This window comes from Agathobaculum desmolans ATCC 43058, from assembly GCF_000701665.1.
In the GTDB taxonomy this organism is placed as follows: domain Bacteria; phylum Bacillota; class Clostridia; order Oscillospirales; family Butyricicoccaceae; genus Agathobaculum; species Agathobaculum desmolans.
The window spans coordinates 1-115343 of the sequence record NZ_JNJN01000003.1 but is presented as its reverse complement, the minus strand read 5'-3'; the positions used below and the strand labels follow the sequence as shown (position 1 = coordinate 115343).

At 57.8% G+C, this 115343-nt stretch carries 97 protein-coding genes, 2 tRNA genes and 3 pseudogenes (1 of these 102 running past the window's edge); 44 read left to right on the top strand and 58 right to left on the bottom strand.

Going from position 1 to position 115343, the window contains the following annotated elements:
• Window positions 1-108: the 5' portion of a type I glyceraldehyde-3-phosphate dehydrogenase gene (gene gap / locus T363_RS0101815; RefSeq protein WP_031472678.1), read on the bottom strand. It extends 921 nt beyond the left edge of the window; only the first 108 of its 1029 coding nucleotides appear in the window; its start codon is at window positions 106-108; its stop codon lies off the left edge, out of view.
• Window positions 109-367: 259 nt separating this feature from the next.
• Here gap and T363_RS0101810 point away from each other — a divergent pair, with 259 nt between their 5' ends.
• On the top strand, window positions 368-1438 hold the full coding sequence (locus T363_RS0101810; protein ID WP_031472673.1) for a sensor histidine kinase: 1071 nt from the start codon (window positions 368-370) through the stop codon (window positions 1436-1438).
• Window positions 1439-1515: 77 nt separating this feature from the next.
• Here T363_RS0101810 and T363_RS0101805 read toward each other — a convergent pair whose 3' ends face one another.
• Entirely contained in the window at window positions 1516-4095 is a 2580-nt protein-coding gene (locus tag T363_RS0101805; RefSeq protein ID WP_031472671.1) for a X2-like carbohydrate binding domain-containing protein, read from the bottom strand.
• Window positions 4096-4259: 164 nt separating this feature from the next.
• Between T363_RS0101805 and T363_RS0101800 the strand changes: the two genes are divergently transcribed.
• Together T363_RS0101800 and T363_RS0101795 are read left to right on the top strand one after the other, a co-directional pair.
• Entirely contained in the window at window positions 4260-5294 is a 1035-nt protein-coding gene (locus T363_RS0101800) for a tyrosine-type recombinase/integrase (RefSeq protein WP_051643022.1), read from the top strand.
• A 133-nt stretch (window positions 5295-5427) separates the two neighbouring features.
• Window positions 5428-7695: an S-layer homology domain-containing protein gene (locus T363_RS0101795; RefSeq protein ID WP_031472667.1), complete on the top strand. Its 2268-nt coding sequence runs from the start codon at window positions 5428-5430 to the stop codon at window positions 7693-7695.
• A 178-nt stretch (window positions 7696-7873) separates the two neighbouring features.
• Here T363_RS0101795 and uraA read toward each other — a convergent pair whose 3' ends face one another.
• From uraA to rnr, 3 genes are all read right to left on the bottom strand, one after another.
• The gene (uraA, locus tag T363_RS0101790) at window positions 7874-9157 is read right to left on the bottom strand and encodes a uracil permease (RefSeq protein ID WP_031472665.1); all 1284 of its coding nucleotides are present in this window, start codon (window positions 9155-9157) and stop codon (window positions 7874-7876) included.
• Window positions 9158-9231: 74 nt separating this feature from the next.
• Window positions 9232-10074, bottom strand: a complete 843-nt coding sequence (locus T363_RS0101785; protein WP_031472663.1) for a patatin-like phospholipase family protein — start codon at window positions 10072-10074, stop codon at window positions 9232-9234.
• A 43-nt stretch (window positions 10075-10117) separates the two neighbouring features.
• Window positions 10118-12364 (bottom strand): ribonuclease R, encoded by a 2247-nt coding sequence (gene rnr, locus T363_RS0101780; RefSeq protein WP_051643021.1) that lies wholly within the window; start codon window positions 12362-12364, stop codon window positions 10118-10120.
• A 201-nt stretch (window positions 12365-12565) separates the two neighbouring features.
• On the opposite strand from rnr, the gene T363_RS0101775 reads away from it, so the two are divergent.
• From T363_RS0101775 to T363_RS0101760, 4 genes are all read left to right on the top strand, one after another.
• Window positions 12566-13321 (top strand): SDR family NAD(P)-dependent oxidoreductase, encoded by a 756-nt coding sequence (locus T363_RS0101775; RefSeq protein WP_031472659.1) that lies wholly within the window; start codon window positions 12566-12568, stop codon window positions 13319-13321.
• Window positions 13318-14118, top strand: a complete 801-nt coding sequence (locus tag T363_RS0101770) for a tRNA lysidine(34) synthetase (protein ID WP_031472657.1) — start codon at window positions 13318-13320, stop codon at window positions 14116-14118. The genes T363_RS0101775 and T363_RS0101770 overlap by 4 nt, the downstream gene beginning before the upstream one ends.
• Window positions 14119-14230: 112 nt before the next feature.
• Window positions 14231-15211: a diaminopimelate dehydrogenase gene (locus T363_RS0101765; RefSeq protein WP_031472655.1), complete on the top strand. Its 981-nt coding sequence runs from the start codon at window positions 14231-14233 to the stop codon at window positions 15209-15211.
• Window positions 15212-15558: 347 nt separating this feature from the next.
• Window positions 15559-17289, top strand: coding sequence for an ABC transporter ATP-binding protein (locus tag T363_RS0101760; protein WP_051643024.1), 1731 nt, complete (start codon window positions 15559-15561; stop codon window positions 17287-17289).
• Between the two features lie 84 nt (window positions 17290-17373).
• Here T363_RS0101760 and T363_RS0101755 read toward each other — a convergent pair whose 3' ends face one another.
• Complete coding sequence (locus T363_RS0101755; RefSeq protein ID WP_031472651.1) at window positions 17374-17937, bottom strand: manganese efflux pump MntP; 564 nt, start codon at window positions 17935-17937, stop codon at window positions 17374-17376.
• Window positions 17938-18152: 215 nt separating this feature from the next.
• A complete protein-coding gene (gene ppk1 / locus T363_RS0101750; RefSeq protein ID WP_034971437.1) occupies window positions 18153-20288 on the bottom strand; it encodes a polyphosphate kinase 1 in 2136 nt (711 codons plus the stop codon).
• A 214-nt stretch (window positions 20289-20502) separates the two neighbouring features.
• On the opposite strand from ppk1, the gene T363_RS0101745 reads away from it, so the two are divergent.
• Window positions 20503-21069, top strand: coding sequence for an inorganic diphosphatase (locus T363_RS0101745; protein ID WP_031472647.1), 567 nt, complete (start codon window positions 20503-20505; stop codon window positions 21067-21069).
• Window positions 21070-21362: 293 nt separating this feature from the next.
• Here the strand turns inward: T363_RS0101745 and T363_RS0101740 are convergent, their stop codons facing one another.
• The 3 genes from T363_RS0101740 to T363_RS0101730 form a co-directional block, all read right to left on the bottom strand.
• Window positions 21363-22142, bottom strand: coding sequence for an ABC transporter ATP-binding protein (locus T363_RS0101740; RefSeq protein WP_031472645.1), 780 nt, complete (start codon window positions 22140-22142; stop codon window positions 21363-21365).
• Window positions 22135-23094 (bottom strand): ABC transporter permease, encoded by a 960-nt coding sequence (locus tag T363_RS0101735; RefSeq protein WP_034971436.1) that lies wholly within the window; start codon window positions 23092-23094, stop codon window positions 22135-22137. The genes T363_RS0101740 and T363_RS0101735 overlap by 8 nt, the downstream gene beginning before the upstream one ends.
• A 120-nt stretch (window positions 23095-23214) precedes the next feature.
• Entirely contained in the window at window positions 23215-24216 is a 1002-nt protein-coding gene (locus T363_RS0101730; RefSeq protein WP_031472641.1) for an ABC transporter substrate-binding protein, read from the bottom strand.
• 258 nt (window positions 24217-24474) lie between these two features.
• On the opposite strand from T363_RS0101730, the gene T363_RS0101725 reads away from it, so the two are divergent.
• From T363_RS0101725 to T363_RS0101710, 3 genes are all read left to right on the top strand, one after another.
• The gene (locus T363_RS0101725; RefSeq protein ID WP_031472639.1) at window positions 24475-24891 is read left to right on the top strand and encodes a CBS domain-containing protein; all 417 of its coding nucleotides are present in this window, start codon (window positions 24475-24477) and stop codon (window positions 24889-24891) included.
• Between the two features lie 12 nt (window positions 24892-24903).
• Window positions 24904-25905, top strand: coding sequence for a hypothetical protein (locus T363_RS0101715; RefSeq protein WP_078096867.1), 1002 nt, complete (start codon window positions 24904-24906; stop codon window positions 25903-25905).
• A 68-nt stretch (window positions 25906-25973) separates the two neighbouring features.
• Window positions 25974-26654 (top strand): PspA/IM30 family protein, encoded by a 681-nt coding sequence (locus tag T363_RS0101710; RefSeq protein WP_031472637.1) that lies wholly within the window; start codon window positions 25974-25976, stop codon window positions 26652-26654.
• 351 nt (window positions 26655-27005) lie between these two features.
• On the opposite strand, the gene T363_RS0101700 is transcribed toward T363_RS0101710, so the two are convergent.
• Window positions 27006-27749: a YebC/PmpR family DNA-binding transcriptional regulator gene (locus T363_RS0101700; RefSeq protein WP_031472633.1), complete on the bottom strand. Its 744-nt coding sequence runs from the start codon at window positions 27747-27749 to the stop codon at window positions 27006-27008.
• 474 nt (window positions 27750-28223) lie between these two features.
• Here T363_RS0101700 and T363_RS0101690 point away from each other — a divergent pair, with 474 nt between their 5' ends.
• The 3 genes from T363_RS0101690 (at window position 28224) to T363_RS0101675 (ending at window position 32374) form a co-directional block, all read left to right on the top strand.
• Window positions 28224-29408, top strand: a complete 1185-nt coding sequence (locus T363_RS0101690) for a pyridoxal phosphate-dependent aminotransferase (RefSeq protein WP_031472629.1) — start codon at window positions 28224-28226, stop codon at window positions 29406-29408.
• A gap of 648 nt (window positions 29409-30056) precedes the next feature.
• Window positions 30057-31919 (top strand): DNA helicase RecQ, encoded by a 1863-nt coding sequence (gene recQ / locus T363_RS0101680; RefSeq protein ID WP_031472625.1) that lies wholly within the window; start codon window positions 30057-30059, stop codon window positions 31917-31919.
• 113 nt (window positions 31920-32032) lie between these two features.
• Window positions 32033-32374: a hypothetical protein gene (locus T363_RS0101675; protein WP_051643020.1), complete on the top strand. Its 342-nt coding sequence runs from the start codon at window positions 32033-32035 to the stop codon at window positions 32372-32374.
• 314 nt (window positions 32375-32688) lie between these two features.
• Here the strand turns inward: T363_RS0101675 and pgsA are convergent, their stop codons facing one another.
• Together pgsA and rimO are read right to left on the bottom strand one after the other, a co-directional pair.
• On the bottom strand, window positions 32689-33393 hold the full coding sequence (gene pgsA, locus T363_RS0101670; RefSeq protein WP_031472621.1) for a CDP-diacylglycerol--glycerol-3-phosphate 3-phosphatidyltransferase: 705 nt from the start codon (window positions 33391-33393) through the stop codon (window positions 32689-32691).
• A 3-nt stretch (window positions 33394-33396) separates the two neighbouring features.
• Entirely contained in the window at window positions 33397-34725 is a 1329-nt protein-coding gene (rimO, locus tag T363_RS0101665; protein WP_031472619.1) for a 30S ribosomal protein S12 methylthiotransferase RimO, read from the bottom strand.
• Between the two features lie 224 nt (window positions 34726-34949).
• On the opposite strand from rimO, the gene secA reads away from it, so the two are divergent.
• Entirely contained in the window at window positions 34950-37706 is a 2757-nt protein-coding gene (gene secA / locus T363_RS0101660) for a preprotein translocase subunit SecA (protein ID WP_031472618.1), read from the top strand.
• A gap of 884 nt (window positions 37707-38590) precedes the next feature.
• Here the strand turns inward: secA and ruvX are convergent.
• Complete coding sequence (gene ruvX, locus T363_RS0101650; RefSeq protein WP_031472616.1) at window positions 38591-39007, bottom strand: Holliday junction resolvase RuvX; 417 nt, start codon at window positions 39005-39007, stop codon at window positions 38591-38593.
• 264 nt (window positions 39008-39271) lie between these two features.
• On the opposite strand from ruvX, the gene rpmG reads away from it, so the two are divergent.
• From rpmG to T363_RS0101615, 7 genes are all read left to right on the top strand, one after another.
• Complete coding sequence (gene rpmG / locus T363_RS0101645) at window positions 39272-39421, top strand: 50S ribosomal protein L33 (protein WP_031472614.1); 150 nt, start codon at window positions 39272-39274, stop codon at window positions 39419-39421.
• Window positions 39422-39439: 18 nt separating this feature from the next.
• Window positions 39440-39670, top strand: coding sequence for a preprotein translocase subunit SecE (gene secE / locus T363_RS0101640; protein ID WP_051643019.1), 231 nt, complete (start codon window positions 39440-39442; stop codon window positions 39668-39670).
• Window positions 39671-39684: 14 nt separating this feature from the next.
• The gene (gene nusG / locus T363_RS0101635) at window positions 39685-40221 is read left to right on the top strand and encodes a transcription termination/antitermination protein NusG (RefSeq protein WP_031472610.1); all 537 of its coding nucleotides are present in this window, start codon (window positions 39685-39687) and stop codon (window positions 40219-40221) included.
• Between the two features lie 272 nt (window positions 40222-40493).
• A complete protein-coding gene (gene rplK / locus T363_RS0101630; protein ID WP_031472608.1) occupies window positions 40494-40919 on the top strand; it encodes a 50S ribosomal protein L11 in 426 nt (141 codons plus the stop codon).
• Between the two features lie 158 nt (window positions 40920-41077).
• Window positions 41078-41773 (top strand): 50S ribosomal protein L1, encoded by a 696-nt coding sequence (gene rplA / locus T363_RS0101625; protein WP_031472606.1) that lies wholly within the window; start codon window positions 41078-41080, stop codon window positions 41771-41773.
• A gap of 363 nt (window positions 41774-42136) precedes the next feature.
• Window positions 42137-42604: a sulfite exporter TauE/SafE family protein gene (locus T363_RS0101620; RefSeq protein WP_078096866.1), complete on the top strand. Its 468-nt coding sequence runs from the start codon at window positions 42137-42139 to the stop codon at window positions 42602-42604.
• Window positions 42601-42960, top strand: coding sequence for a sulfite exporter TauE/SafE family protein (locus T363_RS0101615; protein WP_031472602.1), 360 nt, complete (start codon window positions 42601-42603; stop codon window positions 42958-42960). Before T363_RS0101620 ends, T363_RS0101615 begins: the two co-directional genes overlap by 4 nt.
• A 298-nt stretch (window positions 42961-43258) precedes the next feature.
• On the opposite strand, the gene T363_RS0101610 is transcribed toward T363_RS0101615, so the two are convergent.
• The 9 genes from T363_RS0101610 to T363_RS0101570 form a co-directional block, all read right to left on the bottom strand.
• Complete coding sequence (locus T363_RS0101610; protein WP_031472600.1) at window positions 43259-44398, bottom strand: DHHW family protein; 1140 nt, start codon at window positions 44396-44398, stop codon at window positions 43259-43261.
• 15 nt (window positions 44399-44413) lie between these two features.
• The gene (locus T363_RS0101605; protein WP_031472598.1) at window positions 44414-45796 is read right to left on the bottom strand and encodes an MBOAT family O-acyltransferase; all 1383 of its coding nucleotides are present in this window, start codon (window positions 45794-45796) and stop codon (window positions 44414-44416) included.
• Between the two features lie 13 nt (window positions 45797-45809).
• Window positions 45810-46274, bottom strand: a complete 465-nt coding sequence (locus T363_RS14895; protein WP_051643018.1) for a DUF4358 domain-containing protein — start codon at window positions 46272-46274, stop codon at window positions 45810-45812.
• A complete protein-coding gene (locus T363_RS0101595) occupies window positions 46271-46984 on the bottom strand; it encodes a GDSL-type esterase/lipase family protein (RefSeq protein WP_078096865.1) in 714 nt (237 codons plus the stop codon). The genes T363_RS14895 and T363_RS0101595 overlap by 4 nt, the downstream gene beginning before the upstream one ends.
• A 402-nt stretch (window positions 46985-47386) precedes the next feature.
• Window positions 47387-47463 (bottom strand) — tRNA-Val (locus T363_RS0101590).
• A 347-nt stretch (window positions 47464-47810) separates the two neighbouring features.
• Entirely contained in the window at window positions 47811-47939 is a 129-nt protein-coding gene (locus T363_RS16670; RefSeq protein ID WP_278246974.1) for a hypothetical protein, read from the bottom strand.
• A gap of 18 nt (window positions 47940-47957) precedes the next feature.
• On the bottom strand, window positions 47958-49085 hold the full coding sequence (locus T363_RS0101580; RefSeq protein ID WP_031472592.1) for a sodium ion-translocating decarboxylase subunit beta: 1128 nt from the start codon (window positions 49083-49085) through the stop codon (window positions 47958-47960).
• Window positions 49086-49463: 378 nt separating this feature from the next.
• On the bottom strand, window positions 49464-52964 hold the full coding sequence (locus T363_RS0101575; protein WP_031472590.1) for a M56 family metallopeptidase: 3501 nt from the start codon (window positions 52962-52964) through the stop codon (window positions 49464-49466).
• A gap of 20 nt (window positions 52965-52984) precedes the next feature.
• The gene (locus tag T363_RS0101570) at window positions 52985-53356 is read right to left on the bottom strand and encodes a BlaI/MecI/CopY family transcriptional regulator (RefSeq protein ID WP_031472588.1); all 372 of its coding nucleotides are present in this window, start codon (window positions 53354-53356) and stop codon (window positions 52985-52987) included.
• A gap of 177 nt (window positions 53357-53533) precedes the next feature.
• On the opposite strand from T363_RS0101570, the gene T363_RS0101565 reads away from it, so the two are divergent.
• Genes T363_RS0101565 through T363_RS14325 form a run of 3 tightly spaced genes read left to right on the top strand, consistent with a single transcriptional unit; the run spans window position 53534 to window position 54860 of the window.
• Window positions 53534-53974 carry a hypothetical protein gene (locus T363_RS0101565; protein ID WP_031472586.1) on the top strand — a complete coding sequence of 147 codons (441 nt, stop codon included), beginning with the start codon at window positions 53534-53536 and terminating at the stop codon, window positions 53972-53974.
• A 27-nt stretch (window positions 53975-54001) separates the two neighbouring features.
• Window positions 54002-54592 carry a ribonuclease domain-containing protein gene (locus tag T363_RS0101560; RefSeq protein WP_031472584.1) on the top strand — a complete coding sequence of 197 codons (591 nt, stop codon included), beginning with the start codon at window positions 54002-54004 and terminating at the stop codon, window positions 54590-54592.
• A gap of 1 nt (window position 54593) precedes the next feature.
• Entirely contained in the window at window positions 54594-54860 is a 267-nt protein-coding gene (locus T363_RS14325; protein WP_034971435.1) for a barstar family protein, read from the top strand.
• 99 nt (window positions 54861-54959) lie between these two features.
• On the opposite strand, the gene pth is transcribed toward T363_RS14325, so the two are convergent.
• Window positions 54960-55613: an aminoacyl-tRNA hydrolase gene (pth, locus tag T363_RS0101550; protein ID WP_031472582.1), complete on the bottom strand. Its 654-nt coding sequence runs from the start codon at window positions 55611-55613 to the stop codon at window positions 54960-54962.
• A gap of 294 nt (window positions 55614-55907) precedes the next feature.
• Here pth and T363_RS0101545 point away from each other — a divergent pair, with 294 nt between their 5' ends.
• A complete protein-coding gene (locus T363_RS0101545; RefSeq protein WP_031472580.1) occupies window positions 55908-56360 on the top strand; it encodes a GNAT family N-acetyltransferase in 453 nt (150 codons plus the stop codon).
• Window positions 56361-56562: 202 nt separating this feature from the next.
• Here T363_RS0101545 and T363_RS0101540 read toward each other — a convergent pair whose 3' ends face one another.
• From T363_RS0101540 to T363_RS0101510, 9 genes and pseudogenes are all read right to left on the bottom strand, one after another.
• Window positions 56563-57840, bottom strand: a complete 1278-nt coding sequence (locus tag T363_RS0101540) for a tyrosine-type recombinase/integrase (RefSeq protein ID WP_031472578.1) — start codon at window positions 57838-57840, stop codon at window positions 56563-56565.
• A gap of 40 nt (window positions 57841-57880) precedes the next feature.
• A pseudogene (locus tag T363_RS14320) lies at window positions 57881-58303 on the bottom strand (ATP-binding protein); the annotation flags it as partial.
• Window positions 58300-59049: a phage replisome organizer N-terminal domain-containing protein gene (locus T363_RS0101530; protein ID WP_021610547.1), complete on the bottom strand. Its 750-nt coding sequence runs from the start codon at window positions 59047-59049 to the stop codon at window positions 58300-58302. The pseudogene T363_RS14320 and the gene T363_RS0101530, both read right to left, overlap by 4 nt.
• Window positions 59039-59251: a hypothetical protein gene (locus T363_RS15395; RefSeq protein ID WP_009255553.1), complete on the bottom strand. Its 213-nt coding sequence runs from the start codon at window positions 59249-59251 to the stop codon at window positions 59039-59041. The genes T363_RS0101530 and T363_RS15395 overlap by 11 nt, the downstream gene beginning before the upstream one ends.
• A gap of 184 nt (window positions 59252-59435) precedes the next feature.
• The gene (locus tag T363_RS0101525) at window positions 59436-61058 is read right to left on the bottom strand and encodes a relaxase/mobilization nuclease domain-containing protein (RefSeq protein ID WP_031472574.1); all 1623 of its coding nucleotides are present in this window, start codon (window positions 61056-61058) and stop codon (window positions 59436-59438) included.
• Window positions 61030-61296 (bottom strand): annotated as a pseudogene (gene mobC, locus T363_RS15385) (plasmid mobilization relaxosome protein MobC); the annotation flags it as partial. The pseudogene mobC and the gene T363_RS0101525, both read right to left, overlap by 29 nt.
• Window positions 61295-62140 (bottom strand): annotated as a pseudogene (locus T363_RS0101520) (DUF6017 domain-containing protein); the annotation flags it as partial. The pseudogenes mobC and T363_RS0101520, both read right to left, overlap by 2 nt.
• Before the next feature lie 352 nt (window positions 62141-62492).
• Entirely contained in the window at window positions 62493-64142 is a 1650-nt protein-coding gene (locus T363_RS0101515) for a DAK2 domain-containing protein (protein ID WP_031472570.1), read from the bottom strand.
• An 85-nt stretch (window positions 64143-64227) separates the two neighbouring features.
• Window positions 64228-64578 (bottom strand): Asp23/Gls24 family envelope stress response protein, encoded by a 351-nt coding sequence (locus T363_RS0101510; protein ID WP_031472568.1) that lies wholly within the window; start codon window positions 64576-64578, stop codon window positions 64228-64230.
• 223 nt (window positions 64579-64801) lie between these two features.
• Between T363_RS0101510 and lexA the strand changes: the two genes are divergently transcribed.
• Window positions 64802-65392: a transcriptional repressor LexA gene (gene lexA / locus T363_RS0101505; RefSeq protein WP_031472566.1), complete on the top strand. Its 591-nt coding sequence runs from the start codon at window positions 64802-64804 to the stop codon at window positions 65390-65392.
• 445 nt (window positions 65393-65837) lie between these two features.
• On the opposite strand, the gene T363_RS0101500 is transcribed toward lexA, so the two are convergent.
• Window positions 65838-67562: a methyl-accepting chemotaxis protein gene (locus T363_RS0101500; RefSeq protein ID WP_031472564.1), complete on the bottom strand. Its 1725-nt coding sequence runs from the start codon at window positions 67560-67562 to the stop codon at window positions 65838-65840.
• 312 nt (window positions 67563-67874) lie between these two features.
• Here T363_RS0101500 and recG point away from each other — a divergent pair, with 312 nt between their 5' ends.
• Window positions 67875-69923: an ATP-dependent DNA helicase RecG gene (recG, locus tag T363_RS0101495; protein ID WP_278246980.1), complete on the top strand. Its 2049-nt coding sequence runs from the start codon at window positions 67875-67877 to the stop codon at window positions 69921-69923.
• A gap of 365 nt (window positions 69924-70288) precedes the next feature.
• Here recG and T363_RS14315 read toward each other — a convergent pair whose 3' ends face one another.
• From T363_RS14315 to T363_RS0101455, 8 genes are all read right to left on the bottom strand, one after another.
• Complete coding sequence (locus T363_RS14315) at window positions 70289-71098, bottom strand: YwaF family protein (RefSeq protein ID WP_031472560.1); 810 nt, start codon at window positions 71096-71098, stop codon at window positions 70289-70291.
• 230 nt (window positions 71099-71328) lie between these two features.
• Window positions 71329-71709, bottom strand: coding sequence for a desulfoferrodoxin family protein (locus T363_RS0101485; protein ID WP_031472558.1), 381 nt, complete (start codon window positions 71707-71709; stop codon window positions 71329-71331).
• A gap of 117 nt (window positions 71710-71826) precedes the next feature.
• Complete coding sequence (locus T363_RS0101480; RefSeq protein ID WP_031472556.1) at window positions 71827-72315, bottom strand: deoxycytidylate deaminase; 489 nt, start codon at window positions 72313-72315, stop codon at window positions 71827-71829.
• A 22-nt stretch (window positions 72316-72337) separates the two neighbouring features.
• Window positions 72338-72994 carry an ABC transporter ATP-binding protein gene (locus T363_RS0101475; RefSeq protein WP_242840210.1) on the bottom strand — a complete coding sequence of 219 codons (657 nt, stop codon included), beginning with the start codon at window positions 72992-72994 and terminating at the stop codon, window positions 72338-72340.
• Between the two features lie 81 nt (window positions 72995-73075).
• Complete coding sequence (locus T363_RS0101470) at window positions 73076-73330, bottom strand: hypothetical protein (RefSeq protein WP_154658724.1); 255 nt, start codon at window positions 73328-73330, stop codon at window positions 73076-73078.
• Between the two features lie 77 nt (window positions 73331-73407).
• The gene (locus T363_RS0101465; RefSeq protein ID WP_031472550.1) at window positions 73408-74376 is read right to left on the bottom strand and encodes a tRNA dihydrouridine synthase; all 969 of its coding nucleotides are present in this window, start codon (window positions 74374-74376) and stop codon (window positions 73408-73410) included.
• A 140-nt stretch (window positions 74377-74516) separates the two neighbouring features.
• Window positions 74517-75245: a queuosine precursor transporter gene (locus T363_RS0101460; protein ID WP_031472548.1), complete on the bottom strand. Its 729-nt coding sequence runs from the start codon at window positions 75243-75245 to the stop codon at window positions 74517-74519.
• On the bottom strand, window positions 75242-75955 hold the full coding sequence (locus T363_RS0101455; RefSeq protein ID WP_034971426.1) for a radical SAM protein: 714 nt from the start codon (window positions 75953-75955) through the stop codon (window positions 75242-75244). The genes T363_RS0101460 and T363_RS0101455 overlap by 4 nt, the downstream gene beginning before the upstream one ends.
• 378 nt (window positions 75956-76333) lie before the next feature.
• On the opposite strand from T363_RS0101455, the gene T363_RS0101445 reads away from it, so the two are divergent.
• The 4 genes from T363_RS0101445 to T363_RS0101430 all read left to right on the top strand — a co-directional run bounded on the left by T363_RS0101445 (window position 76334) and on the right by T363_RS0101430 (window position 82320).
• Window positions 76334-77800 carry an alanine/glycine:cation symporter family protein gene (locus T363_RS0101445; RefSeq protein ID WP_078096862.1) on the top strand — a complete coding sequence of 489 codons (1467 nt, stop codon included), beginning with the start codon at window positions 76334-76336 and terminating at the stop codon, window positions 77798-77800.
• An 88-nt stretch (window positions 77801-77888) separates the two neighbouring features.
• A complete protein-coding gene (locus tag T363_RS0101440; RefSeq protein ID WP_031472540.1) occupies window positions 77889-79385 on the top strand; it encodes a Na+/H+ antiporter NhaC family protein in 1497 nt (498 codons plus the stop codon).
• A 404-nt stretch (window positions 79386-79789) separates the two neighbouring features.
• Window positions 79790-81145: an MATE family efflux transporter gene (locus T363_RS0101435; protein ID WP_031472538.1), complete on the top strand. Its 1356-nt coding sequence runs from the start codon at window positions 79790-79792 to the stop codon at window positions 81143-81145.
• 338 nt (window positions 81146-81483) lie between these two features.
• Entirely contained in the window at window positions 81484-82320 is an 837-nt protein-coding gene (locus tag T363_RS0101430) for a prephenate dehydrogenase (RefSeq protein WP_031472536.1), read from the top strand.
• A gap of 237 nt (window positions 82321-82557) precedes the next feature.
• On the opposite strand, the gene T363_RS0101425 is transcribed toward T363_RS0101430, so the two are convergent.
• From T363_RS0101425 to T363_RS0101410, 4 genes are all read right to left on the bottom strand, one after another.
• Entirely contained in the window at window positions 82558-82974 is a 417-nt protein-coding gene (locus T363_RS0101425; protein WP_322786167.1) for a hypothetical protein, read from the bottom strand.
• A gap of 55 nt (window positions 82975-83029) precedes the next feature.
• On the bottom strand, window positions 83030-83686 hold the full coding sequence (locus T363_RS14890; protein ID WP_242840212.1) for a VanZ family protein: 657 nt from the start codon (window positions 83684-83686) through the stop codon (window positions 83030-83032).
• A 92-nt stretch (window positions 83687-83778) separates the two neighbouring features.
• The gene (locus T363_RS0101415) at window positions 83779-85701 is read right to left on the bottom strand and encodes an NAD(+) synthase (protein ID WP_031472530.1); all 1923 of its coding nucleotides are present in this window, start codon (window positions 85699-85701) and stop codon (window positions 83779-83781) included.
• 252 nt (window positions 85702-85953) lie between these two features.
• A complete protein-coding gene (locus T363_RS0101410) occupies window positions 85954-88683 on the bottom strand; it encodes an S-layer homology domain-containing protein (RefSeq protein WP_031472528.1) in 2730 nt (909 codons plus the stop codon).
• A 199-nt stretch (window positions 88684-88882) separates the two neighbouring features.
• On the opposite strand from T363_RS0101410, the gene T363_RS0101405 reads away from it, so the two are divergent.
• A complete protein-coding gene (locus tag T363_RS0101405; RefSeq protein ID WP_031472526.1) occupies window positions 88883-90187 on the top strand; it encodes a zinc ribbon domain-containing protein in 1305 nt (434 codons plus the stop codon).
• A 309-nt stretch (window positions 90188-90496) separates the two neighbouring features.
• On the opposite strand, the gene T363_RS0101400 is transcribed toward T363_RS0101405, so the two are convergent.
• Complete coding sequence (locus tag T363_RS0101400) at window positions 90497-90757, bottom strand: hypothetical protein (RefSeq protein WP_154658723.1); 261 nt, start codon at window positions 90755-90757, stop codon at window positions 90497-90499.
• Between the two features lie 286 nt (window positions 90758-91043).
• On the opposite strand from T363_RS0101400, the gene pyrR reads away from it, so the two are divergent.
• From pyrR to carB, 4 genes are all read left to right on the top strand, one after another.
• Window positions 91044-91595, top strand: coding sequence for a bifunctional pyr operon transcriptional regulator/uracil phosphoribosyltransferase PyrR (gene pyrR / locus T363_RS0101395; protein ID WP_031472522.1), 552 nt, complete (start codon window positions 91044-91046; stop codon window positions 91593-91595).
• A 16-nt stretch (window positions 91596-91611) separates the two neighbouring features.
• Window positions 91612-92529 carry an orotidine-5'-phosphate decarboxylase gene (gene pyrF, locus T363_RS0101390; RefSeq protein ID WP_031472520.1) on the top strand — a complete coding sequence of 306 codons (918 nt, stop codon included), beginning with the start codon at window positions 91612-91614 and terminating at the stop codon, window positions 92527-92529.
• Window positions 92530-92818: 289 nt separating this feature from the next.
• Entirely contained in the window at window positions 92819-93913 is a 1095-nt protein-coding gene (locus T363_RS0101385) for a carbamoyl phosphate synthase small subunit (protein WP_031472518.1), read from the top strand.
• Window positions 93913-97098 carry a carbamoyl-phosphate synthase large subunit gene (carB, locus tag T363_RS0101380; RefSeq protein WP_031472516.1) on the top strand — a complete coding sequence of 1062 codons (3186 nt, stop codon included), beginning with the start codon at window positions 93913-93915 and terminating at the stop codon, window positions 97096-97098. The genes T363_RS0101385 and carB overlap by 1 nt, the downstream gene beginning before the upstream one ends.
• Before the next feature lie 80 nt (window positions 97099-97178).
• Here carB and T363_RS14885 read toward each other — a convergent pair whose 3' ends face one another.
• The 4 genes from T363_RS14885 to T363_RS0101360 form a co-directional block, all read right to left on the bottom strand.
• Window positions 97179-98393, bottom strand: a complete 1215-nt coding sequence (locus tag T363_RS14885; RefSeq protein ID WP_031472514.1) for a helix-turn-helix domain-containing protein — start codon at window positions 98391-98393, stop codon at window positions 97179-97181.
• Between the two features lie 181 nt (window positions 98394-98574).
• Entirely contained in the window at window positions 98575-99735 is a 1161-nt protein-coding gene (locus tag T363_RS14880) for a bifunctional histidine phosphatase family protein/GNAT family N-acetyltransferase (RefSeq protein ID WP_051643015.1), read from the bottom strand.
• A gap of 3 nt (window positions 99736-99738) precedes the next feature.
• A complete protein-coding gene (locus T363_RS0101365) occupies window positions 99739-100647 on the bottom strand; it encodes a dihydroorotate dehydrogenase (RefSeq protein ID WP_031472510.1) in 909 nt (302 codons plus the stop codon).
• Complete coding sequence (locus tag T363_RS0101360) at window positions 100647-101420, bottom strand: dihydroorotate dehydrogenase electron transfer subunit (RefSeq protein ID WP_031472508.1); 774 nt, start codon at window positions 101418-101420, stop codon at window positions 100647-100649. The genes T363_RS0101365 and T363_RS0101360 overlap by 1 nt, the downstream gene beginning before the upstream one ends.
• Window positions 101421-101744: 324 nt before the next feature.
• Here T363_RS0101360 and T363_RS0101355 point away from each other — a divergent pair, with 324 nt between their 5' ends.
• Together T363_RS0101355 and T363_RS0101350 are read left to right on the top strand one after the other, a co-directional pair.
• A complete protein-coding gene (locus T363_RS0101355) occupies window positions 101745-102380 on the top strand; it encodes a hypothetical protein (RefSeq protein WP_031472506.1) in 636 nt (211 codons plus the stop codon).
• Window positions 102381-102769: 389 nt separating this feature from the next.
• A complete protein-coding gene (locus T363_RS0101350) occupies window positions 102770-103306 on the top strand; it encodes a hypothetical protein (RefSeq protein WP_154658722.1) in 537 nt (178 codons plus the stop codon).
• Between the two features lie 65 nt (window positions 103307-103371).
• Here T363_RS0101350 and rplL read toward each other — a convergent pair whose 3' ends face one another.
• Together rplL and rplJ are read right to left on the bottom strand one after the other, a co-directional pair.
• The gene (rplL, locus tag T363_RS0101345; RefSeq protein ID WP_031472502.1) at window positions 103372-103746 is read right to left on the bottom strand and encodes a 50S ribosomal protein L7/L12; all 375 of its coding nucleotides are present in this window, start codon (window positions 103744-103746) and stop codon (window positions 103372-103374) included.
• 47 nt (window positions 103747-103793) lie between these two features.
• Window positions 103794-104366: a 50S ribosomal protein L10 gene (gene rplJ / locus T363_RS0101340; RefSeq protein WP_031472500.1), complete on the bottom strand. Its 573-nt coding sequence runs from the start codon at window positions 104364-104366 to the stop codon at window positions 103794-103796.
• Between the two features lie 343 nt (window positions 104367-104709).
• Here rplJ and pepF point away from each other — a divergent pair, with 343 nt between their 5' ends.
• From pepF to T363_RS0101320, 3 genes are all read left to right on the top strand, one after another.
• Window positions 104710-106509 carry an oligoendopeptidase F gene (pepF, locus tag T363_RS0101330; protein WP_031472498.1) on the top strand — a complete coding sequence of 600 codons (1800 nt, stop codon included), beginning with the start codon at window positions 104710-104712 and terminating at the stop codon, window positions 106507-106509.
• A 226-nt stretch (window positions 106510-106735) separates the two neighbouring features.
• Entirely contained in the window at window positions 106736-107890 is a 1155-nt protein-coding gene (gene recA, locus T363_RS0101325) for a recombinase RecA (RefSeq protein ID WP_051643014.1), read from the top strand.
• Entirely contained in the window at window positions 107887-108363 is a 477-nt protein-coding gene (locus T363_RS0101320) for a regulatory protein RecX (protein ID WP_031472494.1), read from the top strand. Before recA ends, T363_RS0101320 begins: the two co-directional genes overlap by 4 nt.
• Window positions 108364-108637: 274 nt before the next feature.
• Here T363_RS0101320 and prmC read toward each other — a convergent pair whose 3' ends face one another.
• The 5 genes from prmC to T363_RS0101295 all read right to left on the bottom strand — a co-directional run bounded on the left by prmC (window position 108638) and on the right by T363_RS0101295 (window position 114515).
• A complete protein-coding gene (prmC, locus tag T363_RS0101315; protein WP_051643013.1) occupies window positions 108638-109504 on the bottom strand; it encodes a peptide chain release factor N(5)-glutamine methyltransferase in 867 nt (288 codons plus the stop codon).
• A 125-nt stretch (window positions 109505-109629) separates the two neighbouring features.
• Window positions 109630-110565 (bottom strand): DUF1385 domain-containing protein, encoded by a 936-nt coding sequence (locus T363_RS0101310; protein WP_031472490.1) that lies wholly within the window; start codon window positions 110563-110565, stop codon window positions 109630-109632.
• Window positions 110562-112127: a sensor histidine kinase gene (locus T363_RS0101305; RefSeq protein WP_051643012.1), complete on the bottom strand. Its 1566-nt coding sequence runs from the start codon at window positions 112125-112127 to the stop codon at window positions 110562-110564. Before T363_RS0101305 ends, T363_RS0101310 begins: the two co-directional genes overlap by 4 nt.
• 300 nt (window positions 112128-112427) lie before the next feature.
• A complete protein-coding gene (locus T363_RS0101300; RefSeq protein ID WP_031472486.1) occupies window positions 112428-113117 on the bottom strand; it encodes a response regulator transcription factor in 690 nt (229 codons plus the stop codon).
• A gap of 63 nt (window positions 113118-113180) precedes the next feature.
• Complete coding sequence (locus T363_RS0101295; protein WP_031472484.1) at window positions 113181-114515, bottom strand: hypothetical protein; 1335 nt, start codon at window positions 114513-114515, stop codon at window positions 113181-113183.
• A gap of 265 nt (window positions 114516-114780) precedes the next feature.
• Between T363_RS0101295 and T363_RS0101290 the strand changes: the two genes are divergently transcribed.
• Both T363_RS0101290 and T363_RS0101285 read left to right on the top strand, forming a co-directional pair.
• Window positions 114781-114865: transfer RNA gene (locus tag T363_RS0101290), tRNA-Leu, on the top strand.
• Window positions 114866-115063: 198 nt separating this feature from the next.
• A partial coding sequence (locus T363_RS0101285) for a helix-turn-helix domain-containing protein (protein ID WP_031472482.1) occupies window positions 115064-115343 on the top strand: 280 nt, incomplete at its 3' end.

Here is a 115343-nt window from a genome sequence, read left to right as displayed (position 1 = left end):
GAAGGGATCGTTTACCGCAACGAACTCGATGTTCGGGTTCTTCAGACCGGCGCGGAAAACCATGCGGCCGATACGGCCAAAGCCATTGATGCCTACTTTGATAGCCATTTGTTAGTTTCCTCCTAAAAATTATCGAGATTATTCTCTTTCAATGGTTTTATTATACACTAAAGTGCCTGTATGCCGCAAGGTGTAATATTTGTGAATTTTTTGTCATTAGCGGCGGGGTTTTTGTATATTTTTCTTTGCAATGCGTGCGGCACTGGTGGTATAATAAAACCATCATACAAAATATAGTATTTCAGCCGTCAGCCGACCTTATACCTGTCCGGGTACAGGGGCGGCCGAAATTTTCTGGAGGATAAGGATGACCGACACTTTCTTTTCCCAGCTCGAAGGGACGGCAGTCTGCGAGCTGCTCTCCCGTACCGGGCTGCAGGATGCGGCGCTTATCGTAGTGGGCGCATCGCTCCGCATTGAAAACTGCAATGCGGCTGCCGCCGGCATGACCGGCCTGCACCCGCTCGACCCGATCGCACCTGTGCTCAGCGAATATGCGCTGCAGGCACTGCGCATATGCATCGCAGCCGGAGAACCCCGCACTGTTTATGAGGAGCTGGACGGCGCCACCTACCGGCTTGAACTGATCCCCCACCGGGAAGGCGCACTGCTGGCCTTCCTGCGGTGCGACCGCGCCGCGTATGACGGCAGCCTGCGTGTACTGCACGCCAAAAGCGCCCAGTATCTCGGGGCACTGCTGGCCGATGCCGGGCAAATCGAAGATCCGGCGCTGGCCGGCCGCATCCGCCGGGGCTGCCTGCGGCTGCACCGCCTGCTCAATCACTCGGATTTTCTGCACGACCCGCCGCAAACCGAGCAGCTCCGCCTGCAATACTGCGATCTGGCAGTTCTCTGCCGCACCGCAGCGGAAGCGGTAGCCGGCGCGGACCGTCCACCGGTCGAAGTGCGCGCCCCCCATCCGTGCAGTGCACTGGTCGAACCCGGCCTGATCCGTACAGCGCTGTACAACCTGCTGACCAACGCCCTGCGCGTGACCACTAAAGAGGAAGGCGTGACCGTCATCCTGCGGGACGACGGCATCTTCTACACCATCACCGTAGCCGACCGCGGCCCCGGACTCGATCCCCGGCTGTTCGACTGGCTGCTGGAAGGCTGGCACCGCACCATGCCGCTGAAGGAATACCTGTCGCTGGTGCGCCATGGTGCGCCGCTCGGACTGGGTCTGCCGCTGACGCAGTGCATTGCGCAGCTGCACGGCGGCCGCCTGCTGCTCTCCCCGCGGGAGGGCGGCGGCAGCGAACTCCACCTGAGCATCGCACACCTGCCGGATACCCTTGCCGATCATAACCTGTACGCTCCCATGATTATGGAAGACGGGTGGACGGTCGAGGAGATCGAGCTTTCCATTCTGGATTGACCTGCGCATCCGGCTGCGCCGCACAAACAAAGGGAGGGTACGCACCGCGTACCCTCCCTTTTTCTGCTGTTTGGAACTTATTTCAGCTCTACCCGCTCACGCAGGCTGCTGGTAACCGGCAGCTGCAGCGACTGTGTTGCATAGCCGGTGCAGGCGATCTGGGCAACATAATTGCCGCGCTTCAGACTAAAGGACGCCGTGCCGTCCATACCGGTAGTTACACTCTTGCCGCCGACTGTCACAATCGCGCCCGAAAGCAGTGCGCCATATGCGTTGGTCACCACAATCTGCACCGTCTCCAAAATCTCGCCGGTCAGCTTCACGGTGCGGGCCGAGGAAACCTTCACATTCTGCGACAGCGTCTCCGTAAAGCGCTCATGTGTCACCGTAACCTTGTAGGAACCGCGCTTGACATATACCGTTGCCCGGCCGTCACGATCCGTATAGGCAGACTGCTCAGCGGTACCGCTCTCCGCATCCTCCGGCCGGAAGCTCACGGACGCGCCTTCGATCGGCAGGCCGAGGTCATCGACCACATTGGCGGTCAGCGCATAGGTTGTTACATAATTGACGCGCAGCACCGGATTGCGCCCGCTCGACATCACGAACGTAAAGTCCGCATAAGAGGCGCCGTTCTCGCCAAACGAAGCAACTGCCGATTTATTCAGCGTAACCGTGCTGCCGTCCACGCGGTACTGCCAGTCTTCCTCCAGCGTCTTGCCGCCGGCACGGATATACTTGAGCGTTGCGCCGTCCACCGTACGCAGCGTCAGGCTGATATCCTGATAGCCGCCGGAATTCTGGTTAGAGTCAAAATCAACCGTTTCCGCCGACAGCTCATTGATGGGCGAGGTATCCTCCACCTTCAGCGAGCAGGTCATGGAAGACCCGCGGCTCGGCACAAACGTAATGGTGTAAGTGCCGCGGCTCTTTTTGGCCAGTGTATCACGCATCAGGCGTACCACACCGGTCGAAGCATTATAGGTATAATCTGCACCGTGCTCCAACACCGTGCTGCCCAGCTTCACGCTGTCCAGCAGGGTGCCTGCGGGCATAGCCAGCGTAACGGTCAAATCGGTATGATTGGCCGATCCGTCATACTTATCAAATGTGATCTGCGACGGGCTGACCGCGCTCTGTGCAGAATCGCCCACCACAAGGCCGATAGCTGCCTTAGAGCCGTCCTCAAACAGCAGCTCCGCGGTATACGTGCCGGTACGCAGGGTAGTCAAAAAGGTTTTGTACAGACGGATGCCGTTTTTTCCGCTCAGCAGGTTGTAATCCTTGCCCTGCGCAAGGTTTTCCCCGTCTACCGTGATGCGCACCAGATCGTTCTTGTCCGCATTGAAGGTGAATTCATAGGAATGGGCGATCGCATCCTTATTGGCCGCGTCGATCGACAGCACCGAAGGCGATACCGAAACACTGGTGGAGGCCGAAACCGACTCGCCCGCGATCACTGCGGAAACACCGCCCGCCAGCTCGTAGGAATCCGGCCGCATGACCAGCTCGCAGCCGTTTACATTCAGCTTAGCTGTTTGCACCGAACCGCCGCCGGTCACCTCCGTTGCGCCGTTCGCAGTCAGGTCGGCAACCGTAGTGCTGCCTGTGGTCAGGATTGAGGTCTTGCCCGCAGTGGAAACATCCCACACCGCTGCATCCAACGTCAGCGCCAAATCATCGCCGGTGATGCGCAGGTCAGCAAAACCGCCTGCGGATGCCGCCAGACTGCGTTCGGACAGCGAAGCCGAAGCCTGCAGCGTTACTGTGCCGATATTGGTGTTGCCGGTCGCCTCGATCTGCGGGGTCAGGCCGAGCGGATTGGATACGGTCATCTCCAGCGCAGAAACACCATCCAGCGTCACATTACCGCTGCTGATGACCAAATCGCCCTGCACCGTTACATTGGACAGGGTGACGTTGCCGGAAAGCACGCCTTCCGTAATATACAGGTTGCCGGGAACCACCGCATCGGCCAGCGTGCACGGTGCGGAAATCGTTACGTTTTTCGTATCGCTGTTTAAGTTGCCCTGCGTATAGGCAAAGCCGCTCGTGCGCAGCGAAGAACCAAGGAAAAAGTACAGCAGCTTAGCGATCTCTCCGCGCTTGAGCTTGCCCTGCGGTTTGAACGTACCGTCGGTATAGCCATCGATATAGCCCTGCCGCACCGCCTCGGCCACATAGCTTTTGCTGTAATCGCTCAGCTTGTGCTTATCCGAAAAAGCGTTCAGCTCGGAATCATCAGCCGCAGGCGTATACTTGTGCAGACGGCCGAGGATGGTTGCAGCCTGCTCACGCGTCAGGGTCCCTTCGGGGTCCATCCGCGTATCGCTCACACCGTTAATGTAACCGTGCTTGACCGCGATCTGTACCGTTTCGTAATAAGCCGAGCCGGCGGGCACATCCGCATAGTGGATTGCCGCCTTTTCGGTAAAGCCGAACGCACGGTTGAGATAGCGCATAAACTCCCAGCGGGTCACCGCCTGCTCCGGCGTGTATTTGCCGGTTGATGCAGAGGGCTTGATAATGCCCAGCTCATTCATTTCAATCAGGTATTTTTTCGCCCAATGGCCGTCAATGTCGGAAGCAGCCAGCGCTGTCGGCAGCATACACACCAGCATGGCAGCCGTCAGCACGGCGGACAGAAATCTTTTCACAGCGATCACCTCTTTGGTTTATTAGTTTTATTCTACCATTGTTTTGCACATTTGTGTACTGTTATTTTTTGTGCAGTCTTACGGAAGAAGAGCTGTAAAAATCATGCACCGCGGCGCTTAACTGTGGTAAAATGATATTTATTACCATAAAAGGAGGTTCCGTGATGGACAACCTACGCATTTATGAAGAGGACGGCTATATCCACTTCATGCTCCGTCCCGAGGATCTGCTGCGGCTGCGCTATTCCGAAGAGGCCAAAATGCCCTTCGTTGACTTTATGGACGGCTGGCTCGATCAAATGAAAACGCAGGTACGCGAAAACACGATGGATGGCTACCGCTACGCTTTTGAAAAGCACATCCGTCCGTTTTTCAGCGCCCGCGGCACCACGCTCGCCACGGCCCGGCCGATGGATTTTCAGGATTTTGTCAACGCAAAGTTTGCACAGGGCCTGTCCCCCACCTCGATCATCAAGTTTCATTCGATCATGCACAAATGTCTGAAATACGCGGTAGCGCTGCAGATCATCCCGGTCAACCCCTCGGATAATGTGATGCTGCCCAAGCGCTATAAATACCGCGGACAGGTGTACGACCGGGCGCAGATCAATGTCTTTCTGGCAGCAGCGCTGCACTCTCCGGCGGAAGCGGCCTTTGTGCTCGCCGCAACCTACGGTCTGCGCCGCAGCGAATGTGCCGGACTTCGCTGGAGCGCGGTCGACCTGCGCGCACGCAGCATGGTCATCAACCACACGGCGGTGCAGTCCGGCGGGCGGATCATTTACGCGGATAATGTGAAAACCAAATCAAGCTACCGTACCCTGCCGCTTTCGGATTCGCTGTGCCGGTACCTGCGTGACCTGCGCCGCCGGCAGGAAGCCAACCGCAGGCGGTTGGGCAAGCAGTACTGCAAAACCGGCTATGTCTGCTGCTATGAGGACGGCTCCCCCCTGCGGCCGGACTATATCTCGCGTGAATTCGAGCGTGTGTGCCGCCGGGCGGCACTGCCGCGCATCCGCTTTCATGATCTGCGTCACTCGGTCGCCACCATTCTGCTGCAGCAGGGCTTTTCCCTTAAGCAGATCCAGGAATGGCTGGGACACTCGGACATTGCGACGACTGCCAACGTATACGCCCATGTGCCTTATGTAGAAAAGGTCTCCATTGCCAAGGGTGCCACACCGGTGATCGGACTGTAACGGTGCGCTGCAATCTAACTGTAATAATTCCGCTCCTGTGTCACGATTGTTACACTTGTTCCGTCCGTGTTGAGAAAATCAGGCGAAGCCGATATAATTTGGGTAAGAACTTATTCCAAGGACGGAAACTGCCATGCTGAAAAAACTTTGCTCCGCCCTGCTGCTGGCTGGCGTAATGATCGTCGGCGCTGCCGCGGCAGGTTCGGTTTTCCCCGCCTACCGCACCGATATCGACGGTGTAACGCGTGCGGGCTATCTGGATGAAGAAGGACAGACGGTGCTGCCCTACGCCTACGCACAGGCCGGCGAGTTTGCCGCGTGCGGTATGGCCGCCGTTGAAAACGACCGGTGGGAGACCGCCGTGATCGACCGCACCGGCAAGCTGGTCATCCCCTACACCGCAGCCCCGGTAAGCGTGGATTTTTCAGATACGATGATCGCCTACCGCTATGCCGATCACAGCGTCTATTACACGCTGGATGGCAAGCAGGTCGGCTCCTACGCCGGCGCTGTCGGTTTTTTTGAAAATGACCTGCTGCTCTGCCGCAGCGCCGCCTCTAACCGCTGCTTTTATGTGCATCCCAACGGTGAGCGCGCCTTTCCCGGGGAATTTGCCGATGCCGGTGTTTTTTCGGGTGGGCGGGCGCTTGTGCGCAGCACGGACGGCGCTTATCTGGCGATAGACGCGCAGGGCAACACGCTATACACACTGGAGAGCAGCATCACCCCTTCTTATATGACGATCTTCGGCGAGGATACCATTGTGCTTTCCAACGGCACCAATCAGGCGCTGTATTCACTTTCCCGCAGTGAATACCTGACCGATTTTCTCTACCACACCATTTCGGAATTTGAGGACGGCGTGGCGATGGTGCGTCAGGTCAACCGCTGGGGACTGATGGATACCACCGGCCGCCTGCTGACCGAGCCGACCTACTACTACCTTTCCTATATGGGCGAGGGGCTGTACGCCGCCCGCAGCGAGGATGGCTCTGCCGCCGCAGTGGATGCAAACGGCAATATTGCTTACCGCACCCCCAGCTATGTCGGCGGATTCAACGAGCTGCGCTACGGTCTGTCGTGGCACGGCATGGAGGATGGCACGCTTGTCTTCTTCCGTAAGAACGGCGGCTACTTTGCCAGCCTGAAACAGGCGGAAAACCCCACCCTGCTAAGCGAAAATGTAGTGCGCGTCACGCAGGACGGCACTATCAAATACATCAACCTGTCTACCGGCCACACCCTATCCGCACAGCCAACCACATTCGATCTGGGCGAAGGCCTTAGCGCGCACACCGTGCATTACGAAAAATTCATGGGCTATCAGGCGGATGGTACTGAGCACGGCTGGAATGTCGATTTTCCGGAGATCCGCGGTCTGCCGGATGAAAGCGTACAAAAAAGCATCAACCAAGCCATCCGCGCCTTCTTTCTGGAGGGACCGTCGGTCTCTGCGGAATATGAGGCGCTCGAGGGCGGCTACGGTGCCGCTGTGGAAGGCTCCGTGCTTGTTGTATGGGCAAACTGCATCAGCGGCAAGGGCGAGGGGGCTTCCGTGTGGAACAACTGCCTTGCCTTTGACCTGCGCACCGGCACACCGTATCAGACAGCCGATCTGTTCACGGGCGATTATATGGATACCATCAAAGCCCTGCTGCCGTCCGAGCATCCGATCTACCTGTACAGCTTCCCGCGCATGAGCGAGACAGGCGTGACATGGTACTATAATGAATATGAAAGCAGCGTCCGCCGCGCTTATACCGAAAGCTATCTGCTCTCTTTCGAGCAGCTCGATGCCGTGCTCGACCGTACGGGTGCCTGCTGGCAGGCTCTTCACACGCCGTATACCCCCGCAGTCAATACTGTCGCCGGCTTCCGCGATGTTAAAACAAGCCACTGGGCAGCAGAATACATCCAAACCGTGGCAGACCGCAGCCTGATGCACGGCGCAAACGGCCTGTTCCGCCCGGATGACGCGATCACCACCGCCGAGGTCTGCGCCACAGTCGCACGCAGCCGCAAGCTCAGCATACCGGAAACGCTGATGCCGGGTCTGGATCACACGCAGTGGTATGCAGGGGAAGTCAGTGCGGTCTATGCCGCCGGTCTGCTGGAAGGGCTGACTGAAAACTTCCGCCCGGATGCTGTAATGACCCGTGCGGACGCCATGCAGCTTTTTGCCAACCTATTGACCGCGCAGGGCGCCGCTCTGCCGGACACCGCAGCGGCCGAACCGCTGCTTGCCCCGTTTTCCGATGCAGGGCAGATCCCCGGCCCGCGCCGCGCCGCCGCGGCGCTGTGCATCCAAAAGGGGCTGATCAGCGGCCTGTCGGACAGCACCCTTCAGCCGCAGGGCAGCTTCACCCGCGCCGCTTTTGCCAAGCTGCTGACCATGATTTGATGTTGACAGGCTATCCCCTTTCCCTCGCCTAACAAGCAAACGCCCCCGTTTCCTGCTGGAAACGGGGGCGTTCTTGTTGCTTCGAACGATGCAAAATTTTCTGTATCGAAAGTTTTTCGGCAGTCTCCTCAGCTTTTATACATGGGCGCTGCCGTGCATTTTTGTGTGGGCAGTCGGTTCACTTCGCCGTATCATTGGACAGGCCGAGCTTGTCAAACGCAGCAAACAGCAGGCTCATCAGCATGCCGACGATTGCCGCCAGCGTCATACCGGAAAGCGATACATTGCCCATTTGCAGCGTAACGCCCGAAAGACCGGTAACAAAGATGACCGAAGTCAGCACCATATTGCGGTTGCGGCCGTAATCCACCTGATTATCCACCAAAATCCGCAGGCCGGAAGTGCCGATCATGCCGTACAGCAGAAAGGAAATGCCGCCGATGACCGGGCCGGGAATGGTCTGGATCAGCGCCGCCAGCGGGCCAACGAATGAGCAGATGAGCGACAGCACCGCCGCGCCGCCGATCACGCGCACGGAATACACGCCCGTGATCGCCATTACGCCGATGTTTTCGCCGTAGGTCGTGGTCGGCACCGAGCCGATCAGGCCGGAAAGCGCCGTGGAAAAGTTATCCGCAAACAGCGAGCGGTGCAGCCCCGGCTCCTTGAGCAGGTCTCGCCCGACGATTTTGCTCGTCACCAACTGGTGGCCGATGTGCTCGTTGGCAATGACCAGCAGCACGGGCAGCATGATCAAAATCGCATCCAAATTGAATTTGGGCGTCTGGAAGTCCGGCAGCATGAACAGCGGCTGCTGCAGAGCTGCTGCGATCCCGTCACGGATCACATGCTCACCCATCACAGCCTCAGTGATCAAACCGGTAGCGTAACCGCACAGGATCGCAATCAGAATCGGGATGACCGAAAGGAAGCCGCGGAACAGCACGCTGCCCAGCACCGCTACCGCCAGCGTAACGCAGAAGGTGATGACCGTAGCGCTGGTAACGCCTTCCCCGACGATTTTGCCGGTAGAAGCGGCGCTTCCCGCCAGCTCCAAACCGATCAGCGCAACCACCGGCCCCATTGCCGCAGGCGGCAGCACCACATCGATCCATTTGGTGCCGCACTTGTAAATGATCAGCGCCAGCAGGCAGCCGCATGCGCCCACCACCACAAAGCCGCCGAGCGCATATTGATATCCCCACTGTTGGATGATCAGTGTGGCCGGCGCGATAAACGCAAAGGACGAGCCGAGATAAGCCGGCGCCTTGCCCTTGGTGATGGCAATAAACAGCAGCGTGCCTACGCCGTTCATAAACAGCACGATCGCCGGATTGATGCCGAGCAGGAACGGCACCAGTACGGAAGCACCGAACATGGCGAACATGTGCTGGATCGACAGCGGCGCCAGCAGGCGCGGCGGTACCTTGTCCTCGACCTGGATGATCTTTTTTGTCTGCATTTGTCTTTTTATCCCCTCTTTTTTAATTCCGGACGCAGCCGGTGCATATGAAAACGCGCTGCCGCGCGGTTTTCTCAATCAAACAGACGCTTGATATCGTCCATGCGGGCGCAGGCCATGTTGTAGCCCATTTCATAGCCGTATTCCAGCCGCTCCATATCCTTTTCAAAGCTTGCAAGCGGTTCGTCCGGCTGGAGCAGCACGGTGTTTTCCGGCTGCTTGGCCGCCAGTTGACGGCACAGGCACACGGTATCATTATACCGCTTAGGACGGCTGAGCATGGTCTCACACAGCTTGGGATACCTGCGGCGCATGGCGCGGGCGGCCAGCAGCGTACCGCGCGACTGCTGCTTGCGGTAGCTGTCCGGCTGTGTCAGCACGATCAGGTGCTTGGTATTGCCGTCATGCAGGCTTTTCACAATCGGGATCGGATCGGCCACGCCGCCGTCATAATAAATTTTGTCCCCCATTTTGACCGGCGGGAAATAAATCGGGATCGAACAGGTGGCGCGCAGCATGGTGCACGCTTTATCCAGCTGCATCCCGTCCAGATATTCCGCCTCGCCGGTTTCGGCATTGGTCACACCGACGAGCACCCGCCCCTGATACTGCAAAAACGTATCCCAGTCAAAGGGGAGCAGCTCATTGGGAATGGTGTCAAACACAAAATCCACCCCGAAAATCGAGTGATCGTGCAGCAGGTTGCGTGCGCCGAGATAGCGCTTGTCATGCCGGTAGCGGCGCAGCACTTCCCAGTTGCGGCCCCGCTGGCGGGACAGATAGGAGATCCCGTCCGTAATGCCGGCGGAAACACCGGAAACATAGTCAAACATCACATCGTGATCGAGCAGCGCGTCCATCACGCCGCAGGAAAAAATAGGGCGGAAGGTCCCGCCCTCCAAAATCAATGCAGGCATTCGTACTCTTCTTTCCTTATCAGCTTTGTCCGTTCCCCGCGCATTATCTCCGCTTGCGGGTGGGCGGCTTTTTTCCCTTGCGGGCGGCGTGTCCCCGTCCCGCGCGGCGGCGCTGGGCACGGTTGCCGCGCGGCAGCGCATCCGCCGGTTCCACGTTCTGCGGCGGCAGCCCGGCCTGCGGCAATGTGCCGTCCGCCGGTGCAAAATCGATCTGTCCCGTGACCTCGCTGGCAGCGATCAGCCGCACGCGGATGGGCATACCAACGGTAAACCGCTTGCCGGTATGCCTGCCCTGCATGGTCATATGCTGCTCGTCATACTGGTAATAATCCCCTGCCAGCAGTTCCACGCGGATCAGTCCCTCGCAGCCGTTCTCGAGCGCGGCAAACACACCGAACGCCTGCACGCCGGATACCTCTGCGTCAAATTCCTCCCCGATGAACTGCTTCATATACGCCGCGATGAACAGCTTATCGATATCGCGTTCACAGTTATCCGCCGCCTGTTCGCGGTTGGTGGACTGGGACGCCGCCTCCTCGCAGGCGGTGTGGTCGGCATTGGTAAATTCCGCCCCGTCAAGCGCCTTTTGCAGCATCCGATGCGCCACCAGATCGGGATAGCGGCGGATGGGCGAGGTAAAGTGCAGGTAAAACTTGGCCTTCAGCCCATAATGCCCCAAGCATTCCTCCGCATACCGCGCCCGCGCCAGACTGCGCAGCAGCAGCATGGGCAGGATGCGCTGTCTGGGGTCGTTTTTCGCCCCGCGCAGCACCGCCTGAAACTGGGCGGTATCCTGCGGCTTGCCGGGATCGATCCGGTAGCCGAACGGCCGCGCAAACTGCGCGAACACGCGCAGCTTATCCGGATCCGGGTTTTCATGCACGCGGTACACAGTCGGATTATCCCGCTTGCACATAAACTCTGCCACCGCCTCGTTGGCGGCAAGCATGAACTCCTCGATCAGCTTTTCGCTGTCGCCGCGCGAGCGGAAGGCGATTCCGGTCGGCTGTCCGTCCGCATCGACCGCAATGGCGGTCTCCGGGATCTCCAGCTCGAGCGCGCCGCGCTCGATACGGCGCTTATACAGCGCCTGTGCCAAACGGTTCATCTGTTCCAGTGTTTCGACAAGCGGCGCATATTCCGTCCGCAGCGCCGCATCGCCGTCCAAAATATCGTTGACCTTGCGGTAGGTCATGCGCGCACCCGAGCGGATGACCGATTTGGCAAATTTCGCCCCGTAACGGCGGCCGTCCCGATCCATCTCCATCAGGGCGGAAAAGGCCAGCCGGTCCACGCCGGGATTGAGCGAGCAGATGCCGTGCGACAGCGCAAACGGCAGCATAGGCACCACATGGCCGGGATAATATACCGAAGTGCCGCGCCGGAAGGCTTCGCCGTCCAGCGGCGAGGCGGGCGTAACGTAATGGCTGACATCCGCAATGTGCACGCCGAGCAGATAATGCCCGTTTTCAAGCGGCTCGAGCGACACCGCATCGTCAAAATCCTTGGCGTCATCCCCGTCAATGGTGAATACCAGACGGTCGCGCAGATCGAGCCGCCCGGCGCAGTCTGCTGCGGGCACCTCCTGCGGGATCGCATCCGCCTGTGCAAGCACATCGGCCGGGAATTCCTCATACACACCGTTTTCGCGCAGGATCGCGGCGATCGACGCCTGCATCGTGCCGTCCTCACCCAGATCGGCCTGCACCACGCCGCGCGGCGCCAGACGGTCATCGCCGTAATGGGTAACCGAAACCGCTACGCGGTCGCCCACCTGCGCCGGACCCAGATCATGCCGGTCGATCATGATCTCGGGATATTTTTTCGACACCGGCTGCACATAATACTGGTTTCCCCGCCGGCAGAGCGCCCCGGTCAGCTCGCCGCCCGCGCGGCTGAGCACACGGATCACCGTTCCCTCGCTCCGTCCCCGTCCGTTTTTGCGTTCGCTGAGCTTGACAAGCACCCGGTCGCCGTGCCACGCGCCGCCCGCCGCGTTCGGCGGGATAAACAGGTCGTCCGGCTTGGGGTTGCCCTCCGCCGTATCGGGCGCAACAAAACCAAACGCCCGCTCGGTTGCCAGATAGGTGCCGGTCACGCAGCCGTAGTGCGCGGACACAGCAAAGCGGTTCTTTTTGTTTTTCGTGATCAGGCCGTCTGCCAGCAGGCGGTCGATCGCCTGCTTCAGCTCCTGCTTTCCGGTTTCCGGCAGGGCGCGGCGGATCTCATCCATCCGCAGTGGCTGTGCCAGCAAAGAAAGCAAGGTGCTTTCCAGTGCGTTGTTCTGCATAAGTCGCCCTCCTTTTCGTGTGTATAACAGTATACCATTTTCCGCTGGGATTGCAAAGTAAAATCAGCGCAAAACCGTAGGAAATGCCCCTATCAGCAGTGCCGCAGCCAAAAAGCGACCGTTTTCCCGCCTTGCGCCGCACGCCGCGGCATGGTACACTAAACAAAACAGACAAATGCTGCGGAAAGTGAGGAAAACCACATGAAAGCATTGATCACCGGCGCGTCCTCCGGCATCGGGCGCGAGATTGCCCGCCTGCTGGCCGCGCGCGGCTACGAGCTGGTGCTGTGCGCCCGGCGGGAGGACCGCCTGCGGGCGCTGGCCGCCGAGCTGCCGACCGTCTGCCATGTGATCGCGGCAGATATCGCAGATGAACAGGAGTGCCGCCTGCTCTATCAGGCGGTGCGCGGCGATGATCTGGAGGTCGTCGTCAACAACGCAGGCTTTGGCCTGTTCGGGTCGTTCGCCGCAGGCGATCTGGATGAAGAGCTGCGTATGATCGACGTCAACATCCGTGCCGTCCATATCCTGACCAAGCTCGCCGTGCAGGATTTTACCGCCCGCGGACGCGGCTATATTCTGAATGTTGCCTCCTCCGCCGGTTTTCTGCCCGGCCCGCTGATGGCAACCTACTATGCGACCAAAAACTACGTTCTGCGGCTGACCGAAGCCGTCCGGGAAGAACTGCGCCGCGCCGGCAGTCCGGTGCGCATCTGCGCGCTCTGCCCCGGCCCGGTGGATACCGAATTCAATCAGGTGGCAGGCGTGCGGTTCACCCTGAACGGGCTGGCCGCCGCACGCGTTGCCCGGGAAGCCGTGGACGGGCTGTTCGCCGGTAAGGGCATTGTTGTACCCGGCGCCGCTATGAAGGCGATGACCCTTGCGCGGCATTTCGCACCGGACTGCCTGCTTGCCCGGATCACCTACCATTTCCAGCACAGGAAGAACGGCCGATGAACGCACACGAGATCCGGCACACCCTGCAAGACGAATTCCGGCACACGCTGCGCAAGCCCTTTATGCGCGCGGTGCGCGACTATGCGCTCGTGCAACCGGGCGACCGCATCGCGGTGTGCATTTCCGGGGGAAAGGACTCCATGCTGCTCGCCCTCCTGCTGCAGGATCTGCAGCACACGGTCGATTTTACGCTGTGCTTTCTCGCTATGGATCCGGGCTATACCCCGGAGGGCCGCGCCCAACTGGAGCAAAACGCCGCCCGGCTGGCGCTGCCGCTCGAAATTTTCCGCACGGATGTACTGCGCATCGCAGGGCGGCACGCGGCCGGGCATCCCTGCTTTCTGTGTGCTAAAATGCGCCGCGGCTACCTGTATGCCGAAGCGCAAAAGCGCGGATGCAGCAAGATCGCCCTCGGCCACCATTACGACGATGCGATCGAAACCGTTCTGATGGGGCTGCTGTACGGCGGGCAGGTGCAGGCCATGCTGCCGCGCCTTGCCGCCCGCCATTATCCGGGGATGGAGCTGATCCGCCCGCTGTATCTGGTGCGTGAGCGCGCCGTGCAGTCATGGGCGGACAGCTGCGGCCTGTCCTTCCTGCCCTGCGCCTGCCCCGCCAAAGCGCTGCAAAGCGATACCAAGCGCGCTGCGGTCAAGGCGCTGATCGCCCGGCTCGCAGCGGAAAACCCGCAGATCGAGGCCAATATTCTCAATGCGGTCAAAAACGTGGATACCGCCAAATTGCTCGGCTGGCGGGATGACACCGGCGCCCACAGTTTTCTCGACCGTTTCCGGTAGAGGGCCTGTCGTAAAAAATCTGCAAGTTTTCTGGACAAGCGCCCCGCAGCGTGGTATGATAGGAGCGAAAAAAACAACTTTTCGTCAGAATGGAAAGGAGACCACCCATACTATGACCATTCGCATCGGTATTTTGGGCTATGGCAACCTCGGCCGCGGTGTAGAAGCCGCAATCGCCAAGAATCCGGATATGGAACTGAAGGCCGTTTTCACCCGCCGCGCACCGGAAAACCTGCATATTGCTACCGCAGGCGCAAAGGTGCTGCACGCGGATCAGGCGGAAGCCATGAAGGACGAGATCGACGTACTGATGATCTGCGGCGGCAGCGCCACCGACCTGCCCGAGCAGACCCCCAAATATGCAGCGCTTTTCAACGTGATCGACAGCTTTGACACGCATGCACGCATCCCGGCGCATTTTGCAAACGTAGATGCTGCCGCGAAAAAGGCCGGTAAAATCGGCATCATCTCCTGCGGCTGGGATCCCGGCATGTTCTCCCTCAACCGCCTGTATGCCTCCTGCATCCTGCCGGACGGCAAGGACTATACCTTCTGGGGCCGCGGCGTCAGCCAGGGCCACTCGGACGCAGTGCGCCGCATCGAAGGCGTTCAGGATGCACGCCAGTATACCGTGCCCGTACCCGCCGCGCTGGAAGCCGTGCGCGCCGGTCAGAATCCCACGCTGACCACCCGCGAAAAGCACACCCGCGAAGTATTTGTCGTTGCAGAGGAGGGCGCAGATCTCGCCCGCATTGAGCGCGAGATCAAGGAAATGCCCAACTATTTTTCGGATTATGACACCACCGTGCACTTTATCGACGCAGACACCCTTGCCCGTGAGCATGCCGGCCTGCCGCACGGCGGCTTTGTCATCCGCAGCGGTGAAACGGCAGAAGGCCACCACCATGTGATCGAATACCGCCTGCAGTTGGATTCCAACCCGGAATTTACCGGCTCGGTGCTCGTTGCCTATGCCCGCGCGGCATACCGCATGGCGCAGGAGGGCATGAGCGGCGCCAAAACCGTATTCGATATTGCCCCCGCCTACCTGTCCGCCCAGTCGGGCGAGGAGCTGCGCGCGCATATGCTGTAAGCGCCAAATAAAACCAGAGCAAAAAGGATCTGCGTGACGCAGCGCCTTTAAGACTGTCGAAAAACTTTGTTTTTCCGACAATCCGTGTTTGGGCGTTGCCAAACACAAACACGAAAAAGTTCCCATACGGAAACCTTTTCTCTCTCAGGGGATAGAAAGTCAGGCACATATCCTGACTTTCTATGCATTTGCGCTGCAAATGCCGTTTCATGCGCGCTGCCGCGCGTATCACTGGCACTGATCTGCCAAACACTTTTCAACCGGCTGAAAGGATCTGCGTGACGCAGCTCCTTTTTGTGTTTTTATGAAAGGAACGAATTGCGTTGAAGCACTCTACCGGCGCCCTGATGCGGCGCTTTGCCCCCTATTTCCGCCCCTATGCGGGCGTGCTGCTGCTCGACCTGTTCTGCGCCGCCCTGACCACCCTGTGCGAGATCGGCCTGCCGATGATGATGCGCTATCTGGCGCAGGTCGGCATGGATGATATGGCCCGCCTGCGTATGGGTCTGGTGCTGCGTGTGGCGGCGCTGTACCTCGTTCTGCGGCTGATCGATGTGGCCGCCTCCTACTTTATGGCGAACATCGGCCACGTGATGGGCGCAAAAATCGAAACCGATATGCGCTCGGCGCTGTTCAGCCATCTGCAAAAGCTGTCGTTCAGCTATTTTGCAAACACCAAGGTCGGCCAGCTGATGGCACGCATCACCGGCGACCTGTTCGATGTGACCGAATTTGCCCACCACTGCCCGGAGGAATTCTTTATCGCCGGGCTGAAGATCATCGTATCCTTCCTCATCCTGTGCACGGTCAACGTGCCGCTGACCGTTATTATTTTTGCCATCGTGCCTGTCATGGCGGTCGTATGCGGCAAATTCAACCACAAAATGCGGCAGACCTTTGCCAAAAACCGCCGGCAGGTCGGCGAGGTCAACGCACAGGTCGAGGACAGCCTGCTGGGTGTGCGCGTGGTCAAATCCTTCACCGGCGAACAGCGCGAGATCGACAAATTCGAACGCGGCAACCACGACTGGCTGGAGATCAAAAAGGAAAACTACCGCTGGATGGGCGCGTTCACCGCAGCCACCCGCGCCTTCGACGGGCTGATGTACATTGCGGTCATCGTGGCGGGCGGCCTGTTCATGGTCAACGGACAGATCGACCCGGCGGACTTTATGGCCTATCTGCTGTACGTATCCACGCTGCTGGCCACAATCCGCCGCATCGTGGAATTTGCCGAGCAGTTCCAGCGCGGCATGACCGGCATCGAGCGCTTTTTCGAAGTGATGGACGTGGAGCCCGATATCCAAAGTCCCTCCAATGCGCACAAGCTGCCCCGTGTGCAGGGCAACATCCGCTTTGAGGACGTCTGCTTTGCCTACGCCGACGATCCCGATACGCCGGTGCTCGACCACCTCGACCTTGACATCCGCGCCGGGCAGAGCGTGGCACTGGTCGGTCCCTCGGGCGGCGGCAAAACCACGATCTGCAACCTGATCCCCCGGTTTTACGATGTCACCGGCGGCCGTGTCACGGTGGACGGGCACGACGTCCGTACGGTCGAGCTGGACTCCCTGCGCGAACAGATCGGCGTGGTCCAGCAGGATGTATACCTGTTCTCCGGCACGATTTTTGAAAACATCGCCTACGGCAGGCCGGGTGCTACGCGCGAGGAGGTCATGCAGGCTGCCCGGCAGGCCGGTGCGCATGACTTCATCAGCGCCACGCCGGACGGCTACGATACCTTTGTCGGGGAACGCGGTGTGCGTCTCTCCGGCGGGCAGAAACAGCGCATCTCGATCGCACGGGTGTTCCTCAAAAATCCGCCCATCCTGATTCTGGACGAGGCCACCAGCGCGCTCGACAATGAATCTGAACGGCTCGTGCAGCAGTCGCTCGAGCGGCTGGCTGAGGGCCGCACCGTGCTCACCATTGCGCACCGCCTTTCCACGATCCGCAACGCAGACAAGATCGTTGTGCTTACCGAGGAGGGGGTATCCGAGCAGGGCACCCATGCCGAGCTGCTCGCCCGGCCGGACGGCGCGTACGCCCGCCTGTACCGTCTGGCAGCCGAAAGCTGAAGCTGATCCATCGGATATTCGCCGCACAAAAGCAAGAAAAGTCAGGACATACGCCTGACTTTTCTTGCTTTTTATTGTTTACCGCTACGGCAGGATGCCCAAATGCTCGAGCAGTATCTTCCCGCCCATCAGCACCAGCACAATGCCGCCAAAGCGTTCAGCACGAGCCTTATATCGTACACCGAACATATGCCCAAGCTTAACGCCCACACAGGCAAGCGCAAAAGTCACCAGACCGATCAGACTGACCGCAGGCACGACATCCACCTGCAAAAACGCAAACGTGACACCGACCGCCAAAGCGTCGATGCTCGTCGCAACAGCCAGCGGCAGCATGGCTGCCGGGGCAAAGGAGCTGTTCACCGTGTCCTCCGCCTGCCCGAAGGACTCACGAATCATGTTCAAGCCGATCAGACCGAGCAGCACAAACGCGATCCAATGATCCACGTTGGTGATGACTGTCTGAAACCGGATGCCCAATGCATAGCCCACCGCCGGCATCAGCGCCTGAAATCCGCCGAACCACAAGCCGGTCCACAGCGCGTGCTGCGGCCGCAGCGCCTGCACGCCCAGCCCCTTACAGATGGACACGGCAAACGCATCCATCGCCAAACCGACCGCGATGATGAAAAGCTCCCATATCTGCATCCTGTATCCTCCTGTTTCCGTCGTCTTTCCGCAGAGTAAAACGCGCTCTCCCCCCTGCGGAAGCTTTATTACGCAAAGCAGGAAAAGTCAGGCACATGTCCTGACTTTTCCAAGCAAACTGAAGCATATATACTCCCAAACGACTCCCACGCAGCACTATGCGCTGTTGCATTGCATCATCATAGCATATGCGACGGAAAAAGGCAATATACCGGTCATTCCCGTCGGCCGAACAAGCGGCCAAACCACTTGTGCCAGCCTGTCTCGGGCGGCACAGGCTGGGCAGCCTGCCCCTGCGCCTCCGCCTCTGCCTGCTGCATCAGCAGTGTCTGCGCGCAGACCGGATCGGGCGCCGAAGGCTTTTGAGCATAGCTGCCGTCCGGCTGTAACACACGGGCCTTGATGGTATCATGCTGCATGGCATACAGGATCTCATGCAGCCGCGCACGCACCTCGGGTGCATCCACCGGACAGGCGATCTCCACACGGCGCTCGGTGTTGCGCGTCATCAGGTCGGCGGAGGAGATATACATTTTTTCCTCCGCCCCGCGGCCGAACACATAAATGCGCGAGTGCTCCAGAAAGCGGCCGACAATGCTCGTCACCGTGATATGCTCGGTATGCCCCGGCACGCCCGGCTTGAGACAGCAGATGCCGCGCACGATCATTTCGATCTGCACCCCCGCGCAGGAAGCCTGCCGCAGGCGCTCGATCACATCAATATCGGTGAGTGAATTGAACTTGAGCAGGATATACCCCTCGCTGCCGCGGGCAATCTGCTCGTCGATCAGGGCAAGTATATTGCTTTTGAAGCTGTGCGGCGCTACGAGCAGCCGGTCATACCGTCCTTCCAGATTGCCCAGCGCCATGTTATTAAAAAACGCACCCGCATCCGCGCCGATCGACTCATCCGATGTGATGAGCGATACATCGGTGTATTGTGCGGCGGTTTTTTCGTTATAGTTGCCGGTGCCGACCTGTGTGATATGCCGCACGGCGCCGCGCTCCTGCCGGGTGATCAGACAGATCTTGGAGTGCACCTTGTATTCCTCAAAGCCGTAAATGATCTTGCATCCGGCCTCCTCCATGCGTTCCGACCAGTCGATGTTGTTCTGCTCGTCAAACCGGGCGCGCAGCTCGATCAGCGCGGTCACATCCTTGCCGTTTTCGGCGGCGGCGCACAGGTATTCGACCAGCTTGGCCTTGCGCGCCAGACGGTAGATCGTAATGCGGATGGAAAGCACAGCGGGATCGTTGGCAGCCTCGCGGATCATCTGTAAAAACGGCTCCATGCTTTCGTAGGGATAGGAAAGCAGCACATCGTGCCGCAGCGCGGTTTTGAGCAGGCTCTGCCCCGCGGGCAGCATGGCGGGCTGCTGCGGCGTAAAAGGCGGATCGGACAGCGCCGCGCGCTGTTTTGCCGAAAAGTGTTCGCCCAGCGAAAAAGCATAGCCCAGCTTGAGCGGCGCCCGGCGGGATAAAAAGATCTGCGTATCCGACACATCAAAACGGGAGCGAAAATATGCGCGGAAATGGTCGCTGACCGGACGGGTCAGCTCGACGCGCACCACCGCCATGCGGCGCCGGCGGCGCAGCAATTTCTCCATTTTCTGCCGAAAATCCCCTTCTTCCGCACCGAAGGTTTCGTCATCCGGATTGATATCCGCATTACGCGTCACACAGAAAACGGTTTTTTCCAGCACATCGTACATTTCAAACACGCTGCCGGTGTATGCCAGCAGAATCTCCTCGGTCGGCACGTAGCGCTTGCCGCTGCCCGGCAAAAACACCAGCGGCGGCAGCGAAGCGGGAACGGGCAGCAGCCCCAGCCGCTCGTTTTTTTTATGACCGAGCAGGGCGGCAATATGCAGCACCTTGCCCTCCAGATGAGGAAACGGATGATGTGCATCCACAATTTGCGGGGAAAGCACGGGCGCGACCACGTTTTTGAAATACTGCTTGATGTATTTTTGCTCATCAGGTTCCAGTTCCTGCATGGAAAGACGGCACAGCCCCTCCGCGCGCAGGCGCTGCACCACATCGGCAAAGGCAGCATCCCGCCGGGCATACAGCGGCTCGACCGCCGCGTAGATATGCCGCAGCTGCTCCTTGGCGGTCATGCCGGATTTGTTATCGACATGGTTTTTATCCACCGCCGCCATATCGCACAGGCTGCCGACGCGGATCATAAAAAACTCATCCAAATTGCTGGTGAAGATCGCCAAAAACTTGCACCGCTCCAGCAGGGGGACGGTTTCATCCTCCGCCTCGGCCAGCACACGGGCATTGAACTGCAGCCACGAAAGCTCGCGGTTTTGCGTATAGCCCTGTTCCCAGATCGCTTGTGTCATGGCATGTCACCCCCTGTATTTCAGTTCTGCCGCCGCACCGGGCGCAGAACAGCCACATTATAATAGTGTATACGGGTATTATACTGTTTATCAGCAGCAGGTACAATGTGTTTTCTGTAAAATATGCGTAAAATCCATGTGGAATCCTGTCCGGCTTGCAGGATAAGAAGGCATCTGCTATACTGAAGCTATACCATAGAAAGGGGATGCGCCTATGCGCAACATCTGGCATGATATCGACCCGCGCAGCATCACGCCGTCCCATTTCACCGCCGTGATCGAGATTCCCGCGGGCAGCAAAAAGAAATACGAGCTGGATAAAGCCACCGGCCTGCTGCAGCTCGACCGCATTCTGTATACCTCTACCCATTATCCGGCCAATTACGGGTTTATCCCGCGCACCTATGCGGATGATGGTGATCCGCTGGATGTTCTGGTGCTGTGCACGGAAGCGCTCGACCCGCTGATCGAGGTGGAATGCTATCCAATCGGCGTGATGCGCATGATCGACGATGATGAGATTGACGACAAGATCATCGCCATTCCGTTCGGTGACCCCACGTGGAACTTTTACCACGAGATCGATCAGCTCCCCCCGCATTACAGCAGCGAAATCACGCATTTTTTCGAAGTATACAAAGGTTTGGAGCACAAGCACACCGCCACTTCGGATGTGCTCAACCGCGCACAGGCAGAACAAATCATCTGTGACTGCATGCAGCGCTATGAAGTGCATTTCTGCGGCCGCCGTCCGGAAAAGGAATCGCCGCAGGAAACATGACTGCGATCCCGTCTGCCACCCATTTGCCTATCAAACAACGTCCTTTCAGTCTGTCGAAAAAGTATTTTGTTATGAAGCGTGAGCAACACGCGCGGCAGCGCGCATCAAATAGAAAATTGCAGTAAACTGCAATTTTCATAAAAACCCGCGACATGCGCGTGGGTTTTTATACAAAACGACGGAGAATTGTGCCCGAAGGGCGCGATTCTCCGTCGCACATTCGATCGAAAGCGTGGTTTCGATCGAGAGGCTGCAAAGGACGCTTTACAGCGTCCTTTTGGTTTGTTATCCGATTATTCGGAAAGCAGCATCCGGTCGTTTTCGATGTTGAACTTTTCCAACAGATCGCGCACGGTCAGGTGCTTTTTCTCCTCGCCGCGGATATCCACGACCACGCGGCCGGCGTCCATCATAATCAGGCGGTTGCCGTACTGGATGGCGTTTTTCATGTTGTGCGTTACCATCAGTGTGGTCAGGTTGTCGCGCGCGACGATCTCCTCGGTCAACTGCAGCACCTTATCCGCTGTTTTGGGATCAAGTGCGGCGGTATGCTCATCCAGCAGCAGCAGATCCGGCTTTTGCAGCGTGGCCATCAGCAGCGTCAGCGCCTGGCGCTGTCCGCCCGAGAGCAGGCCGACCTTGCTGGTCATGCGGTCCTCCAGCCCAAGGCCAAGGGTTGCAAGCCGTTCACGGTAGATTTTACGCTCCTCATTGGTGATGCCGCTGCCCAGTCCGCGCGACCGGCCGCGGCGATAAGCCAATGCAAGGTTTTCTTCAATACCCATGGTGGCAGCCGTGCCCATCATGGGGTCCTGAAACACCCGACCGAGGAACCGGGCGCGCTTGTGTTCAGGCAAATGGGTCAGGTTAAAACCATTCAGACGGATCAGTCCGGCATCCACCGGATATACGCCTGCGATCAGGTTAAGCGTGGTGGATTTGCCCGCGCCGTTGCCGCCGATCACCGTGACGAAATCGCCGTTTTCCAGCGTCAGATCCAAACCGTCGATCGCACGTTTTTCATTCACTGTGCCGGCATTAAAGGTTTTATAAATCCCTTTCAGTTCAAGCATTGCCGTCATCCTCCTTTCGGGCTGTTACTTCACCGGCGGCACGCTTTTTGGCATGCCCGTGGAAATATTTGCTCTTCCAGTAAGGAATGGCAAGGAATACTGCAACCACTGCCGCTGTGATGAGCTTGAGATCGTTGGTATCCAGTCCCGCAGTGAGGACGATCTGGATCACGATATAGTAGATCACCGCGCCGAGCGAGACCGACAGCAGCTTGAGCGCAAAGTTCTGGAAAATGCGGCTGAACACAACCTCGCCGATAATGACCGCCGCCAGACCGATAACAATAGCGCCGCGGCCCGCGTTGATATCGGCAAAGCCCTGATACTGGCAGTAAAGCGCGCTGGAAAGCGCAACAATACCGTTGGAAATCATCAGGCCGAGCACCTTGTTAAAGCTGACATTGATGCCCTGCGCACGGCTCATGTTCGGGTTCGCGCCGGTCGCACGGATCGAGCAGCCGAGCGATGTGCCGAAAAACCAGTACAGCACGGCAATGGCAAGAATGGTAAACACCGCCGCCACAAAAATCGGATTTTCGAGCGTCATCCGGCGCACATTGCGCAGCGAAACCAGCAGGTCGTACTGATCCGGATTGATCGCCATATTCGCCTTGCGATCCATGATGCGCAGGTTGATCGAAAACAGCGCCAACTGGGTCAGGATACCGGCCAAAATAGCCGGAATGCCCATAAAGGTGTGCAGGATACCGGTGACCAATCCCGCGAGCATTCCCGCGATAAAGGCACACAGCAGCGCTACCCACACATTGGCGCCGTTCATCATCATCACGATGCAGACCGCGCCGCCGGTCGCCATGGTGCCGTCCACAGTCAGGTCGGCCAGATCAAGCACCTTAAAGGTGATATACACACCGATCGCCATCAGGCCCCAAATCAGGCCCTGTGCCACCGCGCCGGGCAGCGCGGCCAACAGGTCGGAGAAGAATTCCACTTTTAATTCCCCCAATATGTAATAATCTGATAAAGCGCAAAAGCACTTACCATAGTATAGCAAACAAAAGCGGAAAAGGGAAGCCCTTTTCCGCTTTTCGGCTACCGTTTTGCTGCCGTTTTACGCCTCGATCGCCTGATACCCCTCGGGAATGGTGATGCCGAGCGCATCGCAGTTGGCGGCATTGTACATCTTGGTAAAGTTCGGCGCGGGCTGCACTTCCATTTCGCCCGGCTTCTGGCCGCCGACAAGGATGTCATACGCCATCTGTCCGGTGATCTCGCCCAATTCATAGTAGTCGATCGACAGGGTGGCGACACCGCAGCCCTGACAAATGCCCTGCTCACCGGCCACAACCGGCACCTTGGCGGGCAGCACCACATTGGCGATCGCTTCCGTGCAGGAAGCGGCAATATTGTCGGTGGGAATATAGATCACATCGCTGCCCGAAGCGGCCTTCTGTGCCACCGATGCCACATCATTCGTATCGGTAAAGGCATATTCGGTGCAGGTATATCCCATTTCCTCCAGAAGCGGCTTGATGGTGTCGATCTGGTAGCGGGAGTTCGGCTCCGCCGAGCAGAACAGCAGGCCGACGTTCTTCGCCTCCGGGAACAGCTCGTGCAGCATTTCCGCCTGTCCGTCCAGCGGTGCCAGATCGGTCGTACCGGAAATGTTGGTGCCGGTCTTACCGGACCAGTCGGATACGCCGAGCGCAGTGCCGTAGTCCGAGATCGAGGTGCCGAGCGTCGGGATATCCGCCGTGGCGGACTGCGCCGCCTGCAGGGCTGCAGTCGCGTTGGCCATGATCAGATCCACGTTGGAGGAGACAAAACCGCTGACGATCGGCGCGCAGTTGGCCGAATCGCCCGATGCGTTCAGCTCATCAAATTTAACCGTGCCGCCGTCCGCCTCTACCAGCGCGGACAGCTTGTCGCGGAAGCCCTTGGTGGCCTGATCGAGCGCCGGATGCTGCTGGAGCTGCACGATACCGACCTCATACTTCCCCGCCTTGGCTGCATCGCCGCCGGTCTCTGCGCCGCCGTCGGGTGAACTGCCGCAGGCAGTCATGGTCAGAGCCATAGCGCCAACCATCAGCGCAGCAAGCAATCTCTTTTTCATCAAAACCCCTTCTTTGCCATTCAGATAATATGGATCCAGCGGCGCCGGCAGCGCCCTGAATGCTTTTTCAGTTTAGCAGTTAAAAGGAGGGAAGTCAAGCCTGTACCGCATATTTTTGATGTGTGCAGCACCTCATTGTCAACCTGACCAAGCATACCGCCTGTAATTGTTAATAAATTGTAAGTGATGACAAAAAAGAGTTGACCCGCGTGCGTGTCCATCGTACAATGGTAGAAAGCTGATACGGAGGGAGACCGGATGAATATTTCTTTTTTTCTTAAGCCAAAAATCGAGGTTTCGTACTTATATAGCGACTGCCCGGTGCGGCAGGCGATGGATGATATGATGCACAGTGGTTTTACCGCAATCCCGGTGATCGACCGCAAGGGGCTGTATGTCGGCACGATCACCGAGGGAGACTTCCTGCGGCTGGTGCTCGGCCACAGTGCAGAGCAGCTCGACCAGATCACGGTAGGGGAAACCGAGCGCCGGGTGCGGCATCATTCCGTGCGGATCGATGCCAACATGGAGGATATGGTCGATCTGGTAACGGCGCAAAACTTTGTGCCCGTACTGGACGGGCGCGGTATGTTTATCGGCATCATCACGCGGCAGGATGTGATCAAATACCTGCGTGACCATTGCACCGAAGAAAGAAACGAGCGGAAACAGTAAAGGGGGGCCGATATGGGCAGATCAGGGGGCGGCGGAGGCGGCGGCTTCTCCGGCGGCGGTTTTTCCGGCGGCGGACGTTCGTCGGGCGGCTTTTCCGGCGGCAGAAGCGGCGGGCGCAGCGGCGGATCGTCCGGCGGCGGCTGGGGCGGATTCCACGGCGGATACCGCACCGGACCGATCTTTATCAATAGCACACGGCGCTACTACGGCAGTGGCGGCGGCGGAAACAGCGGCGGCAATGGCAACAACAACGGCAGCGGCAATACCGGCTGCGGCACGACGCTGGTGGTCGTTTTGATCCTGCTTGCGCTGTTTTTCGGCATCCGGCTGTTCACCTCGGGCGGCGCAAGCAGCGATGCGGTCGCACGCTCCACGGTAGAGCGTGAAAAGCTGCCCGCTGCCGCTGTGCAGCAAACGGCTTATTATACGGATGCGGACGGAAGCTGGATCCGCAGCGCATCCGAACTGGAAAAAGGCATGCGCGCTTTTTATGAGGATACCGGCGTGCAGCCCTATCTGTATATTCTGCCTAACGGCACAAGCACATCGATCAGTGAACTGACCGCAAAAGCCGAAGCCCTCTACCCGCAGTTGTTTACGGATGAGGGGCACTTCCTGCTGGTGTTCTGCGATGACGGAAACGGCTCATTCCACTGCGGCTACACCGTAGGCAGTCAGGCTAAAACCGTAATGGATGATGAGGCTGTCGGAATTCTGGCGGACTACCTTGACCGGTATTACAGCGATTATTCGATCAGCGAGGAGGAGATTTTCTCCAACACCTTCGCCAAGACAAGCGCCCGCATCATGACGGTGACGCGCTCGCCCGTGGTGCCGGTGGCGGTCAGCCTTGCGGTGATCGTTGTCGCAGTCGTGGTGTTTGTCACGCTGAAAAAACGGCGGGAACAGCGCGAGCGGGAACGCAAACAGGCGGAGGAGATCCTCAAAACCCCGCTGGAGAAATTCGGCGATCAGGATGTCGAGGATCTGGCAAAAAAATACGAAGACCGATAAAACCTGAATGACGGCAGCAAAAAACCGGCGGGATACAGCCCCGCCGGCAACGGAAAAGGAGACGCATCATGGGAATTTTGGAACGCTTTACCGACATTGTCAAAGCCAATATCAATGACCTGCTGGACAAGGCGGAAGACCCCGCCAAAATGATCGACCAGTACCTGCGCGATATGACCGAGGATCTGGCCGAGGTCAAGCGCGAAACCGCGGGTGTCATGGCGGAGGAAAACCGCGCCAAGCGGATGCTCGATGACAACGCCCGCGAAACAGAAAAATACGACGGTCTGGCGCGCAAAGCGCTGCAGGCCGGCAACGAGGGGGACGCACGCGTCTTTTTGGCGAAAAAACAACAGCTGGCAGACAAAGCAGCCTCGCTGCAGGCCACCTATGACGCGGCGCACAGCAACGCCGAGCGGATGCGCCAAATGCACGATAAGCTGGTGGGCGATATTGAGTCCTTGCGTGCGCGCCGGGAAATGATTAAGGCCAAGGTAGCCGTCGCCAAAACCCAGCAGAAGGTCAATGAGTATACCGCGGGCGCGGATAAGGCGGCGGGCGCGATGAGCGCTTTTGACCGCATGGAAGCCAAGGCGGACGCCATGCTCGACCGGGCCAATGCCATGGCGGATCTCAATCAGCCGGCCAAGGATGAAGCCGCCGCACTGGAAGAAAAGTACCAGTCCGCCGGTGCATCCTCCGCGGTGGAGGATGAGCTTGAAAAGCTCAAGCGCGAGATGGGGCTGTGATCCCCTCCGGCATCCATGCACACAGAAAACAAAAAGGCAGGCCAATGGCCTGCCTTTTACTTGTCGGAAAACTTCGTTTTTCTGACAAGCTATGTTTGGATTGCGTGGGTCACGGACGAGAAAAAGTGCCTGTACAAAAACTTTTTATGCGTTTGCATTGCAAATGCTGTTTTATGCGCACTGCCGCGCGTATTATGGTCATCCACATTGACAAAATACTTTGCCGACAAGCTGAAAGCAGACGTCCGGTGCGTGGGTTTTCATACAAAACGGCGGAGCATTGTGCCCAAAGGGCGCGGTTCGCAGCCGCAAATTCGATCGAAAGCGTAGCTTCAATCGAGCGACCGCCGATCAGCCTTCGTAGTCGCCCTCATTCTCCCAGTTGTGCCAAACCGCCTGCACATCATCGTTATCCTCGAGGTTGTCGAGTAGCTTGCGCATCTGCGCCATATCCTCTTCCTTTTCAAGGGTGATATAGTTCTGCGGCACCAGCTCGACCTCAGCTTCCACAAAAGCGTAGCCCAGCGTTTCCAGCGCTTCGCGCACAGCAGAGAAATCGTCCGGCGCGGTGTAGATCTCAAAGGTATCCTCGTCCGATTGGAAGTCCTCCGCACCGGCTTCCAGCGCCTGCATCATCACGGTGTCCTCATCCAGCTCGCCGCGCTCGATGATGATAACGCCCTTTTTGTCAAACTGCCAGGAAACACAGCCGGCGGAGCCGAGACCTGCGCCGTACTTGTCGAACCAGTGGCGGACATCGGCAACCGTGCGGTTTTTATTATCCGTCAGCGTTTCCACAACAACGGCTACGCCGCCTACGCCATAGCCCTCGTAGTTATTGGCTTCGTAGTTGACCTGCCCGTTGGCGCCCGAGTATTTATCCAGCGTGCGCTTGATGTTATCATTCGGCATGTTGTTGGCCTTGGCCTTGGCGATGCAGTCGCGCAGGCGGGCGTTGAAATCCGGATTGGCGGAGCCGCCTTCCTTAATGGCGATCGCCATTTCACGGCCGATTTTGGTGAAGATCTTGGCTTTTTTTGCATCGTTTGCGCCCTTGCGCTTGGCAATATTATGCCACTTGGAATGTCCCGACATGAGATATGTCCCTCTTTCTATCAGAATAATATAAAATAACAACAGGAAAAACGCCATACGGCGCATAAAAATTTTATCAGATTTTCCACCTTTCCGCAAGACCTGTGCGTATATTTTTCGCGTTCCCGTGCAAACTATGAGCGAAAACTTCAAAAAAGAGGTGACACCATATGAGCAAGCAGAACCGCAGCCAGAATCCGTCCACTGCCAACCAGCAGCAGAACGGCGAGCAGAACAAGAACCAGCAGAACACCCAGAACAAAAAGAACAACGAGCGCCAGTTCTGACGGCAGCCTGTACGGATGCACAGGAAACAGGGGGATCGGAAATGCTTTCCGGTCCCCCTGCTTTTTGCACAAAAACAGCACCGCTGTTTCGGCAGATTTTATGGTTGATTCAGACAAATGGACGGACTATCCTTAAACAGAACAAAATTTTTGTGCCAATGCCCCACGGCACAGGAAGGAGTACCATATGCCGTATCATATCCATGCAAACCCGTATATTACCAACTATTCTTCCAAGGATTATGCGGACAACAAACCCGAAGGCCCGGTCAAAATCGACTGTTCGCTGGGCGTCAACGCCGATCTGCTGGGCAACTGCATTTTCAGCCGCCTGCATGCCTTTCAGCAAAAAACCGATTTGCACCACGGGAATTACGACGATATTAAATTCTATCCCCACGGCGAATCGCTTAAAGAAGCGCTGGCCGGCTGGTACCATAAGCATAACCTAGGCAATGGCTGGCTGACCGGAGAAAACTTCATTCTGGGCAATGGGTCGTACGATATTTTGTGCGGCCTGAACCTGCTGTGCCTGACGCATGGGAAAACCGTATTCGGACATGCGCCGCAGTTTACCGCATATGTGGACCATGTGCATTGCAGCGGCTCTGCTTACGACTGTTACTATCTGGATCGGGCGCAGAATTACCGGTTCGACGCTTCTGCGTATATCGCGCAGATGTCCGCAGCGCATGATATGTTTATTGTGGAAAACCCGAACAATCCCACCGGTCAGGTCATCCCGCTGGAAGATATCCGGCAAATCGCGCGCCGCGCATACGAGCTGGACCGCGTGCTGGTGATCGACGAGGCCTATGCGGAATACATGCCGTTTGCCAACAGCGCGATCCATCTGGTAAAGGAGTTTCCGCAGCTGATTGTGACCCGCAGCTTTTCCAAGGGGTGGGGCATGGCCGGCGTGCGGCTGGGATATGCCGTGGCCTCGTCGGACAGCGATCTGCTGCCGCAGCTTAAAAAGCTGGTGCTGCCCTTTAACAGCAACGGGATCGCGCGGGTTCTGGTGCAGACCGCGCTGCAAACCCGGCTGGAAAATGAAGAGGATCCCTTTGGCATCCGTGCCGTGCGGCGCAGCAAGCAGGAATTGTGCGCTGCGGTGCAGGCCCTTCAGCTGCAATACGGCGCGCCCCTGTATGTAGCAGAAACCTTTGCAGACACCCCCATCCTGACGCTGTATTGCGGCAGCAAAGCGGGCATACATCTACAACGGCATTTGATACGCGTGGGAATTATGACGGTGAGCTGCGAAACCTATGAAGGGTTGGACAGCAGCGCGGTGCGGCTGATGCTGCCCGACCGGCAGTATATGCCGCTGCTGCTGGAGCTGACAGAACAAGCCGTGCGTCTGCTGTGACCTCTCTTTTCCTCTTCGAGCAGATCGGCGCTGCCTTCGTCGATTTCATAATACGTTGAATAAGGCAGAAAAACAGATTAAACGAAAACCGAAACACAACTAAGGACAAGCATAATGAAAAATATATATAATATTGCACTCAGTATGATAAATCCTGTCAAGCTAAAGCGGCATGGCACAGCGGGTCATGTGGCTTGTGCTTTAGAAACTGCAAGCGGCGCTGTTTATACCGGCATCTGTATTGATGTGCCCTGTTCCATCTGCATCTGGCCGCCATTGCCGAAATGCTGAAACACGGGGAAACAAAAATCAAAAAAATTGCAGCTGTTTATGAAGACGGGTAAATTGCATTCCCTGATGCAAACCATTCGATCGATTGCAGGCACTGCATGCTGAGCCATTGCGAACCGCTCGGCAGGGAGGATTTGCTTGCCTATTTGCAGTCGCTGTACAGTTAGAAATTCCAACTGAGCAAGCAGGTACCAGCTATGAGCGTCCCCCCTCTTTGTCCTTTTGACAAACCGGGGGGATTTGTTCATATCCCGCATCGGTTCAAGGAGAAATCGGAAGCCGGCAAACCACGGCTTGCGCTTTGCACGGCAAAATGATATCATGGATGCATTCTGTGAAACCGGGAGGGCTGGGGCAATGGCAACCGCACAGCAAATATTACAATCCTATTTCGGTTACGACAGCTTCCGCCCCGGACAAGCGGAGCTGGTGCATGCCGTGCTGGCCGGGCGGGATACGCTCGGCATTATGCCGACGGGCGCGGGCAAAAGCCTGTGTTATCAGGTGCCCGCCCTGCTGTTCGACGGACTGACCATCGTCATTTCACCGCTGATTTCCCTGATGAAGGATCAGGTCGGCGCACTGCATGAAGCAGGGGTGCCGGCCGCCTGTCTGCACAGTGCCATGCCCCCGGCAGAAATGTATGCCGTGCTGCGGGAAGCGGAGCACGGCGGCTGCAAACTGCTCTATGTCGCCCCTGAACGGCTGACCGCCCCCGCCTTTCTCGATTTTGCGCGGCGGGTGCCGATTGCCATGGTCACAGTGGATGAAGCGCACTGCATCTCGCAATGGGGACAGGATTTCCGTCCCAGTTATCTAAAAATCGCAGACTTTCTGGCAGCGCTGCCGGTGCGCCCGCGCCTGTCCGCCTTTACAGCCACCGCCACCGAAGCGGTGCGTGCGGATATCGTGCAGGCGCTGGCGCTGCGCGATCCCTTTGTGCTGACCACCGGTTTTGACCGCCCAAACCTGTATTTTTCGGTCGAGCGTCCCTCCTCCAAGGCGCAGGCGCTTCTGCGCCTGCTGGCGGCCCGTGCCGGGCAAAGCGGCATCATCTATTGTTCTACCCGCCGCACGGTGGAGGAGGTCTGCGATATGCTGCTGGCAAAGGGGATCACCGCTACGCGGTATCACGCTGGGCTGTCCCCTGAGGAACGCCGCCGCAATCAGGAGGATTTCCTGTATGACCGCACGCCGGTCATGGTAGCGACCAATGCGTTTGGCATGGGCATTGACAAATCCAACGTCTCGTTTGTCATCCACTACAACATGCCCAAGAATATGGAAAGCTACTATCAGGAAGCCGGCCGCGCCGGGCGGGACGGCGCGGCGGCGGACTGCATCCTGCTGTACAGCGGACAGGATGTGCACACGGCAGAATTCCTGATCGAACGCAGCCACGAGGCGGGCGAGGAAAACACAGACCCGGCGCTTCAGCAGGCGCTGCTCGACCGTGACCGCGAGCGGCTGCGCCGCATGACGCACTACGCCACCACAACCGAGTGCTTGCGGCATACCATCCTGCGCTATTTCGGAGAGGATTCCCCGCTCTCCTGCGGGCACTGCGGCAACTGCGATACCGTGTTCGAGGAGATCGATGCCACTGTGGACGCACAGAAGGTGCTGTCCTGCGTATACCGTCTGTCCAAACGCGGGCTGCACTTTGGGCGGGTAATCGTTGCTGCCGTACTGACCGGCAGCAAAAGCGAAAAGATCACCCAGTTCCGTCTGGATACCCTTTCCACCTACGGCATCATGGCGGAGATGACGCTGGCGCGGGTGCGTCTGCTGATCGACGCGCTGCTCGAGCGCGGGCTGCTCCAAAGCGACCCCGACCGGTATCACGCGCTGTTTCTCACCGCTGCCGGCAATGCCCTGATGCGCGGACACGGGGAACTGCGCCTGCGTCTGCCGCGTGAGAAAAAAGCCGCCTCCCGCACAGCGCATGGGCTTGCAGACACAGTGGACGAAGTGCTGTTCGACCGCCTGCGCACACTGCGGGCGCGGCTGGCCTCCCGCGCCGGTGTGCCGCCGTATGTGGTGTTTTCCAACGCAACGCTTGCAGATATGGCGGCACGGCAGCCGAAAAACCGGATGGAACTGCTGGCCGTGCGCGGTGTGGGGGAAGCCAAAGCGCACCGGTATGGGGAGGATTTCCTCGAGGAGATTGCTGCCTACCAGCGCGAAAATGCGCCCTTCTCCGGTAAATCGACCAAATAATCATCCCATTCTTATGAATACTTCACAAAATATATGTGTGCTCTGCACATATTTTGACAACGTCTGCTTTTTTTGCTATGCTGAAAATATCACAGAAAGCGAGGCGCAGCCATATGAAGATCGACGGCAATGAACTGGCCATTTTACAGGATCAACTGGATCGCGAAGGCAAAAAACAGGAAGCATGGAAAGTCAAGCAGGAATTCCTGCGGCAGGTGCGCGAAGCGGGGGATCACTGCCCCTGCAAGGAAGCCTGTCCGCATCACGGCAACTGCTTTGAGTGCGTGACCATCCACCGCGGCCACCGTGACCATCTGCCCATGTGCATGTGGGATATGCTGAACGAGCGGGTCGCCGCCCTCAGCCATATGACCGAAGGCACGCTGCGTGCATACGAGGACCGCAAGGCGGCAGAAGCCGCGGCCTGCACCGGCTGCACAGCAAAAACCGAATAACCGTATCTTTTCCATAAACAAAGGCACAGGACAGTCGTCCTGTGCCTTTGTTTATCGCAAAAGTATTTTACCGATGAACGCTCACAATACGCGCGGCTGCGCGCATCCAATAGAAAATGGCAGCAAGCTGCGATTTTCATAAAAACCCGCGACCGGCGCGTGGGTTTTTATACAAGACGACGGGGAATTGTGTCCAAAGGGCGCGATTCTCCGGCGTAAATTCGATCGAAAGCGTGGTTTCGATCGAGAGACTGTCGGAAAAACGCAAGTTTTTCGACAGTCTCATCATGCCTGCTTTTTGTATGCCGTGGGATTTACTTTTCCTTTACCGCGCCGTCCTTGATGATATCCCAGTTTTTGCGCAGATAGTCAAAGCCGGAATACAGGGTGACAAGCGTCATCACCCAGCCGACGATCGTCAGGAAGATCGGACGGCCGGCTGTTGTGGCAAGCGGAGTAATCAAACCGGTTACACCGAGTACATCTCCCTGTGCGCTGCTTTGGGAGAAGAATTGATAAAGGTGTGCTCCCTGTGCGATGTAATACAGGTAAATCGCAATAATGCCGCCGATCTGCACGCAGGTCTTGACCTTGCCGGTCCATGTGGCGGCGAGTACGCGGCCCTTGTTCGCCGCGACTACGCGTAGCGAGGTGATGATCAGCTCGCGCGCAAGGATGACGCATACCATCCAGCCCGCCATTGCGCCCTGCTCGACGAACAGCACAAGCGCCGAGGTTACGAGCAGCTTATCCGCCAGCGGGTCGACAAACTTGCCGAAGTCGGTCACCTGATTGTACTTGCGGGCGACATAGCCATCCAGAAAATCGGTAAAGCTCGCCACACAGAACAGGACAAGCGCGATAATAATATGGATCAGGACGGTTTTGCTGCCTTCCAGATAATTAACCGGCTGCATATTGGCAAGATATTTATCGACACACATAGTTTGCGACGCAAAGTAGAGGAAAAACGGGATCATCGCAATGCGCGTCAGCGTGATTTTGTTTGCGGTGGTCATGGGTCATTCTCCTTTCTGCACGCCGAGCAGGTCGGCGCCAAGGCTTTCCGTGATCAGCACGGGCACAAAATCGCCGGGCTGCGGCGCGGCGTCGCTTTCAAAATACACATGGCCGTCCACCTCGACCGAGTCGGCGTAGGTGCGGCCGAACCAGAGCTGCTGCTCTTCGTCAAAGCCCTCGCACAGCACCTGCATGGTTTCGCCGTGGCGGGAGGTGTTGTAATCATCGAGTACGCCCGACTGCAGCTCTTCCACGATCAGGCGGCGGTTGGCCTTGGTTTCCGGGTCGATCTGGTCGGGCAGTTCCGCCGCTTCGGTGCCTTCCTCGGGCGAGAACTCAAACACGCCCACGCGCTCGATCTGTGTTTCCTGCAAAAAGCTGCACAGCGCGGCAAATTCGTCCTCGGTTTCACCCGGCAGGCCGACGATCAGGCTCGTGCGCAGCACAAGGCCGGGGATGCGTGCCCGCAGGTTTGCGATCAGTGCGGCAAATTCCTCCCCGTCGCCCGGGCGGTGCATCGCGCGCAGGATGCGCCGCGACACGTGCTGCAGCGGGATATCCAGATACTTGACGATCTTCTCCTCGGATGCGATCACGTCGATCAGCTCCTCCGTGATCTGGTCGGGGTAGAGGTAATGCAGGCGCACCCAAGTAAAATCCATTCGGCACAGGCGGCGCAGCAGTTCGGGCAGCAGGCGCTTATGCTCGGGCAGATCCATACCGTATTTGGTGATGTCCTGCGCAATGACGATCAGCTCCTTTACGCCGGACTCTGCCAGCGCCTGCGCTTCCTCAAGCAGCGCCTCCATCCCGCGTGAGCGGTACGGCCCGCGCAGCTTGGGAATGATGCAGTAGCCGCAGCGGTTGGAGCAGCCCTCTGCAATTTTGAAATACGCGGTGTACGGCGGGGTCAGGCGGTCACGTGTGCCGTCAAGTGCGGCGCTTGCCATATCTGCCAGATAGGCCGCTTTTTGCCCGCCGAGCGCGGCGTTGGCCGCCTCTACGATGTTTTCATAGCTGCCGGTGCCGCAGATCGCGTCTACCTCGGGCAGCTCGGCACGGATCTCGTCCGCATAGCGCTGCACAAGGCAGCCGGTCACGACAAGGCCCTTCATGCAGCCGGACTGTTTGTACTGCGCGGTTTCGAGGATGGTTTCGATCGCTTCGCTTTTGGCCGCCTCGATAAAGCCGCAGGTGTTTACCACACCTACGTCCGCTTCAGCCATGTCCTCGGTAATTTCCCACCCTGCCGTGCGCAGCAGGAAGAGCATATGCTCGCTGTCCACCAGATTTTTGGCGCAGCCGAGCGAGATGAGTCCTATTTTCGGCATGGAATTCTCCTTTTTTGTCCCATAATGATGCAAGGGTATTATACACCCAAACCCGTGCTTTGTCATCCACCGAATTTGCACCGGTACGCCCGCGGGCGGGTGGTTTGCGGGGAATGCCGCAGCGTTTACAAAAAATATGTTTGTTTCCCCTTATAAATATGATATAATACATCTGTTATGAACAAATGGGGCGGTTTTGCCCTTTTGAAAGGCTGAATGACTCAATGGCTAATTTTCTGACTAAGATTTTCGGCACGCATTCCTCGCACGAGCTGAAAAAGATTTATCCGATCGCGGATAAGGTGGATGCGCTCGAAGAGCAGTACAAAAAGCTCACGGATGCCGAGCTGCGCGCCAAAACCGATGAATTTAAGACCCGTTACCAAAACGGTGAAACGCTTGACGATCTGCTGCCCGAAGCGTTCGCTACCTGCCGCGAGGCGGCATGGCGTGTGCTTGGGATGCGGCACTACCGTGTGCAGGTCATCGGCGGCATTGTGCTGCATCAGGGACGTATTGCAGAGATGAAGACCGGCGAAGGCAAAACGCTGGTAGCCACCCTGCCCGCCTACCTGAACGCACTGACCGGCAAGGGCGTGCACATCGTTACGGTGAACGATTATCTGGCCAAGCGCGACAGCGAATGGATGGGCAAGGTATACCGCTTCCTCGGTTTGACCGTCGGTCTGGTCATCCACGAGGTCGAACCGGCGAAGCGCCGCGCGATGTATGAAGCGGATATCACCTATGGCACGAACAACGAGTTCGGCTTTGATTATCTGCGCGATAATATGGCGATCTACAAGCAGTCCATGGTGCAGCGCGGCCATGCGTTTGCCATTGTGGACGAGGTGGACTCCATTCTGGTGGACGAGGCGCGTACCCCGCTGATCATCTCAGGACAGGGCGAAAAATCCTCTCAGCTTTACGAAATGGCAGACCGCTTCGCCGTCGGCCTCAAGTGCCTGCGCGTCAAGGAAGTGGATGCCAAGGAAGAGCAGGACGATATCGACGCGGATTATATTGTGGACGAAAAGGCGCGCACCGCGACCCTGACCCCGCACGGACAGGCGCGGGCGGAGGCGTACTTCCGCGTGGAAAACCTGTCCGACCCGGCGAACACCACCTTGCAGCACCACATCAATCAGGCGATCAAGGCGCGCGGCGTGATGCAGCGCGACGTGGATTACGTGGTGCGCGATGGGCAGATCGTCATCGTCGATGAATTTACCGGCCGTTTGATGTTTGGACGCCGCTATAACGAGGGCCTGCATCAGGCCATCGAGGCCAAGGAAGGCGTAAAGGTGCAGCACGAGAGCAAAACGCTGGCCACCATTACCTTCCAGAACTACTTCCGCCTGTACGGCAAGCTCTCCGGTATGACCGGTACCGCCCTGACCGAGGAGGAGGAGTTCCGCCACATCTACAAGCTGGATGTGATCGAGATCCCGACCAACAAGCCGATCGCCCGTAAGGACAATCCGGATGCGGTGTATAAAAACGAGCGCGGCAAGATCATGGCGACCATCGCGCGCATCGAGGCGTGCCATGCCAAGGGACAGCCGATTCTGGTCGGCACGGTGTCGATCGAAAAATCCGAGGAGCTTTCCAAGATCCTCAAGGCCAAGGGCATCAAGCACACCGTGCTGAACGCCAAATATCACGAGCGCGAGGCTGAAATCGTGGCGCAGGCAGGCAAGTCGGGCGCGGTTACCATCGCAACCAACATGGCGGGCCGCGGCACGGATATCATGCTGGGCGGCAACGCCGAAACCATGGCGCTGGATGAGCTGAAAAAGGGCGATTACAGCCCTGAGCTGCTGTACGAAGCGAACGGCCATGCGGAGACCGATGATCCCGAGGTGCTGGCGATCCGCGCAAAGTTCGAAGAGCTGTATCAGAAATATAAAAAGGAAACCGATGCGGATGCGGAAAAGGTGCGTGCAGCGGGCGGCCTGTATATTCTGGGCACCGAGCGGCATGAATCCCGCCGTATCGACAACCAGCTGCGCGGCCGTGCCGGCCGTCAGGGCGACCCGGGCGAATCCAGCTTCTATATCTCGCTGGAGGACGACCTGATGCGTCTGTTCGGTTCGCAGAAGATCCAGGGGATGATGGAGACGCTCGGCATCGAGGATGACGAGCCGATCGACCAGAAGATCCTGTCCGGTGCGATTGAAAATGCTCAGAAAAAGATTGAATCCCGCAACTTTGCCACCCGTAAGCACGTGCTGGAGTATGACGATGTGCTCAATACCCAGCGACAGACCATCTATGCCCAGCGCCTGCAGGTGCTTGAGGGGAAGGATGTAAAGGAAAATATCCTCAAGATGGTGGATGATACGGTAGCGCATGCGGTGCATGCCGCAATCGGCGAGCACACGGTCATTGAACCGGATATGGTCGAGCAGGCACGCCGCCCGTTTGTCGGTATGTTCCTGACGGCGGAGGACTGCGTGTTCACTGCGGAGGAATGTGATGATCTGACCGCCGATCAGCTCATCAACCAGATGACCGACCGCGCCCATGCCGTATATGAGGCGAAGGAGCAGGCGCTTGGTGCGCCGATCATGCGCGAGCTGGAGCGCGTAGTGCTGCTCAAGAACGTAGACACCAAGTGGATGGATCATATCGACGCGATGACCGAGCTGCGCAATGGCATCGGCCTGCGCGCCTACGGTCAGCATGATCCGGTTGTCGAATATAAGCGCGAGGGCTTTGACATGTTCGATGCGATGATCGATGCGATCCGGGAGGATACCGTGCGTATGATCTATCTGGCGCAGGTGCGCACCCGTGAGGAGCCGAAGCGCGAGCAGGTTGCCAAGGAAACAGCGGCGGCCGGCGCATCCGACGGCACGACCAAGCCCGAGCCTAAGCGTGTGGGCAAAAAGGTTGGCCCGAATGATCCCTGTCCGTGCGGCAGCGGCAAAAAGTATAAAAAATGCTGCTATCTCAAGGCGGATAATCCCTATAAATAAGCGGAAAAAAGCGGAAACCCATCCGGTTTCCGCTTTTTTGCTTTTCTATTTGTGAAAAGCATGTTCCCTTAAAGAGGAAGAAATTTCGCCCGCTGCGGCGGGCGGGAAATGTTGCGCCTGCGCGGCGCGGGCGGGCAAGAGGAGGGGGAACCCCATGTTCCCCCTCCTCTTGTCAATCTCCTCCTCCTCCTTCAGGACGCGCTGCGCGCGTAAAGGCAGGTAACGCCAAACAGCTTCCACCCATTTTCCGAACGCAGTAAGCCCCACCTTTTCTGCACCCAAAGAGAAAGGGGTGCACCGACCCAAGAAGGTCTTCTCCGCTCTGACCTCCCCGCGAACCGGCCTCCCGCAACGTCCCCGTATTTTTTTCGCAGCGGTCCCGGACAGGGGAGATTTGCGGCAGCAAATCATGCGCCGTCCGAGAAAAAAGGGGTGATTCACAAGAGGGGGAATTCCCCCTTTTGTGCGCCTGCCGCGCGTGCGGCAACGTCGCCCCCGCCGCCCGCAGGCGGCGAAATGCCGGGTAATGCCAAACGGCTTGCGCCCACTTGCCGAGCACAATAAAGCCAGCCATTTCGCATCCTAAGGGGAGAATGGATGCACTGACCCATGAAATTCTTCTCCGTTCCGGCTTCCACGCGAACCGGCTTCCCGCAACGTCCCCGTATTTTTTCGCAGCGGTCCCGGTCAGGGGAGATTTGCGGCAGCAAATCGTGCGCTGTCCGAGGAAAAGGGGTGATTCACAAGAGGGGGAACTCCCCCTCTTGTGCGCCTGCCGCGCGTGCGGCAACATTCCCGCCCGCCGCAGCGGGCGAAAATCCCCCATGTACCGGGGAGCGTGCACTTTCCGCAAAGAGCTGCCCATAAAAGGGAAAAACGGCAGCCTACTGCCGCCGTTTATAATCCAGATATCCCTGCAGGATCAGTGTGGCTGCCACCGCATCTACGTTTTCACGGTGCTTCTTCTCTTTTTTGCCGCTGCGGTGCAGAATGTCGTGTGCAGCAACCGTGGTGCGCCGCTCGTCCCACAGCACGACCGGCAGACCGGTCTGCGCGCGGAGCGTATCCGCTAACGCTTCACATTTTTTGGCGCGTTCGCCGATCGTACCATCCATATTTTTCGGGTGGCCCAGTACGATTTCCTCAATCCGGTTTTCGCGGATAAACGCAAGCAGCTTTTCCACCAGCTTGTCATAGTTCCATTCGCGGATCACACTTGGCGAGCCGGCCAGAAAGCCCGACGGATCGGAAATGGACAGCCCGGTGCGGGCGTCGCCGTAATCAATACCCAAAATACGCATATGTGCACTCCTATATCTTGTGGTTAGCATGAGTATATCACAAAAACGCAAAAAAACCAGTACTTTTTACGAAAAAAACCCTTGACCGCTTATGACCGCCGTGTTATACTGTAAATACCTATGCAGGTTCTTTTTTTTGCGCCCATTTTTCGCGTGTCTCGAAGAATGCCGCCGGAACACTGACAGAGGGAGGCAAATAGTCCCCGGCCCACGCCACAGGGGTATGGGAAGGGACGGAATATTAACAAGGAGGTGCCGTTATCTATGCGCGTTAAGATCACGCTGGCCTGCACCGAGTGCAAGCAAAGAAACTATGACACAATGAAGAACAAGAAGAACAACCCGGACCGTCTGGAAATGAACAAGTACTGCCGTTTCTGCCGGAAGCATACGCTCCACCGCGAGACGAAGTAAAAGAAAGGAAGTAGCTTCATGGCTGAAGAAACCAAGGCAAAAAAGCCCGGTCTCTTTGCGCGTATCGGCAAGTGGTTCCGCGAGCTGAAAAGCGAGTGCCGCAAGATCGTCTGGCCCACCCGCCAGCAGACGGTAAACAACACGCTGGTGGTTATTGCCAGTGTGGTTGTGGTTGGTGTTTTTATCTGGGTGCTTGACATTGTATTCGGGTTTGGCATTCAGTCGCTGCTCGCTCATTTCGCCGCCTAAAAGGAGGCACTGAAATGTCAGACGCTGCAAAATGGTATGTGGTGCACACATACTCCGGCTACGAAAATAAAGTAGCCTCTTCGATCGAAAAGGCGGTTGAAAACCGTAAGCTGCATGACCTGATCCCCGCAGTCAACATCCCGACCGAAACCGTTACCGAGGTTAAGGACGGCAAAAGCCGCGAGGTTGAGCGCAAGCTGTTTCCCGGCTATGTGCTTGTTAAAATGGTCATGACCGATGAAACCTGGTATCTGGTGCGCAACACGCGCGGATGCACGGGCTTTGTCGGGCAGGATAAGGCCGGCGGTTCCCGTCCGATCCCGCTCACGGAGGAGGAGATCCTCTCGATGGGTGTGGAAAAGCGCGAGATCGAGGTCAACTATGCCGCAGGCGACAGTGTGCGCGTCATCGACGGGCCGCTGGCAGGCTTTATCGGTGTGGTTTCGTCCGTTGAGCCGGATAAGAACAAGGTAGACGTTACAGTTTCCATGTTTGGCCGCGAGACACCGGTCGAGCTGGAGCTCGATCAGGTCGAAACGCTCGACGAGTAAAGGCTTTTCCCGCGGATGCGACCCGCAAATTGAAATATGTTCCGCCGTTAGGCGGCACTAAAACCGCAGTTCTGCGAACTGCATCCCAAAATCGAGCTTTGCCCGATTTTGGGATTCCCCGACCCCAGCCGCCCCGGGCGGCGCCGTCCGGGTATCGTCTGGCCATATGCCGGACGTATATAGGGTGCTTGTGAAGCACCCTATACAGAAGTGGGAGAGTATGAATATATACTCGCCAATCACCACATTTATTGAAGGAGGAACCTTTCAACATGGCACAGAAAGTAGTAGGTTATATCAAGCTCCAGATTCCCGCAGGCAAGGCGACCCCGGCTCCCCCGGTAGGTCCGGCTCTCGGCCAGCACGGCGTGAACATCATGTCGTTCACCAAGGAATTCAATGAGCGCACCAAGAACGATGCCGGCATGATCATCCCGGTTATCATCACGGTCTATGCGGACCGTTCGTTCAGCTTCGTTACCAAGACGCCTCCGGCGCCGGTCCTCATCAAGAAGGCCTGCGGCATCGAGTCCGGCTCTGCTGTTCCGAACAAGAACAAGGTAGCCAAGCTCTCCAAGGCGGATTGCCAGAAGATCGCGGAGACCAAGATGCCCGACCTGAACGCTGCTTCTCTGGAAGCTGCGATGAGCATGATCGCGGGTACTGCCCGTTCCATGGGTATCACCGTAGAGGAGTAAGAAAGGCGACTGCCGCCTGCCTGCCGGTCTGTCCCGGCCGGCACGGCATTGCCTAACCAAGCTGAATGGATTTTGACCGCGCTTTTTGCAGGCGCAGGTCAAAGTGGGAGGGTAAGGTTTAACCTGTTCCCGCATTTACCACTTAAGGAGGATTTATTGTGCATAAAGGTAAAAAGTATGTAGACAGCGCAAAGACCATCGACCGCTCCAAGCTGTACGATCCGGCAGAAGCGCTTTCCACCGTTGTTTCCACCGCCAAGGCGAAGTTCGACGAGACCGTTGAACTGCACGTAAAGCTGGGCGTTGACTCTCGTCACGCGGATCAGCAGGTGCGCGGCGCGATCGTTCTGCCCCACGGCACCGGCAAGAGTGTCCGCGTAGCGGTATTTGCCAAGGGTCCCAAGGCGGACGAGGCGCTGGCTGCCGGCGCTGACATTGTAGGCGCTGAGGATCTGATGGAGCGCATCCAGAAGGAGAACTTCTTTGAGTTCGACGTTGTGATCGCTACCCCGGATATGATGGGCGTTGTCGGCCGTCTGGGCCGCGTGCTCGGCCCCAAGGGCTTGATGCCGAACCCGAAGGCGGGTACGGTTTCCATGGACGTTGCCAAGGCTGTTCAGGAGTCCAAGGCCGGTAAGATCGAGTACCGTCTGGACAAGACCAACATCATCCACTGCCCGATCGGCAAGGCGTCTTTCGGCACAGAGAAGCTGCAGGACAACTTTGATGCGCTGATGGGTGCGATCATCAAGGCCAAGCCGGCTGCTGCTAAGGGTCAGTATATCCGCTCCTGTGTTGTGGCTTCCACCATGGGCCCCGGCGTAAAGGTAAACGCAGCGAAGCTGATGGGCTAAGATCCCTTGCGGAAGGGGCATCTGCCGCTTCGTGAGGATTTGGCTGACCGCCATAGGCGGACAATATATGAAACAAAAAGAGCGCGTTATAAAACGCGCTCTTAGACTGTCGAAAAACTTTGTTTTTCGACAGTCTCTCGATCGAAACCACGCTTTCGATCGAATTTGCGACTGCGAATCGCGCCTTTCGGGCACAATTCTCCGTCGTCTTGTATAAAAACCCACGCGCATGTCGCGGGTTTTTATGAAAATGGCAGTTTGCTGCCATTTTCTATTTGATGCGCGCTGCCGCGCGTGTTGCTTACGCTCAATAACAAAATATTTTTTCAATAAGCTGAGAGCGCGTTATAAAACGCGCTCTTTTTGTTTGCTGAAAACGGATTTTTTAGAAATTCATCCATCGTTTTGTTCTGCATTTTTTGTATAAGTATTTTCTTTCTGCGCAAACTGAAGGCAGGAAGGCGGGATAACATGAAGCAGCAGAGCAAATACGCGGTGACCGGTGCACTCGCCGGAGCGGCCAACGGGCTGTTCGGCGCGGGCGGGGGGATGTTTCTGGTGCCGCTGCTGACGGGATGGTGCGGTATGGAGCAGCGCCGCGCATTTGCAACCTCGGTTGCGGTGATCCTGCCATTGAGTGCGGTCTCTGCCGTGGTGTATTGGCTGCGCGGCGGGCTGGAGCTGGCAGCAGCAGCGCCGTATCTGCTTGGCGGGGCGGCTGGCGGACTGCTCGCGGGTCGGCTGTTCCAACGGGTGCGCATGGTGTGGCTGCGGCGTGTGTTTGGCCTGCTCATCCTGTACGGCGGGGTGCGGGCGGTGCTGCTGCTATGAGCGCGATAGGAGCCGTTCTCGCCGGTCTGCTGACCGGCATCCTCTCGGGCTTCGGGATCGGCGGCGGATCGCTGCTGCTGCTGTATCTGACGCTGATCGCCGGGATGGAGCAGGTACAGGCGGGCGGGATCAATCTGCTGTATTTTATGGCCTGTGCACCGGCAGCGCTGTATGCGCACATCCGAAACGGTCTGGTAGAGGGGCGGGCGGTCGTCTGGTGCGCGGGGGCAGGCGTTGTGACTGCCGTGGCTGCCTCGCTGCTGGCATCGCATATGGATACTGGCTGGCTGCGCCGGGGCTTCGGCCTGTTTCTGCTGTATGTCGGCTGGCGGGAGCTGCGGGCAAAGGAGCAATAGAGTGGTGTAATGTGCAGTCCAAACACAGCTTTTCGGCAAATAAAAAGGACAGAGCGGGAGCTCTGTCCTTTCAGCTTGTTCGAAAAAGTTTTTGCACAGCAGCGCGCATCCAATAGAAAATGGCAGCAAGCTGCAATTTTCATAAAAACCCGCGACCGGCGCGTGGGTTTTTATACAAGACGACGGAGAATTGTGCCCAAAGGGCGCGATTTGTAGTCGCAAATTCGATCGAAAACGTGGTTTCAATCGAGAGGCAATCGTCCTGTGCCTTTGTTTTCCTGTAAACCCGCTTTGTCATTCAGGCCAGCCATTGCAGGCTTTTATCCTCTGTCAGGCTGCCGATCCCGTACACAAACAGGATCTCATCTGCGGGGTGCTCCCGCAGCCATTCGGACACAGTCTCCCGTTTGAAATACCGCAGGTCGATCAGATCGATCTCCCGAAACTCCTCTGCCAAAAACGGCGCCAGCGCATGGGCATAGGAATCCTTGATGACCAGTAGCCGCCGGTGATCGGGCGCGTTGGTCTCAATATGCACCCGGGCATGGTTGCCGCTTAAAAACACGGCATATTTATCCGGCTGCTGCAAATACGCACGGAAAAACAAACCATCCTGCTGCACCGCTGCCGGGCGGTTGGCATCATACACCTCGGTCCGCACCTGCAGCTTTGGATCGCCCCACAGCTCCATGGTATCCGGCGGCGTCATCCACAGCCCGCTCTTTGCATAAGACGTACCGTAAAAATCCGTGACCTGCTCCACCGCAAAGCGCTCCTGCGGCGCAGGCACACCACCCCATGCCCGAACCAGCTTACAGTAGGCTCGGTATGCGCCCTCGCTTGTCCAGTGGTGGTCTGTTCGGTAATACAGCTCCTCCGGATCCTCCGCCGCGCGGAATTCATCGTACACATCCACCCACTCCATGCTGCCCTGCACCAGCCGCCGGGTCTCTTCCAGCAGTGCCGCATCCGGATAGGACGGATGCAGGCGGGGCAGCCGGCCCTCCACTACCGCCCCTGCCGATGGTACCGCCATTAAAGTCACACGCGCCCGCTGCCGGGATGCAAACAGCGTCAGCACCTGCAAATTACTCTCCAGCGTGCGTGTATCCGTGCCGGAAACCGGCGCAGGGAACAACCATCCGTCCCGGCCGCGCACAATGTCCCCCACGGCATTCCGCCCTTCGGCCTGCTCCAGATACGCCTGTGCGCCGACCCAAAACGCCCGTCCGGGGAAATGATCGGCCACATAACGCTCGGCATCCGCAAAGGCGCTGCCGTCTGCCACGGATGCCGCCGTCCACACCGGCGGCTCGGCCAGCACCCGCTTTTCCAGCGGCGCGGTATCCGCACGCGGCAGCAGCCAAAAAGCGGCCTGCATGCCGATCAGCAAACCGCCGAACAGCCACACGACCCGACGGGGATGCCGAAATTCCATCCGTGGTCCACTCCTTCAAAAACGAAAATACAAAAACGGATTATAGCTCTGCGCCGCCAGCGCGGCCGTTCCCGCTGCACACAGCAGCAGGCATCCTGCCGTCACGCCCCAACGCATCCATGCACTGCCGCTGTATTGCCGCACCCACCGTCCGGCAAAAGGCAGGCTGGCAAACGCCGCGCACAGCAGCAGTGGCAGATAGGCCGATACCGTCACGGCCGCCTGCGTGCCGATCCAGCCGTCCGCAGGCGATAGCATCGCGCGTAAATACGCGCCGAGCGCGGTGAAATCCTCCACCGCAAACAGCACCCAGCCGAACACGACCAGCACCATCGTGCCAATATGCCGCAGCGGGCGTGGCACTCGCTGCAGCCGCGCCGTGCCGATCAGTCGTTCCACGGTCAGCAGCACAAAATAGTACAAACCCCACAGCACAAAATTCCATGCCGCGCCATGCCAAAGGCCGGTCAGCACCCATACGATCAGCAGGTTGCAAACCGTCCGTCCGGTGCTGCCGCGGCTGCCCCCCAGCGGGATATACACATAATCGCGGAACCAGCCGCTGAGCGTTATATGCCAGCGCCGCCAAAATTCCCGGATACTGTCCGCCGCATACGGATACCGGAAATTGACCGGCAGTTCAAACCCGAACAGCCGTCCCAGCCCGCGCGCCATATCCGAATAGCCGGAAAAATCGAAGTATATCTGCAAGGCAAACGCCGCCGCGCCCGCCCATGCGCCAAGCAGGCCGATTCCCTCCGGCTGCGCCGAAAGCGCCTGCCACAATTCTCCCATCGGGTTGGCCAGCAACATTTTCTTGCCTAAGCCGATCATCAGCAGGCAAAAACCGTTTGCCATTTTATTCCACGTTTCCTCCCGGCCGGTCAGCTGATCACACAGCTCATCGTAACGCACGATCGGTCCGGCGATCAGCTGCGGAAAAAAGGTCATATACGCCGCAAAGCAAACCTGGCTGCGCTCTGCCGGTACGGTGCCGCGGTACACATCCACTACATAGGAGATCACCTGAAACGTATAAAAGGAAATGCCGAGCGGCAGCGGCAGCGTACCGGGCAGCAAGCCGCCCAGTCCCAGCGCTTCCAGCAAAAATCCGGCATATTTGAACACGACCAGCAGGCCAATGTCCAAAATCAGCGCAGTCAGCAGCCATATTCTGCGGCGGCGCGGCGCCGTATATGCCGCAATCTGCCGTCCGATATACCAGTTGAGCGCCGCCGTCGCCAAAATGACCGGCAGGAACCATGGCTCGCCCCATCCGTAAAACACCAAATTGGCCCCCAGCAGAAACGGGTTGCGCCACCGCCGCGGCAGCACATAGTAGCCGAGCAGCACCGACGGCAGGAAAAAGTAAAGAAAAACCAAACCGGCAAAGCTCAATCCTGCACCGCCTTTACGGATGCAGCAGAGCCTGCACCGCGGTTTTCGCCCCGGCATGATCCGCCGTTACACAAAAAACCACAAAAACACCTTCGCGCTCCAGCACCGCGCTTGTCAGCTTGGGCACCTCTTCCGGCTTGTAGTCCGCATAGCCGTCCGCCCAGTTTTCCGTAAAGCTTTCCAGTGCGGCGGCGATCTGCTCGGCTGCCGCCGCATCTGCCGCCTGAAACACCGCAGCGCTCTCTGCCGTGGCGCCGCTGCCCACATAGGCAGCGCTGTCCTCCGCCAGCGAAGGGTCGATATCGTAAAACCGGCAGGTGCCGGCATGATCCAACCCGTTCATCTGGTCGGTAAAGGTCAGCTGTTCCGCAAGCGTCTCCACCGCCTGCTGCGGTGTTAAATCCGCCGTCTGCCTGCCGCAGCCGGTCATCAGCACCAGCGCAGCCAGCAGCGCCGGTATGCGTTTCCATCGGTTCATTTGCGCTCCACCTCCGCAATGCTCTGCTTGAGCAGCTCTGCCCAGCGCTCGGTATACGCCTTGGCCGGATGGATCCCGTCTGCCGCTGCATCGGCGGGCAGACAGCCGTCCGCATCAGCCAGCGCGTCAAAGGAATCCACATAGACCGCATCGTTCTCCTGCGCAACCTTTTGAATTTCCGCATTGCAGGCGCGAATAGACGGATTGCTCGTGTTATCCTGATTTTCCTGCGATACCGCCTTGGATACCGGCGGGATAGCACACAGATAGATCGCCGCCTCCGGACAGTAGCCGCGCGCGGCGCGGATCACCTCGGCGTAACCGTCGGTAAAAGCATCGCGGTTGGTCCAGCCCAGCTCGTTCTCCCCGAAAAACAAAAAGATATGCGACGGCGTTTTTCCCTCGAGCAAATTCAAAACCGGAGTCTGCATATCCTCACCCTGTACCATCGGCAGCTCGAAAGCGTTCTCCACATTCAGCCCCACCCGATAGTAGTAGGCCGCCCCCTGCACCGCGTCGTAGATATAAAAGCTGTCGATATACGAATTGCCGACCAGCGCCACATCCTCATAGCCGGTTCGCACCGCCGGTTCCGCCGCCGATCCGGGATCGAGCGGCAGCGCCGCCTGTGTCTCCCCGCTGCAGCCGCTGCTGCCCGCCAAACAGCAGGCCGCCAATATCCCAACCCATACCGCACGCATGTTCCTCATTGTTTTTCTACCCTTCCTGCCTATAATTGTCCCTTTTTCCGTGGGATACGTGAAAATTACCGGGGAAAACCCGGTAATTTTCGCTGATACGGCATATCTTGTTTTCCGTACTTCTTTGTTATACTATATCTGTCGAAACCCGTCAATTTAAGTAACAAACTTGTTTCCCAACTGATACCAATTTGATACCTCACAATTTCTTTTTCCCACCAAAGCAGGACTGATGCATGATTTTCTGCACCCTTTCCCCATTTGGAAAAACAGGATTGTGCAAAGGCGTGTCCGCCCCCTGTTTTTTATCTGTTGCAACCACTGTTGCAGATCCCGCAACCCCCAAATTTCAAACCGCCGCAAAAGTTCGCGCAAACAGCAAAAAGCCGTCACTTTCGTGACGGCTTTGGTTGGTGGGGTTGGCGGGGCTCGAACCCACGACCTCTCGCGTGTGAGGCGAACGCTCTGACCAGCTGAGCTACAACCCCGAACTCTGTTCGGTTTACCTTATTACTATACCAGACCGGCACACAGTTTGCAAGACTTTTTTTCGCGCATGTTGCAAGCGGACGGATACCGAGACTGTCGAAAAACTTCGTTTTTCCGACAATCTATGTTTGGACTACGCCAAACATGAACGAGAAAAAGTTCCTGTACAGAAACTTTTCCTCTCTCAAAGCATAAAAAGTCAGGCACTTGTCCTGACTTTTTATGCATTTGCGCTGCAAATGCTGTTTTATGCGCGCTGCCGCGCGTATTGCTAACACCCATCGACAACATACTTTTTTGGCAGGCTGACCGTTTTCTCCGGCATCCGTCCCCCCGTGCATGGAATTCACTGCGGCCGGTTCCGATCCATGCGACCGAGCAGCGCTGTCAGCAGCGCGATCACCGCCAGCACGGTAAAGATACCTGCCATGCCCTGTCCCAGCAGAGCCACCGCCTGCTGTAATGCCTGATTCATCTGTTCCCTGCCCCTTTCTCACATAAAGAATCCGAGGATGACGCCGCCCGCCACGACCGAAGCGATCTGACCCGCCACGTTCGCGCCGACCGCGTGCATCAGCAGATGGTTGGTCTTATCCGCTTCCACGCCCAGCTTTTCAATGACGCGCGCACTCATCGGGAAGGCCGAAATGCCCGCCGCGCCGATCATCGGGTTGACCTTGTTCTTGCAGAACAAATTGAGTACCTTGGCAAACAGCACGCCGCCAACCGAGTCCAGCACAAAGGCGATGAGTCCCAGACACAGGATGAGCAGCGTTTCCTTTGTGACAAACTGCTCCGCCCGCATGGAAAACGAAATCGTAATGCCGAGCAGCAGCGTGATCAGGTTGGCCAGCTCGTGCTGTGCGGTTTTGGAAAGGCTGTCCAGCACGCCGCATTCGCGGATGAGGTTGCCGAACATTAAAAATCCAACGAGCGACACCGAAGCCGGTGCGACAAATCCGGCCACCATGGTGGTCAGGATGGGGAACAGGATGCGCGTGCGGCGGCTGACCTGACCTGCCGCGTAGGGCATTTTCATCGCGCGTTCTTTCTGCGTTGTCACCAGCTTGACCGCCGCAGGCTGGATAATGGGCACCAATGCCATATAGCTGTATGCCGCCACCGCGATCGCGCCGATATATTTAGAGCCGAGCACCTGCGAAACCAGCAGCGCGGTCGGGCCGTCCGCTGCGCCGATGATGCCGATGGAGGCCGCATCCCGCAAATCAAAGCCCATGGCCGCCGCAGCGATCACCGTCAGGAAAATGCCGACCTGCGCCGCCGCGCCGAACAGAAACAGCTTGGGATTGGCAAGCAGCGGACCGAAGTCGATCATCGCGCCGATGCCGATGAACAGCAAAAGCGGAAAGGCCTCGCTTGCCTCAATGCCGGTTTCAAACAGCCACTGGATGATGCCGTGCGTCTCTCCGATGCCCTCCGTCATCTGGTTGAGCACCCCGGAAAACGGCAGATTGACCAGAATCGCGCCGAAGCCCATCGGCAGCAGCAGCGCCGGTTCATACTGCTTGGTGATCGCCAGCCAGATCAGCACCCCGCCGACCGCATACATCACCGCCTGCTGCCACGTTACCGACAGCAGACCTTCATACAAAAATTGCATTTTACCGCCCCCTAACACCTGTTACAAACGGATAGATCGCGCGTGAGCGCGCATGATTTCGCCGCTCTATGAGCGGCATCGTAAAAGCGGGCTTTGCTCGTTTTCACGATGCCCCGACCCAGCCGCCTTAGACGGCGTCCGGGGGTATGGATACCCTCTGGAGAAGCAAACAGACCTGCGTTTCCCCAAAAGGAAAACGCAGGTCTGGTCATTTCAGGCGTCAGCCAGAACGGGAACGCTACGTCCCGCCATGCTTGTTGGCGATGCCGCGCAGCACTCCGCCGCGCCGACTACTCCCCTTTGTTTGGCATCATCTTATCATGGGAGGAGCGTGGTGTCAAGTCTGTTGTCCCGTTAAGTTTTCGCCAAAATTCCCGCTCAATAGCCGAATGCGCCGTCCTCGAGCACCCATTTGCCGTCCGCGCCGCAGTACAGCGTGAACGCCCAGCCCTCGGCCTTGTCGCGCCACGCATTTTCACCAAAGTGCGCGTCACCCAGAACTGTGATCACATCGCCGCGCGTCAGACCGTCCTCCTGCACGTTGTCCTTCAGCACACCGCTGCTCATACTATCCTCAGAAAAGCTGGAATCATGCGCCGCGTCATAGCGCAGGTTTTCAACCGAAAAGCCGTTCGCTGCCGCATACGCCCGCACCGCCTGATAGGCCGCTTCGATTTCCGCAGCGGTAAACCGCGCACCGAACAGATCAGGGTTGGCCGCCTTGTGCTGCTGCCACAGCGTTTGCACCGGCGCATCCACCCCGGCGATTGCCTGTTCGACCGCAGCCGCATCCTGCTGCCAGCGTTTGTCCAGTTCGGCCAGCACAGCCTCGGCATAGGCGCCGTCAACCCAGCCCATTGCGAGCGCCTGCAGCAGTTCACCTGTTGAGCGATACGGATAGTAAGCCATCATGCGTGCAACCACACGCAGATAGGGCGGATACTGCGGCTGCCAGCCGTCATAACCAATGGGCAGCCACAGCACCGGGCTGTTGTCCGACAACTGCACGCGCTGCATCCGGATGGTCATTTCGCCGTCATCCCAGCGGTAGGTCAGGCCCATCTCGTCATCGTCCTCGCTGCCCGTCCGGCGGATCCACGCGCCAGTTACCAGATGCAGCACATATTCGGCGCAGGTCTCAGGCGTGGACAGATCGGGGTTTTCAAGCGACGCGGGCTTTGCCGCCATTTCGCTCAGGCGTTCCAGCCCTTCCTCCTCAAATATCGGGAAACCCTGTTCCAGCGGGAACGCCAGCAGAAAATCTGCGTGTGACCGCACGCCGTCCGAGGTGTCCACCAGCAGCTCGGTGCGCGAGGGCGTGATGGTATCCGTCCGGTCGTACCACACGCGCTCGGCTCTGGTGAAGAAGTAATCCCTGTTCCGGGTGGTGAACCGGATGACAATCCGCACGGCATTGTCCCCGGCCTCGGGATGGATCGTCACCTTGTCGCGGATCAGTTCGGCGGTGGAATCATTCTGTGCCGCGTAAATACGCGCCAACGCGCGCAGCAGCAGTTCCTGCTCATTGGTGCGCTGCTCCGCCGTTTGCCCTGCAAACGAGAGGGCGCTTCCCTCCATCGCGCGCGCCGCCTCGGCCATTTCGGCATAGGCCGCCGTGATATCCTCGTCATTGGTATCATACTGCACGTCGGAAGCAAACGTCAGATACCATGTCAGCCCGTCCCGCTCGGCAAGCTGCCTGCACGGCACATGGTAATTCGCCTGCCAGTCCTCGCCATACAGCTCCCGCAGATAGGCGGTCGCTTCCGCTTGCAGGTGCATCACCGTCCCGCCGTCGGTCGGGTCGCCCGAATAGCCCGGCATTGCGTTTTGCAGGCCGAACCACACGCCGTTCTCGGTTTCCACCGCATAGCCCTGCCCCACAAAGCAGTCGGGCAGCGTCAGGGTGTAGCCGTAGGTTGGGTTGTGATAGTCTGCCGAACGAATGGTAAACGTCTCATCCCCCCCTTGTGCGAGCTGCCGCACCGATGCAATGACCCTACGGCCATCCGCACGGGCGGTTTCGATCACCTGAGTGATGCGCTGCCTGTTCCCGGCTCTGTCTGTCCACCAGAACTCCACCTGACAGCTATCCTCGCTGTCGGTCGGCACAACAGTATAACCATCATACGCCAACTGTTCGCCGCCGTACTGCCAGCTGAAACCGCCCTCGGGCAGTGCCTGCCGTGTTTGGAAATCCCGCTGCATCTGCGCGGTCAGAATAGGATAAATATACTGCCCGCTCTTGTGCATCACGCCGCGTGCATACTGCCGCGCAAGATCGGCGGCGGTGCGGGCATTTTTGCCGCCGTCATAGGTGAAATCCTGCGGCAGCCAGCCCTCGCCGAACTGGCGGATCATCGTAATGACCACCTCGCTGCCGTCGGCAAAGGTGACGGCCACGTCGCGGATATCCTGCTGCGCGCCCGCGCGCACTGTGGTATTGCCCTGCAGATACAGCAGGTTGGCTGCCGCCTGCTCAGGCGTGCTGATGTCGATCTGTGCGTTAGCATCCGGCACGGATAAAAAATCCGGCAGGCCAAGGTCGTTTTCATACAGAATTTTGAACTCGTCGAGCGAGGTCACATAGCCATCAGCATCCGCTGTTACAGCTTCGCCTTTCACGACCTGCCACCCATCCGCGCCTTTTTCAAAAGTCAGCCTTTCTCCTGCACGGTAAGGCACAGCCACCTCAGGAAGATACTCAAAATGGACATCATACAGCACATAGGTGTCATCCCCATCCAGCTTTACCGTATAATCCATGCTGTCCCCCCGCTGCGCCCACTGTTCTGCCAGCGCAACACGCTCCTTATCTGTCAGTGCATCCTTATTCTCTCCCACCGAAACCGCGCAGCCGAACACACCTATCAGCACGGTGGCCGCGATCACCAGCGCCGCGCCGCGCTTTTTCACGCGCGTATCAAATATTCCCTCAAACCGACGCATCAGCGTTTCCTTATCCCCGGTAAAGCACGAAATCAGCGCACTCCGGCGGCGGCTCTGCGCCACGGCCGAACGCAGGATGGCTTCCCCGTAGGCGCGGCGGGCCGCGCCATCCATGCCGCGCACGACCGCATCGTCGCACGCCAGCTCGATATCCCCCTGCGCGAGGCGCGCCAGCAGATGCACGAGCGGATTGAACCAGTGCATGGTTTTTGCTGCCGTCAGCAGCAGCTTGAGCCACAGATCGCCCCGCTTGTAGTGCACCAGCTCATGGCGGAAGATGAACACAGCCTCCTGTTCGGACAGATTTTCGTCCGGCAGATAGAGCGCAGGACGTATAAAGCCCGCCAGCATCGGGCAGTCCGCCGCAGGCGAAACCAGCAGCGGGATGTCCCGGGCAATGCCAAGCGACCGCTTCTGTTCCTCGAATACCCGCCGCAGGGTGTTTCGCCCCACAGGAGCATCGCTGCTGCGCAGTAGATATGCAAAGCTGCAATACATCAACACCTGCCAGCCTGCAAATACCGCCATACCCAGTCCCCAAAGCCACATCAGCATATGGCCTAAATCAAACGAGATCAGCGATGGCATATCATTGGGGGTCAACGCCTGCGCCTGCTCTGCCGTCACCCAACGCCGCGTTGTCGTCTCACCGTCCTGCTCGATCACCGGCAGTCCCGCCTGCGCCAGTTGTGCAGGGGCAAAGTCGGTGCGTGTCAGGTAGGTGGTGCGCGGCGTCAGCTGCACCGGCGCCTCCGGCAGCGTAAGCTGCACCGGAAGGAGCAGCCGCACGGCAAGAATCGCCCACACGATGCACACCGCCCGCGCGGGATAGCGTTTTTTCATCATCTTCCGCAGGGCAAACAGCACCAGCGCCGCCGCCGACACGGTCAGCCCGATCTGCACAAGATTCATCAGAAATGTGTTTCCCATCCTATCCTTCCCCCTTATCCTTACCGCCCCTGCACGTCCAGAAAGGCGCGCAGCTCCTCCACGTCGCTTTCGGTCAGCGCACCCGCGTCCGACAGGCTGGCTACCAGATTTTTCACCGAACCGCCGCACAGCCGCTCAACAAAGCTGCGGCTTTCCTGCTGCAAATACGCCGCGCGCGAAACCAGCGGGGTATACAGGTTTTGCCGCCCCTCCTTGCGGCAGGACAAAAAGCCCTTATCACACAGGCGCGACAAAAACGTGAGTACACTTGTTGCTTTCCAGTCCTGCGGCACCTGCTGCTGCACGGCAGAGGCCGTTACCGGCGGCTCGAGCGACCACACTGCCTGCATCACAGCAAGCTCCGCATCCGGCAGATGCTTGGCTGTTTTCATATGGCTCCCTCCTTTTCTACATTTGTAAAACATTTTCCTATTTTTATTCTACAATAGTAGAATATGTCTGTCAAGTCATACTTTGTTTACACTTGGGTGCATTGACAGCCCCCCGCATTTGCGATATCCTAATATTAGAAAAAAACCGGTGTTCTGCGCCGGAGCAAGGAGCTTATCATGCGTAAATTCACGGCGCTCGGCTTCGCTGTCTGCGGCACGCTGTTGATCGTGCTGCTGTTCATCGCCGGACGGATGCTGTATATCAAGTTCTATGACCGATCCTATCTGGACATTGCGGAAACACCGCAGACCGTGCTCACACTATCCGACAGCAGCGGAAATGAACGTACGGTAGATGATCCTGCACAGGTTGCGGATATTACCGCACTGCTGGAGAGCTACACCTATGTACCCTATCCGCGTTTTTTCAAGCCGAACGAGGAAAAGCTCACCGCCGTGCGGCTGACTGTCACCTTTGCCAACGGCAGCTCGATCGCGGCAGATGCCGACGGCCACATCTTTGTTGACGGCACACTCCGCGATGTGGAAGGCGGCCGCGGGCAAGAGTTTTACCACAAGCTGTTTCTCCTGTTTTATCCCGGCGCAGCCGCAGCCTGAGCCTGTCAATAAGAGGAGGAACCCACCATGAAAAAACTGACATCCCTATGGCTGACACTGCTGCTGGCACTGTCCGCGCTGACAGGCTGCACACCGGATACCGGTGTGATCGGCGGGGCAGACGGCCCCACGTCGGTTGTCACATTTGAAAGCAGCGGCAAGCAGACCGCGGCGGAAACACCCTCAGAAGCCGGCGCTGCGCAGCATAATGCTGCCGCGGATGATATAACACTCGGCTCCGCTGTTACCGGTCGGGAAAGCATCCGGCTCGGCAACACCGTGCTTGATGAAGAGGGCTGGTACACCGACCGCGACACCGTAGCCCTGTACCTCGCACAGTATGGTACACTGCCGCAGAACTACATCACCAAAAAGGAAGCGCAGGCGCTCGGCTGGGAAGGCGGCTCGCTGGAGCCCTACGCCCCGGGCTGCTCGATCGGCGGCGACCATTTCGGCAACTACGAAGGCGCACTGCCCGAGGGCAGCTACACCGAATGTGATATTGACGCCGGTCCGGATGGACGCGGTGCCAAACGCCTTGTGTTTTCGGATGACGGCCTGATTTTTTACACCGAAGATCATTACGAAACCTTTACCCTGCTGACCGTGGAGGATTGACATGCGGGAGCTGCTGCTTGATGCGGATACCCTGTATACCCGTGCACAGGCGCACGATATTTTTGCCAAAACCTTTGGTTTTCCGGAAAGCTACGGACGTAATCTGGACGCACTGTACGATTTGCTGACTGCGCTGCCGCCCACGCGCCTGACCCTGCGCCATGCAGAAATGCTGGTCGTCCACATGGGCAATTACGGAGAACTGCTGCTGCGCGTACTGGCCAATGCCGCGGCGGAAAATCCGCATTTCATCCTGTCCGCCGAGTGAAAAGATCATAAAAAAACTGCCGCAGAACCAAAACCGTTCTGCGGCAGTTTTTTATGGCGAAAATTGAGAATAAAAATGGAGCATTGCTGCGCCGTTCTTTTATTTTCCATTCTCCATTCTGCATTTTCCGTTAAACTTCTGCGCTGCTGCGGCGCAGCCCTCTGCGATGATGCAGGCCGCCGCGCTGACCGCGTCCTCGCACGCCCGGTCGATCGCCTTTTGTTCCTCCGCCGTGAATTTGCCGAGCACCCACGCTGCCAAGTCATAATCCGGATGCGGTTTTTTGCCCACGCCGATCTTCACGCGGGGAAATTCCTCGCTGCCAAGGTGATAAATGATGTTCTTCAGGCCGTTCTGCCCGCCGGCCGAGCCCTTCGGGCGCACGCGAAGCGTACCCACGTCCAGCGAAACGTCGTCCGACAGCACAATGACCCGCTCAGGCGGGATTTTATAGAAAGCCGCCGCGTCGCGCACCGCCTCGCCGGACAGGTTCATAAACGTCTGCGGTTTGACAAACAGCACCCGCCTGCCGCCGAGCATCCCCTCGCCCACCAGCGCTTTGAACTTCATTTTGTCGATTTTCAGTCCGGTGCGGGCACAATAACCCTCCAGTGCGCGGAATCCCGCGTTATGGCGCGTGTTATCATACTTGCTGCCCGGGTTGCCCAAGCCGACAACCAGCCACTCGATCGGCTGTGCGGCCTTTGCCGCTTTTTCTTCATCTAACTTTTTGAAAATATCAAATACTGACATGGTTTTACTCCAAATATCTGCCTGAAAGGCATTTGATAGACAGGCCGCTGCTGCATAACGGCGGCTCACCGGTGCCCAAACGGGGCGCTGAAAAGCAGTGAACGCTCAAATCCAGCCGCCGCGGCGCCCTTATTATACCGATACACGCTGCGCTTGTCAAGCGCGGCGAAGCAGCCCCTCTTTTACCCTTTAGAACGATGGTTTTTTGCCCCGCTAATTTCACCGTGCATTGGATAAAGCCGAAAAATATGATAAAATAAATTAAAAGATAAACCGGAAATTGTGAAGGTAAATATGAAAGAATATACTTATGTTACTTTAAGACAAAAACCCAAATTAAAAGAAGAAGCATCTGCATGGTTTCATGATAAATGGGAAGTGCCACAAGAAGCTTATCTTGAATGTATGGAATCCTATCTCAATCATGAAACAGAATATGGTTGGTATCTTTGCTTAGACGGCGGGCGCATTGTCGGCGGTCTTGGCGTAATTGCAAATGATTTTCATAACAGAAAAGACCTTGCTCCAAATGTATGCGCGGTATATACTGAACAGGAATATCGCGGCCAAGGCATTGCGGGACGATTACTTGATATTGTTGTGAAGGATATGAAGTCCAAAGGAATCACCCCGATCTATTTAATTACAGACCATACAAATTTCTATGAAAAATATGGTTGGGAATTTTTATGTATGGTTCAAGGGGACAATGCGTCTGATATAATGAGAATGTATATCCATAGATAAATACCGTTTTGCCGTGCTGTTAGGCATAATCATTTAATAGATTTCTAATTATCTCTTTAGATGTTCTTATATGCCGGTATAGCCCGTCATTCCGGGCTTTTCCGGCACTTTTCATATCGGAAGAACCTCACAAATCTTTTTATTACCCCTCATGTTTTCGCTCTCAAAAGTAGTAAAAGCAGTAGTAAATTCTGCGTACTACTTATGCCGCCTTGGTTTCCTCGGCGCTTTCCGCCGTAGCCTCCGGCTTGGCCTCTGCGGTGGTTTTTGCCTTGGCTTGCAGCCGTTCCATTTCCTCCTGTGCGGAATGGAAAGTAGCGTGGGCGTAATAGTTCAGCGTCATTACAATGTTGGCGTGTCCCATGATGTACTGCAACGCCTTGGGGTTCATGCCCGCGTTTGCCATTCTGGTACAGAATGTATGTCGCATGGTGTGCGGCGTCATCACATCGGGCAGCGGCTCCTTGTGGCACTTGTTGTACTTCTTGGCAAGGCACTTGAACATGGCGTCATAGTTGACGGCGGTTTTGGGCAGGCCGTCCCGGTTCAGGAACAGGAAATCCTTATAACCGTCAACCTCAATGCCCTTGCCGTCCCTGCGCTTCTTCAACACGCGCTCAAACGCTTCATAGGCGGCTGCGCTCATGGGCACTTGACGGAATCCGCTTTCTGTTTTTGGCGCTTCGATATAGTAGCCATCCTCGGTGCTTCTCAAAAGCTGGTGGTCTACATTTACAAAGCGTTTTTCAAAATTCAGGTCAGCGGGCGTCAGGCCGCAGAGTTCGGAAATACGAAGCCCGGTTTCCAGCAGGATCACCACCTCGTCATAATACTTGGCATAGACGGAATCGTTCTGCATGAAGTCCAAAAGCTCGTTTTCCTGTGTAGGGGTAAGCGGCACCTTTGGTACGGTATCGTCGTTGATAACCTCATTGATCTGGAAGTCAAAGGGATTCTTGCGGAGGCAGTCGTCCTGTACTGCCATATAAAAGATGGCCTTTAAGGAACGCTTGCTGTTGCAGATGGTGTTGTAGGCAACGCCCTTTTCCTGCATACGCAAGGCCCATTCTTTCGCGTCGGACAGCTTCACGCTGTCAATGCTGGCCGCGCCCAGCTTATCTTCGGACAGAAGTTTCATCAACTGCTGGCGGCTCTTTTGGGTTCCTTTCCGCACATTCCCGCGCTGCCGGGTGTACTTTTCATAAAGCTGGCACACGGTCATTTTCTTGCCGATGGTGTCTATCCCGTCGTCAAGGTCTTTCTGTATCTGCTTGATCTTCTCGCGCAGGGAAAGACAGGGCCGCTTTCCGGCAGGTACTTTGTCGGTAGGTACTAACTTCCATGAGTAAACAAACTGGGTTTCTCCAAAGGTGTCAATGTATTTGTAAGCGTATCTTCCATCTGATCGCTGGCTCTCTCCAGACTTCAAAAGGCGGCCTTTGTTGTCCCGTCTTTTTTCATCTCGTTCTTTTCTTGGCATTTCGTCATGCTCCTTTCCATGACGGAAAGAGCCTTGACACGCTTTTTCCTGTCCCCACGCCGCCCCAGAACAGGTAGCCGATATTTTCAGCCTGCATGGTTTCCCAGCTCTCCACATAAAAACGGGCGGTTGCGGTCTGCGGGTTTCTGCCGTTGTCATGCTCAAATGTCCAGTTCCGCATAGCAGGGTCGGTAAAACCCCGGCGTTTCAAGTCCTCCACTGTTTCAAGGTGCTTCTGTCGGCTTTCAGCGGCTTCCCGTTTTTCACGGGCTGCCCGCTGGCAGTCGCACTCTGTCGGGTGTCGGTCATGCCCTAACCATTGGGCGGTTTCTTTTGAAAAATAGGCTTCTTTGGGCGTATGGCACTTGCCGCAGTATAAAAGCCCGTCCTCGCCTGTGTAGTCCTCCGCTTCGGCGGTAGTGGCTGTAATGTCCGTAATCATAGCTTCAATCCCGTTTCTCATAAGCTCTCGCCCTCCTTGCATGAATAATCGGGTATGCCCTGTTTCGGGGCAGCCTTGCCTTTGGCAGCGTCCTCCTGCGCCCACTTGTAAATGGTGGCTGCATGGCTGTGGTACTGCTTCCCGGTGGAAGCGATATGGCAGGAAAGCCGGTCAATATAATACTCCCACTTGTCGGGCAGCTCTGTTTTCAACCCGGAAAGCTCTGTATCGGTCAGTATCACATTGTTGTATCTGCCATAAGCGGCGGGGGCGGGGTGTCCCGTTTCTCCCTCTCTCTCTTTTTCTATCTTTATCTCTTTCTCTAACTCTATCTCTATCTCTGGTGGACGAATGTCAGACAAATGTCCGCCTTTTGTCCGGGACGGTAAAAGTGCCTTGTTTTCCAGCCTTGCAGCCCGTTTCCTTTCGGCTTCGGTAGAGGACTGTCCTATCATCAGTTCAATGTCGGTCATATAGAAAGCCCCGCTGTCAAGCTGCTCCACAAGCCCCAACTGCCGGAAAATCTCTAAAGCCCTCTCAACCGTCCCTATCTGGTGGCGGGTCAGTGTCGCTATCATCTGTGCTGTGTAGGGGATATGCTCGTCAAGCTGCAACTTCCCGCCGTTTTTCAGCGATTTTAAGTACAGCTTCAAGAGGATATTGGAATATAAAATTCCGTCTTTCATATCTTCCAGCAGCACAATGGAGTCGCTGTCAAAAAAGTTCTCTTTCAGCTTGAGGTAGTAATACTTGCGGTTATCTGCCATTGTCCCTGTCCTCCTTTTTCCGGCGTTTGGAGTAGTAGCAGGGGCAGAGTATGATAACCGCCCGGAAGCTCTGCTTGCAGCTATGGGTACAGCCCCGGCAGAGGTCGTTGTATGTGATACGGTCGCAGGTGGTATTTCCGACTTTTACTTGCCGCAGGAAAAAAGACCATTCCAGCCGCCGTTTCTTGCTCATTCTTGGCATGGGTGCGCTCCTTTCTGCCGTTTCCGCTGGTGTGACGGTATCGGCGGTAATTCTGTATCATCTCGGTATCATTTTCGGGGTTTTTCTGCCCTGTAAGCCCGTTAAAAAATCCTTTGGTATTGCGGATAGGGTACGGGGCAGCCCCCTTGTTCTGTATGGGTTCGGGTACATTTTGGGGTGGTTTTTATCGCTCCTGTTCCTGCCTTTTCACAGGCTTGCGCTCCCGGCGTAAAATCTGGTCGATATTGCTCTTGACAGTCTGTAAGCGGCGGTATTCCTCCCGTTTTGCCCGGTAATCGTTGTAGCCGCTGTTTTTCTCTTTGATAAGGACTTCAATCTCTGCTTGCAGGGCTTTATAGCTCGGCAGCTTGGAAATGCCGTTCTCCCTGAAATAGCGGGCGGCTGCGTCTGCTATGATAAAGTCGCTTTCGTGCTTCTGTCGGTAGGCTGCTTTTGCTTTGGCGTTTTTCTGCTGTTTCAGCCCGTCCCGGACAGGGCGGGTCTTGGAATAGGCAAGCACCTGCCGTTGCAGCTCCTTTTTCCCGTCCAGCGTCTTTTCCACCTGCTTCAGCTCCGTAAGGCTTTCCCGCATGGCGGCATAGGCGGCAGAACAGGCTTCGTCCAGTTCCTCCGGGGAAGAAAAGCCGTACTGCTGATAGGCGGTAACGGTAGCTGCCATTTGCTTTAGATTGTGTTTTGCCGCCCAACGGTCATAGCCCACGCCCTTGCCCTCGGCTCGCTTGGCTTCCCGGTCAACCATGCGCTGCAAAGTGTTGTCTGCCGGGATGGTTTTTGCGGCTTTTTCCTCCCGCAAGCGTTCCTTTTGGGTGTGGGGGTATTCGGGCATGGCTGTGGTCTGTTCGGCAGCTCTGCGGGCGTTCTGCGTGAGCAGGGCAAGGACAGCAGCCTTGTCAAAATCGTCCCCCAGCTTCCGGGCGGTGATAGGCTTCGTCCTGTCCGGCGTGAGGTAGGAAAGTCGCCCCCGGCTCTCCTTGACGGTCACGCCCTCCCGCAGCAAAAGGGAAGAAAACTCGTCAAAGCTGGTAGCTTGGGAAAGTGCCTGCCGTATCGTCCGGCGCAGCTTCGCCTTGTCCGTTTCAAACTTGGTGGGCTTGGTCGGCTGTCCTGCGGCTTCTCTGGCGGCGTTCTCTTTATCAAGGGCAAGTTGCCCTTTCTTTGCCGCCCAGTATTCCCGTTCCGTTATCCGTTCCTTGCTGCCGTTCAAGAGGTCGATTTGGTAAAGCCCCTCCCGGTGGCACATCTCCATGACTTCACTCTTGAAATATTCCATAGCGGCGTTGGTGCAGCGGTGCTTGCAGCCCTCCCGTGTATCGGCGGGTCTGTCCATGTAGGGCAGAAGCGGGACTTCATAAATCCGCAGGGAGTTGAGGACGATATGCACATGGATATTGCCGCTGTGGTTATGCCCATCCGGGTGGGTGCATACAAGGGCTTGGTGTCCGGGGAAATGCTCTTTACAGAACTGCTCGCCCAGCTCCTGCGCCCGGTCTACGGTCAAGCCGTTGTCTGTCCCGTCCCGTGGGTCAAAGCTGATGATATAGTGGTGGCTTTTCACATCTTCCCGTTTTTGGTTTTTCTCATAGCGGAGATTGGCTCGCATACAGGCAACAGCGAAATCCTCGTCCCCGCAGTTAAGGGAAGAAATGCGGTAATCCTCCCTCGGTATCAGCCGCCCGTTTTCATCAAAGGTGGGCTTCATGGTAAACTCGTCATGCTCAAATGTGAGGTAGGCTTCCGCTGCGCCATAGTCGGCATTTTTAGAGCTGATATGTTTGAATGTTGCCAACAGCGTCACCCACTTTCTGCAAGACTTCAAACTTTAGGGCAGCAAGGTCGGAAACCGCCGCCCGTACCTCCCCGGCAAGCTGCGGGTAGGGACTGTGCCACTCGTTCAGCGTCCGGGCTATCTGGTTTAAGTTGCCGCCGATCCTGCCGTATTCGGCAGTCAACTTCCCGACAGCGGCAAGCAGCTCATCGTTGACGGGGGAAACGGTTATGATGGGGCGTATGGCTGCCCCGGTTATCCCGGTCAATCCCCTTGGCGTACTGGCAAAGGTGTTCATACTCGATGTTGTCCTTGATGATCTCCCGATAAATCTCTACGGCGCTCTGTGATTTCGCTCCCGTTCCTTTCCGTTCCGGCGGCGCAGCCGCTTCTTCCCCCAAAGGAGAGGGAGGGGAAAGGATAGGAATGGAATCGGTATTTGATCCATCTGTAATTGATTTCTCTTTACTTGATCTATCTTTATTTAATTGCGTTGGTTTTTCCTGCGTAGGCTTTTCCTGCGTTGGATTATCCAATGTTGGATTTTCCAATGTAGGTGAATCCGGCACAGGCTGGGGCTGTTCGTAAATGATGTAATCCGCCCCGCGCAGGCGGCCTTGGCTGTCACGCTCACGGGAACGCACGATATAGCCCGCCTGTTCCAGCTCTCGGACAGCCGCCCGGATCGCGTCGATCTGCTCCCGGTTGATAAGGGACAAGCCTTTCAGCGTAAAGTCCCAATCCTCCGGCAAGGACAGCATTTGCGACAGCAGCCCCTTGGCTTTCAGGGACAAGTCCTTGTTCCGCAGGTGGTGGTTGGACATCACCGTGTAGCCCCGGTTTTTCTCCACTCGAAAAACTGCCATCTCGTCGTCCACTCCTTTCACTTGAAATTTCACCGCGCCGTCAAGGGCGGTGAGCTTGCCCGGCTGGTAGGGACATTCCTCATACACACAAAACTGGTACTTCCAGTGCGGGCGGTAGAAACGGCAGGTGCCGCAGTCCTCCGGCGCTCCGGCCTCGCCGCTGTCAAAATGATCTGCGCCTGGCCTCGTCTGCATGAGCTGTTCAAAGGCCCGGTCGCTGCCGGAAGTAAAGTACATAGGCGGTCGCCTCCTTTCTGGTTTTGGGCGCAAAAAAAGCGGCGTCCTGATCTCCCCAAAGGGGAAAAGAGAACGCCGCCGTCTGCGGTGTCGTATTCGATTTTCGATGTGTCACTATTTGGGCGGTGGGCTTCACGGGAGGCAGAAGCGTGTCAAAGCTCAATCCGAAAGTAGTAAATCGGTAGTAAATTCAGTTCTTATATCCCGTGAAATGCCCGTATTTCCGGGCTTTTTGGAGATAATCAGAGTTGTTCGCATAAAAAATAAGCATCTCCCTTCGCCGCTTTGACGAAGGGAGATTGTTTCTATCCGGAATGAGTCTAACAGTAAATTGGGCAGCGGCGCATTTTGCTTATTCCACCGAAAGGATATAGTAATAAACCGGCTGGCCGCCGTTGACCAGCGAGATCTCCATTTCCTTGTTTTCACGGCGCAGCAGCGCTTCCACCTCGGCCGCCTGCTCCTCGGATACGCCTTCACCGTAAATCACGGTGGCAAATGCGCTCTCCTCGGTCACCATTTCACGGATCAGCTTTTTCAGCACCGAGCTTTCGCGGCCGTTCGCACACAGCTTGCCCTCGCACAGCGAAAGGTATTCGCCCTGACGGATCTTCTTGCCGTCAAACTCGCTGTCGCGCGCGGCATAGGTAACCTGACCGCTGCGCACATTTGCCGCGGCTTCGTTCATCGCGTCCGCGATCGCCTGCTCCTCTCCGCAGTCCGGATCGACCGCCAGCATGGCGGAAATGCCCTGCGGGATGGTCTTTGTCGGCACAACGACGATCTTCTTGCCCTCGGCCAGATGCACAGCCTGCTCCGCCGCCATGATGATATTCTTGTTATTGGGCAGCACAAACACGGTTTCTGCCGGAACCGCATCCGCGGCACGCACAATATCGTCGGTCGAGGGGTTCATGGTCTGACCGCCCTGTACGACCACATCCACACCCAAATTGTTGAACAGCGCCTTCAATCCCTCGCCTGCCGCCACTGCGACAAAGCCATACGGTTTTTCAGGCGGGACGATCACGCGCTCCTTGGGAGCATCCGCCGTGCCCTCGATCACCTTGGCAGTATGCTGCTCACGCATATTCTCGATCTTGACCGTCAGCAGCGGGCCGAACTTCAGCCCCTCCTCCAGCGCCTTGTTGGGTGCATCCGTGTGCACATGCACCTTAACGATATCGTCATCCTCCACCACGACAAGACTGTCGCCCAGATCGTCCAGAATCGAGCGCAGACGGCTGACGCTGCGCGCCTTGTCCTTGCGCTCGGCGATAAACTCGGTGCAGTAGGTAAAGGTAATGTCCTCATCTGCGATCGCGGCGAAATCCGCAGCGGCCTTTGCCGCCGGTTCTGCGGCCTTACGCTCCTTATGAATACCGCGCAGCCCATCCAGCATGCCTTCGAGAATGGTCAGGAAGCCAAAGCCGCCTGCATCCACCACCCCGGCCTTTTCCAGCACGGGGTTCTGGTGTACGGTTTCCTCCAGCGCCGTGCGGCCGCGCTCGAGCACGGTGACCAGCACCTGCTCGGCGGTCAGTGCCGGATCGGCCTGACACGCTTCGACCGCATGCTGCGCCGAAACGCGCGATACCGTGAGGATCGTGCCTTCCGCAGGCTTCATCACCGCTTTGTACGCGGTATCCACACCCTCGCGCAGCGCCAGCGCCAGCTCGCAGCCGCCGGCCTCCTCATTTTCGCGCAGCTTTTTCGCCATGCCGCGGAACAGCAGCGACAGGATCACGCCCGAGTTGCCGCGTGCACCGCGCAGCAGCGCAGAGGCCGCAGTATCCGCCGCCTTGGCCAGCGTCGGCTCGCTCAGTTTTTCCATTTCTGCCATTGCCGAGCCCATTGTCATGGACATATTGGTGCCGGTATCGCCATCGGGTACGGGGAACACATTCAGCTCATTGGCCTGTTCCTTTTTCTCCGCAATGGCGAGCGCACCTTCGATCACCATGGACTGAAACAGCGCACCGTTGATTTTTTGATCTGCCATTTACAAAACTCTCCCTGAATCATGATCTGTTGCGGCTCCGCTCCAACCCTTTGCTTTCACGCGGCAGCCCTGCGGTATCCGCGCATCAGTCCGCGCGGATGCTCTCCACGTAAATATCCACGTTGTTCACATCCACACCGGTCAGGCGCTCTACATGGTAGCGCACCTCGCCGATGATCGAACGGCAGACCGTTGCAATATTCACGCCATGCTCGACCGCGATGTGCAGATCGATGTTGACGCCGCCGTCCGGCGCTTCGGTCACTTTGACCCCGCGGGACTGGCTGTCCCGTCCCAGCAGATGCGCCAATCCGTCCGACATGGAACGAATGGTCATGCCCTTTACGCCAAAACAAGAGGAGGCTGCATAGCCCGCAATACCGGCCAGCACCTCGCTTGTGATTTCAATATAACCGAGATCAGTTTTGATCGTCATAAATAACCCCTCCCTGCGTTCGGTTGGTTACAATTACGTTTCTTACCCTATAGTTTATATCAAAAACAGGATAAATACAAGCAAAATACACAATTTCACGTGTTCCGCTGTAAAAATAAGCAAAATGCCGAAACAAATGTTTGCTTTTCCCCGTCCATTAGGATATAATAGAGAAAATACGAACGCATGTTCCTGTTACGCAGGCTACGAAGGAGTACCACCCATGAACAAAATATCTGCCAAGCAGCAACGGATTCTGGATTATATCAGCGCTTTTTCACTCGAGCACGGTTATCCGCCCTCTGTCCGCGAAATCGGAGCTGAAATGGGGCTGCGCTCGCCTTCCACTGTACACGCCCACCTGAAAAAGCTGCAGGATGCCGGTTATCTGGAGCCGAACGACCACAAATCCCGTGCGCTCACGCCGGTTCGCGGTCCCTCCATGATGCCGCGCGTGCCGATTCTCGGCCGTGTCACCGCAGGTATGCCGATTTTAGCGGTGGAGGAGCACGTGGGCTATGTCCCTTATGAACCGGCGGCGCACGGCGGCGCCTATTACGCCCTGCGTATCCGCGGCGATTCCATGACCGGCGCCGGGATTCTGGATGATGACCTGGTCATCGTCCGGCAGGATACCGAAGCCCGCAGCGGTGACATCGTGATTGCCCTGCTGGAGGATGAAGCCACCTGCAAGACCCTCAGCCTGACGCAGGACGGCGTGTGGCTGCTGCCGGAAAATCCGTCCTATCCCCCCATCAACGGCGAAGGCTGTCAGATCCTCGGCGTTGTCAAAGCGGTTTATCGGGAGTATTGACCGAATCGGCGGCGGCCGCCGCAGGCGGCGCATACCGTTTTCTATCAGCTTGCCGAAAAAGTCTTTGCGCGAGCCGCGCGCATCGGATAGAAAATGGCAGCAAGCTGCCATTTCCGTAAAAACCCGCGACATGATCCAGCCCCACCCGCTCTTGCTGCCGCGCAGCAATTCACCCTGTATGCGCGGGTTTTTATGCAGGACGACGGAGCATCGTGCCCCTTGGGTACAATTCTCTGTCGCACCTTCGATCGAAGGCGTGGTTCCGATCAAGGGGCTGTTCGAAAAACACAGTTTTTCGACAGTCTCTTCTATGCAGACGATCAACCGCCGGTGAAGCGGAAGCAGCAAAAAAACCGTCCCGGAGCACGCTGGCCGGCATGCCCCGGGACGGTTCCTGTCTTGGTAAGGAACAGCCCTGTTTTATCTTTCCCTGCGCTTTCTGCCGTTAAATCTTAAACCGGCTCACCAGCTCCTTCAGTCTGGCCGCCTGAGAGGACAGCTCTTCACTGGCTGCGGCGGACTCTTCACTGGTTGCAGAATTGGTTTGAATCACCGTAGAAATCTGCTCAATTCCCTCTGCTACTTGGCTGATGCTTTCGGTCTCTTCCCGAATAGCTGACGTGATCTGCGCAATATCCGCTTCCGCCTTCTGTGCTGCCTCAATAGTGGACTCCAGCGCTTGCGATACCTGCTCTACAATCATTTCACCACGCTTTACCGATTCCACCGAACCGTGGATCAGCTCCTGCGTTGCCTTGGCTGCCTCATCCGATTTTGAGGCCAGATTCCGCACCTCATCGGCCACCACGGCAAACCCCTTGCCCGCAACGCCTGCACGCGCCGCCTCTACCGCCGCATTCAATGCCAATATATTCGTTTGGAACGCAATATTCTCAATTGTTGCAATGATCTTGCCGATTTCCTGCGAAGAGCGGGATATATCACCCATGGCTGTGACCATCTTGCGAATATTTTCCGCACTGGCTGCTACAAAGGCAGCCGCCTGCTGCGAGTGCTTCAGCGCCAACGAGCTGTTATCAGCATTCGCCTGTGCCGTGGTGGAGATATCGCTGATCGTAGCGGACAGTTCCTCTACCGCACTGGCCTGCTCGGTAGCGCCCTGTGCCAGCGCCTGCGCCCCGCCGGCCACCTGCCCCGATTCCATTGCAACCTGATCGGATACCGCGCCGATCTGCTTCAGCGTACTGCTCTGCGCTTCCTTCAGCTTGCGCATGGAAGTTAAAATATCCGTATAGGCGCCTGTATAGTGTTCGGTATGCGCCAGCCGCACCGTCATATTACCGGCAGACAGCTCGCCCATCACGTAGTCGATATCCCGAACAATCGTATTGGTCTTCTGCTTGCTGCGATTGATCGCTGCAACCGCCTTCCCCACCTCGGTTTTATCCTCTGCCAACGCCAGCTTATGATCCAGATTGCCCAGCGCCATTTCTTCCATATCCTTTTCAATCAGAATCAACGGCCGCAGAATATTCCGGGTGACATAACGAATGATGATAATTTGAACCGCTACCACAACCGCCAGCATGGCAAAAGTGATGTATAAAAAGATATTGATCCAAAAATTCAGGCGGCTTCGCTCCGTCTCGACCCGTTTCTCCGTCGCTTCGGCAAGCTTATCCTGCAAGTTGTGGATCTCCGACACCGTATTTTCGTACGAGCCGCTGTATACCAAGTTGATGGCGTCCTCATTCACGCCTTTTTGCGTCATGCGCATCGCCTGTTCCTCCAGCGGAACCAAACCGTTGGACAGCGTCTGGATCCGATCAATGAGGCTGTTTTCCTCCTCGCTGATGCCCAGTGCCTTCAACCCCTGAACCGCCCGCTCTCGGTTTTGGTCGGTTTCCACCTCGCGGTAATAGTTGTCGTAGTGGATTTGATCGCCCGTAACGACATACGAGCGGACTTCCTGCGTTAAGTAGGATGATGCGTCTACAAAATCCCCCACAAAGCCTGATGCATCGCTGCTTGCTTGGGTAAAAGCGGTTAGCCGGTTGTTGGCCTGTATATTTAATATCACCAAAATGAATACCAAAATCAGAGCGACTGCTGATGCACTGCTTAACATCTTAATTGCTGTGGACTGCTTCATTTTTTCACGATGCCCATGTTCTGTTTTAGGCTTTGCCCTGTTGTGCTTTTTTGTCATTTTCTGTCTTTCCTTTCTTTCTCTGCCGCAGCCGTTCCGAAATAACACTGCGGATGGGGATTCCTCAAAACACTCTTTACAGCATACCGCCTGCGCGTTATTATTTATATATCGACAAAAAACTTCAAAAAAATAAGGTTTTTTCCCTATTATCAGCACACATCTCCTGCATATCAGACCTGTTTTCCTATCGCTTATCCATATGTTATCTATTTTCAACACAACCATCCGATATTCCGCTGCCCGCTTGTGCAGGCAACACGCCCATAAGCACCAAAACAAAACACCGCCCCCCACGGGGCAGAAAGGAGCCTGCACATGCCGGCACTGGATGACAGCATCCAATTCGTCAAGGGCATCGGCCCCAAAAAGGCCGCCCTGTTTCAAAAACTGCAAATCCATACCCTGCGTGATGCGCTTGAAACCTATCCGCGCGATTATGAGGACCGCACCCGCATCACCCGCATCGCGGATATCCAGACCGAGGATAAATATGCCATCCGCGCCGTAGTCGGCACCGAACCGCGCGTCAACCGCATCCGCAAAGGGATGACGCTGGTCAAATGCACGATTTTTGATGATTCCGGCTCGCTGGCTGTTACCTTTTTTAATAATCCCTATGCCGCTGCGCTGCTGCATGTTGGGCAGGAATACCTGTTTTACGGACGGGTGCAAGGCTACGGCCGCGGCCGCACTCTGATTTCACCGCAGGCGGAAAAGCTGTCGGCGGACGCGTCTCATCCCGGCCGCATCGTGCCGGTCTATCCGCTTACCGCCGGGCTGACCCAGCGCGATCTGGCACGGGTAACTGAAGCCGCGCTGGCTGCCGTGCCCGGTGACTGGCCCGATCCCCTGCCCGAGGTGCTGCGCGCCAAATACCGTCTGCCGGATGCCGCCGACGCGCTCGCTGCCATCCACCGGCCGCAAACCGCGGAGGATGTATCGCAGGCACGCCGCCGCATGGTATTTGAGGAGCTGTTTCTGCTCTGCTGCGGCCTGCAGCAGCTGAGGGAGCGCCGCCGCGCCGATCCCGGCATCCCGTTTGTCTCCCATGGTCTGGATGCGTTTTTTGACATCCTCCCCTTTGCCCCCACGGGCGCACAGCGCCGCGCCATCCGCGAGATCGCGGCGGACTGTGCCTCCGGCCGGCCGATGAACCGGCTGGTGCAGGGCGATGTCGGCGCGGGCAAAACCGTTGTTGCTGCGGCGCTGTGCGTGCTCGCGGCGCAAAACGGCTGGCAGTCTGCCTTTATGGCGCCGACCGAGATCCTCGCTGCCCAGCACGCCGAAACGCTTGCCCCCCTGCTGGCACAGCTCGGCATCACCGTTACCCTGCTGACCGGCTCAATGTCTGCCGCGCAAAAACGCTCTGCACTCGCCGCTGTCGAATCCGGTGCAGCACAGGTCGTTGTGGGCACGCACGCGCTCATTCAGCAGAGCGTTGCCTTCCACCGGCTGGGGGCAGTGATCGCGGACGAGCAGCACCGCTTCGGCGTGGCACAGCGCGCCGCGCTTTCCGCTAAGGGCAGTGCCCCCCATGTGCTGGTAATGAGCGCCACGCCTATCCCACGCACGCTGGCACTCATCCTTTACGGCGATCTGGACGTTTCGGTTCTCGATGAGATCCCGCCCGGCCGCCGCCCGGTCGAAACCTATGCCGTGGGCGAAAATATGCGCCGGCGCATCACTGCGTTTATCGATAAGCAGATCGCCGCAGGCGGACAGGCCTATGTAGTCTGTCCCCTTGTGGAGGAGGGTGAGCTTAACCTCAAAAGCGCCGAGCAGCACGCAAAGGATTTGCAGGCCACCCTGCCCCACCGGCGCGTTGCCGTACTGCATGGCCGCATGAAAAACGCCGAAAAAGAGCAGGTTATGCGTGATTTTGCCGCGGCGCGGTATGATATTCTGGTTGCCACCACGGTGATCGAGGTCGGCGTAGATGTGCCCAACGCCAACCTGATGGTCGTGGAGGATGCCGACCGCTTCGGCCTGTCTCAGCTGCACCAGCTGCGCGGACGGGTAGGACGCGGTTCCCGGCAATCCTACTGCGTGTTTTTCGGCGCGGATAAGGGACAGACCGCACGGGAGCGGCTGAAGATCCTGTGCCGCACGGGCGATGGCTTCGAAATCGCCCGCGCTGATCTGGCGCAGCGCGGCCCCGGCGACTTTTTCGGACGGCGGCAGCACGGTCTGCCCGCCCTGCACGTTGCCGATCCGATAGCGGATCTCGCGCTCATGCAGTCCGCCCGTGAGGAGGCCGAAGCCCTCCTCGCCGCCGATCCCGCGCTGCACGGCTATCCCCTGCTGCGCGACCGGGTGCAGCGCATGTTCCGCGAGGAAAACGGCGAAGCCTTTAACTGATCTGATACACCGCAGCGCGGCTGTCAACCGAAAACCCATCCCCCTTGGAGAACAAAACCGCCTACGGTATCCCGCAGGCGGTTTAGCTTGTTGAAAAAGTATTTTGTTATGGAGCGTGAACAACACGCGCGGCAGCGCGCATGAAACAGCATTTGCATCGCAAATGCATAAAAGCTGGGGGCGTGTACCTCAGCTTTTATACTTTGAGAAAGAAAAAGTTTCGATGCAGGAACTTTTTCTCGTCCGTGTTTGGCCTCGTCCAAACACAGATTGTCGGAAAACAAAGTTTTTCGACAGTCTCCCCGCCTGTGGAACCCACAAGCGGTTTTCTGCATATACGTCACAAAATGGCCTTCCCTGTCCGGTCACTGCGAAAAATGCGACCGAAGCCGCTCCCCAGCCACGCGAAGCGCAGGCAGCAGCCCTTCCGGTGCGTCGTGCGCTGTCTCCCTCTTCCCTGCCGCAGCAAACGGCAGGTGGATCAGCAGGCTCGCCCCGGCCAGTACCGCAAAGGTGCAGGCAAGATATACCGCATGACCAAACGTGTCGAAAATCCAAACCAGCGGTGTGCCTGCCGGCGGCGCGCACAGGAACATATAGTTTTCTCCAAACAGCCCGTCTACCATGCCTACGGCAAGCGCCACAGCCACAAACACTCCCAGCGTACGCGGGAACCGCCGCAGTGCAGGACGATGCTCCCCGGTCTGAATGAGTGCAAGCGGCACAAAGATCAGCAAACCGTGCAATACAAAGGTCTGCAATGTCTGAAAAGAGAACGCCGGATAATAATCCGCCACCCCGGCCGGGAACACCGTACCGAAAATACCGCCGAGCAGAGAGGTCGCATACACAAAATCCTGAAAAACCGTGCGGCGGGTGAACACCGCCAGCGGAATGAACAGGCTTTGCAGGCCGCATAAATGCAGCGGCAGCAGCTTGATGAGCGGACCGGTGCCGGTCAGATGCAGCCAGACCGAATGCGTCAGCTCCAACGCCGGCACCAGCAGCGCCGCACCGATCAGCATCCGCCGTGCCCCCTCGGGCGGCAGACGGCGCAGACGGCGCAGCCCCGCTGCAATGGCAAACGCCAGCAGAAACAGCAGCACCACATGGCGCGCCCCCAGCAGCGGGAACGCCTGCGGCAGCGGCGTATCCGCCCGGGCGAAAAATAACATAAAAAACAACCCTTCCTACCGATCCCAATAAGCAAAGCCGGCAAAAACCGGCTGAATATGTGTTAATTACTGTATCATCCGCCTGTGTCTGTTCTGTGTCGGTTCGGTAACAGCGCCGCGGACAAGTCGACGGCCTGCCATGCTTCGTCCCTTTCCGCGGAACAAAGCAAAACCGGGGCAAATGCCCCGGCTCAGATCGATTTGCGCTGCCGCGCCTGTCAGCTATTCGCTTAAAGTGCTGCCTTCCACAGGCCGTGCAGATTGCAGAACTCATAAACCGCCTCGGCCTTTTCACCCTCGGCCAGATGGAACACCGCCTCCGGCACGCCGGTATGGCTGAGTACCGCACGGTGTACGCCGCGATCGGTAACAAGCCAGATAAACGCGATGTGGTGCTCCTCGGTCATCGGATGCGTCACCTCGCCCACGCAGGCACGGATCACATCGCCTTCGACCTTGACGACCGGCACGTGCTTTTCAGTCGCGCCGTCGGTCTCGCCGGGCTTAAACTCGGTCATTTTTTCACCGCAGCAGATCACCGGTACGTGATGATCGTCGATCATCTCTACAATGTTGCCGCAATGCAGGCACTTAAAAATCTTCAGTTCCATGGTATTTTCCTCCTTCATTCGCTGCTCTTTCATATTTCTCCTACGACGCCGCAGCAGCGCACGTCTTTATCATAAAAAGCCCTGCCGCAAGGCCGGCTTTCTACGCACAGATACCTTTTAATATCCGGTTTTTCCGTCCAGCAGGTCATCATGCTCGACCCACTCGCGCACCTCAATGATATCATATGTATCGCTGTCCCGCCGGATGATCACCCGCTCGATGCCCGCGTTGATGATCATACGCTTGCACATCGTGCAGGAGTTTGCGTCCTTCATGATCTCCCCGGTAGACATATCGCGTCCCACCAGATACAGCGTAGCCCCGAGCATCTGCTCACGCGGCGCGGCGATGATGGCGTTGGCCTCCGCGTGCACCGAGCGGCAGAATTCATACCGCTCTCCGCGGGGAATACCCATCTTCTGCCGGATACAGGTGCCGATATCAATGCAGTTTGCCCGGCCGCGCGGTGCGCCGGTATAGCCCGTGGAAACGATCACATCGTTTTTCACAATCACCGCGCCGAAATTGCGCCGCAGGCAGGTGCCGCGCTCGAGCGCAACCTGCGCCATATCCAGATAGTAATTGGTTTTATCCCGTCGGTTCATAACTGCCTCCCTGCTTTCCGTCTCAGCCGGAAAGTCTTCCGTTTTCCAAATACAGCCGTTTTGCCGCGCAGGCCGCGGCAGCGCGGTCATGCGTGATCAGCACGATCGTATTACCCGCCCGGTGCAAACGATCCAGCAGGGAAAGCACATCACCAGCAGCCGCCGGATCCAATCCCGCAGTCGGTTCATCGGCCAGCAGCACGCACGGACGGGTAACCACAGCGCGCGCGATCGCCACACGCTGCTGCTGCCCGCCGGACAGCTGTCCCGGCTTATGTGCCAGCCGGTCGGACAGGCCGACCGCCTCGAGTGCCTGCGCCGCGCGGCGCTGCCGTTCCCCGCGCGGGATTCCCTGCAAAGCCAGCGGCAGCGCGGTGTTTTCCAACGCCGTCATACCCGGTATCAGCTGAAAGCGCTGAAATACGAAACCGATCCGTTCACTGCGCAGCCGTGCCAGCTCGCACGGCGGCAGTGCGGACACATCGGTTCCGCCGAGCAGATAGCGCCCGTCCGTCAGGGTATCCAGCAGCCCCAGCACATGCATCAGCGTGGACTTACCCGATCCGGATGCGCCGGTGATCGACATGTATGCCCCGCGCGGCACGGTCAAATCGACTTCCCGCAGGGCGCATACCCCACTGTTATGATATATTTTACACGCGCGGATGAGTTTTAGCAAGGCTTTTCCCTCCCTTTCCCGTCTATTGTAAGGAAAAGTCCGCGTTTTATACATATGTCTTGCCGCGCACGCCGCAGTTTCTCACACGCCGGTTGCTTTGCGCCTGCATTCGATCATGGAAACACGCTTGCGGCGGGGCGTTCTGAGCGGCACGACCGCCGCCACCCGGCGACGCGGCCGGATCAGCCGCCGTCCCGCAAGAAAGAGCAGCGCGGACACTGTGAACCCGTATAAAATACCGGAAACCGGCAAAACCCCGGCATCGGAAGCCCCAGCGAGCAAAAACAGCAGCACACTGCCCGCAACCTGCATGGATCGACCCAATGGATAACGCATAACAAAACCCTCCGCTTCTTTTACTGGATGGTTCCAGTATAGCGCAGGGTTTGTACCATAAACCGGACTTGTCCGGGTCAGGCCGGGCGGAACCAGCCGGGAACCGCCGCAGGCAGCAGTGTCAACTCACGGAACACAGCGGCCGCCGCCGCTTCGTATTCCTCCGCCGTGCGGGACTTTTTCAGGCGTTTGCTGTGCTTTTCGCTGTCCGCAAACAGATTGATATGATAAAACCACAGCTCTTTCATGCGCAGCATTGCAAGGCGGCGCTCACCGAAGGATTCACAGTAACGCGCATAAAGTGTGTCATGAAAGGCGCGGAGCGTATCGCGGTCCGCACGCGGGCCGCCCCGCAGCCGGGTGAGCAGGGACGGATCTGCCAGCAGGCCGCGGCCAAGCATCAGCGCATGTACCTGCGGATACTGCGTCTGTGCGGCGCGCACATCCTGTTCATTGACCAAATCGCCGTTCAGACAGACCGGCATACGGCACTGCGGCAGTGCGGCGGCAAAATCCGCCTGCCGGACGGCGCCCTTATAAAAATCCTGCCGCACACGCGGATGGATGGTCAGCTCACAGATCGGATAGCGGTTGTAAATGGCAAGCAGTGCTTCGAATTCGGCGGGATCGTGCATCCCCAGCCGGGTTTTGACCGAAATACGCACGGTGCAGGCAGAGAAAACCGCATCCAGAAAGCGATCCAGCTCTTCCGGATGCGCCAAAAAGCCCGCACCCTTGCCTTTTGCCGTTACCGTACCGGAGGGGCAGCCGAGATTCAGGTTGACCTCATCGTAACCCATCCCGGCCAGCGCCTGCGCCGCCCAGATGAAATCCGGTGCGCTGCGTGTCAGCAGCTGGGGCACAGCAGGCACCCCGGCGTTGGCTTCCGGCGCCACATCGCGCAGCTGGCGCGGGGTCAGGCACTGGTGCACGGTCGGGGTGATAAAAGGCATGAAATAGCGGTCGATCCCCGGGAAAAATTCGTGATGGGTGCGGCGGTACACCGCGCCTGTCACGCCCTCCATCGGGGCAAAATAATACTGCATGGAACAACCTCGCTTTGATGGGATCTCGGTTTTATTATACCGGGGCAGACTGCGGGCTGCAAGAGTGCGCGTCCTGTGTTTTTGCATCACCACGCGATTTTATATACACTGCGGCTGCAGCAATCCTGCATTTTTGCTTTTTATTGTTTGCTGTCCAACCTGTCGTGCGTCTGCCCCATTTTCTTTTCATACAGCCGCCGTGCCGCGTAAACGACCGGCGTATCGAGCAGCGAGGTAAAAATAAAGATCACATAGCTCGACAGCGCGACCGAAACCAGCGTCGGCATATCATAAATGCCCCAGAACGCCAGACCGGTGAACAACACGGCGTTGATGAGCTGGGAAAGGAGCGTTGAACCGTTGTTGCGCAGCCACAAAAAGGCGCGGTGATCGCCGGTCTTGCGCTCGGTCAGCTTCCACCATGCGTGGTACAGCCATACGTCGAACAGCTGCGCCGCCACATAAACCGCCAGCGAGGACAGCATCATACGCGGGGTGTTGGAAAACACCGCCTGCATCGAGGGCATGACCCAATCGCTCGTCGAAGGTGTATATACCAGCCATGACTGCGACACCAGAATAAACAGCACGTTGGCCGCGATCCCCGCCCAAACCGCTTTCTGCGCGGTACTTTTGCCCGCAACCTCGCTTAAAATATCGGTTACGAGAAAGGTGGTGGCGAACAGGATGTTGCCGAGCGTCATCTCCATACCGAAGGCGTCCACCAGGATCATCACCTCAATGTTAGCGGCGATGGTGGCAAACACCGTAAATGCCATCAGCCCACCCGTACCGAACAGGTAAAACCACAGCAGCACCGAGCCGTACAGCACCAACAGCGAACCGATCAATAAAATTTCGTTTGTCATTCTACTTCTCCTACACCAAAATCTGTGTTGTCGAACAGGATATCCACCCGCGGGTCGTCCTTATACTGCGGATAGATCTCGCGCGCAAACACGGCGCGCACCGCATCGTCCGGATAGACGGCAGTGGTGTTCGGAACCATGATGTTGACGCAGACGCGGTCAAACCAGGCAAGGCCGGTCTCGATATCGCGGCGCATGCTGTCCGCGGTCTGTCCGGTCAGGCCGAACAGCAGGCAGCAGTCATCAAAATCCGCGGCGATCTTCGCGGGGTCGGCTTGGTCGATGCCCTTGTCCAGCACCCGCTCGCGGTAGGCCGCGTCAAAGGTCTCCACGCCGATTTTAACGTGCAGGCGAACGCCCAGCTCTGCAAACCGTGCGCGCAGCGCAGGGATCGTGCGCCGCCAGATCCAGTGGCTTTCGATGTGCAGGTCGCGGATGGCCTTTTCGCGGCAGACGCGCTCGATCTCGCGCACGGTATCCCCGTCCAGCTCGGCGAACGAGCCGGAGTTGATCGCCTCCAGCCGGTGATATGCGCCCGTCACCTGCGCCAGCGCCGTGCGGTTGAGCGCAAGGTTTGCCGCCGCGTCGTGCGAAGCGTCCAGATGATAGTCACAAAAGCGGCAGCGCTTCCATGCGCAGCCGCGCCCGCGCAGCAGCACGATCTCGCGCGGATTTTTGTCCGCAATAACGGAATAACGGGTCAGCTCCACCGTAAGCCGCTCCTTTCTGCAAAAAAATAAGGTGCACCGACCGGTACACCATCCCAGCGCGCCCAGCGCGCCATCAAACAGACCATTGCCCTGCAATGGTCATCAAAAATCAGGACCTGCGCCTGATTTTTGATACAAGAAAGCGATTTTGTGTGCCGCTTCTGCGGCGCGCAAAGATCGCGCCCGGGATCGACCCGCGCTTCCGGCGCGATCAATCCTCCTCCATCAAAACTGTAGTTTTGATGGAAGGTGTCTTAGTTTTGTTTAGAGACAGGATGGTTCCGAACTGTCTGTTCTTTGATTGCTTTTCCATTATAGCGGATTTTTGTCCAAAGTCAAGCATATAGTGGGGCGAACGGAACAAAAGGGGGAGCTGCTATGCCGGCGGAACGGTTTTCTTTGCTGATCGAGATGGTGCGCGCCTTCGTCTGGGGACCGCCCATGCTCATGCTGCTCACGGGAACAGGCGTATACTTCACCATACGGACCCGCGCGTTTCAACTGCGCCATATGGGGCTGTGGATGCGGCAGACGCTGCTGTCCTGTTTCTCGGGCGAAGCGCGACGGCAAAACGGCAAAGCGGACGTTTCGCCGTTTGCAACTATGTGCACCGCCTTAGCCGCCACGGTCGGCACCGGGAACATCGCCGGTGTTGCCACCGCACTGACCATCGGCGGGCCGGGTGCGGTGTTCTGGATGTGGGTAGCCGCCTTTTTCGGCATGATGCTTGCCTTTGCGGAAAATGTGCTCGGCATCCTGTACCGCGAGCGCGGGGCGGACGGCGCGTGGCGCGGCGGGCCGATGCTCTATCTGAAAAACGGGCTGCACAGCCCGCTGCTGGCCGGGGCATTTGCCCTGTTCTGCGTACTGGCGTCGTTTGGCATCGGCAACATGAGCCAGTGCAATTCGATCGCAGGCGGACTGTCCGGGGTGTTCGGCGTGCCCCCGGCAGTGACCGGCTGGGTAACCGCCGGCCTGCTCGGCGCAGCACTCGGCGGCGGCCTGCGGCGCATCACCCGGGTGACCGCCGCGCTCGTTCCGCTGATGGCGCTGTTTTACATGGGCGGCGCACTGGCGGTGCTGTGGTGCACGCGCGAAAATCTTCCACAGGCCTGTGGACAGATCCTCGCCGGCGCATTCGAGGGCACGGCGGGGCTGGGCGGTGCGGCAGGCTACGGGATCGCGCAGGCCATCCGCACAGGCGTATCACGCGGCGTGTTTTCCAACGAAGCCGGGCTGGGCTCGTCCGTCATGGTACATGCCGCAGCGGACGGTGTAACCCCGTGCGGGCAGGGCATGTGGGCGGTATTCGAGGTGTTTTTCGATACCATTGTCATGTGTACCATCACGGCGCTCGTCATCCTGTCGAGCGGGGCGTATGACGCCGTGCAGTACAGGCTGGCGGCGGGCACCCCCATGCTCGCGCAGCTGCCGACCGGCGCCGCGCTGACCGCTGCGGCGTTTTCCACCGTATTCGGACGCTGGGGCGGCGGCTTTGTGGCGGTTTCCCTGACGCTGTTCGCCTTTTCGACCCTGCTGGGCTGGTCGTATTACGGACAGCGCGCGGCGGAATACCTATGCGGCAGCCGGATCGTGCCGGTATACCGGGTGCTGTTCACGCTGGCCGCCGCTGCCGGGTGCATGATGCGGCTCGAGCTGGCGTGGAGCCTTTCCGATGCCTTCAACGGCCTGATGGCGCTGCCCAATCTGGCGGGGGTGATCGCCCTGCGGCGCGAGGTACTGCGCACATGGCGGCGCACATTGGACAATTCTGGCAGTCTTTCCCCATACACCTCCCACAAGTTGCACAAATTTCCCGGCGCGGGCAGTAAAAATAAGATTTGACCTTGCTAATCTGCTAAAAGGAAGATAAAATAGAAGGGACTTGCAGGATAGGAACCATCGTCCTGCAAAAAATAAGGGGGAAAAAGAAATGGATCTCACGGCAACTTTCTGGACACTGCTGCCGCCGGTCATCGCGATCGCGCTGGCGCTGATCACCAAGGAGGTTTATTCCTCGCTGCTGATCGGTATTCTGGCAGGCGCGCTGCTCTACACCGGCTTCAACCCACTGCACGCGGTGGAAACAACGTTTGAAGTCATGGGCGGCAAGCTGGGCGACAACATCAATATCTGTATTTTTCTGGTGCTGCTCGGTATTCTGGTTTCGCTCGTCACCAAATCGGGCGCGTCCCGCGCTTATGGCGACTGGGCGGTCAAATCCATCCGCAGCCGCCGCGGCGCATCGTTTGCGACCTCGTTCCTTGGCATGTTTATCTTTGTCGATGACTATTTTAACTGCCTGACGGTCGGCACGGTCATGCGTCCGGTTACGGATAAATACCGCATCACCCGCGCCAAGCTCGCTTATATCATTGATGCGACCGCCGCGCCGGTCTGCATCATCGCACCGATTTCGAGCTGGGCGGCCGCAGTCGGCTCCTCTCTGCCGGAAGACAGCGCGATAGACGGCTTCTCACTGTTTTTGCAGACCATTCCGATGAACCTGTACGCCCTGCTCACGCTGGCGTTCCTGCTCTGGCTGATGGCGGCAGACTTTGATTTCGGCCCGATGCGCAGGTATGAGGAAACCCACCGCGAGGATGACCTGTCCGAACTGCATGAAAACCATGTGGTCGGCGGTGCGGGCAAGGTATCCGACCTGATCCTGCCGATCGTTGTGCTGATCGTGCTGTGCGTCTCAGCCATGCTGTACACCGGCGGCATTCTCGAAGGCGCGTCCATCGTAGAAGCGTTTGCTAACTGCTCCTCCTCGGATTCGCTCGTGCTTGGCTCGTTCTTTACGCTGATTTTCACCTTCCTGCTGTATATTCCGCGCAAGATCCTGACCTTTGGCCAGTTCTGCGAGGCGTTCACCGAAGGCTTCAAGGCCATGGTGCCCGCCATCATGATCCTGACGCTCGCATGGACCCTGTCCGGCGTCTGCTCGGAGGATTACCTCAATATCGGCGGCTATGTATCCTCTGTCGTCAACGGCAACTCGATGGTTGCCATGCTGATGCCTGCGATCTTCTTCCTGATCGCGCTCGGTCTGGCATTTGCCACAGGTACCTCGTGGGGCACCTTCGGCATCCTTATCCCGATTGCGGTTGCGGTATTCGGCGATGCGCCCAGCACCATGCTGGTTATGACCGTGGCGGCATGCCTGTCCGGCGCGGTGTGCGGCGACCATATCTCGCCCATTTCGGATACGACCATTCTGGCTTCCGCGGGTGCACAGTGCAACCATATCGACCATGTTTCCACGCAGATGCCCTATGCCCTGATGATCGCATCGTTCAGCTTTACCGGCTTCCTCGTGGGCGGCATTACGGGCAACGGCTTTGTCGGTCTGGTTGTGGGCGCGATCCTGCTGCTGGCAGCCACGATTGTGCTCTCCGCCAAAAACAAAAAGCGGATGGGCCTGTAAACCGTTCTGTTAACGGCGCTGCAACAAAATTTCCACAAACCAAGCTCCCCCGTTTCCGGGGGAGCCGAAAGAGACTGTCGAAAAACTGCGTTTTTCGACAGTCTCTCGATCGAAACCACGCTTTCGATCGAATTTGCGACTGCGAATCGCGCCCTTCGGGCACAATTCTCCGTCGTCTTGTATAAAAACCCACGCACATGTCGCGGGTTTTTATGAAAATGGCAGCTTGCTGCCATTTTCTATTTGATGCGCGCGGCTCGCGCGAAGGCTTTTTCGACAAACCAAGCTCCCCCGTTTCCGGGGGAGCTGAAATTTGCCTGTATCCGCAGTAATTTTCAAAAAACTGCCGAAAACAGGAAGTTTATCCCGCTCACCCATGCATCTGATGAAAGAAGGATCTCGTTTTGACCACTGACCTGACCGAGGGCAACCCCTCCCGCAAGCTGTTCTGGTTTTCGCTGCCGCTGCTGCTCAGCGTAGCTTTCCAACAGTTGTATCAAATGGCAGACTCCATGATCGTCGGCCGCTTTGCTGCAACGCCCGAAGCCGGCGAGCTGGCGCTGGCAGCAGTCGGCGCCAGCTATCCGATCACGCAGCTTTTTGTTGCGGTAGCGACCGGCGTCAACATCGGCACCAGCGTGTTGGTTTCCCAATTATTCGGCGCAAAGCGCTTTCTGCGAATGAAAACCGCGATCTCCACCGCACTTCTCACCACCACGGTGATCGCTCTGGTGCTGACACTGACCGGCGCACTGGGCACAGATGCCATGATGGCTGCCCTGCAAACGCCGGATAATATTTTTGCAGATGGTTCGCTGTATCTGCGTGTATATGTGTTCGGATTGCTGTTTTTGTTTCTGTACAATGTATGCACGGGCATTTTCAACGCCATGGGGGACAGCCGCACACCGCTTTTTCTGCTCATTCTATCCTCGGTGGCCAATGTAGCGCTGGATCTGCTGTTTGTGGCACGCTTCCGCTGGGGCGTTGCAGGCGTTGCATGGGCGACCTTTATCGCGCAGGGCGGCGCGGGCGTGCTGGCGCTGATCCTGCTGCTGCGGCGCACCCGTTCGTTTGATACCAACGGGCATTTCCTGCTGTTTTCCCCCGATATGCTGCGCCGTCTGACCAATTACGCTGTGCCTTCGATCGCCCAGCAGAGTTTTGTCTCGGTCGGCAACGTTGTGATCCAGTTTTACGTTAATATGTGCGGCGCTACTGTCATCGCGGGCTTCTCTGCGGCAACCAAGGTGAATATGTTTGCGCTGACCTGCTGCATGTCATTCGCTTCCGGTCTGTCCAGCTATGTGGCACAGAACATTGGCGCGCGCAAGCTCGACCGCATCGGCCCCGGTCTTAAGGCGGGCGCCGCCTTCTCGATCGGTCTGGCGCTGGTATTCACCGCGATCTATCTGCCGTTTGCCGAGCAGCTGGTCGGCCTGTTTATCCCGGCGGGCAGCGCTTCGGGCGTAACCGCAGTGGGACGGCAGTTCCTGTTCATCGTAGTGCCGTTTTACATTATCGTATGCATCAAATTCGTGTGCGACAGCGTGCTGCGCGGCGCGGGCGCCATGCGGCCTTTCATGGTCACAACCTTTTCCGATCTGATCCTGCGTGTGGGCTTCACGATCGTGCTGTTCGCACCGTTCCGCGAAGCGGGAATCTGGGCCAGCTGGCCGCTCGGCTGGTTCCTCGGTTCAGGGCTGTCCGTACTGTTCTACAAAAAGGGAACGTGGAAGAAAAACCTGCCGGCGCTTTAACAGCAGGAACACGCAGCTTGCCGAAAAAGTATTTTGTTATGGCGTGTGAACCACACGCGCGGCAGCGCGCATAAAACAGCATTTGCAGCGCAAATGCATAAACAGTCAGGACATGTGCCTGACTGTTTATACTTTGAGAGAGAAAAAGTTTCTGCACAGGAACTTTTTCTCGTCCGTGTTTGGCGTAGTCCAAACACAGATTGTCGGAAAAACCGGGGTTTTTCGACAGTCTCGGGCGGCCTGCATTTTCATGCAGGCTGCCCTTTTTATTGACAAACGCACCATCACAGGCTACACTTTATTTTGATAAATAATCAAACCACAGGAGGACTGTACGCATGTTTGATACCGTACTCATTGCCGGGCTGGGCCTGATGGGCGGCTCGATGGCGAAAACCATCAAAGCGCGCACGCACAGCCGCGTGCTGGGCTGGAACCGCACGCGCCGCGTGGCAGAGCAGGCGCTGGCGGACGGCGCGATCGATGCCATTGCAACCGAAGCACTGTTCGGGGAAGCCGATCTTCTCATCATCGGCCTGTACCCGCAGGCCACAGTGGACTGGCTGCTGGAGCATATGTCCCAGCTGAAAAAGGGCTGTGTGATCGTCGATATGGTCGGTGTCAAGCAGTTTATGGTCGATCATCTGGATGCCGCAGCGCAGCAGGCCGGCGTGCATTTTGTCGGCGGGCATCCGATGGCAGGACGCGAATTCTCCGGTTTGGATTTTTCGCTGCCCACCCTGTTCGACGGGGCAAGCATGATCTTTGTGCCGACGCAGAGCAGCACCGAGCGCGTGCTGGACCAGTTGGAAGCCTATTTCATGTCGCTCGGCTTCGGGCAAACGGTGCGCTGCACCCCCGCCCAGCATGACCGGATGATCGCCTTCACCTCACAGCTCGCGCATGTGGTGTCCTCGGCTTATATCAAAAGCCCGGAAGCAGATAAACACAACGGCTATTCCGCAGGCAGCTACAAGGATCTGACCCGCGTGGCCAAACTGAACGAAACCATGTGGAGCGAGCTGTTTTTGTGCAATGCCGAGCCGCTTGCCCATGAAATCGACGAGATCATCACACATCTGGACGAATACCGCCGCGCCATCCGGGCGGGCGACCGCGAAACGCTTACCGCCCTGCTGCGGGACGGCCGCGAGCGCAAGGAACGTCTGGGCTGACCACGCAGACAGACCGATCCGTCAGAATCGACTCCGCAGTCCGCAGTTCTCCCCCTGCGGCTCTATTCATCTGTTTCGAAAAAGCATAAAACAAGGGTGTGCCGTACAGGCACACCCTTTTGTTTTCCACATCCGCTTTGTCAGGTTCACAAAGGTTTTTACAGCCGCTCGATACAGGCTTCCTTTATCAGCTTGTGCATCCGGACTTTTATCCGGCACAATAAAAGTGCCAAGCTGTTATGTTTTAGGGGCAGATGACCGATTGGTTTTTCTAAACAGGCAAATCCCTTTGTAAAGCACAAAAGGAATGGCGCCAACGGCTCCAATGCAGGTATAAATGGGAAACATAATAATGCCAATCAGTATTTTCGGAGCCATGGATGTCAGCCACTTTTGGGATAGCTCATTATAAAAAATCCACCCCGCAGGCATCCCGGAAAACAGCAGGGCAAATGAAATTATGCCTTTTGCATATCCTAACGGCGCAGGAACCGGCATATTATGCTCCGTCCAAAATGCGATGTACGCGGGATCGCTCAGCTGCTTGATTTGATTGGCCGCAACAAAGTATCCCAGTATACCTCCAATTATCAAAAATATACAAATCATTACGATTTGCTTCTGTTCTTTTCTCATACCATATCGTTCTTTCATTTGGCAGCTGCCCGCATTGCTTCCGGAACGCAGGGGCTCCGGCTGTCCCGAAACCTCAGCTCTTTTCCTTTTTCGGCCGCGGATTGACCGCACAGATACGCCGCCAGAGCGGTGTGATCCGACAGATAAGGAACACGATCAGCGCCCCCGCCAGATTGAGGATCAGATCATCCACATCACAGGAACCCACGCCGGTATAAATTTGTGCGACCTCGACCGTGGTAATGCCCAGTGTCAGCGTAGCGGTAAAGAAAAAAATGCTGCGCTGCCAGCGGAACAACGCCGGCAGGAACACACCCATCGGCGCAAAGGCCACCAGATTGCCCAACAGGTTAAGCACGACCAGCCGCAGCGAAATATTGCCGTAACCATAGGCCAGCAGGTAGTTCTTGATCGTGCGCAGCGGCTCCAGATTGACCGCATCCAGCGTGCCGTGCATGGAAAAGCCCCGCCCAAAGGCATTGTCAAAAAACAATACGTTGGCCAGCACCCACAAGTAATAGGCAAACAGCAGCAGCACGTAATCGTGCCGCCGGCGGGTGCGCGCCCCGTCCGGCACGCCGTAGAACAGCGCAGCGCCGAGCAGAACGGCGAAACCCACTGCAAACAGCAGCTTACCCTCCGGGCCGACGATGCGGCCCGGCGCCAATTCGTAATACAAATTACAGCACAGCAGCACAGCAGTCAACACGGCTGCCAGTGCGCGGATCATGGTTTTCAAGGGTTTGGTTCTCCTTTTCAGCGGAATATCATGCGGGGCGGGCGAATACTTCGCCGTTTGCCCCACGCGGCACGCCGCGCCCCTTACAGGGCTTCGGCCTCCGCCAGCCACAGATCCGCGCAGGCGTCCGACGGCATGCGCCAATCCCCGCGCGGGGACAGCGCCACAGTGCCGACCTTGGGGCCGTCCGGCAGGCAGGAGCGCTTGAACTGCTGGGTGAAAAAGCGGCGAATAAAGGTGGTCAGCCATTTTTTGATGACCGCAGCATCATACACACCGGCAAAGGCGTGGCAGGCCGCGCGGTACACTTTGCGCGGCGGATAGCCAAAGCGCAGCATGTAAAACAGGAAAAAGTCGTGCAGCTCATACGGGCCGACGAGATCCTCGGTTTTCTGGCTGATCTCGCCGTCCGTGGGCGGCAGCAGCTCGGGCGATACCGGTGTATCCAAAATATCGCGCAGCACGGCTTCCAGCGTACCGCCCGCGCGGCCCGCCTCGTAATCGACCAGATAGCGCACCAGCGTTTTGGGGATGGAGGCGTTCACACCGTACATACTCATATGGTCACCGTTATAGGTCGCCCAGCCGAGCGCCAGTTCGGACAGATCGCCCGTGCCGACCACCATGCCGCCCTGCTTGTTCGCCAGATCCATCAGCACCAGCGTGCGCATACGCGCCTGCGCGTTTTCAAAGGTTACGCTGTGGTCATCCCAGTCGTGTCCAATGTCGGCAAAGTGCTGATCGACCGCCGCCTTGATGTCCACGGTCTGCAAGGTCACGCCGTAGGCTTCCGCCAGCTTTTCCGCGTTGCCGCGGGTGCGGGCGGTCGTGCCGAAGCACGGCATGGTAACGGCAAGGATGCCCCTGCGGTCCAGACCGAGGCGGTCAAACGCATGCGCCATCACAATGAGCGCCAGCGTGGAATCCAGCCCGCCGGACAGGCCGACCACCGCAGTTTTCGCGTGGGTGTGCGCAATACGGCGCGCCAGACCGGCCGCCTGAATGGTCAAAATCTCCTCGCAGCGTTCGACGCGCTTTTCGCTGTTTTCGGGCACAAAGGGCAGCCGCGGGAAGTGCCGGTCGGCAAGGTCGCAGTCCGCCGCGGGCAGGGAAAAGGAAAATACGCCGGTTTCCGCCGCGCCGAAGGTATTCATGCGCCGGCGCTCATAGGCAAGGCGCTCTAAATCAATATCCGCGTAAACAACGCCCTCTGTAAAGCGGCGGCTTTCCGCTAAAAGCGTTCCGTTTTCCGCGATGAGGTCGTGTCCCGCGAACACCAGGTCCTGTGTGGATTCGCCGGTACCCGCATCCGCATACACATAGGCGCAGGCCAGCCGCGCGGACTGCTGCCGCACAAGATCGCGGCGGTAAGCCGCCTTGCCGACCAGCTCATCCGAAGCGGACAGGTTGGCGATGATATGCGCGCCGCCCTGCGCCAGCTCGATGGACGGCGGCGCCGCGACCCACAGATCCTCGCACAGCTCCACGCCGAAGGTAAACAGCGGCTGCTCCTCGCAGGCGAACACCTGACCGGTCACCACCGGCACGCAAACCGTCTCGCCCTCGCCGTTTTTCACGCAAACGCCTTCCATGCAGTCGAGCGCGTCGCCCGAGACAAAGTGGCGCTGTTCGTAAAACTCGGAATAATTGGGCAGGTTTCGCTTGGGTACAAAGGCCAGCACCTCGCCCCGGCAGAGCACTGCGGCGCAATTATACAGCTTGCCGCGCACGCGCAGCGGCAGACCGGCCAGCACCACAGCTTCGAGCGCCGCGGTTTCCCGGCACACGATTTCCAGCGCGGTGAGTGCGCCGTCCAGCAGGGTCTGCTGCAAAAACAGGTCGCCGCAGGTGTAGCCGGTCAGACACAGCTCAGGAAATACGATAAGACGTGCGCCTTTTTCCGCCGCTTCACGCGCCAGCCGCACCACTTCGGCCGCGTTATACGCGCAGTCCGCCACGCGCAGCCCGGGCGTAGCCGCCGCAACCTTGATAAATCCATCCCGCATTGGGTATTCCTCCAAAATTTCAGATACAGTCAGTATACCCCCTTTTGCACGCCAGCGCAAGCATGCGTTCCGGCATATCAGGGCTTTCGGCATACAAAAACACGGGTGTGCAGAGCACACCCGTGTCAGTCTGTCGAAGAAGTATTTTGTTGAGGCGTTTCACCAATACGCGCGGCAGCGCGCATCAAACAGAACATTGCAGCAAGCCGCAAATGCGATCAAAAGCGTGGTTTCGATCGAGAAACTGCCGACTCAGTGGATAACAACCGTCGTCCCCACCGGCACATTATTGTAGATCCATTTGACATCGTTCTTGTACATACGGATACAGCCGTGCGAAACCGGATAGCCCGCACTGAAATCATATTCCTTATCCGTACCCGGATAGCACAGGCGCGAATGGAACGCATAACCCGTACCCGGATAGAAGCCAACGACCGGACGCACGGTATAGGTACCGGTCGTCCATCCGCCCGCCGATTTATAAGATACGGTGGTCAGACCGGTCCGTGTAGGCGTACCGGCCGCGCCGGTGCCCACCAAAAAGGATTTGATCAGCTTCCAGTTGCCCTTAGAGCCTTGGAACACATTGACATGCTGGTATGCGCGGTTGATCCACAGCAAATACTGGCTGCGGCTGGAATATCCCTTGGCATTGACCCAGACTTCCTTTTCATAGGGCTTGTAATCATTATTGACCGCATAGGCGGTGGTGTAATTGCCGCGGTAAGTAGAGGAAACCAGCTTGAGCACCCGGTTCACGTCGCGCTGGTAATACCACTCATCCGAATAATTTTCGATCGGCACGGTCTTTTCCGCGTAGACCTCCTCGGTTTCGCCGGTGGAAGGATTCTGATAGATCAGCTTGAAGCCGACCGTCACCGTGGTTTTCATATTCTTGGTAAATTTGAAGGTGGTCGTCTGGCGGGAGACCGTATCCGCCGTCAGGCTGAATTGATCGTTGCGGTAGCCGGAAAGCGCCTTGCCGTCCTGATACCACTGGGCGGTGCACACCTTGTCCTCTTCCACACCGGTAAAACGCACCTCGGTCGCAAGCGAGCCGCCCGCCGGCACCTTGTCCGGCACAGTGATATCGACCGTCACACCGGTCAGTCCGCGGTCGATATTCTCGGTTTTGGCATCTGCCGAAATAGAAACCTCGCAGTCAACCGCGCGGATATCCACGCTCTTTGCCCGGCCGCTGCCGTTCACCCGCGTGCCGATCCCGGCTACGGTCAGGCTGTCCACTGCACGGTTCAGCGTTAATACATTGTTCTTTGCACCGCCGCTGATCACGACCTCGCCTGCCGTGCCGTTCATTTTAATGGTATTATTGCTGCCGGTGATGACCAGCCGCTCCGCATCCATATCAGAAAGGTCGATCGTGCGGCCGGAAGCCGTGATCTCGATATTGGTCACATCGCCTTTCATCGATACTGCGCCGCCCGTTCCGGCGATGACCAGCGTATGTACAGCGGTGGTATCGGTCAGGCTGATATCCGCCGCGCCCGCAGGATCTGCGATGATTGCACCGAGCTGTGTGCCGTTTTTCGCGGTAAAGTCAATATCCTCCATACCCTTGAGCACTACACGGCCCGTAAGGGTCACGCCATTCAGCTGCGCCTTTTCCGTTACCACCGGGAAGAGCAAGTCTCCGTCCCCTGCCAGCTCGGACAGCTCAATCTGCGCAAGCCGGAGCAGCGTATTCTGCTCCAGCGTGGAAACCTCCGGTGCCGGCTCGTCTTCCGCAGGCGCGGTAATGATCTGGTTGGCAATGCGCATAAACATGGTGACAAACTGGGCGCGCGTCAGCTTGCCCTGCGGGCTGAGGGTAGTATCTGTAATGCCGTTTACCACACCTGCCTGCACCAGCGCCGCTGCCGCCTGCCGCTGCTCCGCCGTCATCGAAGAAAGGTCGGTAAAAGCAGTCAGCACATCGCTGTCGCCTTCCGCACCGGAAAAGCCGAAGGCACGCGCCATCAGCACAAAGGCTTCCGCGCGGCTGGCAGCGGTGTCAAAATTGCGGTCGTCATCTGCCGGGATCAGCCCCAGATGGATGGCCTTGCCCAGATCCTCCGCAAACCACAGGCTCGGGGGAACGCTTGTCAGCCCGCTCGTGTCGTCCGCGATCTGTGCGCCCAGCACACGGTTGAGCATCACAACCGCCTCCGAGCGCTTGATCGGGTTATCCGGCATCATCTTGCCGTCGATGCCGTTCAGGATACCCAGTTCCGCGCCGCGCTGTAATGCATCATAAGCCCAATGTCCTGCAATATCCGGAAATGCCGGCTGCACCGGCTCGGGCAGCTCTTCATCCGTCAAGGTCAGTGCGGCAGGCAGCTCCCCCGCCATAATGCGGGCTGCCAGCAGCTTGGCTTCTCCCTCGGTAAAATCGTCCTCCAGCGTGCAGCTTTCGTTCTGCGCAGCCTTTACCGTTGTTTGACCGGCCTGCTCACCGTCCAGCAGCAGATACAGCACAGCATCCTCCGGTCCGGCATGTTCGGCCAGCGTCTTGCCGCCTTCCTCGGTCCAGAACAGGGTCAGGCTGTAACTGCCGTCCTGCCCCAGATCCGCTTCGGCGGCGGCGATACCGTCTCCCGTCAGCCAAATACCACCGTCCCGGTCTGCCAGCTGCAGCGTGTTGGGCTGCGCCAAAAACGCCGCCACGCCTGCGGCTTCCGCACCGTCGGGCAGGGCAACGGTAACCGTGTGCGTCTCCCCGTCGATCGTGACCGCCGCCTGCTCCAAACCGAGCTGCGCCAGACGCCCCTCCAGCACCGCGCGCAGCGCTGCGGCCAGGGAATCGCTCAAGGCCGTTTCACCCTCCGGCAGCGTAACCGCAAAACGCAGCGCCGCACCGGTCTGCTGCGCCCCGGCAGACGGCTGCTCCCCCGCTGCGGGCATCGCCTCGCCGCCGGCGGCAAACGCACTGGTAAACAGCATCATAGCGGCCAATAGACCGCTGAAAATACGTTTTTTCAAGGTAATATTCCCCCTATGTCCGTAATACCTTTATTTTACGGTCGGGGCTTCGGCTTGTCAAGGAAAAGCAAGGTTTCAGTTTCGATACAAACGCCGCCGCAATGCCATTTCCCGCGCCGTAAAAGCGTAGTTTACAAGCGCTTTGCACCGTGCTATACTTATTATCGGTATATTCTTATCATTCGAGGAGGAACCACCCATGCTTTGCAAAAACTGCGGCAGGGAACTGCCCATCTCGGGCAAATTCTGCCCTTTCTGCGGCGCTACCGTCGAGCAAGCCGGCGCAGACGATGAAACCGCTGTATTCACCACCCTGCCGGACGACCTGAACGCACCGATCGACCTTTCTGCTTTTGATGCAGCCATGCAGGACGGCCATCATGCCGCCGGACCGGCCGACGGCGTGACCACCGGCGATCCGCTTGCTGCAACCGATCCGCGCATCCCGCCTGCCGGGCAGATGCCGCCGATCGACAGCCCGCGCGTGCAGCGCAGCACCGGCACGCCCGAATCTCCGCGCACAACCTATTTCGGTACCCCGGACCCGGATGACCGTCCGTACAAAAAGCCCTCCCGCGGCAAAAAAGCCGGTGTGATTGCTCTGGTGGTGGTGCTGGTTGCCGCCCTGATCGGCGGCGGCATCTGGTTTTTCATGAGCCGCCGGCCGGATGAAAACCAAACCCTGATCGAGCAGTACATGAAGCGCGGCGATTTTGAAAACGCGCTTGAAGCCTGCTATGCCGCACAGGCCGATGCGAAGGATCCCGCTGTGTTCGACGCGACCATCCACCTGCTGGAGGACTTCCTGACCGCCAAGGAATACGTGGAAAACGAACAGTATACCGAGGCGATCGCCTCGCTCAAGCAGCTCCAGAACCGTGTGACCGATACTGCCTCGCCGCTGTACAAGGCGATCGAGGATCTGCTCACGCAGGCGCAGGCCGCGCAGTCGGACAGCGAATTTGCCGCCGATTTTGCCGAAGCGCAAAATTATCTGGCGGATAAAAAGTTCGATGCCTGCGCAGGCAAGCTGGATTCCCTTGCAGCGGACGATACCCTGACCGGCGACCAGAAAAAGCAGGTCGAGGAGCTGCGCAAAAAGCTGGAGGAAGCACAGGCCGCCGCGCAGCAGGAGGAAAAGGACAACCAGCAAAAGTCCGAGCGCCGGCAGGAATTCAGCAGCAAGATCGACGCGTTGGAGCAGAGCGACCTGCAGATCTCTTCCGCCGGTACCGCCGAGGATGAGCTTGCGCTGACCGCCGGCTCCTTTGAGCAGTGGGACAGCCTGCTGATGGATATGTACGACTATCTTTCCACCATCCTTAACGCGGATCAGTACGCCGCCGAAGAGTCCAGCTTTGACCAGTGGGTCAAGGAGCGCGACGCCGGTGCAGCCAACGCCGCCAAGGAAAGCAGTGACGAAACCGCTGCCCAGCTCGCCTCTTACAGCTTTAAGCAAAGCTATACCAAGGCGCGGTGCTATAAGCTGCTGGAGATGATGTGATCCGCTTTGCATGCTGCAACCGTTTTTCGAACAGTCTCTCGATCGAAACCACGCTTTCGATCGAATTTGCGACTGCGAATCGCGCCCTTTGGGCACAATTCTCCGTCGTCTTGTATGAAAACCGAGATACATACTCCCGGTTTTTATGAAAATTGCAGCAGACTGCAATTTTCTATTTGATGCGCGCTGTCGCGCGTGTTGCCTACACGCAATAACATAATACTTTTTTCGACAGGTTGCCGCCCGCCGCGCATAGCGCGGCGGGCGGTTTTGCCGTTTTACCCCGTTTTGCGGCCGGTCAGACGCCGCTTATCCGATCATCTGGCCGACATTGTGCGCCGCCTTGTGCACCGAGTGCTCGGCACGCCGCGCCATATGCTGCGCGTTCCGGCGCACCGAGGGATTGAGCATTGCGCCCGCCGCGACCATGGAAACCACCGCGCCCGCGACCGCGCCGGTCGCAATGCCGGAAACAAAGGGAGATACATGCATTTTTTCCGCCGCCTTTCTTTTTTCTGTGAGCAGCGCGCCTTTCAGCGCCCGCGCCGCCCGTGCTTTTTGGCGCTGCACGGATAGTATGTCCGCTTTGCGTGCAGACTTACCTCTGTACGGGCGCACAAAATTTGCTTGAAAAAACAATTTTATTTTGCGCAATCGACGGTTTACAAACCCGGCATCCTATTATATAATATATGCAACAATCCGCCTTTAAGGCGCGGCCCGTGAGCCGTCCAAGGCAGAAAACAGTGCATACGCCGTCAGCCACAAATCAGGGGGACAGGTGTAGATTTTGGTGCGGCTTTCTGCGTTTGGTGCGGAAGGCTGTTTTTATTGTATTTCGAAGGGAGGCGGCAAAATGGCCGGGCAGAAGGCCGTTATTCTGGACGCGGACGGCGTGCGCCGCGCGCTGACCCGCATTGCGTTTGAAATCATCGAAAAAAACAAAGGGGCAGATCATCTGCTGCTGGCCGGCATCAAAACGCGCGGCGTTTATCTGGCACAGCGCATCGCCGCCAAGCTTGGCGAGGTTGAGGGCATGGCCCCGCCGGTGCTCGCACTGGACGTGACCCCCTGGCGGGACGATAAGCCCCGCAGCAGCGGCAGCCTGCCGCCGCTCGACCCCCGCATTGCGGACGCGACCGTTATTCTGGTGGACGATGTGCTGTACACCGGCCGCACGGTGCGCGCTGCGATCGAAGCGCTGGCGCACAGCGGCCGCGCCGGGCGTATCCAGCTTGCTGTACTGGTCGACCGCGGGCACCGCGAGCTGCCCATCCGGCCGGACTACACCGGCAAAAACCTGCCCACCTCGCGGGAGGAGCGCGTCTCCGTGCGCCTGACCGAAGTGGACGGCGAAGATAATGTTGTCATTTTGAAACACGAATATACAAAAAACGATTGCCGCTGAGAAAGGAAGAGCATTTATGTCGATCCAAACACTGGTAGAAAAAATCAAGGAAAAGGGCAACCCGACCGTTGCCGGGCTGGACGCCCGCCTCGAGTACATCCCCCAGCACATTACCATGCGCCATATGATGCTGCACGGCGAAACGCTGCGCGCAGCGGCGGAGAGCGTCGTCACCTTCAACTGCGGGTTGATCGACGCACTGTGCGACATCGTGCCCGCGGTCAAGCCGCAGGCGGCGTATTACGAGCTGCTCGGCTCCTACGGCGCGATGGCGCTCAAGGAAACCATCGACTACGCCCACGCCAAGGGCATGTACGTCATCGGCGATATCAAGCGCAACGACATCGGCGCAACCGCCACGGCTTACGCGGAAGCCTACCTCGGCAAGACCCGCGTGGGCGATACCGAGATCGCGCCCTACGGCTGCGACAGCGTAACGGTAAACGGCTACCTCGGCACGGACGGCGTCGAGCCCTTCCTGATAGAGTGCCGGAACCGCGAAAAGAGCCTGTTCATGCTGGTCAAAACCTCCAACCCCTCCTCCGGCGAGCTGCAAAACCGCGATATGGAAGGCAAGCCCCTGTTCGTCCGCACGGCCGAGATGGTCGCAAAATGGGGTGAGGGACTGGATATGCCCTGCGGCTACAACCAGATCGGCGCGGTCGTCGGCGCAACCTATCCGGAAGAGCAGAAGGTCGTGCGCGAACTGCTGCCGAAGAGCTACTTTCTGGTGCCCGGCTACGGCGCGCAGGGCGCGACCGCAAAGGACATCGCAAACGCCTTTAACGACGACGGCCTCGGCGCGATCGTCAACTCCTCACGCGGCATCATGTGCGCGTGGAAGAAGAACGACAAGGACGGCCGCGATTATAAGGAAGCCGCCCGCGCAGAAGCCATCCGCATGCGGGATGAGATCGTTGCAGCAATAAAATAAGGTATAGGGGGGTACCCGTACCCCCTATATACGGCATCCGGTTTCTCCGGAACCGGATGCCGATACAGGTATTATCGCGCCGTTAGGCGCATAGCCAATTAGAAAATGGCGGTATACTGCCATTTTCATAAAAAGCCGCGACATGCGCGTGGCTTTTTATACAGGTACGAAGCAAAGTTTCGTCTATCGGAACTTTGCGCAGTTTAGGACATATCCGCGTCACCGGCGCGGTATGTCCCCTCGATTGAAACTGTAGTTTCAATCGAAGAGATATAAGGAGCGTGGGAACTTGAAAAAAGCGTATTTACTGCTCGCGGACGGCACCCTGTTTGAAGGCACCGCCGTCGGCTATGAGGGACAGAGCATCGGCGAGGTCGTGTTCAACACGGGCATGGTCGGCTATCAGGAGCTGCTGACCGATCCCTCCTACTACGGTCAGATCGTCACCATGACCTATCCGCTGATCGGCAACTACGGCATCAACTGCGAGGATAACGAATCCCGCAAGAGCTGGCTATCCGGCTTTATCATGCGCGAGGAGACCGAATATCCCTCCAACTGGCGCTGCAAGATGACGCTGGACGAATACCTCAAAGAGCAGAAGATCGTCGGCCTTGCGGGCATTGATACCCGCCGCCTGACCCGCAAGCTGCGCGGCGAGGGCGTGATGAACGGCGTGATCTACACCGAGGGCTTTGAGCCGGACGAGCAGACCGTTGCCGCCATGCAGGCCTTTGTGGTAAAGGACGCCGTAAAATCCGTAACGCGCGGCGAAAGCAAGGTATACCCCGCCGAGGGGCAGGCTAAGTACCGCATCGCACTGTATGATTACGGCGTCAAGTACAACATCGAACGCGAACTGCAAAAGCGCGGCTGCGAGGTCGTTGCCGTGCCGGCGCTCACCCCTGCGGAGGAGATCATCGGCAAGTTTGACGGCGTGATGCTGTCCAACGGCCCGGGCGACCCGGCGGAAAACACGGAATGCATCGCCATCCTCAAAACGCTGGTCGAAAGCGGCATGCCGATCTTCGGCATCTGCCTGGGCCACCAGCTTTTAAGCCTTGCCATCGGCGCGCAGACGGAAAAGCTCAAATACGGCCACCGCGGCGCCAACCATCCGGTCAAGGATGTGGACACCGACCGCACCTATATCACCAGCCAGAACCACGGCTACGCAGTCGTCGGGGAATCGGTCGATCCGGCTGTGGCGCGCGTGCGCTATATCAACCTGAACGACGGCACGGTGGAAGGGCTGGAGCATATCGGCCGTCCGGTGTTCACCGTGCAGTACCATCCCGAGGCCTGTGCAGGCCCGATGGACACCTCGTACCTGTTTGATAAGTTTATGGAAAACATCGCAAAAACCAAGGGAGGCGCTCAGTAATGCCGCTGCGCAAAGATATTAAAAAGGTAATGGTACTGGGCTCCGGCCCGATCGTCATCGGCCAGGCGGCCGAATTTGACTACGCCGGCACGCAGGCGTGCCGCGCCCTGCGCGAGGAAGGGCTGGAGGTCGTGCTCGTCAACTCCAACCCCGCCACCATCATGACCGATAAGGCCATGGCAGACAAGGTCTATATCGAGCCGATGACCATCGAAGCCGTGCAGGAGATCATCAAAAAGGAACGTCCGGACTCCCTGCTGCCCAACCTCGGCGGCCAGACCGGCCTGAACCTTGCCATGGAGCTGTGCGAAAGCGGCTTTTTGGAGCAGATGGGCGTCAAGCTGCTCGGCGCCAAGCCGGACACCATCGCCAAGGCGGAGGACCGCCAGATGTTCAAGGACACGATGGAAAAAATCGGCGAGCCGTGCATCGCGTCCAAGGTCGTACACACGGTGGAGGACGCGGTCGAATTTACCCGCGAAATCGGCCTGCCGGTCATCATCCGCCCCGCGTATACGCTTGGCGGCACGGGCGGCGGCATCGCCTACACATGGGATGAGCTGCGCGAGATCGCAGCATCCGGCATCATGTACTCCCGCGTGGATGAGATCCTCGTTGAAAAGTGCATCACCGGCTGGAAGGAAATCGAGTTTGAGGTCATGCGCGATGCCAAGGGCAACGCCATCACCATTTGCAGCATGGAAAACGTCGATCCGGTCGGCGTACACACGGGCGACTCGATCGTTGTCGCGCCCGCCCAGACCCTGTCGGATAAGGAATACCAGATGCTGCGCACCTCGGCGCTCAACATCATCGACGAGCTGGGCATCGAAGGCGGCTGCAACGTGCAGTACGCCCTGCATCCGGAATCCTTTGAATACGCGGTCATCGAGGTAAACCCCCGCGTTTCCCGTTCGTCCGCGCTGGCTTCTAAGGCCACCGGCTATCCGATCGCCAAGGTGACCGCCAAAATTGCCATCGGCTACGGTCTGGATGAGATCACCAACGCCGTTACCAAAAAGACCAAGGCCTGCTTTGAGCCGACCATCGACTATATTGTGTGCAAATTCCCGCGCTGGCCGTTTGACAAGTTCGTGTATGCGGACAATACCCTCGGCACCCAGATGAAGGCCACCGGCGAAGTCATGAGCATTGACACCAGCTTTGAAGGCGCGCTGATGAAGGCCGTGCGCGGGTGCGAGATCAAGCTGGACAGCATGATCGTGCCGCGCTACGCGGCGCAGTCGGACGCGGAAATCAGGAAGGGCGTTGCCCGCACAGATGACCAGCGCCTGTTCCACATCTGCGAGGCGCTGCGCCGCGGCATCATGACCATCGAGGAGATCCACGAGGTCACCACGATGGACGTATTCTTCCTGCACAAGTTCCAGAACATTGTAAACATGGAAAAGGAACTCGCGTCGGCGGAAGAAATCGACAGCGAGCTCTACCTGCGCGCCAAAAAGATGGGCTTCCTTGATAAGACCATCACCGAGCTTTCCGGCAAGGATATTTCCGCGGTTAAGCGTCTGCCGGTTTACAAAATGGTCGATACCTGCGCGGCGGAGTTTGACGCGGAGACCCCCTACTACTACTCCACCTTTGACGAGGAGACCGAGGTTGCGCCGCCCAGCGGCAAAAAGAAGGTGCTCGTTTTAGGCTCCGGTCCGATCCGCATCGGTCAGGGCATCGAGTTCGACTACTGCTCGGTACACGCGGTGTGGGCGCTGCAAAAGCTCGGCTGCGAGACCGTCATCATCAACAACAATCCGGAAACCGTTTCTACCGACTTTGATACCGCCGACCGCCTGTATTTCGAGCCGCTCACGCCCGAGGATGTGACCGGCGTTGTAATGGCGGAAAAGCCGGATTACGCCATCGTGCAGTTCGGCGGACAGACCGCCATCAACCTTGCCGCCCATGTGGAATCACTCGGCGTGCCGATCCTCGGCACCCCGGCCTGGTCGATCGACGCGGCGGAGGACCGTGAAAAGTTCGACGTCATCCTGGAAAAGTGCGGCATCCCGCGTCCGGCCGGCCACACGGTCATGACCGAGGAAGAGGCCGTCCGCGCGGCGGATGAGCTGGGCTATCCCGTGCTAGTGCGCCCGAGCTATGTGCTTGGCGGTCAGGGCATGGAAATCGCACACAAGGAAGAGGACGTGCGCGAATTCATGCAGGTCATCACCCGCAACAAGGTGGAAAACCCCGTGCTGGTCGATAAATACATGATGGGCCGCGAGATCGAGGTTGACGCCATCTGCGATGGTGACGATATCCTCATCCCGGGCATCATGGAGCACTTTGAGCGCGCCGGTGTACACTCGGGCGACTCGATCGCCATTTACCCCTCGATCAACATTGAGGAAAAGCATAAGCAGACCATCATCCAATATACCGAAGCGCTGGCCAAAAACCTGTCGGTGCTCGGTCTGGTCAACATCCAGCTCGTATTGTACAACGATCAGATCTATATCATCGAGGTCAATCCCCGTTCCTCCCGTACCGTGCCGTATATCTCCAAGGTGACCGGCGTGCCGATGGTCGATCTGGCGACCCGCTGCATGTTCGGCGAAAAGCTGCGCGATATGGAGTACGGCACCGGTCTGTATCCGGAAAGCGACCACTATGCGGTCAAGGTGCCGGTATTCTCCTTCCAGAAGCTGCGTGACCTTGACACCCAGCTCGGGCCGGAGATGAAATCCACCGGTGAGGTGCTCGGTGTGTCCACCTCCTTCCGCGAAGCGCTGCTCAAGGGTCTGACCGGCGCGGGCTTCCAGATGAAGAAAAAGGGCGCGGTGCTGATCTCGGTGCGCGATTCGGACAAGCAGGAAGCCATCCGCATCGGCGAGCGGTTTGAAGCCCTTGGTTTCGATATCTACGCCACGAGCGGCACGGCCAACGTGCTCAACCGCCACATGGTTGCCACCAATGCCATCCGCAATGTGGACGAGCCTTCGCCCAACATTATTGATTTGATCGAGTCCGGCAAGATCGACTATGTCATTGCCACCTCGGTCAAGGGCCGTCATCCCGAGCTTGGCTCGGTACACATCCGCCGCACCGCAGTCGAGCGCGCGATCCCGTGCCTGACCTCGATCGACACCGCCTCGGCGCTGCTGCGCTGCCTCGAAGGCGATGTCAAAATCGAAAACTGCGAGATGGTGGATATCAACCGGATTTAAGGCTGCTATATTCCACAATTTCACACAAAAAACACCCGGAAACCACAGTTTCCGGGTGTTTTTTACTGTCTGTGAAGTTTTTACGATGTGGAAGTGGTAGACGGCTCCGGTTTGCGGTGGATACCGGAAAGCAGGGTGCAGATGACCCAGATAAGCAGAGAAAACACCAGCATAAAAAAGCACGCCGTAACAAGAATAGTGATCGTTCCTACCTGCTCCTGATGCAGCACTGAGGGAAAACGCAGCAGCAGAAACCAATCGCTTGTCCCCACCGCATACCACAGCAGGCTTTGCAACGCTGCACAGGGCAGCAGCACCGTCGGCGTGACGCTGCACCGCTTGATCCGACACAACACCACGCAAAGCGCCATAAGCACTACCGTGCCGATCGCCCATGCAATCCGCGCACCTGACAGCAACTGTTCCATGGCAGTATTCAGTTCGCCCTTGACTGTGACCAGCGCGCGCTCATCAGATGGTGGGACAAAGCTGACGATCCGTGATACCCGCAGATACAGCAGCACCACTGCACCTATAAACGGTACGGCACTGACCACCCCCGGCATAAGCGGATCTAAGCAGGTCTGTGCAGTCATGCCGAAATACCGGTATGCCAGCACACCAAGCGCGGCAACCAACAGCAAAAGCAGCCCTACCAGCAGTCCCCAGTAAAATTGATTCACCTCCAGCACGATCTGATACCTGCCGCATGGAACCATAAGATATTCGGAAAATGCCGGTGCAATCACCTGTATACCAAACAGCAGCGCGGTAGCGGCATAGCCGCCCCGCAGCAGGGTTGCACGGCGGCGGCTGACAGACAGATCATCCGGGTCAGCATAGCTGCGCAGCCGCCTGATCGTGCCGCTGTGCCAAACCGAACATGCCGCAAACAGGATGCAAAGCAGCTGCAACCGAAAGCTTCCCTGCATACCAAGTGATATCGTATACCAGATAAATGCCGGCACACAAATACTGAACGCCAACAGCAGCCAGCTATCCGCATCCGCCAGCTTTTGTGCGGCATATGCGCGCCGGATCTCGGACGGCTGCGGCGCATCCTGTTCCGGCATCGGCGCATCCGCACATGTCTCGCCTGCCAGCAGCTCATCCACCGTGATGCCGAGCGCCTCCGCGAGCAGGGGCAGCAGCGTCACCTCGGGGTAACCCGCGCCCGTTTCCCATTTGCTGACCGCCTTATCCGACACCAGCAGCCGTCCGGCCAGCTCTTTCTGTGTCAGGCCGAGGGCTTTGCGCTGCGATGCAATCAGCGCACCGGTTTTCTTTGCATCCATCACTGCACCTCCCCTTTCATCTGATTTCAGTATACCGTATGCCCGTCCCCACTGCAACCGAGACGCAGAAGAAGAGGACTCCACGCAGCGTGGAGCGGCAAAAACACGAAAAAGTCAGGTACATGCCTGACTTTTTCGCATTTTCGCCGCAACGATTATTTGATATTCGCTTTCCAGTCATTCAATCCACCGCGATGCGCTTGAACATCCGGTAATGGCTGCCGTTTTCGTCCGCGTATTCGCCGCGCTGCTCAAACCGGAATTTCTGATAAAACCCTTGCGCGCGCACATTATCCACGCCGACATGCGCCGCCAGATATTCCTTGCCGAGCATACGGTATACGCTGATCGCCTGCCCTAAAATCTGTCCGCTCAGGCCGTGACCGCGGTAAGCAGCATCGATGCAGAAGCCGCCCACCAAGCCGACACCCGGCTCAGCATCATACCAGGTTTTTAGATATACGAGTGCAACCGGCTCCCCGTCCTCCGCGCAGCCGAAGCAGCACGCACGCGGACTGACCTGCTGCGCCCGCACCACATCGTGCAGCAGCGCATCCGGCTGCAAACCGGCATCCGTTCCGTAGGCATTCCGGTGCAGCTCACGCATAAAGGCGATGATTTTTTCCGCATCCGCAGCGTTCATCGGGTCGGCGCGGCGGAACCAGATCTGCGGCGTAGTCGGTACGCCCTTGTTATCCGTCCAGCCGATGGAAGCGAAGGTAGAAAGCGCCTGCGGCAGATGGGATGCATCGTTTTCATACACCACGTCGATCTGCTCCGGCCCGTCAAAATCCAGCCGCGCCACGCAGGTGTTGTCCCCCCAGCCGATCTCGGCCATCTGCTCGGGGGCAAAGCCATGGGCAATGGTCAGTGCGCCGCGGATGGCCGAACCGTGGGTCACGACCGCGATCGCGCCGCCGTCATGCTGCCGCACCAGCGCGCGCACCCCGTCCAGCATCCGGCGGCCGGCCTGCATCACGCTTTCGCCGTGCGGCGGGGCGGCCTCCCACGGGCGGGCGCGCCACTGCGCGTATTCCTCCGGCCAGACGCGCGGCAGCTCGGCCCATGTCAGGTCCTCCCAGTCGCCCATATCGATCTCGCGCAGCACCGGACGGGTCTCGACCGAAAGCCCATGCGGTGCGGCAACCGCCTTCGCCGTAGTGCGCGCACGGAACAGGTCGGACGCATAAACCGCATCCAGCGGCACGTTTTCAAACCGTTTTGCCAGAAAGGGAAGCTGTTCATAAGCGCGCGGGGTGAGCAGGCTGTCATACTGGCCGTGGCAGCGGCGGTACACATTGCCCTCAGCCTCTGCGTGGCGGATGATGTAAACCGTGGTCATGCGTTACACCTCGACCGCGCCGGACAGCTCCCGCACGGATTTGACACCGTGCGCGTCCATCCACGCTTCCAGCTCGCGCAGCGCCTTGACCGGCGCCGTCGGGTCGGCAAACATCACCGTGCCCATGGCGACCGCATCCGCGCCCGCCAGCAGCATTTCCACAATATCGCGTCCCGTGCGGATGCCGCCCATGCCCAAAATCGGCACATCGACCGCGCGCCGCACCTGATACACCATGCGCACCGCCACCGGGAACACCGCCGGACCGGACAGTCCGCCCATCACGTTGGACAGGATGGGCTTTCTGGTCTCAATGTCGATCCGCATACCGAGCAGCGTGTTGATGAGCGAGAGCGCGTCCGCGCCGGCCGCCACCGCCGCGCGGGCAATTTCCGCAATATCGGTCACGTTGGGGCTGAGCTTGACGATGAGCGGCTTTTTCGCCTTGCGTTTGGCTGCCGAGACCACCTCGGTCACCATATCCGGCTGCGTGCCGAACGCCATGCCGCCGCATTTGACGTTCGGGCAGGAAATATTCATCTCGATGAGGTCAACATCCGCATCCGAGATCTTCTCGATCATGCCCTCGTATTCCTCCACCGTGTTGCCCGACACATTGGCGATGATCTTGGTATCATACTGCCGCAGGAAGGGGATCTGTTCCTCGATAAAGCGGTCGATGCCCGGGTTTTGCAGGCCGACGCAGTTCAGAATACCGGACGGCGTCTCCGCAATGCGGGGCGCGGGGTTGCCGAGCCGCTCGGTCGGCGTTAAACCCTTGACGCCGATGCCGCCAAGCTGGGACAGATCGAAAAATTCGCCGTATTCATGGCCGAAGCCAAAGGTGCCCGATGCAGTCGTGATGGGGTTTTTCAGCTCCACGCCGCAGAAATTAACTTTCAAATCCGCCATTACCAAACGACCTCCTCTGCATCAAATACCGGACCGTCCTTGCAGACATGGCCGTAACGCACGCCCTGCTGCCCGTCCTTCAGCTTGAGTTCGCACGCGCACACCAGACAGGCGCCGATGCCGCAGCCCATCCGCTCTTCCATCGAAACCTGACAGGGCACGCCTGCCTCCCGCGCCAGCGCGGCAATCGCCCGCAGCATGGGCTTGGGGCCGCACGCGGCAACACCCGTAGCGTCCGCCAGCTGCTCTTTGAGCACGTCGGTCACAAAACCGTGCCGCGCGTAGGAGCCGTCGTTCGTTGTAACAAAGGTCTCACACACCGCACGGAACGCCTCTTCCAGAATGACCGCGCCCTGATTGCGGAAGCCGAGCACCGCGCGCGGCTGCGCCCCGGTCTGCGCGGCGCAAACGGCGGTTTGCAGCATGGGCGGCACACCGATGCCGCCGCCGATCAGCACAGGCTTTGCGCCGAGCGCCGCCATATCGAACCCGTGGCCGAGCGGCCCGAGCACATCGAGCGTATCGCCTTCCCGCCGGGCGGAAAGCCAGCGGGTGCCCTCGCCCTTGACCTGATAAACAACGGTGAGCTTATCCGCCGCCGCGCGGCAGATCGAAATCGGGCGGCGCAGCAGATTGCCCTCGCCGCAGGCGATGTGTACGAATTGTCCGCACTGTGCCGCCGCCGCGATCTGCGGCGCTTCCAGCACTGTTTCATATAATCCTTCTCCCAGCCGCGTCTGCTGTGCAACGCGGCAGATCTCCTGCATCGACATATATTTTCCCCTTTCGGTGATACTGCTTCTATTGTACAGGAAAACCGCATAAAAAGGAAGCCCTTTCCCTTTTGTACGCACCGCAGGATGTCTTTGCTCTTGTCTTTTCCCGCTTTGCATGTTACAATCAAATTGCGACACAACCGAATAATCATCTGTACGAGTGTGTATTTTACTATGGTAAAAATGCATGCTCTGCTTTCGCATTCGTATGGATGATCCGGAAGGTTGTGTCGCAGCAATCGGAGCAATGCGTTTTTCAGCGCACGGCTTCGGCTGTGCGCTTTTTTATTTGCATCACAAAACGAAAACGGAGGGAAAACGATGAAAAAACATTGGATCATGGCGAGCATAGTGCTGGCGCTTCTGCTGCTGCCGGGCTGCGGCAGCACCGCTGCCAAACCAGTGGATGAAGCCGGAACGGATACACCGCAGGCGGACGGCCGCACCCCTGCGGCGGAGTACAGCTTTACGCTCGAAGAGGACGAAAGCCGCGTAGTGGAAAACACGGTATTTGAAAAAGATATGACGGTTGGCGGCGCGCGGGCGCAGATCGTATTTGACAACTGCGTTTTTAACGGCGATATCATCAACACCTCTGAAGCGGGCGCCAGCGTTACCATCACCGGCTCGGAAGTCAACGGCACCTGTATTTTGCGCAACGGCAGGAAAGAAGCGGTGATGGAAGACCCCTTCCCCAAATTTCTGCTGGACGCACCGGCCGAGGTCGTGTGCGAGGACTGCTTTGGCGGCGCGGTCGCGCTGGGCGATTTTGCGCTGCACTTCAACGGTGAGACCTATACCATGCAGGACGCTTCGCTTTTCTTCGATATGACCGATCCGGAAGCCGGTTTTGTGCCGTATGAAGGGCAGCAGGCTTCTCTTCTGGCAGCTGCGCAATGGTGGGAAAACGGAGAACCACAGCTGCTGATCGAATGCGAATTTGATCCGAATTTATAAAAAAAGTGTGCACTGCCGAAGCAGCGTAAGAAAAACAGCCGCCCCGAAACCATAGGTTGCGGGGCGGCTGAGCTTGTCAAAAAACCGCGTTTTTCCGTTAAACTGTGTTGGTCTGCGCGGGTCACGGACGAGAAAAAGTTTCCATGCGGGATCTTTCCCCCTCTCGAAAAACAAAAGCTGAGGTACACGCTCTCAGCTTTTGTGCATTTTCGGTGCAAATGGTGTTTCATACGCGCTGCCGCGCGTATTCGGAATACGCGTCGGCACGATACCTCGTTTCGGTAAGTGGTCAGCCCTCTGTGATCGGAAAAACGGCTGTCCGGCTGTTTGCGCCCTTTTGCCGGAACCTTTTCCCTTTCCGACCGTCTAACACAGTAAAGGAGGGATTTATGATGAAAAAGCGTATCTTCACCGCGATGCTTGTTCTGCTGCTCGGCACGGCTGCCGGCTGCGGCGGTCAAACGGCCGCCTCTGCCCTGCCGGAAAACATGCCGGATGATTTCGCCATCCGCTATGCCAACTGGATCGATCCCGCCGCACCCAATGTATATGATACCGGCGCCGGACTGGTGCAAAAGGATCTGGCTGACCCGCAAGGACAACCCACCGCGCAGGCCGCTCTCACCGTGACCGACCAAACCCGGCAGGCGATCTACGACAAGCTGCGCGCCTGCGCACTCGACCGCCTGACCGATGCACCGCTCCACGCCGCCGATACAGGTATGAGCCCGCTGACCGAATATGAGATCACCTTCACGGCGGGCGGGCAGTCCTACACCGTTACCGGTGACAGCACCGCCCAAATCCGCGCGGAAAACGACCCCGATGCTGCAGCGTTCTGCGATTTTGTGCAGTATATGGACACGCTGTACCGGGACAGCCCGGCTTATCAGTCCCTGCCTCCGGCCGTGGGCGGCTATGACTAAGCGGCGGCAAAACAAAAGAGGATGTGCTATGCACATCCTCTTTCATTCGCTTGTAAAAGCTGAACTTACTTCAGCTCAACCTTCGCGCCGGCAGCTTCCAGCTTCTCCTTGATCTCGTTAGCCTCAGCCTCCGGAGCAGCCTCCTTGATGGTCTGCGGAGCAGAATCAACCTTCTCCTTCGCTTCCTTCAGGCCCAGGCCGGTGATCTCGCGAACAACCTTGATAACATTGATCTTGGAAGAACCAGCGTCAACCAGAACAACGTCGAAGTCGCTCTTCGCATCAGCAGCGGCAGCGCCGTCCGCAGCGCCGGCACCGGCACCTGCAACAGCTACGGGCGTAGCGGATACGCCGAATTCCTCTTCCAGAGCCTTTACCAGCTCAGAGAGCTCCATAACCTTGAGCTCTTTTACAGCATCCATAATCTCCTGAACAGTCATGGGATAAACCTCCATTATAAGTTATTTTTGAAATTAAAAATTTTGAATTATTCCGCAGCGGGAGCTTCCTCTGCGGCGGGAGCGGCAGCGGCAACCAGATCGGCTACCCTCATCTCCTCGTTGCCCTCAGCCTTCTTAACGATGGCATCGCAGGCAATAGCAAGCTGCATAATAGGATAGTTGAAGCTGTACAGCACCTGTGCAACCAGAACTTCCTTGCTCGGCATATTGGCCAGCTTCTTGACCTCGTCCGCGTCGATGACCTTGCCTTCCAGGTAACCGGCCTTGATCACAAAATTCTCGTGGGTCTTGGCAAACGCGCCCAGGATCTTGGCGGGAGCGATCACGTCGTCCGATGTGGAGATCGCCAGAGCGGAAGTACCGTTCAGGTGCTCGTCCAGACCTTCAAAGCCCAGCTCCTTGGCAGCAAAGCGGATCAGGGTGTTCTTGATAACCATGTACTCAACGCCTGCTTCACGCAGTTCGCGGCGGAGCTTGGTATCATCCTCTACGTTGATGCCCTTGTAATCGACCAGCACACCGGCCGGAGAATTCTTGATCTTCTCTACCAGAGAAGCGACAAGAGCCTTCTTTTCTTCCAGAACCTTTGCATTCGGCATCTTTTTCACCTCCTAAAAAATAAAAGTACCCTCCCGGTGCAAAGACACAGGGAGGGTACACAGAAAACCTTATCAGCGATCGGAAGCGATCGTTATAGCCGTTTCGTGTTGACCTCGGCGGGCGGCGGAAATGCCTTTCAAGCCATGCGGCTGCCAGCTGTCTTTGACCAAGCTCTTATATTATATGCGCTGCACCCGGTTTTGTCAAGCTTTATTTTGCATAATCTCTTCTTTTTTGGTTTTGTGCTGCCAAGCGCCCGCAGCGGGCTTTTTCTTGCATATTTGCACGCCCTGCGCTATCATAATAAGGTATTGAAAACACGATAGGAAAGGAAGGATTTCCATGCATACCAATCATATCCCCGCCCGTGCGGACGTTCCCGCGCAGGATCAATGGTCGATCTGCGACCTGTTCCCCTCGGATGACGCATGGCGCAGCGCACTGGCGCAGGCGCGTGAATTCATTCCGCGCATCACTGCCTGCCGCGGCCGGCTGGGCGAAAGCGGCGATGCCCTGCTTGCCTTTTTCCGTTTGAATGACGAGGTCAGCCTTGCCTTTGATGCGCTCGTGCACTATGCCCAGCGCAAAAGCGACGAGGACACCCGTGCCGCCGCCTATCAGGAAATGGTCAGTCAGGTAACACGCCTTGCCGTTGAGCTGCAGTCCGCCGCGGCCTTTGAAACCCCCGAGCTGCTCGCCATTCCGGATGAGGTACTCGCGCGCTTTTATCAGCAAACACCTGCGCTTGCAGGCTACCGCCTGTGCATCGACCGCGTGCGCCGCCGCCGCGACCACGTGCTTTCAGATAAGGAAGAGGCGCTGCTGGCTGCCGCCGGGGAAATGGCCGCCGCACCGGATGAGATCTATTCCATGCTGAACGATGCCGACCTCACCTTCCCGGATGCGGTGGACGGAGACGGTGTACCGCATCCGGTGACGCACGGTACCTTTATCCCGCTGATGCAGTCCTACGACCGCGTGCTGCGCCGTGCCGCGTTCGATTCGCTTTATACGGTATACGGTAAGTTCCGCAATACCGCGGCGGCTACCCTGTCCGCACAGATGAAGCAGCTGCTGTTTTTTGCCAATGCCCGCCGCTATCCTTCCACGCTGGACGCTGCGCTGGACGGCACCGAAGTACCGCCTGCGATCTACCACAACCTGATCGACGCGGTGCACCGCTCGTTCGCGCCGATGTACCGCTACGTTGCGCTGCGCAAAAAGCTGCTCGGTGTGGACGAGCTGCATATGTACGATCTGTATGTGCCGGTTGTCGGAGGGGTGGAAATGCGGTTTACCTTTGCAGAAGCCAAGGAGATCGCCTGCAAGGCGCTTGCCCCGCTGGGCGAGGAATACCTTGCCATCCTGCGCGAGGGGTTTGAAAACGGCTGGATCGATGTATACGAAAATCAGGGCAAGCGTTCGGGCGCCTACTCCGCCGGTGCGCGGGTGCACCCCTATGTGCTGCTCAACTTCAAGGGCACACTGGACGATGTGTTCACGCTGGTGCACGAAATGGGCCACGCGATCCACTCCTACCTGTCCAACAAAACGCAGCCGACCGCTTATCAGGACTATGTGATCTTTGTGGCAGAAGTCGCCTCCACCTGCAACGAAGCGCTGCTGATGGAATACCTGCTCTCGGTGACCGAGGATAAAACCCAACGTGCCTACCTCATCAATCATTTTCTGGAGCAGTTCCGCGGCACGCTGTACCGCCAAACCATGTTCGCGGAATTTGAGCTGGAGGTCAACCGCATGACCCAGCGCGGCGAGGGCACGACCGCAGAGGCCCTCTGTGCCCTGTACAAACGGCTGAACGAACAGTATTTTGGCCCGGATATGGTCATCGATGAGCAGATCGCGCTTGAATGGGCGCGTATCCCGCATTTCTATTACGATTATTACGTTTACCAGTACGCCACCGGCTATGCCGCTGCGATCGCCCTGTCGCGCCGCATCCTGCGCGAAGGCGCACCCGCTGTGCAGGATTATCTCGGCTTCCTGTCGGGCGGCTGCTCGGCCGACCCGATCACGCTGCTGCGCGGCGCCGGGGTGGATATGGCGGCCCCACAGCCGATCGAGGACGCCACCCGGCTGTTCGACGAGCTGCTCGGCGATATGGAAGCGCTGCTGATATAAGCTGTTTCCTGCCAACCGGCAGTCATGCGTGCTGCCGTGCGTATTACTGACACCCATCGCCACAATACTTTTTTCAACAGCCTCTGCCGCCCCGCATACCGCGGGGCGGCTTTTGTGTCCGCAAAATGTGTTTTTGAAAATCGAACAAATTTTCGATAATTTTCTTGCAAATGATTCGGCATCCTGTTATAATGAACCTAATCAAACTGATGTGCAGGAGGCTACTATGGCTACCAAAAAACAGCTGGAAACGGTCGCGCCCGCGGCCGATAAAAAGAAGGCGCTCGCCGCCGCCCTCGGCCAGATCGAGCGGCAGTTTGGCAAAGGCTCGGTCATGTGTCTGGGAGAGAACGCCGGTATGCAGGTGGACCATATCCCCACCGGCTCGATCGGGCTGGATCTGGCGCTCGGCATCGGCGGTCTGCCGCGCGGCCGTATCGTCGAGATCTACGGGCCGGAATCCTCGGGTAAAACCACAGTAGCACTGCACTGCGTGGCAGAAGCGCAAAAGCTCGGCGGCACCGCCGCATTTATCGATGCGGAGCACGCGCTCGATCCTGTCTATGCGCGGGCGCTGGGCGTCAACATTGATGAATTGCTGGTTTCCCAGCCGGATACCGGTGAACAGGGATTGGATATTGCGGAAGCGCTGGTTCGTTCGGGCGCAATCGATATCGTTGTCATCGACTCGGTTGCGGCGCTTACCCCCCGTGCCGAAATCGAAGGCGAAATGGGTGATTCCTTCGTCGGCCTGCACGCCCGCATGATGAGCCAGGCCATGCGCAAGCTCGCCGGTTCAATCGCCAAAAGCCAGTGCGTTGCCATTTTCATCAACCAGCTGCGCGAAAAGGTCGGCGTCATCTACGGCAGCCCGGAGGTCACGACCGGCGGCCGCGCCCTCAAATTCTACGCTTCGGTGCGCATCGATGTGCGCCGCATGGAGCACCTGAAAAACGGTACTGAGATGATTGGCAGCCACACGCGCTGCAAGGTGGTCAAAAACAAGGTCGCACCTCCGTTTAAGGAAGCCGAGTTCGACATCATGTACGGCGAAGGTATCTCCCGCACGAGCGAGCTGGTCGATCTGGGCGTGAAATACGGCATTGTCACCAAGTCCGGCGCGTGGTTCTCCATGGGGGATATCCGGCTGGGTCAGGGCCGCGATGCTGCCAAGCAGTATTTTAAGGATCATCCCGATCAGGCTGACGCCGTGCAGCAGCAGATCATGGAAAAGGTCGAAGAAGAGCGCCGCAAGGCGCACCAGTCGGCTGCGGCCAAACCGGCAGCCGAGCCTGCGCCTGCCCCGTCCGCACCCAAGGCCAGCTCGGCCAAGGCTGTGTCGATCGACGCGGATGATTTTGACGACCTCGACGACGAATGAGTACGCAGCGCAGCCGCGCGGTGCTTGATGCCGCCGCCAAGCAGCTTTCCTACCGGGCGCTCAGTGCAAATAAGCTGTATGAAAAGCTGACCGAAAAGGGATTTTCCGAACAGGAAGCCGCCTATGCAGTCGCGTGGATGACCGAGCACCGGCTGCTGGATGATACCGCTTATGCAGCAGGCATTGTCCGTTCCTGCACCCGCAAGGGCTACGGCGCGCCGCGCATCCGGCAGGAGCTGACGCGCCGCGGTATCGAACGGGAAATTGCCGATGCCGTCCTGCAGGACTTTTCTCCCGCCCCCGGCGTACTGCACGCCCTGCTCGAAAAACGTCTGCACGGCGACGTATCCGACCGGCGGCAGGTCGAAAAAGCGGTGGCCGCTTTGCAGCGGCGCGGCTTTGGCTGGAACGAGATCCGTCAGGCACTGGCGGACTACGGCGACAGCCTGCCGGAAGACGAAATATCCCCATAGCAGAAAATCCACCGTATGCGTGTGCATACGGTGGATTTTTAAGACTGTCGAAAAACTTGCGTTTTTCCGACAATACGTGTTTGGACAATGCCAAACACGGACGAGAAAAAGTTCCTGTATAGAAACTTTTTCTCTCTCAAAGTATAAAAGCTGAGGTACACGTCCCCAGCTTTTATGCATTTGCGCTGCAAATGCTGTTTGATGCGCGCTGCCACGCGTATTGTGGTCATCCACACCGGAAAAAGACTTTTTCGCTTCACATTCCGCATCTTCGCTACGATGCGCTGCTCCAGTAACCGAATACAATGCGCGGCACACCGGCCAGATCTTCGGTAATGCCGATCCCGGCAAACCCGTGTTCGTCCATGATTGCCGCGACCTGCGTGGCCTGCTGCCAGCCACACTCAAACAGCAGCACACCGCCCGGCACCAGCAGTCCGCTCCACCGCTGGCAGATCGCACGGTAAAAATCCAGTCCATCCGCCCCGCCGTACAGTGCCTCATGCGGCTCGTAGCTGTATACGCTGCGGTCCAGCTCGTGCATTTCCGTGCGGGTCACATAAGGCGGATTGGAAACCATGATATCGAATTGCCCCATGCTGTTCGGCGGCGCCTCCAGCACATTCGCATACACCGCCACCAGACGGTTCTGCACCCCCAGCCGGCGTGCATTTTCCCGGGTGATGCGCAGCGCACCCTCCGAATTGTCGATGGCAGCCACGCGGGCATCCCCGACCGTGTGCGCCGCTGCAATGCCGATGCAGCCCGAACCGCAGCACAGATCCAGAATACGCGGCGAAACCTTCTGCCGCGCCCGCTCGATCACGAGTTCACACAGACGCTCGGTATCCGCGCGTGGGATGAGCACCGAACGATCCACCCGAAAGGTCAGGCCGTAAAAATCCCACTCCCCCAGAATATAGGCCAGCGGTTCGCCGTCCAGACAGCGGTCGCACAGCAGGTGGGCATAATCCACCGTTGCATCGTCCAGATAGATGTGCCCCCACTCCGCCGTGCGGTCCTTGTCCACCCGGCAGGCACAGGCGGTCAGCTCCCGTGCGGAAAGCGACGGCTGCGGATCGTCTGCCTCCTTAAAGCGATGGTATAACTGCATGTACACATCATTGATCGTCTTGGTCAAGGATTGACCCACCCCTCTTTCTGTTCTGCACCCCCCCCTTGGGCGCACCACGATATCAAATCGCAGCAGCCGGAAGACATCCCCCCGGTTTTCGGATACAGGTGGATGGACACCCCCTGTACGGTTTACCAGTTGTCCGACCCATCCTCCGGAATGACCGCCTTCATGCCGGTGATCGCCACTTCGATCATCGCGTCATCCGGCTCAAACACCGTCAAGTGCTGGATCATCAGGCCGGGCCAGCGCAGAACACGTGAAATCAGACTGTCCGACCGGCCGGCATAACGGTTGAACTCATAGCTGATACCAACCACCAGCGGCAGCAGCAGCAGATGCGCCAGCATCCGCAAAAACGGATTGACCACATGGACAAAGGAAAAAACGATCGAGGAAACGATCGTCGCCACGATGATAAGCACAAACATAAAGCTTGTGCCGCAGCGGGGATGATACTTTTGCTGCCGGCGGACGTTTTCCACCGTCAGTTCCTCCCCTGCTTCGTAGCAGAAAATGGTTTTATGCTCCGCCCCGTGGTATTCAAAGGTGCGGTGAATGTCCTTCATGTGCGACACCGACCACATGAACAGCAGAAACAGCGGAATGCGCACCGCACCCTCTGCAATGTTGCGCGCCGGCATGCCCCAGCTTTCCGGCACGAACCCGCTGAGAAAGCTTGGCAGCAGCATAAACAGGCCGACCGGCATCGCGATCCCGAGCACGGTGGACAGGCCGAGGATCATTCGGTTCAGCCGCTCGGAACCGAATTTGTTTTCCAGCCACGTTTCGAATTTGGAAGGCGGCACATCCGCCTCTTCGTCCTCAAAGAACGAAGCCGAGTAATTGATGGCCTGAATGCCCTCCTTCATAGCGGTAAACAGATTATATGCCCCGCGCAGCACCGGCACCTTCCACAGGGCAGAGGGCTGGTGTGTAGCCTCTTCCTTCACGACCAGCTCGCCGTTTGCCCGGCGCACAACCGTGCAGGTCTTTTTCGGTCCTTTCATCACGATCCCTTCAATGATGGCTTGACCGCCGATCGTGGTTTTCTTTTGCGTTGTCATTGCTTTTCTCCTTCGGGTTCCGGGCTGTACGCAGATTCCGGCACTTTGGGAATCGCCCCGGTAATGCCGAGCGCTTCCTCCGCCTCGGCGGCGGGCAGCGTGATCGTAACCGTAGTACCGGCGCCCTGTGTCGAGGCGATCTCCAGCGTACCGCTGTGCAGGGATACGATTTCCTCGGTTACGGCAAGGCCGATGCCGCTGCCGCGCTGCTTGGATGAGCCCTTATAAAACTTTTCCTTCACAAAGGGCAGCTCCGCTTCCGGAATGCCCTGTCCGTAGTCACGCACCGCGGCAACGATCTTCCCGCCGTCCCGGCGCAGGGTGATATCGATTTTTTTGCCGTCCGCCCCGTATTTGGCGGCATTGTCCAGAATATTCAGGAACACCTGCTTCATGCGGTGACGGTCGCCGTTGATATAGTAGTTTGCTTCCACATCCTCATCATAACTCAGATGGATGCCGCTTTTGCGCAGCAGGTTTTCATACATGTATACCGCTTCATACAGCTCGATCGACAGGTCGAACAGCTCGACCTCAAGCTTCATGCGGCCGGATTCGATGCGGGCAAAGTCCAGCAGCTCCTCGACCATGCGGGTCAGACGGCCCGCCTCCTTCTGGATAATGGTCAGTCCCTGCATAACCTCCTCCGGGTCCTCGCCGCCGCCCGCGAGCAGCGTTTCGCTCCACCCGCCGATGGCGGTGAGCGGGGTGCGCAGCTCGTGCGAAACCGAGGAGATAAAGTCGTTCTTCATGCGCTCGGCACGGCTGATCTCATCCGACATATAATTGATCGTATCGCACAGCTCGCCGATCTCGTCGTCATAGGTTTTTTGCAGCCGCACGCCATACCGGCCCGCGGCAATTTCCTTGGCAGTCGTGTTGACCTTGAGGATGGGATCCACGATCGACTTGATAAAATAGCTGTTGGATGCAACGACCAGCATCAAAAAGATCAGGCACGCCAAAATCGCAATGCCGATGATGATCCAGATCTGCCGCTCAACCACGCGCAGCGAAGTGATGAACCGCACGCCGCCGATCATATCCCCGCGGGAGGAAAGCAGCGGTACGGTCACGCTCATCACACGCTCATCCGAGGTCGGGTCCCGTCCGGTAAATACCTGCGTGGTCTGTGTCGAGAGCGATTTGGACACATCCTCGGTCGATGCCATGCTGCCGCTCGTCAGCCCGGAAGTGGACAGCAAAATGCGGCCGCTGCTGTTGACAAACTGCTGCTCCATTTTGTCCTGCTCCTGAAAGGTCGCAATCGCGGCCTCGGCCTGCGTATAGAACTGGTCGTAAGATTCGGTGAAATACTTACGGAAGGTATCGGCTACTGTTGTTGCGCGGGAAACCAGATTATTCCGCACGTTGGCATAAAAATATCCCGAGATCCCCACCGATACCAAAATGACGACCGCCGCCAGAATGACCAGCACAAAGGAAAGCGAGTTCATCATCCAGCGGCCTCTAATGCCGCCCGGCGAATGCAGCACCTTGGGCGGCATGGGCTGCGGCGGCGCCTCGGGCTTTTTGATGTGTTTGCGATTATTCATTGTCATAAGAAAGACCTTTCGTTGGCGCCGTCCCGCATCCGGGCGGCGGAGATGCCCGCTTTACAGGCGGGCGAAAGTGCGGAAAGGATGTGCAGCCGCCAAACCATGCTCCCCTTCAAGGGGAGGCAGTCATCTGGTGGTGCCGACGGCATCAGCGGCAACGCGCACGCGCGGGCTTGTTCGCTCCACTTCGTTCCGCTCAGAATGACAAATAAATGATCATCCTGAGGAGCGCAGCGACGAAGGATCTCGCGCGTGCGCGTTTTTTGACCGCACCTGCCCCTTTTCAGGGAAAGGAAGGGGATCTTACCCCTCCCACATATACCCATAGCCGCGCACCGTAACGATATGCGTCGGCTCCGCCGGGTCATCTTCGATTTTGATACGCAGGCGGCGGATGTTGACATCGACGATTTTCAGCTCGCCCACATAGTGATGGCCCCACACCATCTCAAGCAGCTCATCGCGCGACAGCGCCTTGCCGATGTTCTCCATAAACGCCTTCAAAAGACCGTATTCGATCTGCGTCAGCTCGATCTTGATGCCGTTTTTCAGCACTTCACGCGCGCGCAGGTTGAGCTTGAACGGGCCGGACTTGATGACGTCCTCTTCCGCAAAAGGCGAACCGGATACGCGGCGGTACAGCGCATCCACACGCGCGGCCAGCTCGATAACGGAAAACGGCTTGGTCACATAATCATCCGCGCCGTTCATCAGACCGGTCACCTTGTCGGCTTCCTGCGTGCGGGCAGTCAGCATGATCACACCGGCCTGATAGCCCGCAGCTCGCATCGCACGGCAGACCTCATATCCATCGATGCCGGGCAGCATCACGTCAAGCACCGCCACTGCGATGTCCTGATTGACGTGGTATTTCTCAAGCGCCTGCTCTCCGGTTTCCGCCTCGATCACCTCATAGCCGCTGCGCTTCAGGTTGAGCACCAGAAAGGAGCGGATATTCTCCTCATCTTCCAGCACCAGAATTTTCCGTTTCATTTACAGCTTCCTCCTTTTATTTGCACGCCCGGCCGCGCCCTGCGCCCCCGGCGTCTGCCGTTTTTACTCATTCCAATCCTGCTTCACCAAAGAGAAGCGCTTGCGCACATCCTCGGGCGTAACCGCCAGCGTGCTGTTCCGTGCTTCCTCGGCAAACTTGGCAAAGTAAACTGCCTGTGCGGTCTGCCCAAGCTGAACCAGATCGGTCCGCCCGGCATAATATTCGCGCGCCGCACCGGTGGCACAGTACACAATAAACAGCGGAACGCGCTGCGTGCCGCCCAGATATTCCGAAAACGTCACCAAGCTAAGGCCGGTATCATTGGATTTGACCGCCGTGATACGGTCACGCCAGGCGGGGTCGATCGTCAGGCTCCACCCGTCCGAAATATTCTGATAAGTCGTCATCACCCGTTCCGGGATCTGATCGACGCCGTAGGCATACCAATCGAGCATAAACACCGCGTCAGAGGCCGCCGCGTCCGTATATCCTGCCATCAGCACAGCACGGGGCAGCTCGGTCATGCCATCGCCATTGACATCTGCCGCGTAAACTGATACCGGGCGGTAGGTGCTGCGCGTGATGGCATTTTCGCCGTCCAACGCCAGATTGATCAGCAGATCATCTGCATAAACAAAGATATCGGTCGTTAGTCCAACGCCGCTGGCCATCTTTTCCTCAGCAAACACCGCTGTATGGTTATCCAACACACGGCCGGTCTGCATCCGCTCAACCGAAACGGTTTCCGGGCTGGTGCCGGTCTCGCCGGCCAGTGTCAGCGCACCGCTGTGATACTGATACAGCCGCGCCACGCGCCTGCCTGCGGGATCCGTGGTCAGCAGCAGCAAATCGCGCGCGCCGTCCCCGGTCATATCGGCCAGTTCCATGGCGGAGTATTCGGTTTCCAGCAGCACACTGGGCACGCAGTCCTTATTAAAATCACACACGGTCAGTGCGCCGGTGCCGTCGCCGCCCAGCCGCCAGCTAAGCACCATACCGCGGCGGCCGTCCGGCGTGATCACCGGATAATCGACTGACTCGATCGCCATTGCCTGCCCTTCTACCGAACCGGTGCAGACATAGCGCTCCTCCTGCTTGCGGTAAACGTAAACGCTGAAATTGCTGCTGGTTGCCGCAGAGGAGCCGCGGAAAAACGTAATGGCTTCCTCCACGCCGTCACCGTCCAGATCGACCAGCTGGATCGAGGAGCGGTTTTCACCCTCGGCCGGTGCGGTATAGGACACGCCCGAAGCGAGCAGCTCTTCCAGCTCGGCTTGCAGGGTGCGGTAGTTGGTGGAGGGTTTGGGCGCAGCGAGCAGATCGTCGCCCGAGGGGAACGTGCAGCCGCCCAGCAGCAGCAGGGACAGCAGCGCGGGAATAATGCGGAACGATTTCATGGATCTCTCCCACTTATCATACGGAAAATATTTATACAGTTTAAGTATAGCACAATCCCACCCCCTTGGGTACTGGCATTTACAGAAATTTTACGCTTTCCGGCAGTCTTTTCTGCGCCGTGCGCAGACAGTCCTCCGCCCTTCTTTCCCATCCGGGGGAATTGACAAAATCCCCCCGAACAGGTATACTGGTAACGCATGTGTGCAGTGTGTTGCTGCGCCGTGTGCCGCTCTTTATCCAAAGCCACGGCAAAGAATATGATCGGCGGGTATGGCGGAATTGGCAGACGTGCAGGATTTAGGTTCCTGTGCCGCAAGGCGTGTGGGTTCGACCCCCACTACCCGTACCACACCGGAGCAAGCATTGTATCGCTTGCTCCGGTTTTTCGTTTGTGGAAAAACTTGCGTTTCGAGCGTTTTCTCAATCGCATACGCGCTGCGGCACGAAAACTTTTTCTTTCTCAAAATATAAAAAGTCAGGCGCATTGATATGATCCTCCTAAAGTAGACCATGGAAAAAACCAAAATCTACTTTAGGAGGATTTTTTATGGGCAAAATAAAATTCACTCCAGAGAAGAAAATAGAAATCATAGAAGCGTATAAGTCGGGTAAGGTTGCCTATTCTCAATTACAAGATGTTTATGGAATGAATCGTGACGAGATATATAGATGGATATCCAAGTACGAAGCGAACGGTATTGAAGCCTTTGTAAGTGGAAACAGAAGGTATTCCAAGGAATTTAAGATTCATTGCATTGAAGAGTATCTTAGCGGAATTGGCAGTGTGGATGATATCGTAGCCAAATACAATATTTCAAACAGAGGGG

Coding starts and splice junctions, on each gene's coding strand:
- T363_RS0101810 (WP_031472673.1), top strand. CDS start 368: ATGACCGACACTTTCTTTTCCCAGCTCGAAGGGACGGCAGTCTGCGAG.
- T363_RS0101800 (WP_051643022.1), top strand. CDS start 4,260: ATGGACAACCTACGCATTTATGAAGAGGACGGCTATATCCACTTCATG.
- T363_RS0101795 (WP_031472667.1), top strand. CDS start 5,428: ATGCTGAAAAAACTTTGCTCCGCCCTGCTGCTGGCTGGCGTAATGATC.
- uraA (WP_031472665.1), bottom strand. CDS start 9,157: ATGCAGACAAAAAAGATCATCCAGGTCGAGGACAAGGTACCGCCGCGC.
- T363_RS0101785 (WP_031472663.1), bottom strand. CDS start 10,074: ATGCCTGCATTGATTTTGGAGGGCGGGACCTTCCGCCCTATTTTTTCC.
- rnr (WP_051643021.1), bottom strand. CDS start 12,364: ATGCAGAACAACGCACTGGAAAGCACCTTGCTTTCTTTGCTGGCACAG.
- T363_RS0101775 (WP_031472659.1), top strand. CDS start 12,566: ATGAAAGCATTGATCACCGGCGCGTCCTCCGGCATCGGGCGCGAGATT.
- T363_RS0101770 (WP_031472657.1), top strand. CDS start 13,318: ATGAACGCACACGAGATCCGGCACACCCTGCAAGACGAATTCCGGCAC.
- T363_RS0101765 (WP_031472655.1), top strand. CDS start 14,231: ATGACCATTCGCATCGGTATTTTGGGCTATGGCAACCTCGGCCGCGGT.
- T363_RS0101760 (WP_051643024.1), top strand. CDS start 15,559: ATGCGGCGCTTTGCCCCCTATTTCCGCCCCTATGCGGGCGTGCTGCTG.
- T363_RS0101755 (WP_031472651.1), bottom strand. CDS start 17,937: ATGCAGATATGGGAGCTTTTCATCATCGCGGTCGGTTTGGCGATGGAT.
- ppk1 (WP_034971437.1), bottom strand. CDS start 20,288: ATGACACAAGCGATCTGGGAACAGGGCTATACGCAAAACCGCGAGCTT.
- T363_RS0101745 (WP_031472647.1), top strand. CDS start 20,503: ATGCGCAACATCTGGCATGATATCGACCCGCGCAGCATCACGCCGTCC.
- T363_RS0101740 (WP_031472645.1), bottom strand. CDS start 22,142: ATGCTTGAACTGAAAGGGATTTATAAAACCTTTAATGCCGGCACAGTG.
- T363_RS0101730 (WP_031472641.1), bottom strand. CDS start 24,216: ATGAAAAAGAGATTGCTTGCTGCGCTGATGGTTGGCGCTATGGCTCTG.
- T363_RS0101725 (WP_031472639.1), top strand. CDS start 24,475: ATGAATATTTCTTTTTTTCTTAAGCCAAAAATCGAGGTTTCGTACTTA.
- T363_RS0101715 (WP_078096867.1), top strand. CDS start 24,904: ATGGGCAGATCAGGGGGCGGCGGAGGCGGCGGCTTCTCCGGCGGCGGT.
- T363_RS0101710 (WP_031472637.1), top strand. CDS start 25,974: ATGGGAATTTTGGAACGCTTTACCGACATTGTCAAAGCCAATATCAAT.
- T363_RS0101700 (WP_031472633.1), bottom strand. CDS start 27,749: ATGTCGGGACATTCCAAGTGGCATAATATTGCCAAGCGCAAGGGCGCA.
- T363_RS0101690 (WP_031472629.1), top strand. CDS start 28,224: ATGCCGTATCATATCCATGCAAACCCGTATATTACCAACTATTCTTCC.
- recQ (WP_031472625.1), top strand. CDS start 30,057: ATGGCAACCGCACAGCAAATATTACAATCCTATTTCGGTTACGACAGC.
- T363_RS0101675 (WP_051643020.1), top strand. CDS start 32,033: ATGAAGATCGACGGCAATGAACTGGCCATTTTACAGGATCAACTGGAT.
- pgsA (WP_031472621.1), bottom strand. CDS start 33,393: ATGACCACCGCAAACAAAATCACGCTGACGCGCATTGCGATGATCCCG.
- rimO (WP_031472619.1), bottom strand. CDS start 34,725: ATGCCGAAAATAGGACTCATCTCGCTCGGCTGCGCCAAAAATCTGGTG.
- secA (WP_031472618.1), top strand. CDS start 34,950: ATGGCTAATTTTCTGACTAAGATTTTCGGCACGCATTCCTCGCACGAG.
- ruvX (WP_031472616.1), bottom strand. CDS start 39,007: ATGCGTATTTTGGGTATTGATTACGGCGACGCCCGCACCGGGCTGTCC.
- rpmG (WP_031472614.1), top strand. CDS start 39,272: ATGCGCGTTAAGATCACGCTGGCCTGCACCGAGTGCAAGCAAAGAAAC.
- secE (WP_051643019.1), top strand. CDS start 39,440: ATGGCTGAAGAAACCAAGGCAAAAAAGCCCGGTCTCTTTGCGCGTATC.
- nusG (WP_031472610.1), top strand. CDS start 39,685: ATGTCAGACGCTGCAAAATGGTATGTGGTGCACACATACTCCGGCTAC.
- rplK (WP_031472608.1), top strand. CDS start 40,494: ATGGCACAGAAAGTAGTAGGTTATATCAAGCTCCAGATTCCCGCAGGC.
- T363_RS0101615 (WP_031472602.1), top strand. CDS start 42,601: ATGAGCGCGATAGGAGCCGTTCTCGCCGGTCTGCTGACCGGCATCCTC.
- T363_RS0101610 (WP_031472600.1), bottom strand. CDS start 44,398: ATGGAATTTCGGCATCCCCGTCGGGTCGTGTGGCTGTTCGGCGGTTTG.
- T363_RS14895 (WP_051643018.1), bottom strand. CDS start 46,274: ATGAACCGATGGAAACGCATACCGGCGCTGCTGGCTGCGCTGGTGCTG.
- T363_RS0101595 (WP_078096865.1), bottom strand. CDS start 46,984: ATGAGGAACATGCGTGCGGTATGGGTTGGGATATTGGCGGCCTGCTGT.
- T363_RS16670 (WP_278246974.1), bottom strand. CDS start 47,939: ATGAATCAGGCATTACAGCAGGCGGTGGCTCTGCTGGGACAGGGCATG.
- T363_RS0101580 (WP_031472592.1), bottom strand. CDS start 49,085: ATGCAATTTTTGTATGAAGGTCTGCTGTCGGTAACGTGGCAGCAGGCG.
- T363_RS0101575 (WP_031472590.1), bottom strand. CDS start 52,964: ATGGGAAACACATTTCTGATGAATCTTGTGCAGATCGGGCTGACCGTG.
- T363_RS0101570 (WP_031472588.1), bottom strand. CDS start 53,356: ATGAAAACAGCCAAGCATCTGCCGGATGCGGAGCTTGCTGTGATGCAG.
- T363_RS0101565 (WP_031472586.1), top strand. CDS start 53,534: ATGCGTAAATTCACGGCGCTCGGCTTCGCTGTCTGCGGCACGCTGTTG.
- T363_RS0101560 (WP_031472584.1), top strand. CDS start 54,002: ATGAAAAAACTGACATCCCTATGGCTGACACTGCTGCTGGCACTGTCC.
- T363_RS14325 (WP_034971435.1), top strand. CDS start 54,594: ATGCGGGAGCTGCTGCTTGATGCGGATACCCTGTATACCCGTGCACAG.
- pth (WP_031472582.1), bottom strand. CDS start 55,613: ATGTCAGTATTTGATATTTTCAAAAAGTTAGATGAAGAAAAAGCGGCA.
- T363_RS0101545 (WP_031472580.1), top strand. CDS start 55,908: ATGAAAGAATATACTTATGTTACTTTAAGACAAAAACCCAAATTAAAA.
- T363_RS0101540 (WP_031472578.1), bottom strand. CDS start 57,840: ATGCCAAGAAAAGAACGAGATGAAAAAAGACGGGACAACAAAGGCCGC.
- T363_RS0101530 (WP_021610547.1), bottom strand. CDS start 59,049: ATGGCAGATAACCGCAAGTATTACTACCTCAAGCTGAAAGAGAACTTT.
- T363_RS15395 (WP_009255553.1), bottom strand. CDS start 59,251: ATGCCAAGAATGAGCAAGAAACGGCGGCTGGAATGGTCTTTTTTCCTG.
- T363_RS0101515 (WP_031472570.1), bottom strand. CDS start 64,142: ATGGCAGATCAAAAAATCAACGGTGCGCTGTTTCAGTCCATGGTGATC.
- T363_RS0101510 (WP_031472568.1), bottom strand. CDS start 64,578: ATGACGATCAAAACTGATCTCGGTTATATTGAAATCACAAGCGAGGTG.
- lexA (WP_031472566.1), top strand. CDS start 64,802: ATGAACAAAATATCTGCCAAGCAGCAACGGATTCTGGATTATATCAGC.
- T363_RS0101500 (WP_031472564.1), bottom strand. CDS start 67,562: ATGACAAAAAAGCACAACAGGGCAAAGCCTAAAACAGAACATGGGCAT.
- T363_RS14315 (WP_031472560.1), bottom strand. CDS start 71,098: ATGTTATTTTTCGCCCGGGCGGATACGCCGCTGCCGCAGGCGTTCCCG.
- T363_RS0101485 (WP_031472558.1), bottom strand. CDS start 71,709: ATGGAACTGAAGATTTTTAAGTGCCTGCATTGCGGCAACATTGTAGAG.
- T363_RS0101480 (WP_031472556.1), bottom strand. CDS start 72,315: ATGAACCGACGGGATAAAACCAATTACTATCTGGATATGGCGCAGGTT.
- T363_RS0101470 (WP_154658724.1), bottom strand. CDS start 73,330: ATGCGTTATCCATTGGGTCGATCCATGCAGGTTGCGGGCAGTGTGCTG.
- T363_RS0101465 (WP_031472550.1), bottom strand. CDS start 74,376: ATGCAGTATTATTTTGCCCCGATGGAGGGCGTGACAGGCGCGGTGTAC.
- T363_RS0101460 (WP_031472548.1), bottom strand. CDS start 75,245: ATGACAAACGAAATTTTATTGATCGGTTCGCTGTTGGTGCTGTACGGC.
- T363_RS0101445 (WP_078096862.1), top strand. CDS start 76,334: ATGCCGGCGGAACGGTTTTCTTTGCTGATCGAGATGGTGCGCGCCTTC.
- T363_RS0101440 (WP_031472540.1), top strand. CDS start 77,889: ATGGATCTCACGGCAACTTTCTGGACACTGCTGCCGCCGGTCATCGCG.
- T363_RS0101430 (WP_031472536.1), top strand. CDS start 81,484: ATGTTTGATACCGTACTCATTGCCGGGCTGGGCCTGATGGGCGGCTCG.
- T363_RS0101425 (WP_322786167.1), bottom strand. CDS start 82,974: ATGAAAGAACGATATGGTATGAGAAAAGAACAGAAGCAAATCGTAATG.
- T363_RS14890 (WP_242840212.1), bottom strand. CDS start 83,686: ATGATCCGCGCACTGGCAGCCGTGTTGACTGCTGTGCTGCTGTGCTGT.
- T363_RS0101415 (WP_031472530.1), bottom strand. CDS start 85,701: ATGCGGGATGGATTTATCAAGGTTGCGGCGGCTACGCCCGGGCTGCGC.
- T363_RS0101405 (WP_031472526.1), top strand. CDS start 88,883: ATGCTTTGCAAAAACTGCGGCAGGGAACTGCCCATCTCGGGCAAATTC.
- pyrR (WP_031472522.1), top strand. CDS start 91,044: ATGGCCGGGCAGAAGGCCGTTATTCTGGACGCGGACGGCGTGCGCCGC.
- pyrF (WP_031472520.1), top strand. CDS start 91,612: ATGTCGATCCAAACACTGGTAGAAAAAATCAAGGAAAAGGGCAACCCG.
- carB (WP_031472516.1), top strand. CDS start 93,913: ATGCCGCTGCGCAAAGATATTAAAAAGGTAATGGTACTGGGCTCCGGC.
- T363_RS14885 (WP_031472514.1), bottom strand. CDS start 98,393: ATGGATGCAAAGAAAACCGGTGCGCTGATTGCATCGCAGCGCAAAGCC.
- T363_RS14880 (WP_051643015.1), bottom strand. CDS start 99,735: ATGACCACGGTTTACATCATCCGCCACGCAGAGGCTGAGGGCAATGTG.
- T363_RS0101365 (WP_031472510.1), bottom strand. CDS start 100,647: ATGGCGGATTTGAAAGTTAATTTCTGCGGCGTGGAGCTGAAAAACCCC.
- T363_RS0101360 (WP_031472508.1), bottom strand. CDS start 101,420: ATGTCGATGCAGGAGATCTGCCGCGTTGCACAGCAGACGCGGCTGGGA.
- T363_RS0101355 (WP_031472506.1), top strand. CDS start 101,745: ATGAAAAAACATTGGATCATGGCGAGCATAGTGCTGGCGCTTCTGCTG.
- T363_RS0101350 (WP_154658722.1), top strand. CDS start 102,770: ATGATGAAAAAGCGTATCTTCACCGCGATGCTTGTTCTGCTGCTCGGC.
- rplL (WP_031472502.1), bottom strand. CDS start 103,746: ATGACTGTTCAGGAGATTATGGATGCTGTAAAAGAGCTCAAGGTTATG.
- rplJ (WP_031472500.1), bottom strand. CDS start 104,366: ATGCCGAATGCAAAGGTTCTGGAAGAAAAGAAGGCTCTTGTCGCTTCT.
- pepF (WP_031472498.1), top strand. CDS start 104,710: ATGCATACCAATCATATCCCCGCCCGTGCGGACGTTCCCGCGCAGGAT.
- recA (WP_051643014.1), top strand. CDS start 106,736: ATGGCTACCAAAAAACAGCTGGAAACGGTCGCGCCCGCGGCCGATAAA.
- T363_RS0101320 (WP_031472494.1), top strand. CDS start 107,887: ATGAGTACGCAGCGCAGCCGCGCGGTGCTTGATGCCGCCGCCAAGCAG.
- T363_RS0101310 (WP_031472490.1), bottom strand. CDS start 110,565: ATGACAACGCAAAAGAAAACCACGATCGGCGGTCAAGCCATCATTGAA.
- T363_RS0101305 (WP_051643012.1), bottom strand. CDS start 112,127: ATGACAATGAATAATCGCAAACACATCAAAAAGCCCGAGGCGCCGCCG.
- T363_RS0101300 (WP_031472486.1), bottom strand. CDS start 113,117: ATGAAACGGAAAATTCTGGTGCTGGAAGATGAGGAGAATATCCGCTCC.
- T363_RS0101295 (WP_031472484.1), bottom strand. CDS start 114,515: ATGAAATCGTTCCGCATTATTCCCGCGCTGCTGTCCCTGCTGCTGCTG.